Origin of the sequence: Massilia aerilata (assembly GCF_042656905.1) — a bacterium.
Taxonomy (GTDB): Bacteria; Pseudomonadota; Gammaproteobacteria; order Burkholderiales; family Burkholderiaceae_D; genus Telluria; species Telluria aerilata.
Map to the genome: position 1 here is coordinate 857,274 of NZ_JBHSMZ010000001.1, position 100,015 is coordinate 957,288.

95 protein-coding genes and 2 tRNA genes (1 of these 97 running past the window's edge) are annotated in these 100,015 nt (G+C 66.3%); 39 read left to right on the forward strand and 58 right to left on the reverse strand.

Annotation, left to right across the window (positions count from 1 at the left end; genetic code table 11):
• The 14 genes in view from ACFPO9_RS03860 to ACFPO9_RS03925 are tightly spaced (at most 33 nt apart) and all read left to right on the forward strand, a layout consistent with a single transcriptional unit that may run on beyond the window.
• Positions 1-394, forward strand: the final stretch of a protein-coding gene (locus tag ACFPO9_RS03860) for a nucleotide sugar dehydrogenase (protein ID WP_379767305.1). The gene continues 935 nt to the left of window position 1, outside the view; the window shows 394 of its 1,329 coding nt (coding positions 936-1,329); the start codon falls outside the window, past its left edge; it ends in the stop codon at positions 392-394.
• An 11-nt stretch (positions 395-405) separates the two neighbouring features.
• Positions 406-1,467, forward strand: a complete 1,062-nt coding sequence (locus ACFPO9_RS03865) for a Gfo/Idh/MocA family protein (RefSeq protein ID WP_379767308.1) — start codon at positions 406-408, stop codon at positions 1,465-1,467.
• Between the two features lie 2 nt (positions 1,468-1,469).
• Complete coding sequence (locus ACFPO9_RS03870) at positions 1,470-2,078, forward strand: acyltransferase (protein ID WP_379767311.1); 609 nt, start codon at positions 1,470-1,472, stop codon at positions 2,076-2,078.
• Positions 2,079-2,096: 18 nt separating this feature from the next.
• Entirely contained in the window at positions 2,097-3,227 is a 1,131-nt protein-coding gene (locus ACFPO9_RS03875) for a DegT/DnrJ/EryC1/StrS family aminotransferase (RefSeq protein WP_379767314.1), read from the forward strand.
• A complete protein-coding gene (locus ACFPO9_RS03880) occupies positions 3,224-4,468 on the forward strand; it encodes a lipopolysaccharide biosynthesis protein (RefSeq protein WP_379767316.1) in 1,245 nt (414 codons plus the stop codon). The genes ACFPO9_RS03875 and ACFPO9_RS03880 overlap by 4 nt, the downstream gene beginning before the upstream one ends.
• Before the next feature lie 16 nt (positions 4,469-4,484).
• Positions 4,485-5,759, forward strand: a complete 1,275-nt coding sequence (locus ACFPO9_RS03885; RefSeq protein ID WP_379767319.1) for a hypothetical protein — start codon at positions 4,485-4,487, stop codon at positions 5,757-5,759.
• Entirely contained in the window at positions 5,665-6,789 is a 1,125-nt protein-coding gene (locus tag ACFPO9_RS03890; protein ID WP_379767322.1) for a glycosyltransferase family 4 protein, read from the forward strand. Before ACFPO9_RS03885 ends, ACFPO9_RS03890 begins: the two co-directional genes overlap by 95 nt.
• A 2-nt stretch (positions 6,790-6,791) precedes the next feature.
• Positions 6,792-7,496 (forward strand): hypothetical protein, encoded by a 705-nt coding sequence (locus ACFPO9_RS03895; protein ID WP_379767325.1) that lies wholly within the window; start codon positions 6,792-6,794, stop codon positions 7,494-7,496.
• A complete protein-coding gene (locus ACFPO9_RS03900) occupies positions 7,493-8,275 on the forward strand; it encodes a polysaccharide deacetylase family protein (RefSeq protein ID WP_379767328.1) in 783 nt (260 codons plus the stop codon). Before ACFPO9_RS03895 ends, ACFPO9_RS03900 begins: the two co-directional genes overlap by 4 nt.
• Positions 8,272-9,519 (forward strand): glycosyltransferase family 4 protein, encoded by a 1,248-nt coding sequence (locus ACFPO9_RS03905; RefSeq protein ID WP_379767606.1) that lies wholly within the window; start codon positions 8,272-8,274, stop codon positions 9,517-9,519. Before ACFPO9_RS03900 ends, ACFPO9_RS03905 begins: the two co-directional genes overlap by 4 nt.
• Positions 9,512-10,735 carry a DegT/DnrJ/EryC1/StrS family aminotransferase gene (locus ACFPO9_RS03910; RefSeq protein ID WP_379767331.1) on the forward strand — a complete coding sequence of 408 codons (1,224 nt, stop codon included), beginning with the start codon at positions 9,512-9,514 and terminating at the stop codon, positions 10,733-10,735. Before ACFPO9_RS03905 ends, ACFPO9_RS03910 begins: the two co-directional genes overlap by 8 nt.
• A gap of 8 nt (positions 10,736-10,743) precedes the next feature.
• Entirely contained in the window at positions 10,744-11,334 is a 591-nt protein-coding gene (locus tag ACFPO9_RS03915) for a sugar transferase (protein WP_379767608.1), read from the forward strand.
• Positions 11,335-11,341: 7 nt separating this feature from the next.
• A complete protein-coding gene (locus ACFPO9_RS03920; protein WP_379767334.1) occupies positions 11,342-11,944 on the forward strand; it encodes a hypothetical protein in 603 nt (200 codons plus the stop codon).
• Between the two features lie 33 nt (positions 11,945-11,977).
• A complete protein-coding gene (locus tag ACFPO9_RS03925; RefSeq protein WP_379767337.1) occupies positions 11,978-13,174 on the forward strand; it encodes an acyltransferase family protein in 1,197 nt (398 codons plus the stop codon).
• A gap of 202 nt (positions 13,175-13,376) precedes the next feature.
• On the opposite strand, the gene ACFPO9_RS03930 is transcribed toward ACFPO9_RS03925, so the two are convergent.
• From ACFPO9_RS03930 to ACFPO9_RS03940, 3 genes are all read right to left on the reverse strand, one after another.
• On the reverse strand, positions 13,377-15,665 hold the full coding sequence (locus ACFPO9_RS03930; protein WP_379767340.1) for a polysaccharide biosynthesis tyrosine autokinase: 2,289 nt from the start codon (positions 15,663-15,665) through the stop codon (positions 13,377-13,379).
• 19 nt (positions 15,666-15,684) lie between these two features.
• Positions 15,685-16,809: a polysaccharide biosynthesis/export family protein gene (locus ACFPO9_RS03935; RefSeq protein ID WP_379767343.1), complete on the reverse strand. Its 1,125-nt coding sequence runs from the start codon at positions 16,807-16,809 to the stop codon at positions 15,685-15,687.
• Between the two features lie 136 nt (positions 16,810-16,945).
• Positions 16,946-18,916 (reverse strand): TonB C-terminal domain-containing protein, encoded by a 1,971-nt coding sequence (locus ACFPO9_RS03940; protein WP_379767346.1) that lies wholly within the window; start codon positions 18,914-18,916, stop codon positions 16,946-16,948.
• Between the two features lie 143 nt (positions 18,917-19,059).
• On the opposite strand from ACFPO9_RS03940, the gene ACFPO9_RS03945 reads away from it, so the two are divergent.
• Positions 19,060-20,424 (forward strand): family 1 glycosylhydrolase, encoded by a 1,365-nt coding sequence (locus tag ACFPO9_RS03945; protein WP_379767349.1) that lies wholly within the window; start codon positions 19,060-19,062, stop codon positions 20,422-20,424.
• On the opposite strand, the gene ACFPO9_RS03950 is transcribed toward ACFPO9_RS03945, so the two are convergent.
• The 7 genes from ACFPO9_RS03950 to ACFPO9_RS03980 form a co-directional block, all read right to left on the reverse strand.
• Positions 20,425-21,411: an MBL fold metallo-hydrolase gene (locus ACFPO9_RS03950; protein ID WP_379767352.1), complete on the reverse strand. Its 987-nt coding sequence runs from the start codon at positions 21,409-21,411 to the stop codon at positions 20,425-20,427. It abuts the gene before it with no gap.
• 99 nt (positions 21,412-21,510) lie between these two features.
• Positions 21,511-21,587, reverse strand: a tRNA-Arg gene (locus tag ACFPO9_RS03955).
• Between the two features lie 70 nt (positions 21,588-21,657).
• A tRNA-Pro gene (locus ACFPO9_RS03960) sits at positions 21,658-21,734 on the reverse strand.
• 65 nt (positions 21,735-21,799) lie between these two features.
• On the reverse strand, positions 21,800-23,140 hold the full coding sequence (gene glmM / locus ACFPO9_RS03965; protein WP_379767354.1) for a phosphoglucosamine mutase: 1,341 nt from the start codon (positions 23,138-23,140) through the stop codon (positions 21,800-21,802).
• Between the two features lie 26 nt (positions 23,141-23,166).
• Entirely contained in the window at positions 23,167-24,006 is an 840-nt protein-coding gene (gene folP, locus ACFPO9_RS03970) for a dihydropteroate synthase (RefSeq protein ID WP_379767357.1), read from the reverse strand.
• 73 nt (positions 24,007-24,079) lie between these two features.
• Complete coding sequence (gene ftsH / locus ACFPO9_RS03975; protein ID WP_379767359.1) at positions 24,080-25,963, reverse strand: ATP-dependent zinc metalloprotease FtsH; 1,884 nt, start codon at positions 25,961-25,963, stop codon at positions 24,080-24,082.
• 230 nt (positions 25,964-26,193) lie between these two features.
• Positions 26,194-26,838, reverse strand: coding sequence for an RlmE family RNA methyltransferase (locus ACFPO9_RS03980; RefSeq protein ID WP_379767362.1), 645 nt, complete (start codon positions 26,836-26,838; stop codon positions 26,194-26,196).
• A gap of 46 nt (positions 26,839-26,884) precedes the next feature.
• Here ACFPO9_RS03980 and yhbY point away from each other — a divergent pair, with 46 nt between their 5' ends.
• Positions 26,885-27,352 carry a ribosome assembly RNA-binding protein YhbY gene (gene yhbY / locus ACFPO9_RS03985; RefSeq protein WP_379767364.1) on the forward strand — a complete coding sequence of 156 codons (468 nt, stop codon included), beginning with the start codon at positions 26,885-26,887 and terminating at the stop codon, positions 27,350-27,352.
• 154 nt (positions 27,353-27,506) lie between these two features.
• Here yhbY and ACFPO9_RS03990 read toward each other — a convergent pair whose 3' ends face one another.
• The 8 genes from ACFPO9_RS03990 to ACFPO9_RS04025 form a co-directional block, all read right to left on the reverse strand.
• Positions 27,507-27,947: a DUF4149 domain-containing protein gene (locus tag ACFPO9_RS03990; protein WP_379767367.1), complete on the reverse strand. Its 441-nt coding sequence runs from the start codon at positions 27,945-27,947 to the stop codon at positions 27,507-27,509.
• Between the two features lie 8 nt (positions 27,948-27,955).
• Positions 27,956-28,429: a transcription elongation factor GreA gene (gene greA / locus ACFPO9_RS03995; RefSeq protein WP_379767370.1), complete on the reverse strand. Its 474-nt coding sequence runs from the start codon at positions 28,427-28,429 to the stop codon at positions 27,956-27,958.
• 105 nt (positions 28,430-28,534) lie between these two features.
• Positions 28,535-31,765, reverse strand: coding sequence for a carbamoyl-phosphate synthase large subunit (gene carB, locus ACFPO9_RS04000; protein ID WP_379767373.1), 3,231 nt, complete (start codon positions 31,763-31,765; stop codon positions 28,535-28,537).
• Positions 31,766-32,929 (reverse strand): glutamine-hydrolyzing carbamoyl-phosphate synthase small subunit, encoded by a 1,164-nt coding sequence (gene carA, locus ACFPO9_RS04005; protein ID WP_379767376.1) that lies wholly within the window; start codon positions 32,927-32,929, stop codon positions 31,766-31,768.
• A 221-nt stretch (positions 32,930-33,150) separates the two neighbouring features.
• A complete protein-coding gene (locus ACFPO9_RS04010; protein WP_379767378.1) occupies positions 33,151-33,558 on the reverse strand; it encodes a GlcG/HbpS family heme-binding protein in 408 nt (135 codons plus the stop codon).
• Between the two features lie 26 nt (positions 33,559-33,584).
• Positions 33,585-34,514: a patatin-like phospholipase family protein gene (locus ACFPO9_RS04015; protein WP_379767381.1), complete on the reverse strand. Its 930-nt coding sequence runs from the start codon at positions 34,512-34,514 to the stop codon at positions 33,585-33,587.
• A gap of 108 nt (positions 34,515-34,622) precedes the next feature.
• Positions 34,623-35,411 carry a hypothetical protein gene (locus ACFPO9_RS04020; RefSeq protein WP_379767384.1) on the reverse strand — a complete coding sequence of 263 codons (789 nt, stop codon included), beginning with the start codon at positions 35,409-35,411 and terminating at the stop codon, positions 34,623-34,625.
• 19 nt (positions 35,412-35,430) lie between these two features.
• Complete coding sequence (locus ACFPO9_RS04025) at positions 35,431-36,264, reverse strand: hypothetical protein (protein WP_379767387.1); 834 nt, start codon at positions 36,262-36,264, stop codon at positions 35,431-35,433.
• Between the two features lie 131 nt (positions 36,265-36,395).
• Between ACFPO9_RS04025 and ACFPO9_RS04030 the strand changes: the two genes are divergently transcribed.
• Both ACFPO9_RS04030 and ACFPO9_RS04035 read left to right on the forward strand, forming a co-directional pair.
• Positions 36,396-37,232: an alpha/beta fold hydrolase gene (locus ACFPO9_RS04030; protein ID WP_379767390.1), complete on the forward strand. Its 837-nt coding sequence runs from the start codon at positions 36,396-36,398 to the stop codon at positions 37,230-37,232.
• Between the two features lie 6 nt (positions 37,233-37,238).
• The gene (locus ACFPO9_RS04035; RefSeq protein ID WP_379767393.1) at positions 37,239-38,192 is read left to right on the forward strand and encodes a helix-turn-helix transcriptional regulator; all 954 of its coding nucleotides are present in this window, start codon (positions 37,239-37,241) and stop codon (positions 38,190-38,192) included.
• Here the strand turns inward: ACFPO9_RS04035 and phoR are convergent.
• From phoR to pstS, 7 genes are all read right to left on the reverse strand, one after another.
• Positions 38,189-39,481 (reverse strand): phosphate regulon sensor histidine kinase PhoR, encoded by a 1,293-nt coding sequence (gene phoR, locus ACFPO9_RS04040; protein WP_379767611.1) that lies wholly within the window; start codon positions 39,479-39,481, stop codon positions 38,189-38,191. The genes ACFPO9_RS04035 and phoR overlap by 4 nt on opposite strands.
• A 90-nt stretch (positions 39,482-39,571) precedes the next feature.
• Positions 39,572-40,264 (reverse strand): response regulator, encoded by a 693-nt coding sequence (locus tag ACFPO9_RS04045; protein ID WP_379767396.1) that lies wholly within the window; start codon positions 40,262-40,264, stop codon positions 39,572-39,574.
• A 4-nt stretch (positions 40,265-40,268) separates the two neighbouring features.
• The gene (gene phoU / locus ACFPO9_RS04050; protein ID WP_379767399.1) at positions 40,269-40,973 is read right to left on the reverse strand and encodes a phosphate signaling complex protein PhoU; all 705 of its coding nucleotides are present in this window, start codon (positions 40,971-40,973) and stop codon (positions 40,269-40,271) included.
• A 173-nt stretch (positions 40,974-41,146) separates the two neighbouring features.
• Positions 41,147-41,914: a phosphate ABC transporter ATP-binding protein PstB gene (pstB, locus tag ACFPO9_RS04055; protein ID WP_379767402.1), complete on the reverse strand. Its 768-nt coding sequence runs from the start codon at positions 41,912-41,914 to the stop codon at positions 41,147-41,149.
• Complete coding sequence (pstA, locus tag ACFPO9_RS04060; RefSeq protein ID WP_379767405.1) at positions 41,911-42,753, reverse strand: phosphate ABC transporter permease PstA; 843 nt, start codon at positions 42,751-42,753, stop codon at positions 41,911-41,913. The genes pstB and pstA overlap by 4 nt, the downstream gene beginning before the upstream one ends.
• Before the next feature lie 12 nt (positions 42,754-42,765).
• Positions 42,766-43,698 (reverse strand): phosphate ABC transporter permease subunit PstC, encoded by a 933-nt coding sequence (pstC, locus tag ACFPO9_RS04065; RefSeq protein WP_379767614.1) that lies wholly within the window; start codon positions 43,696-43,698, stop codon positions 42,766-42,768.
• A 218-nt stretch (positions 43,699-43,916) separates the two neighbouring features.
• Positions 43,917-44,957: a phosphate ABC transporter substrate-binding protein PstS gene (gene pstS, locus ACFPO9_RS04070; RefSeq protein WP_379767408.1), complete on the reverse strand. Its 1,041-nt coding sequence runs from the start codon at positions 44,955-44,957 to the stop codon at positions 43,917-43,919.
• A 235-nt stretch (positions 44,958-45,192) separates the two neighbouring features.
• Here pstS and ACFPO9_RS04075 point away from each other — a divergent pair, with 235 nt between their 5' ends.
• The gene (locus ACFPO9_RS04075; protein WP_379767411.1) at positions 45,193-45,375 is read left to right on the forward strand and encodes a hypothetical protein; all 183 of its coding nucleotides are present in this window, start codon (positions 45,193-45,195) and stop codon (positions 45,373-45,375) included.
• An 82-nt stretch (positions 45,376-45,457) separates the two neighbouring features.
• Here ACFPO9_RS04075 and ACFPO9_RS04080 read toward each other — a convergent pair whose 3' ends face one another.
• Genes ACFPO9_RS04080 through alr form a run of 3 tightly spaced genes read right to left on the reverse strand, consistent with a single transcriptional unit; the run spans position 45,458 to position 48,330 of the window.
• Positions 45,458-45,775, reverse strand: a complete 318-nt coding sequence (locus tag ACFPO9_RS04080) for a PilZ domain-containing protein (protein WP_379767414.1) — start codon at positions 45,773-45,775, stop codon at positions 45,458-45,460.
• Between the two features lie 52 nt (positions 45,776-45,827).
• A complete protein-coding gene (radA, locus tag ACFPO9_RS04085; RefSeq protein ID WP_379767416.1) occupies positions 45,828-47,207 on the reverse strand; it encodes a DNA repair protein RadA in 1,380 nt (459 codons plus the stop codon).
• 16 nt (positions 47,208-47,223) lie between these two features.
• Positions 47,224-48,330, reverse strand: coding sequence for an alanine racemase (gene alr / locus ACFPO9_RS04090; RefSeq protein ID WP_379767418.1), 1,107 nt, complete (start codon positions 48,328-48,330; stop codon positions 47,224-47,226).
• A gap of 160 nt (positions 48,331-48,490) precedes the next feature.
• On the opposite strand from alr, the gene lplT reads away from it, so the two are divergent.
• The gene (gene lplT, locus ACFPO9_RS04095; protein WP_379767421.1) at positions 48,491-49,753 is read left to right on the forward strand and encodes a lysophospholipid transporter LplT; all 1,263 of its coding nucleotides are present in this window, start codon (positions 48,491-48,493) and stop codon (positions 49,751-49,753) included.
• A 207-nt stretch (positions 49,754-49,960) separates the two neighbouring features.
• Here lplT and ACFPO9_RS04100 read toward each other — a convergent pair whose 3' ends face one another.
• Genes ACFPO9_RS04100 through tsaB form a run of 4 tightly spaced genes read right to left on the reverse strand, consistent with a single transcriptional unit; the run spans position 49,961 to position 53,164 of the window.
• A complete protein-coding gene (locus ACFPO9_RS04100) occupies positions 49,961-51,022 on the reverse strand; it encodes a DUF1853 family protein (protein WP_379767424.1) in 1,062 nt (353 codons plus the stop codon).
• A complete protein-coding gene (locus ACFPO9_RS04105; protein ID WP_379767427.1) occupies positions 51,006-51,971 on the reverse strand; it encodes a uracil-DNA glycosylase in 966 nt (321 codons plus the stop codon). The genes ACFPO9_RS04100 and ACFPO9_RS04105 overlap by 17 nt, the downstream gene beginning before the upstream one ends.
• Entirely contained in the window at positions 51,968-52,441 is a 474-nt protein-coding gene (gene rimI / locus ACFPO9_RS04110; RefSeq protein WP_379767430.1) for a ribosomal protein S18-alanine N-acetyltransferase, read from the reverse strand. Before rimI ends, ACFPO9_RS04105 begins: the two co-directional genes overlap by 4 nt.
• Complete coding sequence (gene tsaB, locus ACFPO9_RS04115) at positions 52,442-53,164, reverse strand: tRNA (adenosine(37)-N6)-threonylcarbamoyltransferase complex dimerization subunit type 1 TsaB (protein ID WP_379767433.1); 723 nt, start codon at positions 53,162-53,164, stop codon at positions 52,442-52,444.
• Positions 53,165-53,216: 52 nt separating this feature from the next.
• Here tsaB and ACFPO9_RS04120 point away from each other — a divergent pair, with 52 nt between their 5' ends.
• Positions 53,217-53,645, forward strand: a complete 429-nt coding sequence (locus tag ACFPO9_RS04120; protein WP_379767436.1) for a thioredoxin family protein — start codon at positions 53,217-53,219, stop codon at positions 53,643-53,645.
• On the opposite strand, the gene ACFPO9_RS04125 is transcribed toward ACFPO9_RS04120, so the two are convergent.
• On the reverse strand, positions 53,642-55,945 hold the full coding sequence (locus tag ACFPO9_RS04125) for a xanthine dehydrogenase family protein molybdopterin-binding subunit (RefSeq protein ID WP_379767439.1): 2,304 nt from the start codon (positions 55,943-55,945) through the stop codon (positions 53,642-53,644). The two genes, ACFPO9_RS04120 and ACFPO9_RS04125, sit on opposite strands and share 4 nt — an antisense overlap.
• Positions 55,908-59,087 carry an EAL domain-containing protein gene (locus tag ACFPO9_RS04130; protein ID WP_379767617.1) on the reverse strand — a complete coding sequence of 1,060 codons (3,180 nt, stop codon included), beginning with the start codon at positions 59,085-59,087 and terminating at the stop codon, positions 55,908-55,910. Before ACFPO9_RS04130 ends, ACFPO9_RS04125 begins: the two co-directional genes overlap by 38 nt.
• 203 nt (positions 59,088-59,290) lie before the next feature.
• Between ACFPO9_RS04130 and ACFPO9_RS04135 the strand changes: the two genes are divergently transcribed.
• Positions 59,291-59,800 (forward strand): DUF1993 domain-containing protein, encoded by a 510-nt coding sequence (locus tag ACFPO9_RS04135; protein WP_379767442.1) that lies wholly within the window; start codon positions 59,291-59,293, stop codon positions 59,798-59,800.
• Between the two features lie 90 nt (positions 59,801-59,890).
• Here ACFPO9_RS04135 and ACFPO9_RS04140 read toward each other — a convergent pair whose 3' ends face one another.
• A complete protein-coding gene (locus ACFPO9_RS04140; protein ID WP_379767445.1) occupies positions 59,891-60,082 on the reverse strand; it encodes a DUF1289 domain-containing protein in 192 nt (63 codons plus the stop codon).
• Between the two features lie 4 nt (positions 60,083-60,086).
• Positions 60,087-60,656, reverse strand: a complete 570-nt coding sequence (locus tag ACFPO9_RS04145; protein ID WP_379767448.1) for a DUF1415 domain-containing protein — start codon at positions 60,654-60,656, stop codon at positions 60,087-60,089.
• Between the two features lie 429 nt (positions 60,657-61,085).
• On the opposite strand from ACFPO9_RS04145, the gene ACFPO9_RS04150 reads away from it, so the two are divergent.
• A complete protein-coding gene (locus ACFPO9_RS04150) occupies positions 61,086-62,429 on the forward strand; it encodes a transglycosylase SLT domain-containing protein (protein ID WP_379767451.1) in 1,344 nt (447 codons plus the stop codon).
• Between the two features lie 399 nt (positions 62,430-62,828).
• Positions 62,829-64,337, forward strand: a complete 1,509-nt coding sequence (locus ACFPO9_RS04155) for a DEAD/DEAH box helicase (RefSeq protein WP_379767454.1) — start codon at positions 62,829-62,831, stop codon at positions 64,335-64,337.
• A 45-nt stretch (positions 64,338-64,382) separates the two neighbouring features.
• Here the strand turns inward: ACFPO9_RS04155 and senA are convergent, their stop codons facing one another.
• The gene (senA, locus tag ACFPO9_RS04160) at positions 64,383-65,588 is read right to left on the reverse strand and encodes a selenoneine synthase SenA (RefSeq protein WP_379767456.1); all 1,206 of its coding nucleotides are present in this window, start codon (positions 65,586-65,588) and stop codon (positions 64,383-64,385) included.
• Between the two features lie 33 nt (positions 65,589-65,621).
• Here senA and senB point away from each other — a divergent pair, with 33 nt between their 5' ends.
• Together senB and selD are read left to right on the forward strand one after the other, a co-directional pair.
• Positions 65,622-66,596 carry a selenoneine biosynthesis selenosugar synthase SenB gene (senB, locus tag ACFPO9_RS04165; protein WP_379767459.1) on the forward strand — a complete coding sequence of 325 codons (975 nt, stop codon included), beginning with the start codon at positions 65,622-65,624 and terminating at the stop codon, positions 66,594-66,596.
• A gap of 10 nt (positions 66,597-66,606) precedes the next feature.
• Entirely contained in the window at positions 66,607-67,659 is a 1,053-nt protein-coding gene (gene selD, locus ACFPO9_RS04170; protein ID WP_379767462.1) for a selenide, water dikinase SelD, read from the forward strand.
• A 6-nt stretch (positions 67,660-67,665) separates the two neighbouring features.
• On the opposite strand, the gene ACFPO9_RS04175 is transcribed toward selD, so the two are convergent.
• Positions 67,666-68,310, reverse strand: a complete 645-nt coding sequence (locus ACFPO9_RS04175) for a DUF1906 domain-containing protein (protein WP_379767465.1) — start codon at positions 68,308-68,310, stop codon at positions 67,666-67,668.
• Positions 68,307-68,450 (reverse strand): hypothetical protein, encoded by a 144-nt coding sequence (locus ACFPO9_RS04180; RefSeq protein ID WP_379767468.1) that lies wholly within the window; start codon positions 68,448-68,450, stop codon positions 68,307-68,309. Before ACFPO9_RS04180 ends, ACFPO9_RS04175 begins: the two co-directional genes overlap by 4 nt.
• A 506-nt stretch (positions 68,451-68,956) precedes the next feature.
• Here ACFPO9_RS04180 and leuA point away from each other — a divergent pair.
• Entirely contained in the window at positions 68,957-70,654 is a 1,698-nt protein-coding gene (gene leuA / locus ACFPO9_RS04185) for a 2-isopropylmalate synthase (RefSeq protein WP_379767471.1), read from the forward strand.
• Positions 70,654-71,520: a cupin-like domain-containing protein gene (locus tag ACFPO9_RS04190; RefSeq protein WP_379767474.1), complete on the forward strand. Its 867-nt coding sequence runs from the start codon at positions 70,654-70,656 to the stop codon at positions 71,518-71,520. The genes leuA and ACFPO9_RS04190 overlap by 1 nt, the downstream gene beginning before the upstream one ends.
• 4 nt (positions 71,521-71,524) lie before the next feature.
• Here ACFPO9_RS04190 and ACFPO9_RS04195 read toward each other — a convergent pair whose 3' ends face one another.
• Entirely contained in the window at positions 71,525-72,733 is a 1,209-nt protein-coding gene (locus tag ACFPO9_RS04195; protein ID WP_379767476.1) for a glycosyltransferase, read from the reverse strand.
• A gap of 9 nt (positions 72,734-72,742) precedes the next feature.
• A complete protein-coding gene (locus ACFPO9_RS04200) occupies positions 72,743-73,513 on the reverse strand; it encodes a YdcF family protein (RefSeq protein WP_379767479.1) in 771 nt (256 codons plus the stop codon).
• A gap of 88 nt (positions 73,514-73,601) precedes the next feature.
• Between ACFPO9_RS04200 and ACFPO9_RS04205 the strand changes: the two genes are divergently transcribed.
• Positions 73,602-74,507, forward strand: a complete 906-nt coding sequence (locus ACFPO9_RS04205) for a hypothetical protein (RefSeq protein WP_379767482.1) — start codon at positions 73,602-73,604, stop codon at positions 74,505-74,507.
• Positions 74,508-74,661: 154 nt separating this feature from the next.
• On the opposite strand, the gene ACFPO9_RS04210 is transcribed toward ACFPO9_RS04205, so the two are convergent.
• The 3 genes from ACFPO9_RS04210 to egtD are packed head-to-tail and all read right to left on the reverse strand — an operon-like array spanning position 74,662 to position 77,841.
• Positions 74,662-75,603, reverse strand: coding sequence for a YihY/virulence factor BrkB family protein (locus ACFPO9_RS04210; RefSeq protein WP_379767485.1), 942 nt, complete (start codon positions 75,601-75,603; stop codon positions 74,662-74,664).
• Entirely contained in the window at positions 75,600-76,823 is a 1,224-nt protein-coding gene (gene egtB / locus ACFPO9_RS04215; protein ID WP_379767488.1) for an ergothioneine biosynthesis protein EgtB, read from the reverse strand. The genes ACFPO9_RS04210 and egtB overlap by 4 nt, the downstream gene beginning before the upstream one ends.
• A gap of 19 nt (positions 76,824-76,842) precedes the next feature.
• A complete protein-coding gene (egtD, locus tag ACFPO9_RS04220) occupies positions 76,843-77,841 on the reverse strand; it encodes an L-histidine N(alpha)-methyltransferase (protein ID WP_379767491.1) in 999 nt (332 codons plus the stop codon).
• Between the two features lie 80 nt (positions 77,842-77,921).
• Here egtD and ACFPO9_RS04225 point away from each other — a divergent pair, with 80 nt between their 5' ends.
• Both ACFPO9_RS04225 and ACFPO9_RS04230 read left to right on the forward strand, forming a co-directional pair.
• Positions 77,922-78,569: an ABC transporter ATP-binding protein gene (locus tag ACFPO9_RS04225; RefSeq protein ID WP_379767494.1), complete on the forward strand. Its 648-nt coding sequence runs from the start codon at positions 77,922-77,924 to the stop codon at positions 78,567-78,569.
• 188 nt (positions 78,570-78,757) lie between these two features.
• Entirely contained in the window at positions 78,758-79,069 is a 312-nt protein-coding gene (locus ACFPO9_RS04230; RefSeq protein ID WP_379767497.1) for a hypothetical protein, read from the forward strand.
• A 49-nt stretch (positions 79,070-79,118) separates the two neighbouring features.
• Here the strand turns inward: ACFPO9_RS04230 and ACFPO9_RS04235 are convergent, their stop codons facing one another.
• Positions 79,119-79,400, reverse strand: a complete 282-nt coding sequence (locus ACFPO9_RS04235; RefSeq protein WP_379767499.1) for a hypothetical protein — start codon at positions 79,398-79,400, stop codon at positions 79,119-79,121.
• A gap of 28 nt (positions 79,401-79,428) precedes the next feature.
• Between ACFPO9_RS04235 and ACFPO9_RS04240 the strand changes: the two genes are divergently transcribed.
• Positions 79,429-79,749 carry a hypothetical protein gene (locus ACFPO9_RS04240; protein ID WP_379767502.1) on the forward strand — a complete coding sequence of 107 codons (321 nt, stop codon included), beginning with the start codon at positions 79,429-79,431 and terminating at the stop codon, positions 79,747-79,749.
• A gap of 45 nt (positions 79,750-79,794) precedes the next feature.
• On the opposite strand, the gene ACFPO9_RS04245 is transcribed toward ACFPO9_RS04240, so the two are convergent.
• The 6 genes from ACFPO9_RS04245 to ACFPO9_RS04270 all read right to left on the reverse strand — a co-directional run bounded on the left by ACFPO9_RS04245 (position 79,795) and on the right by ACFPO9_RS04270 (position 87,907).
• Complete coding sequence (locus ACFPO9_RS04245; RefSeq protein WP_379767620.1) at positions 79,795-80,916, reverse strand: response regulator; 1,122 nt, start codon at positions 80,914-80,916, stop codon at positions 79,795-79,797.
• Positions 80,917-80,921: 5 nt separating this feature from the next.
• Positions 80,922-84,476, reverse strand: a complete 3,555-nt coding sequence (locus tag ACFPO9_RS04250; RefSeq protein WP_379767505.1) for a hybrid sensor histidine kinase/response regulator — start codon at positions 84,474-84,476, stop codon at positions 80,922-80,924.
• Positions 84,457-85,275 carry a substrate-binding periplasmic protein gene (locus ACFPO9_RS04255; RefSeq protein WP_379767508.1) on the reverse strand — a complete coding sequence of 273 codons (819 nt, stop codon included), beginning with the start codon at positions 85,273-85,275 and terminating at the stop codon, positions 84,457-84,459. Before ACFPO9_RS04255 ends, ACFPO9_RS04250 begins: the two co-directional genes overlap by 20 nt.
• A gap of 119 nt (positions 85,276-85,394) precedes the next feature.
• Complete coding sequence (locus ACFPO9_RS04260; protein ID WP_379767511.1) at positions 85,395-86,348, reverse strand: Ppx/GppA phosphatase family protein; 954 nt, start codon at positions 86,346-86,348, stop codon at positions 85,395-85,397.
• A 79-nt stretch (positions 86,349-86,427) separates the two neighbouring features.
• Positions 86,428-87,624 (reverse strand): GGDEF domain-containing protein, encoded by a 1,197-nt coding sequence (locus ACFPO9_RS04265; RefSeq protein ID WP_379767514.1) that lies wholly within the window; start codon positions 87,622-87,624, stop codon positions 86,428-86,430.
• Positions 87,625-87,631: 7 nt separating this feature from the next.
• The gene (locus tag ACFPO9_RS04270; RefSeq protein WP_379767517.1) at positions 87,632-87,907 is read right to left on the reverse strand and encodes a hypothetical protein; all 276 of its coding nucleotides are present in this window, start codon (positions 87,905-87,907) and stop codon (positions 87,632-87,634) included.
• A 70-nt stretch (positions 87,908-87,977) separates the two neighbouring features.
• Here ACFPO9_RS04270 and ACFPO9_RS04275 point away from each other — a divergent pair, with 70 nt between their 5' ends.
• From ACFPO9_RS04275 to ACFPO9_RS04285, 3 genes are all read left to right on the forward strand, one after another.
• Positions 87,978-88,697 (forward strand): fused MFS/spermidine synthase, encoded by a 720-nt coding sequence (locus tag ACFPO9_RS04275; protein WP_379767519.1) that lies wholly within the window; start codon positions 87,978-87,980, stop codon positions 88,695-88,697.
• A gap of 123 nt (positions 88,698-88,820) precedes the next feature.
• Positions 88,821-91,664, forward strand: coding sequence for a bifunctional diguanylate cyclase/phosphodiesterase (locus ACFPO9_RS04280; RefSeq protein ID WP_379767522.1), 2,844 nt, complete (start codon positions 88,821-88,823; stop codon positions 91,662-91,664).
• Between the two features lie 138 nt (positions 91,665-91,802).
• Entirely contained in the window at positions 91,803-92,018 is a 216-nt protein-coding gene (locus tag ACFPO9_RS04285; RefSeq protein WP_230027194.1) for a hypothetical protein, read from the forward strand.
• On the opposite strand, the gene ACFPO9_RS04290 is transcribed toward ACFPO9_RS04285, so the two are convergent.
• Positions 92,019-92,390 (reverse strand): hypothetical protein, encoded by a 372-nt coding sequence (locus ACFPO9_RS04290; protein WP_379767525.1) that lies wholly within the window; start codon positions 92,388-92,390, stop codon positions 92,019-92,021. It lies immediately after the preceding gene.
• Positions 92,391-92,449: 59 nt separating this feature from the next.
• Entirely contained in the window at positions 92,450-92,596 is a 147-nt protein-coding gene (locus ACFPO9_RS04295) for a hypothetical protein (protein WP_379767528.1), read from the reverse strand.
• Positions 92,597-92,799: 203 nt separating this feature from the next.
• Between ACFPO9_RS04295 and ACFPO9_RS04300 the strand changes: the two genes are divergently transcribed.
• Positions 92,800-92,982 carry a hypothetical protein gene (locus ACFPO9_RS04300; protein WP_379767530.1) on the forward strand — a complete coding sequence of 61 codons (183 nt, stop codon included), beginning with the start codon at positions 92,800-92,802 and terminating at the stop codon, positions 92,980-92,982.
• A 15-nt stretch (positions 92,983-92,997) separates the two neighbouring features.
• Here the strand turns inward: ACFPO9_RS04300 and ACFPO9_RS04305 are convergent, their stop codons facing one another.
• A complete protein-coding gene (locus tag ACFPO9_RS04305; protein WP_379767533.1) occupies positions 92,998-93,171 on the reverse strand; it encodes a hypothetical protein in 174 nt (57 codons plus the stop codon).
• Positions 93,168-93,350: a hypothetical protein gene (locus ACFPO9_RS04310; protein WP_379767536.1), complete on the reverse strand. Its 183-nt coding sequence runs from the start codon at positions 93,348-93,350 to the stop codon at positions 93,168-93,170. Before ACFPO9_RS04310 ends, ACFPO9_RS04305 begins: the two co-directional genes overlap by 4 nt.
• 137 nt (positions 93,351-93,487) lie before the next feature.
• Here ACFPO9_RS04310 and ACFPO9_RS04315 point away from each other — a divergent pair, with 137 nt between their 5' ends.
• Positions 93,488-94,384 (forward strand): alpha/beta hydrolase, encoded by an 897-nt coding sequence (locus ACFPO9_RS04315; protein ID WP_379767540.1) that lies wholly within the window; start codon positions 93,488-93,490, stop codon positions 94,382-94,384.
• Here ACFPO9_RS04315 and ACFPO9_RS04320 read toward each other — a convergent pair.
• Complete coding sequence (locus ACFPO9_RS04320; RefSeq protein WP_379767543.1) at positions 94,374-94,667, reverse strand: 2Fe-2S iron-sulfur cluster-binding protein; 294 nt, start codon at positions 94,665-94,667, stop codon at positions 94,374-94,376. The two genes, ACFPO9_RS04315 and ACFPO9_RS04320, sit on opposite strands and share 11 nt — an antisense overlap.
• Positions 94,668-94,783: 116 nt before the next feature.
• Here ACFPO9_RS04320 and ACFPO9_RS04325 point away from each other — a divergent pair, with 116 nt between their 5' ends.
• Both ACFPO9_RS04325 and ACFPO9_RS04330 read left to right on the forward strand, forming a co-directional pair.
• Positions 94,784-95,866, forward strand: coding sequence for a L,D-transpeptidase family protein (locus ACFPO9_RS04325; protein WP_379767546.1), 1,083 nt, complete (start codon positions 94,784-94,786; stop codon positions 95,864-95,866).
• Positions 95,867-95,927: 61 nt separating this feature from the next.
• A complete protein-coding gene (locus ACFPO9_RS04330; RefSeq protein WP_379767549.1) occupies positions 95,928-96,626 on the forward strand; it encodes a M23 family metallopeptidase in 699 nt (232 codons plus the stop codon).
• A 14-nt stretch (positions 96,627-96,640) separates the two neighbouring features.
• On the opposite strand, the gene ACFPO9_RS04335 is transcribed toward ACFPO9_RS04330, so the two are convergent.
• The gene (locus tag ACFPO9_RS04335; protein ID WP_379767552.1) at positions 96,641-97,771 is read right to left on the reverse strand and encodes a hypothetical protein; all 1,131 of its coding nucleotides are present in this window, start codon (positions 97,769-97,771) and stop codon (positions 96,641-96,643) included.
• 171 nt (positions 97,772-97,942) lie between these two features.
• Positions 97,943-99,703 (reverse strand): M4 family metallopeptidase, encoded by a 1,761-nt coding sequence (locus ACFPO9_RS04340; RefSeq protein WP_379767555.1) that lies wholly within the window; start codon positions 99,701-99,703, stop codon positions 97,943-97,945.
• Positions 99,704-100,015 lie beyond the last annotated feature (312 nt).

Below are 100,015 nucleotides of genomic sequence, written 5' to 3' on the forward strand. Positions count from 1 at the left end.
GCATTGGGTGATCGGCAAGGTCACCGACGCCCTGAACCGGCGCGGCAAGTCGGTGATGGGCAGCCGCGTGCTGGTGCTGGGCATCGCCTACAAGAAGGACGTCGAGGACATGCGCGAATCGCCCTCGGTCGAGATGATGGAGATCCTGCGCGAGAAAGGCGCGGCGGTCGACTACGCCGATCCGCACGTGCCCAGCTTCCCGCGCATGCGCGAACACTGGTTCGACCTCAAGAGCGTGGAGCTGAACCCCTCGAGCATCGCGTCCTACGACGTGGTGCTGCTGGCGACCGCCCACAGCGGCTTCGACTACGAACTGATCCGGCAGTACGCCGCCCTGGTCGTCGATACCCGCGGGGTCTACCCGACTTCGCTCCCGAACGTCGTGAAAGCCTGAGGACCGCCACCATGCGCCACTATCCCGCCCCCATCCAGGACCGCAAGATCCGCTTCGCCTTGGTCGGCTGCGGCCGCATCGCCAACAACCACTTCGAGGCGCTGCGCAAGCACCAGGACCGCGCCGAACTGGTCGGCGTCTGCGACGTCGACCCACGCGCCCTCGACCGCGCCGTCGGCCTGACCGGCGCCGACGGCTACGGCAACCTGGAGCAGATGCTGCGCGAAGCCGATGCCGATATCGTCGTGGTCACCACGCCGTCCGGCCTGCATCCCGAGCAGGCGATCCAGATCGCCCACAGCGGGCGCCACGTGATGACGGAAAAGCCGATGGCGACCCGCTGGGAGGACGGCAAGCGCATGGTGGCCGCCGCCGACGCCGCCGGGGTGCGCCTGTTCGTGGTCAAGCAGAACCGCCGCAACGCCACCCTGCAGCTGCTCAAGAACGCGGTCGACAAGAAGCGCTTCGGCCGCATCTACATGGTCAACCTGAACGTGTTCTGGACCCGCCCGCAGGAGTACTACCGCAGCGCCAAGTGGCGCGGCACCTGGGAATTCGACGGCGGCGCCTTCATGAACCAGGCCAGCCACTACGTCGACCTGATCGACTGGATCGTCGGCCCGGTCGAGAGCCTGCAGGCCTATACCGCGACCCTGGCGCGCGACATCGAAGTCGAGGACACGGGGGTGCTGAGCCTGCGCTGGCGCAACGGCGCGCTGGGTTCCATGAACGTCACCATGCTCACCTACCCGCGCAACCTGGAAGGCTCGATCACCATCCTGGGCGAGCACGGCACCGTGCGCATCGGCGGCGTGGCCGTGAACGAGATCCAGCAATGGGAATTCGCCACCCCCGATCGGGACGACGACAAGGTGGGCGACGCCAGCTACGAGACCACCTCGGTCTACGGCTTCGGCCATCCGCTCTACTACGACAACGTGATCAAGGTGCTGCGCGGCGAAGCCGAGCCGGAAACCGACGGCCGCGAGGGACTGAAGTCGCTCGAGGTGCTGATCGCCGCCTACAAGTCGGCGCGCGACGGCCAGCGCGTGGCCCTGCCGCTGGAGTACTGATCGTGAACGCGCCTCTCGAAACCAATGCGGTCCATGCAAGCGCCATCGTCGACGAGGGCGCGGTGCTGGGGCCCGGCACCCGGGTGTGGCATTTCTCCCACGTCTGCGGCGGCGCCCGCATCGGCGCCGGCTGCTCGCTCGGCCAGAACGTCTTCGTCGGCAACGACGTCGTGATCGGCAACCGCGTCAAGATCCAGAACAATGTCTCCGTCTACGACGCCGTCACACTCGAAGACGAAGTGTTCTGCGGACCCAGCATGGTATTCACCAACGTCTACAACCCGCGCTCGGGCATCGTGCGCAAGGACCAGTACCGGCGCACCCTGGTGCGGCACGGCGCCAGCATCGGCGCCAACGCCACCATCGTCTGCGGCGTGACGGTCGGCGCCTACGCCTTCATCGGCGCCGGCGCGGTGGTCAAGCGCGACGTGCCGGACTTCGCCCTGATGGCCGGCGTGCCGGCACGCCAGGTCGGCTGGATCAGCCGCTTCGGCGAACGCCTGCCGCTGCGCCTGGGCGGCAATGGCGAGGCCACCTGCCCGCATACCGGCGAGGTCTACCAGCTGGTCAAGGGCGTCTGCAGCCTGCTTCCCCCGCACTCCCAACTCTGACCGGAGCGACAAGACATCATGGAATTCATCGACCTCAAGTCCCAATACCAGGCATCGCGCGAGCTGATCAACGGCCGTATCCAGGCGGTTCTCGACCACGGCCAGTACATCATGGGCCCCGAAGTCGGCGCGCTCGAAGCGCGCCTGGCGGAGTATACCGGCGCGCGCCACTGCATCACCGTGGCCTCGGGCACCGAAGCCCTGCTGGTCGCGCTGATGGCCCTCGGGGTGGGACGCGGGGATGAAGTGATCACGACCCCATTCACCTTCATCGCCACCGCCGAAGCCATCGTGCTGCTCGGGGCGACCGCGGTCTTCGTCGACATCGATCCCCTTACCTGCAACATCGATCCGGCCCTGATCGAGGAAAAAATCACGCCCAGGACGCGGGCCGTCATCCCGGTGTCGCTGTACGGCCAGCCGGCCGACATGGACGAGATCAACGCCGTCGCCGAACGCCACGGCCTGGCCGTCATCGAGGATGCGGCCCAGAGCTTCGGCGCCAGCTACCGCGGCCGCCAGAGCTGCAACCTGTCCGGCATCGCCTGCACCAGCTTCTTCCCCAGCAAGCCGCTGGGCTGCTACGGCGACGGCGGCGCCCTGTTTACCAGCGACGACGAGCTGGCCAGGGCCATGCGCGAAATCCGCGTCCACGGCCAGTCCAGGCGCTACGTGCACACCCGCATCGGCGTCGGCGGCCGCATGGACACCCTGCAGTGCGCCGTGGTGCTGGCCAAGCTCGAACTGTTCGACTGGGAACTGCAGCAGCGCCAGCGCGCCGCCGCCACCTACGACGCCTTGCTGCTCGGCAATCAGGCCGGCGTACGCCCCATCCTGCGGCGCGAGGACCGCACCAGCGTGTATGCGCAGTACACGGTGGTGCTGGAACAGCGCGCCCAACTGCAGGCGGCGCTGGCGGCCACGAAGATCCCGACCGCCGTGCACTATCCGGTGCCCATCCACCGCCAGCCGGCCTATGCCCACCTGGACCCAGCGGCCTCTTGCCCGGTGTCGGACGCATTGGCCGGCAAGGTGATGAGCCTGCCGATGGGGCCCTACCTGTCGGATGCCGAGATTCGCACAGTGTGCGCGACACTGCTGCACGCTGCACGGGAAGCCGCACCCGCCGCCGCGGCGCTGAGCGTATGAGCCTGCCGGGCTTCTGGAAACACGTCGGCACCGTGCTGGGCGGTGCGCTCGGGGCCCAGGCCATGCCCCTGCTGGCCGCGCCCCTGATCACGCGCATGTGCACGCCCAGCGAAATGGGCGCTTTCTCGGTCTGGCTCGGGGTCGTCGCCGTCTCCGCCATCGCCGCCACCCTGCGGCTGGAAACGGCGATGATCCTCGACCACGAGAAGGAGCAGCAGCGGGTCTGCTTCAGCGTGGTGCTCTACACGGCTTCGATCACCGCGGTGCTGGTGTCGCTGGCCGCGATGGGCGCCCACGCCTTCGGCCTGCCGGCGCTGCGCGAACAGTCCTGGCTGGCGCTGGCGGTGATCGGCCTGGGCACCTGGCTGACCGCCTATACCCAGACCATGCTGGCCTACGCCACCTCGCACAAGGCCTTCGGCAAGGCCGCCCGCGCCAAGGTCTGGGGCGCGGCGACGATCGCGCTCAGCCAGCTGGTCCTGCTCTGGTTCGGCGCCGGCGAATTCGGCCTGCTGGCCGGGCAGCTGATCGGCCTGACGGCCGGGCTGTTCGCCGCCAAGCTGCTGCTGCGCCCACCCTCGCCGCGCCTGACGCTGCGCCTGGACCACAGGGCCACGGCCTATCTGCTGCGGCACCAGAAGTTCTGGCGCTTCTCGCTGCCCTCGAACCTGCTCAACGCCCTGGTCAGCCAGATGCCGTTGTTCCTGATCGGCATGCGCCATGGCGCCCTGGCGGCCGGCCTGTACGCCCTGACCAACCGCGTGCTGGCCGCCCCGGTCTCGCTGCTGGCCGCCTCCGTGCTGGAAGTGTTCAAGCGCGAATCCGTCCAGGAATTCGAAACCGTCGGCAACTGCCGCCGCGCCTACCGCTACACATTCAAGGCCCTGTCGCTGCTGGGCCTCGGCCCGGCCGTGGTGCTGCTGCTGTTCTCGCCCCAGCTGTTCGCCTTTGCCTTCGGCGACAACTGGCGCCCGGCCGGCGAGCTGGCGCAGGTCCTGGCGCCGCTGTGCTTCCTGAACTTCATCGCCAGCCCGCTCAGCTATGTGTTCTTCGTGACCGGCCGGCAGAAAGTCGACCTGTTGTGGCAGGTCGCCCTGTTCCTGATGACCCTGTGCGCCTTCCTGGCCCCGGGCACGCTGCGCCAGAACGTGCTGTGGTACGCGATCGGCTATTCGATGCTCTACCTGGTGTACCTGCGCATGTCCTACCAATGCTCCCAGGCCCGCCTGGCGACGGCATGAGGTGAAGGGCACGCGCATGAAATCGACCACCCACCGCCCCGGCACCAGCACGCGCGAACAGCTTATGCTGAACTCGGCGTTCTTCCTGCTGTTTCCCGGCTTCTTCTATTACCACACGCTGCTGGGCACGGGCACCACCGGGGCCTTCCTGGGCGGTTACTTCTCGCCGATCTCGATCGTCTACATGCTGCCGCTGTTCTTCGTGTATTACCGGCGCATGCGGCTCGATCCACGCCGCCGCTCGGCGATCGACCTGCACTACGGCCTGTTCAACGCCTACTTCCTGGCGGTCATCATGGTCAATGCCGCGGCGGGGGCCAACCGCGCCATCGTCGTCAACCACCTGGTCTGCATCCTGTTCATGGTGAACACCTTCATCATGTTCACCTTCATCGACTTCGAGCACCGCCAGTTCCGCCTGATGGCGCTCGCCAGCCTGGCCGGGATGTCGGCGATCGCCTTCAGCTTTTCCGTCAACGGCGTGTTCTACCTGGGCGCGCTCGGCATCGCACGCGACGCCGAGAGCCTGGCCACCTACCAGGGCTTCGCGCGCTCCTACCTGATGACCTTCCTGCCGGTGGTCGCCTACACCCGCTCGATGCCGCTGCGCCTGGCCCTGTATGCGGTCGGCGCGGCCACCCTGTTCGTCAACACCGCGCGCAGCGAATTCGCGGCCCTGCTGTTCGCGATCCCCATCATCGAATTCTATTTCTCGCGCCACAAGCTGATCTTCCTCGGCCTGGCCGTGGTGATTGGCATGTCCATCTATGTGCACCTCGACGACATCATCGCCTCGCTGCCGGAAAGCCGCATCCTCGAGCTGGTGGACCTGTCGCACTCGACCTCGGCCAACAAGCGCCACCACCTGACCGTGTATGCGCGCCAGACCATCGCCGCCCATCCCATCCTCGGCGACTACGCCAGCTATGCGCCCGGCTACTACTCGCACAACGTGCTCTCGGCCTGGGTCGACCTGGGGCTGTTCGGCTTCGTCTACGTGCTGGCCATCACCATCGTTCCCGCCATCCCGATGTTCTTCAAGGAGTACCTGGCGGGCCGCCGGCGCCCGGAATTCGTCCTCGGCTTTTCCATGGCCTGCGTCACCGTCCTGCTGTTGATTTCGTCGCACTTCTTCACCGACATGCTGATCGGCGCATCGCTCGGCGCTTACTCGCAATACCGGTTCGAGAGAAAATATGGCAAATATCGTCCACCTCACCTCAGCCCATCCCCGCTACGACACGAGGATCTTCGTCAAGCAGTGCCGCAGCCTGGCAGCTCGCGGGCATGAGGTCACCCTGGTCGTGGCGGACGGCCTGGGCGAGGAGCGGGCCGACGGCGTGCGCATCCTCGACGTCGGCCGTCCTGGCGGGCGCCTGGAGCGCGTGCTGCGCACCACCGGCCGGATGCTGCGCGCCGCGCTCGGCCTCGACGCCGACGTCTACCAGCTGCACGATCCGGAGCTGATCCCGGCCGGCCTGCGCCTGAAGCGGCGCGGCCGCCAGGTCGTGTTCGACTCGCACGAAGACGTGCCCGCCCAGCTGCTGGCCAAGCCCTACCTGAACCGCTTTTCGCGGCGCGTGTTGTCGGCCGCCTTCGCCGCCTATGAACGCCGCGCCTGCCGGCGCTTCGACGGCCTGATCGCGGCCACGCCCTTCGTCCGCCAGCGCCTGGCCGGCATCAATCCGAACACCGTGGACGTCAACAACTACCCGGTGCTGCAGGAATTCGACGCCGCGCCGGACTGGGACCGCAAGGCGATGGAAGTCTGCTACGTCGGCAGCATCTCGGCGATCCGCGGCATCCGCGAGCTGGTGCGCGCCTGCGAACTGCTGCGCACGCCCGCGCGCCTGTCGCTGGTGGGCAGCTTTTCGGAGGCGGCGCTGGAGCACGAGCTCACGGGCTATCCTGGCTGGGAGCGGGTCGACGCCCACGGCCACCTCGGCCGCGCCGGGGTGCAGCGCGCGATGAGCCGCGCCATGGCCGGCCTGGTCACCCTGCATCCGGTGGTGAATTACCTGGATGCGCTGCCGGTCAAGATGTTCGAGTACATGGCGGCCGGGCTGCCGGTGATCGCCTCGCGCTTCCCGCTGTGGCAGGAGATCGTCGAAGGCAACGATTGCGGCGTCTGCGTCGATCCGCACGACCCGGCCGCGATCGCGGCCGCCATCGACGACTTCTGCCGCCATCCGCAAAAGGCCCGCCTGATGGGCGAAAACGGCCGCCGCGCCGTGCACGCCCGCTACAACTGGCGCGGCGAGGCCGACAAGTTGCTGGCCTTCCACGACGGCCTCGCCCTTTCACCCAACCGCACCGCCTGACCATGAACACCTTCCTGCGACGATACGACACCCTGAGCGCCACCCTGCGCGAGCTGCTGCGCATGCCCGTGGCGCGGCTGCAGTTCGATTCCCGCATCGAGCCCGAGGACATCGCGAAGACCTACCGCTACTACACGCGGCGGCATCCACGCTACAAGCTCATCGGCAACAAGACCATGGGCGCGGCCCTGATCGACCTTGGCCGCTTCACGGGGCCGCCGGCCTACCTGGAAGACATCCAGGGCAAGAACCGCGGCGCCTGGCACGCAAAACGGGCCCGCTCCCGCGGCTATGTCTGCACCGAGATCGAGCGCAACGACCACGTCGACGCCATCCACGCGATCAACACCTCGCTGGAGGAACGCCAGGGCCGGCCGATGGACGACAAGTACCGGCAAAAGGTCTCGTGCTTCGAGCGCCAGCCCCACTTCAGCTACTACGGCGTGCTGGACCTCGAGGGCAGGCTGGTGGCCTACGCCAACATCGGTCACTACGGCAACTTCAGCGCCTTTTCCCAACTGATCGGGATCCGCAACAACGACGGCATCATGCATTTGCTGATGGTCGACATCGTCAGCCGCCTGCTCGAGGAAAAGCGGGTGCGCTACGTCATGTACGACACCTTCTTCGGCGCCCAGCCCGGCCTGCAGCAGTTCAAACGCATCCTCGGTTACCAACCCTATCGTGTGAAGTACAGCCTGCAATGAAGAAGCTGCTCAACCGCTTGTACGCGGACTACCTGATGCCGTCGCGGATGGCGGAATACGAAGCGCTGCTGGTCAAGGCGGCGCAGGCGGGCTACCGGCAGCTGTCGGTGCGCTCCTTCTACCGCGAGGTCCACGCCGCCGAGGACCCCGGCAAGGTGCTGGTGCACCGCCACGACATCGACAGCGACCTGCGCACCGCGCGCAAGATGTTCGACCTCGAGGTCAAGCACGGGGTCCAGGCCAGTTACTACTTCCGCCTCAGCACCCTCGACTACGGCTTCATGCGCGAGATCGAGGCGGCCGGCGGCGAGGCCAGCTACCACTACGAGGAAGTCGCGACCTATGCCAAGCGCCACCGCCTGCGCTGCGGCGACTCGGTGCGCGAGCGCTTTCCGGAAATCCGCGAAATGTTCGTGCGTAATTTCACCCGCATCCGCGAGCAACTGGGCATGCAGATGGCGACCGTGGCCAGCCACGGCGACTTCGCCAATCGCCGGCTGAAGGTCATCAACCACGAGCTGCTTTGCGACGAACAATTGCGCCGCCGCTGCGGCATCGAATGCGAGTCCTACGACACCGAGCTGCTGCGCCACTTCGACCTGTACATCAGCGACCGCCCCTACCCGGTCTATTACTACCCGATCTCGCCCTTCGCGGCGCTGGGCCAGCACGAGCGCATCTGCTTCCTGACCCATCCCGTGCAATGGGAAACCAACTGGCTGGAGAGCACCCGCTGCAACCTGCAGCGGCTGGCCGAGGAAGTGGCGTGGCACAGATGAACATCCTCCTGATCAACCATTACGCCGGCTCCGTGCGTCACGGGATGGAGTACCGGCCCTACTACCTGGCGCGCGAGTGGGTGCGGCAGGGTCATAAAGTGACCATCGTCGCTTCTTCCGAGTCGCACGTGCGCACCCTGGCCCCTAGCCTGGGCGGCGCCGCGCAGCTGCAGGAAACCATCGCCGGGATCGACTACCTGTGGCTGGCGACGCCGCCCTACCGCGGCAACGGTTTGGCCCGGGTGCGCAACATGGCGGCCTTCGTCATGCGCCTGCGGCGGGAGGGCGCGGCGCTGGCGGCCAGGCTGAAGCCGGACGCCGTGATCGCCTCCAGCACCTATCCGCTCGACATCTGGCCGGCGCACCGCATCGCCCGCCTGGCCGGCGCGCGCCTGCTGTTTGAACTGCACGACCTGTGGCCGCTCTCGCCGATGGAGCTGGGCGGCTACTCGCGCTGGCACCCCTTCATCATGCTGCTGCAGGCGGCCGAGAATTTCGCCTGCCGGCGCGCGGACGCCATCGTGTCGATCCTGCCGCGCGTGCGCGAGCACCTGGAGGCCCACGGCATGGCGCCGTCGAAGCTGCACCTGGTGCCGAACGGCGTCGATCCGGCCGAGTGGGAAGGCGCCCCGGCGGCATTGCCGGCGGCCCTGGCCGACACCCTGGACGAGCTGCACCGACAAGGCAAGTTCGTGGTCGGCTATGCCGGCACCCACGGCATCTCGAACGCCCTCGAAACCCTGCTCGAAGCGGCGGCCAGGCTGCGCGGCCAGCCGGTGGCCTTCGTGCTGGTCGGCGGCGGCCCCGACAAGCCGGCCCTGCTGCGGCAGGCAATCGAACTGGGCCTGGAGAACGTGCATTTCTTCGAGCCGGTGCCGAAAGCCCAGGTCCCGGCCCTGCTGGCGCGCTTCGACCTGGCCTACATCGGCTGGCGGCGCCAGCCCCTGTACCGCTTCGGCATCTCGCCCAACAAGCTGATCGACTACATGATGGCGGCCCGTCCCATCCTGCATGCGGTCGAAGCCGGCAACGACCCGGTGGCCGAAGCCGGCTGCGGCCTGACGGTGCCGCCGGAGCACCCGCAGGCGGTGGCCGACGGCATCCTCAACCTGCTGGCGATGGGCGCCGAGTGCCGGGCCGTGCTCGGCCAGCGCGGCCGCCGCTTCGCCCTCGCCAACCACACTTATCCCGTCCTCGGACGCCGCTTCCTGAACGCATTTGCTGGAGAACCTAGCCATGGCTGAACATCACGAGTCCGATGCCGCAACTGTCGCCACCGCTGCCGCCGCGCATGTAGTCGATCCTGCGGCCTTCCTGCCCTTCGCCCTGCCGGACATCGACGAGGCCGAGATCGAAGCCGTGGTCGCCTGCCTGCGCTCGGGCTGGGTCACGACGGGGCCGGCCACGCGCCAGTTCGAACAGGACTTCAAGGCCTACCTGGGCGGCGAGGTCGAGACGATCTCGGTGAATTCCGCCACCGCCGGCCTGCACCTGGCGCTGGAAAGCCTGGGCATCGGCCCCGGCGACGAAGTGATCGTGCCCACCCTCACCTTCACCGCCACCGCCGAGGTGGTGCGCTACCTCGGGGCGAAGCCGGTCTTCGTCGACGTCGAGCCGGAACACATGAACCTGTCCATCGAAGCCGTCGAGGCCGCCGTCACGCCGCGCACCCGCGCCGTGCTGCCGGTCCACTACGCCGGCCTGGCCTGCGATATGGACGCCCTGCTGGCCCTGGCCCGGCGCCGCGGCCTGCGGGTGGTCGAGGACGCGGCCCACGCCTTCCCCACCCGCTACAAGGGCCGCCTGGTCGGCACGCTGGACAGCGACATCACCGTGTTCAGCTTCTACGCGAACAAGACCATGACCACCGGCGAAGGCGGCATGGTGGTCACGCGCGACGCCGAGCTGGCGCGGCGCATCCGCCTGATGCGCCTGCACGGCATCAGCCAGGATGCCTTCAACCGCTATGTCTCGCGCACCCCAGCCTGGTATTACGAGGTGGTGGCCGCCGGCTTCAAGTACAACCTGACCGACATCGCCTCCAGCATCGGCATCCAGCAGCTGCGCAAGATCGACCGTTTCTGGCAGCGCCGCGAGCACCTGGCGCGGCGCTACCACGAAGCCCTGGCCGGGCTGCCGCTGCAGCTGCCGCCGCTGGCCGATACGGAGAACGGCAGCACCCACGCCTGGCATTTGTACGTGGTGCGCATGGCGCCGGAAGCAGGCATGGGGCGAGACGAGCTGATCCTGAAGCTGTCGCAGCGCGGCATCGGCACCAGCGTGCACTTCATACCGCTCCATCGCCAGCCGGTCTGGCGCAATTCCTGCGAACTGTCGGCCTCGCAATTCCCAGTCGCCGAAGCCTGCTACGAACGGATCCTGAGCCTGCCCCTGTACACCAAGATGAGCGACGCCGACCAGGACCGCGTGATCGCCACCCTGCGCGAGCTGCTCGCATGATGGGCGGACTGAGCAAGCGATCGTTCGACCTGCTGGCCGCCGGCGCCGGGCTGTTGCTGCTGGCGCCGCTGCTGCTGGCGGTGGCGCTGTGGGTCAGGCTCGACTCGAGGGGCCCGGTGCTGTTCCGCCAGGTCCGGATCGGGCGCCATGGCGTGCCCTTCGAGATCTATAAATTCCGGACCATGACCGACCGCCCGTACGGCGCGCGGCAATTGACGGTCGGGCAGGATCCGCGCGTGACGCGCGCCGGCCGCTTCCTGCGCCACTACAAGCTCGACGAGCTGCCGCAGCTGCTGAACGTGCTCGAAGGGAGCATGAGCCTGGTCGGCCCGCGCCCGGAAGTGCCCCGCTACGTCGCGTGCTATCCGCCGGCGGTGCGCAATACGGTGCTCTCGGTCCGGCCGGGCGTCACCGACCTCGCGGCCATCCTGTACAGGGACGAAAGCGCGATCCTCGGCCGGGCGCAGGATCCCGAGCGCGCCTATGTCGACACCATCCTGCCGGTCAAGCTCGAGTACTACCAGCGCTACGTGCGCGAACGCTCGTTCTGGCTGGATCTGCGGATCATTTTCCGCACCCTGGCGGCGATCCTGCGATGAGGACACCATGGCCTGGTCCCAGCTCCTCCACCTGGGCGACCTGTCGCTGACCCTGCCGGCGGGCGCCGCCATCGCCGCCTGGCTGCTGGCCGCCAAGGCCTGGCGCGCGGCCTTCGGCTGGAGCCTGGTGTTCGCGCTCGCGCTGGCGCTGGTGGCGGCCACCAAGATCGCCTTCCTCGGCTGGGCGACCGGCCTGCCCGCCCTCGACTACAAGGCCATCAGCGGCCATGCCGCCAGCTTCACCACGGTGTTTCCCGTGCTGACCTTCCTGCTGCTGCGCGCCAAAGGCACGATGCTGCGCCTGACCGCCACCGCCGCCGCACTGGCGCTGGGGGCGATGGTGGCCGCGGCCCTGGTCCATGCGGGCGAACACACGGCGGCCGAGGCGATCGGCGGCTGGCTGATCGGCGCCGGCGCCTCGGTATGCGCGGTCCACCTGACCGGCGACGTGCCCGCGCCGCCGCCCCGCCGGGCCATGGTCTGCTGTCTCGCCGCCTGGCTCGCGGTCGCCTGGGTCCTCCGTTCGGCCTCGGTCGGCTACTGGATGATCAAGGTGGCGCTGGTCCTGTCCGGCAACCATTACCCGACGCCGTGGGATCACTGCGGCTAGCCTTTTCTTAACTCCTTCACAACGGGAGACATCATGAGCAGCACCATCCTTCCCAAGATCCAGTGGCAGCGACAGAGCCAGCTGGACAGCAACTCCGTCCACTCCCTGCTGATTTCGCTGATGCGCGGCCTGGCCGCGCTGCAGGTCGCAGCCGCGCACCTGCGCTCCGAGATGTTTCCCGGTTTAAAAGCGATGATCGACCCGCCCCTGTACTACCAGCTTCTGGCCTTCGCCACCGGCTTCGCGCACCAGGCGGTGGTGGTGTTCTTCCTGATCAGCGGCTGGCTGGTCGGCGGCAGCCTGCTCAACCGCATCGGCCAGCCCGGCGCCCTGCTCTCGTATGCGATCGACCGCGCCACCCGCCTGTGGACGGTGCTGGTGCCGGCGATGTGCTTCATGCTGGCGGTAGGCATCTTCATCGCCGACGCCGATCCGGGCAGCGCCGACTTCGCGGCCGCCAACGAATACTCGGCCACCGCCTTCGTCGGCAACTTGCTGGGCCTGCAGACGGTGCTGGTGAAGAACTTCGGCGGCAACTACGCGCTGTGGAGCCTGGCCAACGAAACCTGGTACTACATCCAGTTCCCGCTGCTGCTGTTCGTCTTCATGAGCCGCAGCCGCCTGCGCCAGCTGGCCGCCGCCACCGCCCTGGTGCTGATCGCCGGCGCCCTGCCGCAGGCCATCACCCTCTACTTCACCCTCTGGCTGCTGGGCGCCCTGTTCTCGCGCGTGCGCATCGAGTGCGGCAACGGCCTGCGCCTGGCCCTGGTGGCAATCGGCTTGGGCTGCTCGGTCTGGTTCCGCATCCATGGCAGCAACGACGACCTGACTTTCGATTCCTTCCTCCAGGACCTGGTCTACAGCCTGCCGCTGCTCTTCATCCTGGCTTCGCTGCAGCGCCCGCTGATCCTGCGTTCCGCGTTCAACCAGGGGCTGGCGAAAGTGGCGCACCTGCTGTCCGAGTTCTCCTTCACCCTGTACGTGATCCACATCCCGACCATCAAGCTGCTGCGCTACTTCGGCCTGCAGGAATTCGGCCGCAGCAAGCTGGCCGTCGACGCCCCGCTGGACTATGCGGTCTACTTCGGCATGCTGCTGGCCCTGCTCGGCACCGCCTACGTCTCATACCGGCTGTTCGAGTCCCATACCTTCCGCCTGCGCCGCGCGATCAAGAACGCCGTGCAGCCGCAGCGTGTTCGTCCGGCCATCGTATCCGCCTCGGCCGAATAAGCCGGTTTTGCTCTTTGGCGGCGCGTCCCATCATCTGGTCGGACGCGCCGCTGCGTTTCCGGTCCCTTCTCCGCCCGCCCTCGCCTTTCCCCCTGGCATCCTTGCCTGGCGCCGGTTTGTCCGTACACGCAAGGGACGCGACAGGACGAAAAAAAGCCGGCCTGACATCAGGCCGGCTCTCTCTACGCTGTCGCGCCGGAGCTCAGCTTGCCGAAAATCCGATCTGCCCCGCCGCGCCGAAGCGGTTGTAGGCGCCATAGGTGCCAAGCCGCGGCGCCAGGCCGTTGAACAGCACGCCCTGCGGCGAGATGCCGGCGTGGTTTAGGCGCTTGATCGATTCGTGGATTTCCGACTCGTTGGTCCGTCCCGAACGCGCGACGATGAAGACGGCCCCGGCATGCGCGCCGATGATCAGGGCATCCGCGACCGCCAGTAGCGGCGGCGGATCGATCAGCACCAGGTCGTAATGGGCGCTGACCTGCTCGAGCATGCTGCCGAAGTTCAGGTGCAGCAGGAATTCCGAGCGGTTGGCCGGCAGCTCGCCGGTCGGCACGAAGTCCAGGTTCTCCACCACGTCGTGGCGGATGACTTCGTCGACGCGCTTCTTGCCCAGGATGGCGTCCGACAGGCCGCGCTCGCGCTTCACGCTGAAGTAGCGGTGCAGCTGGCCGTTGCGCATGTCGGCGTCGATCAGCAGGACCCGTTTGCCGCTGGCCGCCATCACGGCCGCGAAGTTGGCCGAGACGAAGGACTTGCCGAGGCCGTGGGTGGGCCCGGCGAACATCACGATGTTATTGCGGAAGTGCGGCATCGCGAACTGCAGCGCGGCGCGGAAGCTGCGCAGGCTCTCGACCGCGGCGTCCTCGGGAATGATGCGGGCCAGCAGCGGCAGCGGACCGCCGTCGCCCCTGGCCTTGCGCATCAGCTTGTCCTGGTTGCTGCTGTGCGGAATGGTGGCGTAGACCACGCGGGCGTGCAGCAGGCGTTCGATCTTTTGCGGATCGTCGATCCCGCCCATCATGGCCTTGCGCGCAAAGGCGATCAGGGTGCCGAGAAAGAGGCCGGTGACGACGGCCAGCGCGACGATCAGCGGCCGGTTCGGCTTGAGCGGCTTCTCCGGCGGCACCGGGGCGTCGACCATGCGTACATTGCTGACGCGGCCCACGGAAATCAGGCGCAGTTGCTGGGCGGTGTTCGACAGCGCCGTGTAGAGGTCGGTGTTGACCTTGATGTCGCGGGTCAGGCGCGCCTCATCCTGTTCCAGCACCGGCAGGGACTTGATGCGGGCGTTGACCTCGTCGATCTCGGTCTCGACCTCCTTGCGCTGGCGGTTGATGGCCTGCACGATCGGGTGGTCTTCGGTAAAGCGCGCCATCAACTCCGTCTTCTTCTGGATCAGGTCGATGCGGCGGGCGCGGGCCGCCGCCGCCTGCGCCAGGCTCATACGCGCCTCTTCCTGCAGGTCGACGGTGCCGTGCTCGTTACGGAACTGGTTGTAGCGGTCCTCGGCCTGCTCGAGCTGGCGCTTCAGGATCGGCAGCTGCTGGTTCAGAAAGGCCAGCGACTTCTCCGCCTCCTCGGTCTTGCGGGCCAGGTTCTGGCGCATGTATTCGCGGCCGATCTCGCTCAGCAGCGTGTGGGTGCGGCGCGCGTTTTCGCCTTGCAGCTTGACCTCGATCACGCCCGACTGCTTGCCCTGCTCGGTGATGACGAGCGCCGTCTGGATCGCCTGGATCATCGCCACCCGCGAGATGCGGCGCAGGCGGAAGCGCGCGCCGGCGTTCGCCACCATGCGGTCGACCTTCAGCTCGATCACGCCGTCCGGCGTCGGCACGCGGTAGCGCAGGCCGACGTTGCCGTCGAAGACGATGCGCTGGCCGCCGCCGGAAAAGCGGTAGCGTCCGTTGCCGAGCGCGGTGAGCGCGAATTCGCGCCCCAGCCAGGCTTCGGGCACCTCGAACACCGAGACCTCGGCCTTCTCCGCGCCCCAGACGTAGCCGCCGTAGCCGAACAGGCCCGGTTCGGACAGCGCATTGCCGTTCTGGTTGGCGAACCAGAAGCCGGCGATCGGGAAGTACTTGGGCTGCACGTCGATGTAGAGCTGCAGGTTGTCGACCGCGCGCGAAACAACCATGCGCGAGCGCAGCAGCTCCATCTCCGCGATCGCCGCCTTCTTGGTTTCGAACAGCGAGGACGCCTCACTGAGGATGTTCTTCGACGCGTTCGGGCTCTCCTCCTCGACGTGGATCATCAGGTTGGCCTCGAACACCGGCATGGCGACCAGGGCGTAGAGCACCGCCACCAGGGTGATGAAGGCAGTGATGCCGCCGATCAGCCAGCGGTTGTCGTAGAAGGTGTGGAGATAGCCCTTGAGGTCGAAGACAGGTTCTTCGGCCGGCCCGCCGACCGCGCGTGGATCGAAAGGCACGCTGGCGATGGGCGGGGTACGGACGACAGGGGTCAGGGGATGCGGCTCACCGGGGGTACTCATGTTCGTGCTCCTGTTTACTTCACGGCCGGTTGGTTGCGGTCACCGCCGAGGTCAGCGCGCCGGGGATCAGCAGGCTCAGGTTGCGGTTCCAGTTGGCCAGCGGCGACGCCGCCACGTAGACGATGTCCTTCGGCTGCAGTTCGAAGGACTCGGCCATCGCCAGCGAACCCGCGACGCGGGCGTCGAGCTGGAACACGCGCGTGCGCTCGGGCGTCTTGCGCACCACGTAGACCTGGCGCGCATCGCCGCTCAGGGGGCTGATGCCGCCGCTCTCGCCCAGCGCCTCGTTCAGGGTCAGGCGGCCGTCGTGCATGGTCAGGGCCTTCGGGGTCAGGACTTCGCCGGAGACGAAGACCTTGCTCTCGTCGCGCGAATGCACGCGGACCACGTCGCCGGGGGCCAGCATCACCATGCCGGGGTTGATGCCCTTCTGCACCAGGTCGCGCAGGCTCAGCAGATAACGCTGCTGGCCGCGCTCGAGCACGATGCGGCTCTGGTCGGCGCTGGGCAGCAGGCCGCCGGAACGGTTGATCGCCTCGACCAGGGTCATGGGAATGTCGTTGATGGCCTGCAGTCCGGGCGACTTGACCTCGCCGTCGATGTACACGCGCTTGCTGCGATAGGACTGCACGCGCAGGGTGACGTTGGGATTGGCCAGGTATTTGGCCAGCTTCGCGGTCAGCAGCGCGCGCGCCTGTTCCTCGGTCTTGCCGTCGACGCCGACCATGCCGATCAATGGAAACTGGATGCGCCCCAGGTGGTCGACCACGAAGCCCGGCGGCGCGGTGTTGGCGCCGCTGGGGTCGGCCGCGAGCGAGCCCGTGTTCATGGCATTGCCGGCCAGCTCGGGGTGATCCCACACTACGATGGAGAGCACGTCGCCGCTGCCGATGGCGTAAGGCGGGGGATTCGGCACCAGCAGGTTTTCCAGCTCCACGTTCGCCTGTTCCCGGTGCTGCTGGCGCTCGGCGGCGATCAGCTTTTCGGTGATCATTTCCGTCGGCGGCGCGGGTTCGTCCGCACCAGCCCCGTCCTGCGAGCGGAAATGGATGGAGGATGCGCAGCCCGCAAGTGCAAATGCGAAGGCCGCCGCCAGCACGGCGCGGTAGGCGCGTGCCAGAAATTGCGTATTGGAAGCGTTCATGTGTTGCCCGTCGAAATGTGCTGCCAGCCTCTGGCGATCAGAGTCAGGGTAAGCCCCCTACCCGGAATGGCTTTGGCGCACGTCAAACGGCAGGTTCAGGTCAGCAGTGAGTCCCCGATAGCTTTCTAGCAGGCACTCAGCGCACTTCTTCCACCAGGCGCAGGACCTCGGCGAAGGTCCAGACCCGGCGCAATTCGATCACGTCGTAGTTGGCGGCCACGTTGGCCGGGAAGGCCGAGTAGCGCGCATTCAGGTTGACGATCCGGCGCACGACCTCGTCGATGTCCGGACGCCCGCTGGAGCGCAGGATGGTCACGTCCTCGATGCTGCCGTCGCTGCGGATGGCGATGCTGACCACGGGGTCGGTATGCACCGCCCCGCTGGACAGCTGGGCCTGGCTCACGATGGCGTTGCGCTCGATCTTCTGGCGCACGCTGTCGAGGTAGAGGCGCAGCGGCACGTCGCGGCGCGCGGCGTCGGCCAGCGCGCGCCTTACCGCCTGCCGGGCCTGCTCGGCGGCGCGCATGGCCGGCGGCACGGCCCTGGCGACGTCGATGCCGCGCAACAGCTCGCGCGCGCGCGAACCGAAATCCTTGCCGGACAAGCCGCGCGCACCGGCGCCCGCGCCCTGCCCGCCGCCCGGTTCGAGGCCGGCGCCAGCACCCGATCCCGCCGCGCGGTCGGCACGCGCAAGGCCGCCGCCGGCATCCGAAGACGGCAAGCCGGGCGCCGCATCCTGGCGGGCCAGGCGGCGCGCCGCCTCCGACTCCGCCGCCTGCTGGCGCGCCAGTTCCTCGGCGCGCTGGCGTGCGGCGGCCTGCTGGGCGCGCTCGTCGGCCTGGCGCTGCTCGGCGAGCTGTTGGGCCCGCTGTTGTTCAGCCAGCTGCCGGCGGGCCTGCTCTTCGGCGCGGCGCTGCTCGGCCAACTGCTGTGCACGCTGCTGTTCGGCCAGCTGCTGGCGCGCCTGGTCCTCGATGCGGCGCTGCTCAGCCAACTGCTGGGCACGCTGCTGCTCGGCCAGCTGCTGGCGCGCCTGGTCCTCGATGCGGCTGTGCTCGGCCAACTGCTGGGCACGCTGCTGTTCGGCCAGCTGCTGGCGCGCCTGTTCCTCGATGCGGCGCTGCTCGGCCAACTGCTGGGCACGCTGCTGTTCGGCCAGCTGCTGACGGGCAAGCTCCTCCGAATGGCTTTGTTCAGCCAGTTGCCGGCGCGCGAACTCTTCCGCACGGCGCTGCTCGGCCAATTGTCTATCCTGCTGCTCGGCAAGCTGCTGACGGGCTAGCTCTTCCGAACGGCGCTGCTCGGCCAATTGCTGGGCACGCTGCTGTTCGACCAGCTGCTGCCGCGCCAGTTCCTCGGTTCGCTGCTGTTCGGCCAAAGCCTGCGCCGCCATTTGTTGGCGCGCAAGCTCTTCGGTGCGCTGTAGCTCGGCAAGGCGCTTCGCTTCCTCGTCCGCACGCTGCTGCGCCAGCACGCGTGCAGCCTCCTCTTCTTCCGCCTGCCGGACCAGCTGCGGCGCCGGATCAGCCTTCTCTTCAGCCGCTTCCGGTATCTCCGCCAGGGCCGGCAGTTCGGGCGGCGGCAGCACGAAGCTGGGATCCGCGCTCATCTGCCGGGCGATTACCTCGGTGTGCAGGGTTTCCTTTGGCGGCTGGGGCCGCGGACGGGGTCGCCGCCGCAGGACGCGGCGCGCCGGCGGCGCAGGCTTGGGCGCCGCCGGCGCAGGCAAGACCGGTACCGGATCGCGCAGGGTAAAGCCGCGGCGCGGCGCCGGCGCAGGCGCAGCCGCGGCCGGTGCGGGCGGCGAAACCGCAACACCCGGCATAGGCGGTGCGACAGATGGCGGCGGCAACACCGGCGCCGGCACAGGCGGCACAGGTGGCACAGGTGGCAAGGCCGGCGCCGGCGGCACCTGTGCAGGCGTCAGCACCACCGTCAAAGGCCCACCCGCCCCCGCCCGCAGGCCCGGGACGCCAAACTGCAGCAACAAGAGCAGCGCATGCAGCAGCAACGAGACCAGCAGGCCCCAGGCAAGCCGGCGGTTGGCTGGCGCGAGCGTGGCGGGCGCGCGCGGACCGGCGGTCGGGATCGCGGTGAGCGTGGACATGCTGAGATTAGGTGGCGGTAGGAAATATTGTCTAAGTGTTACATAGCTTATCACTCGGCAGTAAGGACGCGCGCACGGTTCGGAACGGAAAATCTTAACCGGGCTACAATGAAAACGACGCGTTCAAGATGAAAGGAGGGTGAATGTCACCCGGATTTATCTTTGCCACCGGTATCGAAAACAGCAACCCGACCATCGAGCATGGACGCGTCCGCATGGACGAACTGGAAAAGTGCGGCCACTACAAGCACTGGAAGACCGATTTCGACCTGGTCGAGGAGCTCGGCCTGAAGGTGCTGCGCTACGGTCCGCCGCTGCACAAGACCTGGCTCGGCCCCAAGCGCTACGACTGGGAGTTTGCCGACCTGGTGTTCAACGATCTGCGCAAGCGCAACATCGCTTCCATCGTCGACCTCTGCCACTTCGGGGTACCGGACTGGATCGGCAATTTCCAGAATCCCGACTTCCCCGAGCTGTTCGCCGATTACGCCGGCGTGTTCGCGCGGCGCTATCCCTGGCTGCAGCTTTACACGCCGATCAACGAGATGTCGATCTGCGCACTGTTCTCGGCCCTCTACGGCTGGTGGAACGAGCAGATGACGAGCGACCGGGGCTTCGTCACGGCGATGAAGAACATCGTCAAGGCCAATATCCTGGCCATGCACGCGATCCTGCAGGTGCGCCCGGACGCCCTGTTCATCCAGAGCGAGTCGACCGAATACTTCCATGCCGAAAGCCCGGCGGCCATCGGCCCGGCCGAACTCTACAATGCACGGCGCTTCCTGTCGCTCGACCTCAATTACGGCCGGCGCGTCGATTCCGAGATGTACGAGTACATGCTGGACAATGGCATGACGCGCGAGGAGTACCACTTCTTCCTGAATAATAATCTGAAGCACCACTGCATCATGGGCAACGATTATTACCAGACCAACGAGCACTACGTCTCGGCCGACGGCCTGACGCGCTCGGCCGGCGAGATCTTCGGCTACGCGGTCATTACCCACCAGTACTACAACCGCTACCGCCTGCCCGTGATGCACACCGAGACCAACCTGGTCCAGGGCCCACGCGGCGACGAAGCCGTGCAATGGCTGCGCAAGGAATGGGCCAATGTGCTCCGCGTGCGCAACAACGGCGTGCCGCTGGTCGGCTTCACCTGGTATTCGCTCACCGACCAGGTCGACTGGGACACCGCGCTGCGCGAGAACAACGGCAACGTCAACGCCCTCGGCCTGTTCGACCTGGACCGCAAGATCCGTCCGGTCGGCATCGCCTACAAGGAACTGGTGCGCGACTGGATGGAGGTCCTGCCGACCCAGAGCGTGTGCCTGCAGGTGCCGATCGTGATGCCGCACGAATTCCAGCGCGAAGTGGCGCCTTATACCGGCTGGCCCTTCGACGAGGATGCCGCGCCGGCGGCGGCCCGCGTCCCGGCGAAAGCCCCGCCGCCGCCGCATGGCGAAAAGGACGCGACGCTCGCGCCGCGCACCGAAGAGCAGGAATGATCAGCGCGTCCTGGGCTTGAAGGAATAGGTCTCGCCGTGCGCGAGATAGCTCACCTGTTCCTCCAGCCCGGCCGCCTTCGCTTCGCGCGCGAAGTCCGCCAGCGGCGACTTGAACACGTCGTAGTCGTTGTAATGGATGGGAATCGCATGCTGCGGGCGGATGATCTGCAGCAGCTGCACGCCGTCCTTGCCGTCCATCGTGACCTTGAACACGCCGAGGATGCGGGTGCCGCCGAGGTGCAGCAGGGCCAGGTCGATGCCGGGGAAGCGCTGCGGGATGTTCTTCAGGTCGTCGTAGACCAGCGTATCGCCGCTGATGTACATGCGGTAGGTCGGGGCCGCCTTGTTCGGGCCGAAGTCCAGCATCGAGCCCATCACGCTGGGCAGCAGCGCCTGCATGCCGGCCTTGCCATGGCGCCCCGGCACGGCGGTGAGGCGCATGCGCGACTCGCCCTTCTCGACCTCGACCTGGTCCCATTTCCCCAGTCCGATGCCGCGCGTGAAACCGAGTTTCTCGAGCGAAGCCGCCGATTCCTTCGTCGTGACGATGGGCGTGTCCTTCGGCAGCTTTTCCTGCACCAGCTTGTCGAAGTGGTCTTCGTGCATGTGCGACAGCACCACGAAGTCGATAGCCGGCAGCTTGTCGAGTTCGATCGCCGGATTGGTCAGGCGCTCGGCGCTGATCCCATAGCCCAGGTGCACGTGGTCGCCCTTGTGCAGGAAGTTGGGGTCGGTAAGGATGGTGAAGCCTTGGTAGCGGATCAGGACGGTGGCGGTGCCGATGAACTGGACGGTACCGCTTGCCTCGTTTGCCGCCGGGGTGGCGGCGGCCGGCAGCTTGAGTGCGAACACTTCGCCATCCGGTGTCGACGTCGACGTGGCCGGTTGCTGGGCGCGCGCGGGAAGGGCGAGCGATATGGTCAGCACCGCCAGCATGGCAGCGGCGGCCCCCGCGGCGGCGGACCGTGTCAATCGGCAAAATGGCATGCGTATCCTCCTGGTGTCATCCGATGATGTTGTCGGAATTGACACTAGCATGGACGCTCCAGCAGGGGCGTTCGCTAGCAGGAAGGAAACGAATGCGGATGGCCTGCCCAGCTGGGTTCGAACCAGCGACCCTCAGCTTAGAAGGCTGATGCTCTATCCAACTGAGCTATGGGCAGAAAGACGACAGCGAGGCTGTCGAGATGAAAAGAAAACGGGCCGTCGAGGACAGCCCGCATTCAAAGATGATGGTCGGAGTACAAGGATTCGAACCTTGGACCCCCTGGTCCCAAACCAGGTGCGCTACCGGGCTGCGCTACACTCCGATAAAACCATCATACTCCGCCGGCCCGCAAGCGTCAATGAACGCCCGTCGTCCGGCGAAGCGGCATCAAAGCTCGAAACGCGCGGCGATGCGCTTGGCCATGCTCTCGGCCAGCTCCGCTTCCTTGGCCTCGACCATGACGCGCACCAGCGGCTCGGTGCCGGAGGCGCGGATCAGCACGCGGCCGCGCTCGCCAAGCTCGCGCTCGACGGCTTCCTTCTCGGCCACCACGGCTTCGTTTTTCGTCCAGTCGAAGCCCGGCTTCACGCGCAGGTTGATCAGGGTCTGCGGGAACAGCACCAGTTCCTTGCAGCACTCTGCCAGGCCCTGGTTGCTGCGGCGCAGCGCCGACAGCACCTGCAGGCTTGATACGATGCCGTCGCCGGTCGAGTGCTTGTCCAGGGCCAGCAGGTGGCCCGAGCCTTCGCCGCCGAACAGCCAGCCCTTCTCCTGCATCATTTCCAGCACGTAGCGGTCGCCGACCTTGGCGCGCGCGAAGCCCACGCCCATTTCCTTGAACGCGACTTCGAGGGCCATGTTGGTCATCAGGGTGCCGACTGCGCCATCCACCTTGCCGGTGGCCATGCGCGCGCGCACCATCACGTAGAGCAGCTCGTCGCCGTTGTACAGGCGGCCGTTGGCGTCGCACATGATCAGGCGGTCGGCGTCACCGTCCAGCGCGATGCCGAGGTCGGCCCCGTGCTCGACCACGGCCTGGGCCATGGCCTTGGGGGCGGTGGCGCCGACGCCGTCGTTGATGTTGAAGCCGTCCGGCTTGGTGCCCAGCTCGATCACTTCGGCGCCCAGTTCGTGGAACACGTGCGGGGCGATGGCGTAGGCGGCGCCGTGGGCGCAGTCGACCACGATCTTCATGCCGCGCAGGTCCAGCTCGTTCGGGAAGGTGCTCTTGCAGAATTCGATGTAGCGGCCCTGGGCGTCGCGCAGGCGGGTCGCGCGGCCCAGTTTCTCGGACGAGACGCAGCCCATCGGCTGGTCGATCGCTTCCTCGATGGCCAGTTCCACCGCGTCCGGCAGCTTGGTGCCGTGCTCGGAGAAGAACTTGATGCCGTTGTCCTGGAAGGGGTTGTGCGAGGCCGAGATCACCACGCCGGCCTGCAGGCGCAGCGCGCGGACCAGGTAGGCGATGGCCGGGGTCGGCATCGGGCCGGCCAGCATGACGTCGACGCCGGCGGCCGAGAAACCGGCCTCGAGCGATGCTTCCAGCAGGTAGCCGGAGATGCGGGTGTCTTTGCCGATCAGCACGGTGGGACGGCCGCTGGCGCCGGTGCTGCCCTTGGCCAGCACCTTGCCGGCCGCATAGCCGAGGCGCATCACGAAATCGGGGGTGATGGGGGCCACGCCCACCAGGCCACGTACGCCGTCCGTACCAAAATATTTGCGTGCCATATCGTTCTCTTATGTTCAGTTGTTCTTCAAGCGCCGGAGGTTGCGGCGTTCCACACCTTCAGTGCGTCCACCGTCTCCGCCACATCATGGACCCGCACGATGCGGGCGCCCTGTGCTACCGCAGCCAACGCGCCGCCGAGGCTGCCTGCCAGGCGCTGGTCGACCGGGCGCCCGGTCAAGGCGCCGATCATCGACTTGCGCGACAGGCCCGCCAACACCGGCAGGCCCAGTGCCTGCTGCATCTGATTGATACCACGAAGCAATGCGACATTATGCTCGACAGTCTTGCCAAAGCCAAATCCCGGATCGATCGTGATGCGCTCCTGTGCAACGCCGGCAGCCCGCAAGGCCTCCACGCGCGCGCGCAGGAAGGCGCTCACCTCCCCCACCACGTCACCGTAGACCGGCTGGGCCTGCATGTCCTGGGGCGTGCCCTGCATGTGCATGATGCACAGGCCGACGTCGCTGCCGGCCACCGCCTCGACCGCCCCGGGCGCGCAAAAACCGTTGATGTCGTTGATCATGTCGGCCCCGGCGATGATGGCTTCGCGCATCACTTCAGGCTTGCAGGTGTCGATCGACAGCGCATGGCCGAGTTCACGCAGGGCGTAGATGACGGGCATGACCCGGTCGAGTTCTTCCTGCACCGTCACGCTGGGCGAGCCGGGACGGGTCGATTCGCCGCCGATGTCGATGATGTCGACGCCATCCTTGATCATCTGCTCGGCGCGCTCCATGGCGAACTCGAGGGCCTGGTAGCGGCCGCCGTCGGAGAAGGAATCGGGGGTGACGTTGAGGATGCCCATCACCAGCGGACGCTGGGCGAGCTTGAAGCCGAAACGGCCGCATTGCAGATACTGGTGCATGATAAAAAAGCTTATTTGAAACAGAAAAAAAGACACCCCGCAGGGTGCCTTTTATAAGGGGCTCAGCCGTCGATCAGGCCGGGGCCGGGGCGTTGGTCGCCACGCCGCCCGAATCGCCGCCGCTCGACGGACGCTTGGTCAGCTGGACCGACTTCGGCGGAGTCGGCTCGCGGCCGGCCATGATCTCGTTGATCTGCTCGGCGTCGATGGTTTCCCACTCGAGCAGGGCCTTGGTCATCATCTCGACCTTGTCGCGGTTCTCTTCCAGCAGGCGGCGCGCCAGCGTGTACTGGCTGTCGAGGATGGCGCGGATCTCGGCGTCCACCTTCTGCTGGGTCGCCTCGGAAATGGTCTTGACGGAGCCGCCGAAGAAGCCTTCGTTCGGATCGTCTTCGTAGACCATCACGCCCATGCTCTCGGACATGCCGAAGCGGGTCACCATCGAACGGGCCAGCTTGGTGGCGCGGGCGAAGTCGTTCGAGGCGCCGGTCGACATCTGGCCGACGAAGATCTCTTCGGCGATGCGGCCGCCGAACAGGATCGAGATTTCTTCCAGCATCTTGTCCTTGTAGCCGGACAGGCTGTCATGTTCCGGCAGCTGCCAGGTCAGGCCCAGCGCATAGCCGCGCGGCATGATCGTGACCTTGTGCACCGGATCGGCCTTCGGCAGGAGCTTGGCGATGACGGCGTGGCCCGACTCGTGGTAAGCCGTGTTGCGGCGCTCTTCCTCGCGCATGACCATGGACTTGCGTTCCGGGCCCATGAAGATCTTGTCCTTGGCGTCCTCGAAGTCGGCCATCTCGACCAGGCGCTTGCTGCGGCGCGCGGCGAACAGGGCGGCTTCGTTGACCAGGTTGGCCAGGTCGGCGCCGGAGAAGCCCGGGGTGCCGCGGGCCAGGATGTCGGCCTTCACGTCGGTGCCGATCGGCACTTTGCGCATGTGCACGTTCAGGATCTGTTCGCGGCCGCGGATGTCCGGCAGGCCCACCATCACCTGGCGGTCGAAACGGCCCGGACGCAGCAGCGCTTTATCGAGCACGTCGGCGCGGTTGGTGGCGGCGATCACGATCACGCCCGAGGAGGCTTCGAAGCCGTCCATCTCGACCAGCAGCTGGTTCAGGGTCTGTTCGCGCTCGTCGTTGCCGCCGCCCATGCCGGCGCCACGGTGGCGGCCGACGGCGTCGATCTCGTCGATGAAGATGATGCATGGCGAATGCTTCTTGGCGTTCTCGAACATGTCGCGGACACGGGAGGCGCCCACGCCGACGAACATCTCGACGAAGTCGGAACCGGAGATCGAGAAGAACGGCACCTTGGCTTCGCCGGCGATGGCGCGCGCCAGCAGGGTTTTACCGGTGCCCGGAGGACCGACCATCAGCACGCCGCGCGGGATACGTCCGCCCAGCTTCTGGAACTTGGTCGGGTCCTTCAGGAAGTCAACGATCTCGGCGACTTCTTCCTTGGCTTCGTCGCAACCGGCGACGTCGGCGAAGGTGACGGTGTTATTGGTTTCGTCCATCATGCGCGCCTTCGACTTGCCGAACGAGAAAGCCCCGCCCTTGCCGCCGCCTTGCATCTGGCGCATGAAGAACACCCAGACCCCGATCAGCAGCAGCATCGGGAACCAGGAAATGAAGACTTGCTGCAGGAAGGAAGGCTCTTCCGGCGGCTTGACGTCGAAACGTACGTTGTTGTCGCGCAGGTCCTTGATCAGGCCGCGGTCGAGCATGGTCGCAGTGGCGCGGACCTTGCTGTCGTCCTGACGGGTCGCGGTGATGTTCGAACCCTCGATCACGACGTCCTTGATGCGTTTCGCCTGCACATCATCGAGCAGCTCGGAATAAGCAATCGTCTTGCTGCCGCCCGCAACGTTGTGGTTGTCGAACTGCTTGAACAGCATGAACAACAGCAGCGCGACGACCACCCAGATGGCGGATTTGGAAAACATATTATTCACGAAAACTCCTCTGATGCGGACGCATCTTTTCCCATTGTTTCAAACGCGGATTTTACCGCAATAAGCAGGCGGTGCCACGCACGCCCGCTCGTGAAGCTTTGTCCCGTCACTATAACGGTTTTTTATTTCCGGCGCGCACGAATAAACACCCATGCAAACCATACATTGGTCGATGTGCGGTTATACGGCCGAATATCAAGGGCGAGACCGTGAATAATCTGCATTTTTCGCTATGCAGGATGCTTGAGGCCGCGGCCCAGCAGGAAAATTTCGGACGACTTGTCGCGGCTTGCTTTGGGTTTGATCTGTTTGACCACCTTGAATTCCTTGCGGAAGAGCTCAACGGTTTGCGTAAACCCCATGTCCTTAAAGCATTTTACTAACAATGCGCCGGACGGCTTGAGGTGCGCTTGAGAGAACTCAATAGCGATTTCGATCAAATGCTCCATACGCGCTGCGTCCGCCGTCGGAATGCCGGACAGGTTCGGCGCCATGTCGGACAGCACCAGGTCGGCCTGGCGCTCGCCGAGGATCTCGGCCAGCTGGTCCAGCACCGCGTCCTCGCGGAAGTCGCCCTGGATGAAGTGCATGCCGGCGATCGGCTCCATCGGCAGGATGTCGAGACCGATCATGGTGCCCTTGATGCCGCCTTCCTCGCCGCCCGACAGCTTACGGCGGGTGTACTGGCCCCAGCTGCCCGGGGTGCAGCCGAGGTCGACGATCACCTGGCCCGGCTTGATCAGCTTCTCGGCCTCGTCGATCTCTTTCAGCTTGTAGGCTGCACGCGCACGGTAACCCTCTTTCTGTGCCAATTTGACATAAGGGTCGTTAATGTGGTCGTGTATCCAGTTTTTATTGAATTTGTTCTTGGCCATTCGCGTAAAATACTGCTTTTATTAGGTACATCAAAAAAGAACCATTATGATCAAACTTACACCGGCCGAGCGCGCGGCCCTCCGTGCGGAAGCTCACGGGCTCAGCCCTGTCGTCATGATCGGCGAAGCCGGCCTGACCGAGTCCGTCAAAAAAGAAATCTCGTCCAGCCTGGACGCACACGGCCTGATCAAGGTACGTGTGCTCGGCGACGACCGCGAAGCGCGCATCGCCATCTACGAGCAGGTCTGCGAGGAACTCGAAGCCGCGCCGGTACAGCATATCGGCAAACTGCTTGTCCTGTATCGCCCGAAGAAGGAAGCGGTCAAGGAACGTACGGCCAAGGCCGGCAAGGGCATGCGCGAAGTCACCATCGTCAAGCCGAGCCCGAGCGGCACCAAGAAGCCGAGCGTCACCAAGATCTTGCTGAAGGGAAATGAACGCGTGACCCAGGGCGGCAACATCAAGCGCGCCAAAACGCGCCAGGCCAGCAGCAAGAAGAATGCGCTGAAGTGAGACGCGCACACGAGCGCGTCGAACAAATTCTGCGCTGCTTCAAAAAATCAACCGGGGCCTGCCCCGGTTTTTTTTCGTCTTGCTGACACGTGGGCACGGGGTGCCCACCCTACGTCATGGGCTGTAGGGTGGGCTCCCCGAGCCCACGCAAACATCACCGTGATTTGGCGACGAGGATCGCTCCCAAAACGGATTCGAGCAAATACAGCACCTGCGACAGCCCATGCAGCGCCGCAAACGTTCCCCACTGCGGCGAGGCCCTCACCCCGGCCGGGCCGGCGGCTTCGCGGATCGCCGCCATCGCCGGCTGCAGGCCCAGGTAGACGGCCAGGCTGCAGGCCAGCATGCCGCATGCCAGGCACATCAGCCAGCGCCGCCTGCGCGCATCCAGATCGCCGGAGCGCCACACCAGCAGCAGCACCAGCGGCGCCAGCGCGATCGACAACCAGGCCAGGCGCGTCAGCATCACGCCGACCACGTTCCCCGCCTGGGCACTGTCGAGCACCGCGAAGGCGCTCGGCGCGGCCAGGTAGCTGACCGCCCAGACGCTGCCCGCCCACAGGGCCGCCAGCAGCAGTCGCAGCGTGGCGATCATCGCCCGCCTCAGATGTAGCGGACTTCGAGGATCTCGTATTCGCGCGGGCCGGACGGGGCCTGCACCTCGACCACGTCGCCGGCGTATTTGCCGATCAGGGCGCGCGCGATCGGCGAGGTGACGGACACCTTGTTCAGCTTCAGGTCCGCTTCGTCGATGCCGACGATCTGGTAGGTCACCTTCTGGCCGCTTTCCAGGTCTTCGAGGTCGACGGTGGAGGCGAACACCACGCGGCCTTCGGCGTCGAGGGTGGCCGGGTCGATGACCTGGGCCGTCGACAGCTTGGATTCCAGTTCCGCGATGCGGCCTTCGACGAAGGCCTGGCGTTCCTTGGCGGCGTCGTACTCCGCGTTTTCGGACAAGTCACCATGCGAACGCGCTTCGGCGATCGCATCGATCACGTTGCGGCGCTCCTTGGTCTTGAGCTGGTGCAGCTCGTCCTTGAGGAGTTCGGCGCCGTGTTTGGTCAGTGGTGTATTCATGGTCGTCGCTATAGTCGCTATCTAAAAGTAAAACCACACAGCCCTCGCGGCGCGCCGCGCGAGCTGTGTGGTCTGTAATGCTTGCTACTGTACTACTTCTGACGCTTAGTTTAGTGTTTTATGAAGGCCTTGTAAATCATAGACCCGCAACTCGTCCAGGTGGCGCATGCCCTGCACCGCCGCCTCGGCGCCGGCGATGGTCGTGTAGGTCACGACGCGCGACTGCAGGGCCGAAGTACGGATGGTGCGCGAGTCGTTGATCGCGCTGCGCTTTTCCTCCACCGTGTTCACCACCATCGCGATCTCGTGGTTCTTGATCATGTCGACGATGTGCGGACGGCCTTCCAGCACCTTGTTGACCGGGGCGACCGGGATGCCGGCGGCGGAGATCACCGCCGCGGTGCCCTTGGTCGCCACCAGCGAGAAGCCGAGCTTCACCAGGTCGCGCGCCACCTGCACGGTGCGCGGCTTGTCGGAACCCTTCACCGACAGGAACACGCGGCCCGAGGTCGGCAGGTTGACGCTGGCCGCCAGCTGCGATTTCACGAAGGCTTCGCCGAAGGTCATGCCGACGCCCATCACTTCGCCGGTCGACTTCATTTCCGGGCCGAGGATGGTGTCCACGCCCGGGAATTTCACGAACGGGAACACGGCTTCCTTGACACTGTAGAACGGCGGGACGATCTCCTTGGTGATGCCCTGCTGGGCCAGGGTCTGGCCGACCATGCAGCGCGCCGCGATCTTGGCCAGCTGCAGGCCGGTCGCCTTCGAGACGAAGGGCACGGTGCGCGAGGCGCGCGGGTTCACTTCCAGCACATACACGGTGTCCTGGACCTTGCCGTCCACTTCCGCGCGCTGGATCGCGAACTGCACGTTCATCAGGCCGACCACGTTCAGGGCCTTCGCCATCAGCGAGGTCTGGCGCTTCAGCTCATCGATGGTCTCCTGCGACAGCGAGTAAGGCGGCAGCGAGCAGGCCGAATCGCCCGAGTGCACGCCGGCCTGTTCGATGTGTTCCATCACGCCGCCGATGAAGGTGGTCTCGCCGTCCGAGATGCAATCCACATCCACCTCGATCGCGTCGTTCAGGAAGCGGTCCAGCAGCACCGGCGAATCGTTCGACACCTTGACCGCTTCGCGCATGTAGCGCTCGAGGTCGCGCTGCTCGTGGACGATCTCCATCGCGCGGCCGCCCAGCACGTAGGACGGGCGCACCACCAGCGGGTAGCCGATCTCGGTGGCCAGCGCCAGCGCCTGCTCTTCGGTGCGCGCGGTGCGGTTCGGCGGCTGGCGCAGGTCCAGCTTCTGCAGCAGCTGCTGGAAGCGCTCGCGGTCTTCGGCGGCGTCGATCATGTCCGGCGAGGTGCCGATGATCGGCACGCCGTTGGCTTCGAGGTCCAGCGCCAGCTTCAGCGGGGTCTGGCCGCCGTACTGCACGATGACGCCTTCCGGCTTCTCGAGGTCGACGATCTCCAGCACGTCTTCCAGGGTCAGCGATTCGAAGTACAGGCGGTCCGAGGTATCGTAGTCGGTCGACACGGTCTCCGGGTTGCAGTTGACCATGATGGTCTCGTAGCCGTCTTCGCGCATGGCGAGGGCCGCGTGGACGCAGCAGTAGTCGAACTCGATGCCCTGGCCGATCCGGTTCGGACCGCCGCCCAGCACCATGATCTTCTTCTTGTCGGTCGGCGCGGACTCGCACTCTTCATCGTAGGTCGAGTACATGTAGGCGGTGTTGGTCGCGAACTCGCCGGCGCAGGTGTCGACACGCTTGTAGACCGGACGGATCCCCATCTCGTGGCGGCGCTTGCGGATCTCTTCCGGCTTCACGTGCATCAGGAAGGCCAGGCGGCGGTCCGAGAAGCCCTTCTGCTTCAGCTTGTACAGGACGGTCTTGTCCAGGCTTTCCAGCTTCTGGTGATCCAGCCACAGCTCGATGTCGACGATTTCCTTGATCTGGATGAGGAACCACGGATCGATCTTGGTCAGCGCATGCACTTCTTCCAGGGTGAAGCCCTGGGCGAAGGCGTCGCCCACGTACCAGATGCGCTCGGGACCCGGCTCGCCCAGCTCTTCCTCGATCTTCTCGCGGTCGCGCGTCTTTTCGTTCAGGCCGTCCACGCCCACTTCCAGGCCGCGCAGGGCCTTCTGGAAGGATTCCTGGAAGGTGCGGCCGATCGCCATCACCTCGCCCACCGATTTCATCTGGGTGGTCAGGTGCTTGTCCGCGGCCGGGAATTTTTCGAAGGTGAAGCGCGGGATCTTGGTGACCACGTAGTCGATCGACGGCTCGAAGGACGCCGGGGTCGCGCCGCCGGTGATGTCGTTGCGCAGCTCGTCGAGCGTGAAGCCGACCGCCAGCTTCGCCGCGATTTTCGCGATCGGGAAGCCGGTGGCCTTCGAGGCCAGCGCCGACGAACGCGACACGCGCGGGTTCATCTCGATGACGATCATGCGGCCGTCGGCCGGGTTGATCGAGAACTGCACGTTCGAACCGCCGGTGTCGACGCCGATCTCGCGCAGCACGTTGATCGACGCGTTGCGCATGATCTGGTATTCCTTGTCGGTCAGCGTCTGCGCCGGCGCGACGGTGATCGAGTCGCCGGTGTGGACGCCCATCGGATCCAGGTTTTCGATCGAGCAGACGATGATGCAGTTGTCCGCCTTGTCGCGCACCACTTCCATCTCGTACTCTTTCCAGCCCAGCAGCGATTCCTCGATCAGCAGCTCCGAGGTCGGCGAGGCTTCCAGGCCGCGCTTGCAGATCGCTTCGAATTCTTCTTCGTTGTAGGCGATGCCGCCGCCCGAGCCGCCCATGGTGAAGGACGGACGGATGATGACCGGGAAGCCCAGTTCGCGCTGCGCCGCGCGCGACTCGTCCATCGAGTGCGCGATGTAGGAACGGGCGGAGCCCAGGCCGATCTTGGTCATCGCGTCCTTGAACTTGGCGCGGTCCTCGGCCTTGTCGATCGCTTCCGGCGAGGCGCCGATCAGCTCGACCTTGTACTTGTCCAGCACGCCGTGCTTGTGCAGGTCCAGCGCGCAGTTCAGCGCGGTCTGGCCGCCCATGGTCGGCAGGATCGCATCCGGACGCTCTTTCTCGATGATGCGCTCGACCGCCTTCCAGGTGATCGGCTCGATGTAGGTGACGTCGGCCGTTTCCGGGTCGGTCATGATGGTTGCCGGGTTCGAGTTGACCAGGATGACCTTGTAGCCTTCTTCGCGCAGGGCCTTGCAGGCCTGGGCGCCCGAGTAGTCGAATTCCACCGCCTGGCCGATCACGATCGGACCGGCGCCAATGATCAGGATACTTTTAATGTCGGAACGCTTTGGCATTTATTTTTTCTCCTGAGCTTGCATGAGGCTGATGAAACGGTCGAACAGATACGAAACGTCGGTCGGGCCGGGCGAGGCTTCCGGGTGGCCCTGGAAGCAGAACGCCGGCTTGTCGGTGCGCTCGAAGCCCTGCAGCGAGCCATCGAACAGCGAGACGTGGGTGACGCGGCAGTTGGCCGGCAGGGTTTCCTGGTCCACCGCGAAGCCATGGTTCTGCGAAGTGATCAGGACCTTGCGGGAATCCAGGTCCTGCACCGGGTGGTTGGCGCCGTGGTGGCCGAACTTCATCTTGACGGTCTTGGCGCCGGAAGCCAGGGCCATGATCTGGTGGCCGAGGCAGATGCCGAAGGTCGGGATGCCCGAATCGATCACCTGCTTCGTCGCTTCGATCGCGTAGTCGCAGGCGGCCGGGTCGCCGGGGCCGTTGGCCAGGAAGATGCCGTCCGGGTTCAGGGCAAGCGCCTCGGCGGCGGTGGCTTGCGCCGGCAGCACGGTGATCCTGCAGCCGCGCTCGGCCAGCATGCGCAGGATGTTGCGCTTGACGCCGTAGTCGAAGGCGACCACGTGGAACCGGGGATTGTCCTGCTTGCCGAAGCCCTGGCCCAGCTTCCATTCGGTCTCGCTGAATTCATACGGCTCTTTCACCGACACGACCCTGGCCAGGTCCATGCCGTTCAGGCCCGGGAAGGAACGCGCCAGTTCCAGCGCGCGCGCTTCGGACGGCTCGACACCCTGCTGGGCGGTGAGGATGGCGCCGTTCTGGGCGCCCTTCTCGCGCAGGATGCGGGTCAGCTTGCGGGTGTCGATGCCGGCGATGGCGACCACGTTTTCCTGCTTCAGGTAGTCGCCCAGCGATTGGGTCGAGCGGAAGTTCGACGCCAGCAGCGGCAGGTCGCGGATGATGAGGCCGGCGGCATGCACTTTCGATGCCTCCACGTCGGCCGGGTTCACGCCCTGGTTGCCGATGTGCGGGTAGGTCAGGGTGACGATCTGACGCGAATAGCTGGGGTCGGTAAGGATTTCCTGGTAGCCCGTGATCGCGGTGTTGAACACCACTTCACCGGTCGTGTGACCGATGGCTCCAATCGAATGACCTTTGAAAATGGTTCCGTCTGCGAGGGCCAGGATGGCTGGGACGGCTGGGCCAGAAAAAAATGGCGGCAAGGGCAACTCTCCAATAAAGTTGCCGTAGCCGCGCCACGTCAGACTGACCTTGGGTACGCCGCGACGATGGATCTACCGTGGGCGCGAGGTCTACAGAATGATGATGTAAGTGGGTATGCGCTACGGCAGGTGAGTAAGTAGATAAACTTCCGAATTATAGCGCGAATCCGCCTGTCCGGCAATCCATGGTCCTTACATTCCCCTGCCGTTCCGCCAGGAAATTACAGGCCGAGGGCCGCGATGCCGGCCTTGGCGATCTGCACGTCCTCCGCCGATTTCACGCCGGAAACACCTACCGCGCCGATGGTCTGGCCGTCGACCACGATGGGCACGCCGCCTTCCAGCATGCCCTGCAGTTCCGGCGCACTGAGGAAGGACACGCGGCCGTTGTTGATCATGTCTTCGTAGGCCTTCGACTCGCGGCGGCCCAGCGCGGCGGTCTTGGCCTTCTCCGGCGCGATGTAGGACGAGATCGGCGCGGCACCGTCCAGGCGCTGCAGCCACAGCAGGTGGCCGCCGTCGTCGACGACGGTAATCACCACGTTCCACTTGTTGGCCAGTGCCTCGGCTTCGGCGGCGGCGGCGATCTTCTTGACGTCTTCGAGGGTCAGTACGGGCTTGGTTTGCATTTTCTTCTTCCTTGTTGTGGTCGTTGTTATCGGGTAGGCGCCGGGCTCAGCTGTTTGGCCTTGAGCTGTGCCTTCAGCTGCGACATCACCGATGCGGCGGCCTGCTCGCCGGCCAGCACCGCCAGGTTGCGGCCGTTGAAATCGGCGCTGCCCATGGCGCCCAGGGCCGGCGTGATGACGACGTCGGCATCCTTCAGCTCGTGCTGGTTGAGGCGCTGTCCCATGATGGTAAAGGTCTGCATCAGGACGTCAAGCGAACTGGCCGTTGCCTGGGCCTCGGTGGCGCTGGAGATATTGACGGCGATGATGAACTCGGCGCCCATCTCTTTCGCGAAGCGCACCGGCACCGGCGCCACCAGGCCACCGTCCACATAGCTCTTGCCGGCGATGCTGACGGGCTGGAACACGCTCGGCACGGCCGAGGAGGCGCGCACCGCCTGGCCGGTATTGCCGCGCCGGAACAGGATCGGCTGGCCGGTCTTCAGGTCGGTGGCCACCGCGCCGAAGGGGATCTTGAGCTTTTCGATCGGCTGGTTGTGCACGGCCTTGTTGACATAGGCCTGCAGCGCCTCCCCTTTCAGCACGCCCGAGGACTTGCTGAAGAAAGGCAGGGCCCAGTCCGAGATCGAAGCCTCGTCCATCTCCATCGCCATCTTCTGCAGCGTGAAGCCGTTGTAGCCGTAGGCGTACATGGCGCCGACCACCGAACCGGCACTGGTGCCGACCACGAAGTCGGGCACGATGCCCTGGGCTTCCAGGGCTTTGATGACGCCGATGTGGGCGAAGCCGCGCGCGGCGCCGCCGCCGAGGGCGAGGCCGATCTTGACGTGGCGCGGCTGCGGCGCCACCGCGGGGCTGGCGGGAATCTGGGTGGGCGGCTGGGTAGGCGTGGAGCCGCAGGCGGCGAGCAGCAGGGCCGCGGCGGGGGCGAGCAGGAGGGAGCGTCGAGACGGCATGGATCCGGAGCTAGGGGGAAAGATGGGATTGTAACCCGAGTCGATCCCGGCCTGGCTTAAGCAAGGGTGAAGCCGCCCCCCGCGTTCAAACCCGGCGTGACCCGCACGCTATCGATTTCTCTCCCAGGCTTCGCGCAAACGTTCGCAAGTTTTTGCCATCAAGGCGGGGGCGATTTTGACGTTGGCGTCCATGCCTGTCAGGCGGCCCTTGAGACAGTCCTTGTATTGCATCTCGTACGAATCGCGGATCTCGCTTTTCAGTTCCTGATCCACACCGGCCTCGGAGCCGGCGCTTCTGCCCGCTCCCTCGCAGATATAGCACTCTGTATCTTCGTGAAGTATCGCGTAGGCCAGCGACGTCGCGGGCGTGCTGCCGTTTGTCCACTCGATGTCGGTCGGTCCGGTGACCACACGGTGCAATGGATGGCCAACCCGGTTCAGCTTCGCGCCGAGCTGCGCGCTCTCCTGAAGGAATACGGTGACTTCCGAACATTGCCCAGCCGGTGGGCTCACATGCACAACGACCTTGGACGAGCGTCCGTAAGCATGCATGCTGATCACTTTCGACTTGATCGATGCGCTGGCGCTGCATCTGCCCAGCTTGCGGTTGCATTTGCATTGCGCCGTGTTGTCGACGAAGCCGGCATCCTGGCCTGGTGCGGCGGCGGGCTGCGCCCGCATGTCCGGCGTCGCCATGGCATCGATCGTGGCGCGAATCGTCTTGCAGGTGTCGCGCATTTCCGGATTGGCGCTCAGGAAGTCGGGGGTGCAGGTCGAACGGTACTGGCTTTCCAGCTCCGCCCTGGTCTGGGCCGGCGCCAGCGGCATTGCGATTGCAACCAGGAGCGCTACTCCTCCTCTTAGCCAACGCAAGATGGCCGGGTTATCCGTTCTCATACACCCTCCGCATCGTAGCCTACTGCAGCTGCACCGATATGCCGGTGAATTCGAGGTCGTCAAAATCCGTGCCCCTGACCCCGGTCCTCATGACGAAACGGATGGCTCCGGCGGGCGCCGTCGCCGGAACATTGAAGCTCATCCGATATTCGGTGTACCCGCCGGCTGCATCGGAGTTCGATACCAGCTGGTACGGCGCGCCGACATAATTGCCTGCGCTGTCGACCAGGGCCGCGTAGCCTGGCTGCGTCTGATCTTGCCCTTGAAGGCCGCGAATCAGGACGCGCACGAGCGCCGTCCGTGCGCTGCCAGAGGCGTTGGCCGGCAAGTCGAACAGGGGCAGGATGATGTCATTGCCGCGGGTTGCCGTCTGCAACTGCGAATTGTTCGAGCCTGAAAAATTCTCATCGCCCAAATGGATGATGTCGCTGAATTGGCGGGAGGTAAATTCGTTAGGCCCCAGGGTTTTCATGGCGCCGTCGGCGGCGCCGACGACGTAGTTGGTGCGAGCAGCGAGGGGACCGGTGTAAAAAAACTTCATGGCGGCGTATCCATCCTTGTACACACCCAGCATGATCGGGTTGACGCTACCGAAGTCGGCGACATTCACCTTGAAGGCGTATTGCCCGGCGCTGTCGGTTGAGGCTTTGTAGGTTCCAGTCGGCGTCGGCAAATAGACCTCGGCGCCTTGCACGGGTGTGCCGCCGGCACTAATCATGCCGCTGAATTTGGCCTCGGTGGCCAGCAGTTCATTCGCTGCGGGCGCCGGCGCTGCGCTTTCGCCGCCACCCCCACCACCGCCACAAGCGCTCAACAGGCAAAACGTGGCCAGCAAGAAATGTCGAGTGTTCATGGCGCCCCCAATTCACTTGCAAACGGATGGAATGTGGCAAAACAGGCACCAACCGCCGGGTTCGGTCTGGTAATCTGGCCTGGACTGCTATTCGAGTCTATCGAGCGCCCAGTGTTTTGAACATGATGCAAATGCACTACGCCGGTGGATGGATGTCCGTTTTTGGAGGCAAGGAAGTGAAACGCCCGCTCAAGGCCCCATCGACACTCTTCCTCCACGGCGGACCGGGCGCGTCATCGCGCGTGGAACGCCTTTGGATAAAAGACCTTGCGCACATCGACTGGTGGGACCAGCCGCGTCCAGCGGCGGACGACGCGATGGCGGCGCTGCTTCGGGCGGTCGAGGACAAATTGCGCCGCTGCGCCGATGCATTTGGCGGCCCCGTGCATTTGCTGAGCAGTTCATTTGGCTGCGAACTGGCTGTACACCTGCTGCGCTGCATGCCCGCGCGCGTGAGCAGCCTGGTGATGCTCGCCCCCGTGTTCGACGTGCCGGCGGCATTCGCCGGATTGGCGCGCGCACAGCTGGCGCGCACGGGTGCCGAAACGCTGGCGCCGGTGCTAAGCACTTACCGGCAACTACCTTCGCGCACGAATTTCTGGGCGCTGTTGGAAGTATTGCTGGCGAGTCGGAATCTTTTCGATTGTTACTGGGGCGCTGCGAGCCGCGAAAAAATGGATGCCTTCGTCGCGCTACTGGGTGAACGCCAGACCTTCGATTTCGCGTCCTTCCGTTCGACCCTGGACGATTTCCTCATCCCTCGTGCGGATGGGCCTGTCGAGTTCCGCGGCCCGGTCACGGCTGTCCTGGGTTCCTGCGACCCACTCGTCGATCCTGCGACGGCGATCCCGGCGATACGCCTTCGCTTTCCGGAAGCGGGCATCTTGACGGTCAAGACGGGCCACTTTCCCCATCTCGAAGTTTCCTCCGACATGTGGGAACCGGAACAGCTTCATCGGCTGGCCTGAGGTCCCATGCATCCCGTCAGCCGCGCACTACTGAAGTTGTACGACGATTGCCTTACCCTGGCAATCGACCAGTTTCAAGTGGCGATATTCGACCATCTCCAGTCCATGGTCCGCTTCGACACGGCGCGCCTGATCGGCGTCGACATGGCGGGTGGCAGTGCGACAGTGCGCAGTTCGATCCTGTTTCGGGAACCCGAGTCGATGCCCCTGCACTGGGAAGAAATATCGAAGCTCGACACCGTGCTGTCGACCGTGGCCAGCACCCCCGGGCGCGCGTGCAATTACAATGCGCGCCAGCGCTACTCCGCGCCGAAGGTCGCCATCGTATTGGACTACACGACCCGGTTTCGCCACATGAACGGCCTGGTGGTCGCTACCACGAACGGGGTGCCCGGCTATCTCGAAGGACTGTCCTTGTACCGCGCCCGCGACGAGCAGCCTTTCAAGCCTGCCGACGAATCCATCATCGAATCCTTCGCGCCGCATATCCAGCAAGCGCTGCAGATCAACCGCGCGCTGGCGCAACGCTGCGAGGAACAGGCGGCGCCGTTCGCCATTGTCAGCGCGGCGGGCGCCTTCAATTTCTGCAGTCCGAGGCTGTTCGAGATGCTGTGCACGGAATTCCCGGGCTGGCGTGGGCCGCTGGTGCCGGCTCTGGTCCGGCATCGGCTAGCAACCGGGAGCGCCTACGCGATGAGCACGCTGCCGGTGGAACTGCGTCTGCGCCGGTTCGGCAGCGTGTGGCTCATGACAGCGCTGCCGCTCGCGTCCTCAGGACTGACTCTGCGCGAGGCCGCGGTGGCGAAGCTGTTTGCCCAGGGAAAATCGCACAAGGAGGTGGCGCGCAGCCTGAACCTGGCCCCTGCCACCGTCCGCAATTTCCTCCAGCGGATCTATCAAAAACTGGATGTGCACGACAAGGCTTCCCTGGCCGTCAGGTTGATGGCCAGGGAAGCCTAGCCCGGCAAGGAGGTATTCGGCAGCGATGCCGTAAACACGCTCCCCTTCCCCGCCTCCGAGCGGATCGCCAGCTTGCCGCCATGCCGAAGCAGAACGTGCTTGACGATCGCCAGCCCCAGGCCGGTACCCTGGGTCTCGCGCGAGCGGCTCTTGTCGACGCGGTAGAAGCGCTCGGTCAGGCGCGAGATGTGCTGCGCGTCGATGCCGATGCCGGTGTCCGCCACCGTGAAGCGCAGCTCGTTCGGGCCGCGCGTCCAGGACAGCAGGATGCGCCCGCCCTCCGGCGTGTAGCGCACCGCATTGGTCGCCAGGTTGCCGAAGGCGCTGCGCAGTTCGTCCCAGCTGCCCATCACGTCCGGCCCCTCGACCGAGAACTCGATGTCGTGGCGGCCGTTCGACAGGGCGCGCGCATCGCCCGCCACCTGCTCCACCAGCGCGTGCATGTCGACCCGCTCGCGCTTGAGCGGGTACTCGTCGGACTCCAGGCGCGACAGGGTCAGCATGTCCTCGATCAGGCGCTGCATGCGCTGGCCCTGCTCCGTCATCAGCTTCAGGTGGGCGACCCGGGTGCGCTCGTCCATGCCCGGATCGGCCAGCGCGATCTCGAGGAAGCCGACGATCACGGTCAGCGGCGTGCGCAGCTCGTGCGAAGCGTTGGCGATGAAGTCGCGGCGCATGGCTTCGATGCGCTCGGTCTCGGTGGCGTCGTGGGTCACCAGGATCTGCCGGCGGTTCTCGAACGGGATGATCTGCACCACCAGCTTGCGGTTGCGGATCGCCAGCGTCAGCGGCTGCTCGTAGCGCCCGAGGATGATGTAGTCGATGAATTCCGGATGGCGGATCAGGTTGGTGACGCGGCGGCCCTTGTCCTTGTCCAGGGTCAGGCCCAGGTGGCGCTCGGCGGTCGGGTTGCACCATTCGAGGAACAGCACGTCGTCCATGATCGCCACGCCTTCCGGCAGCAAGTGCATGGCCTGGCGGAAGCGTGCCAGCCATTCGGCCAGCTCTTGCTGGTTGCGCTCGTCGTCGCGGCGCAGCCTGTACAGACGGGCGAAGACGTCGGTCCAGGAACCCCAGCCGTCCGGCAGGCGGCTGCTGTGCGGATGGTGCAGCCACTCGCCCAGCTGGTGCAGGTAGGACAGCTGCACCACCAGCAGCGCCACGGTGATCGCCAGCGCCAGCGCCAGACCGGCCACCAGGCCGAACAGCCACCATGCGATGCCGGCGGCCACGAACACGAGGCTCAGGCGCAGCAGCGCCGGCACCCAGAACAGCAGGCGCGGATGCATGCCCGCATGCGCCGGCGCGCCGGGTGCGGGCGTCGCCCCGGTTGCGGAGTCCGGCGTGGCATCCGGCGTGGCGTCGGGAGCGGCTTGCACTTACAGCTCTTTCTCGGTCAGCATGTAGCCCACGCTGCGCACCGTCTTGATCAGTTTTTCGGCTTCCTTCAGGGCCTTGCGCAGGCGCAGCACGTGGACGTCGACGGTGCGCTCCTCGACCGCCGAGGCGTCGCCCCAGACCTTGTCGAGCAACTGGCTGCGCGAGAACACGCGCTCGCGGTGGGCCATCAGGAATTTCAGCAGGCGGTATTCGGCGTTGCCCATCTCGAGCTGGCGCCCGTCCAGGGTGACGGTGCAGCTGCCCGGGTCGAGCACCACCGGGCCCGCGTTCAGCGGCGCCTCGGCCAGGTGCGGGCTCTTGCGCCGCAACAGGGCCTTGGCGCGCGCCAGCAGCTCCTTCGGCGAGAAAGGCTTGGTGACGTAGTCGTCCGCGCCCGTGTTCAGGCCGGCGATCTTGTCCTCTTCCATGCTCTTCGCGGTCAGCATGATCACCGGGATGTCCTGGAAGTCGCGGTCGCCGCGCAGGCGCGACAGCAGCCGCAGGCCGCTCTGGTCGGGCAGCATCCAGTCCAGCAGCAGCAGGTCGGGACGCCCGTGCACGATCGAGTCCCAGGCCGAGGCCACGTTGGCGGCGGTGCGGATCTCCCAGCCGGTCTCGCGCAGCGAATAGCTCACCAGCTCGACGATGGCCGGTTCATCCTCGACGATCAGGACGCTCGTGTTGGACGCCATCGGTTCAGCCTTCCGCCTGGCCGGCCAGCGCGGCCGGCTTGGAATGGCGGATGTCGCGCCCTTCCGCCACGTAGATCACGTATTCCGCGATGTTCTTGGCATGGTCGCCGATGCGCTCGATGGCCTTGGCCACCCACAGCGTGTCCAGCGCCGACGAGATGGTGCGCGGGTCTTCCATCATGAAGGTGATCATGTTGCGCAGGATGGTGCGGAATTCGAAGTCGACTTCGTCGTCGCGGGCGATGATCTGCAGCGCGGTCTTGCCGTCCAGGCGCGCGAAGGCGTCGAGGGCGTCGTGCAGCATGTCGGCGGTGTTGCGCGAGATGGTGCGCACGATGTCGTAGTGATTGAAGCTGACCATGCCGCGCTCGTGCAGGCTCTTGGCGGTGCGCGCGATCTTCGCGGCCTCGTCGCCGATGCGTTCGAGGTCGGTGATCACCTTGATGGTCGCCATCACGGTGCGCAAATCGTTCGCGGCCGGCTGGCGGCGCACGATCAGGTGGCTGCAGGCGTCGTCCAGCTGGACTTCGAGCTGGTTGACGGCCTGGTCGTCCGCCATCACCTTGTCCGCCAGGTCGATGTTACCGACGCGGAAGCAGTTGAGCGCCTCGTCGAACTGCGTTTCCACCATGCCGCCCATGAGCAGCACCTTCGAGCGGATGGCTTCGAGTTCCTGGTCGTACTGTTTAGAAGAGTGATCGCCTACCATAATTATTCCTGTCGAATATCGTTATATTAACTTGTCAGCAGACCTTTAGCTTCACGAGGGGCTCGACAACCGTAGCGAGCGGCTGCTGGGGTGGCCGAGAAGCGCAGCCATACTTACGGTATGGCGAGCATCGCAGGCCGGGCCAGCAGCCGCGCAATAGGTTGCCGAGTCCCTCACCCAAAGCGGCCGGTGATGTAGTCTTGGGTTTCTTTTTTGGCCGGATTCATGAACAACTGGTCCGTCTCGCCAAATTCCACCAGCTCGCCCAGGTACATGTAGGCGGTGTAGTCCGAGCAGCGCGCGGCCTGCTGCATGTTGTGGGTCACGATGGCGATCGTGTAGTCCCGCTTCAGTTCGCTGATCAATTCTTCGATCTTGGCGGTCGAGATCGGGTCCAGCGCCGAGGTCGGCTCGTCGAGCAGCAGCACGTCCGGCTTGACGGCAACGCCGCGCGCGATGCACAGGCGCTGCTGCTGGCCGCCCGACAGCGACAGGCCGCTCTTGTTCAGCTTGTCCTTGACCTCGGTCCACAGGGCCGCTTTCTTGAGCGCCCATTCGACACGCTCGTCCATCTCGCCCTTCGACAGGTTCTCGTACAGGCGCACCCCGAAGGCGACGTTGTCATACACCGACATCGGGAACGGCGTCGGCTTCTGGAACACCATGCCGACCTTGGCGCGCAGCATGTTGACGTCCACGCCCTGCTCCAGGATGTTGCGGCCGCGGTATAGGATGGAACCCTCGGCGCGCTGCCCTGGATACAAATCGTACATGCGGTTCAGGGTGCGCAGCAGGGTCGACTTGCCGCAGCCCGAGGGGCCGATGAAGGCCGTGACCTGCTTGTCGTGGATGTCGAGGTTGACGTTCTTCAGGCTCTGGGTCTTCCCGTAATAAAAGTTCAGGCCCTGCACTTCGATGGTCTTGGTCTTGGTCGTGGTCATTGCGGATTCTTTTGGCGGAACAGGGTACGCGACAGGATGTTCAGGAGCAGCACGCTGAAGGTCACCAGCAGCGCGGCGCCCCAGGCCAGCGACTGCCAGTCTTCATAAGGGCTCATGGCGAAGCGGTAGATCACCACCGGCAGGTTGGCCATCGGCTGGTTCATGTCGGCGGTGAAGAACTGGTTGTTCAGGGCGGTGAACAGCAGCGGCGCGGTCTCGCCGGAGATGCGGGCCACGGCCAGCAGCACGCCGGTGACGACGCCGGCCTTCACGGCGCGCAGGCGCACCGTCATCGCCACTTTCCAGCGCGGCGCGCCGAGGGCGAAGGCCGCTTCCAACAAGCTGTTCGGCACCAGGTGCAGCATGTTGTCGGTGGTGCGCACCACCACCGGGATCGCGATCAGCGACAGCGCCAGCGTCCCGGCATAGCCCGAGAAGTGGCCCATGCGCGGCACCAGCAGTGCGTAGACGAACAGGCCGATCACGATCGAGGGCGCGGACAGCATGATGTCGGTGACGAAGCGGGTGACGGCGGCGAACTTGCTGTTCTGGCCGTACTCGGCCAGGTACATGCCGGCCAGGATGCCGACCGGGGTCGACACCGCGGTCGACAGGCCGACCATCAGCAGGCTGCCGACGATGGCGTTGCGGATACCGCCTTCGCTGCCCGGCGCCGGCGTATCCAGCGCGAACAGGGTGTGCGAGAGCGCGCCGAAGCCATGCACCAGCAGCGTGAACAGGATCCAGGCCAGGAAGCCGAGGCCGACCACCATGGCCAGCACCGACAGCGCGATGCCGATGCGGTGCCCCAGCAGGCGGCGGCGGTAGACGGGGTTCATGACGCCTTCCATTTATTTGGCTCCTTCTTTGCGGGACATCCCCAGCAACATCAGTTTGGCGGCCGACAGCACGATGAAGGTGATCGCGAACAGGATCAGGCCCAGTGCGAACAGCGAGGACACGTGCATCGTCGTGGTGGCTTCAGCGAATTCGTTCGCCAGGGTCGACGAAATCGAGTTACCCGCGGCAAACAGCGACCACGAAATCTCGTTGGCATTGCCGATCACGAAGGTGACGGCCATGGTCTCGCCGAGCGCGCGGCCCAGGCCCAGCATGATGCCGCCGACCACGCCGGCCCGCGTGTAAGGCAGCACGATCTTGCGCACCACTTCCCACTTGGTGCAGCCGAGACCGTACGCCGATTCCTTCAGCACCGCGGGGACGATCTCGAACACGTCGCGCATCACGGAAGCGATGAAGGGGATGATCATCACGGCCAGGATCAGGCCGGCGGTCAGGATGCCCAGGCCCATGGTCGGGCCCTGGAACATCGGGCCGATCAAGGGCAGCACGCCGAGCGTCTTTTTCAGCAGCGGCTGGATGTGGTCGCCGAACAGCGGCGCGAACACGAACAGGCCCCACATGCCGTAGATGATGGAGGGCACGCCGGCCAGCAGCTCGACCGCGGTGCCCATCGGGCGGCGCAGCCAGGCCGGGCAGATTTCGGTCAGGAACAGCGCGATGCCGAAGCTGATCGGCACCGCCACCAGCAGCGCGATCAGCGAGGTCGCCAGGGTGCCGGTGATGGCGATCAGGGCGCCGAACTGGTCGTTGACGGGATCCCACTCGTTGCGGGCGATGAAATGCGCGCCGAACTCCCTGAACGCGGGCGCGGCGCCGACGGCCAGCGAGACGATGATGCCGACCAGCACCACCAGCACCGAGGCGGCGAACAGCAGCGTGATCTTGTGGAAGAAGAAATCCTGGATGCGCTGCTTGCGCATGGTGTTGCGCAGCCGGGCGTGGCTGGCGTCGGCCAGCGCGGCCTGGCTGGCCTCTTGGTTGACTGCGGCGTCTTGTGCGCTCATTTGTTTATTCACGTTAGCATGTCGTTCCCGCGAAGGCGGAATAGTGCCCCCGGCACTATTCCGCCATGTTTGCAGGCGTTTCGACAGCTCTGGTAGAACTTGGATTCCCGCCTGCGCGGGAATGACGGGGGTGATTACCAGATCGCCTTGCCCGAAGCGTCCTTCATGTTCGCCTTCCACGCATCCTGCACCAGCTTGGTGACCGAATCGGGCATCGGCACGTAGTCCAGTTCGGTCGCGGCGGCGTCGCCGCTCTTGAAGGCGTAATCGAAGAACTTCAGGACTTCCTTGCCCTTGGCGGCGTCTTCCTGGACCTTGTGCACCAGGATGTAGGACACGCCGGTGATCGGCCAGGCTGCCTTGCCCGGCTGGTCGGTCAGGACCACCGAGAAGCCCGGGGTCTTGGCCCAGTCGGCGTTGGCGGCGGCGGCCTTGAAGGCGTCGTCGTCAGGCTGCAGGAAGGCGCCGTCGCGGTTCTTCAGCTGGGTGTGGCTCATCTTGTTCTTCTTGGCGTAGGCCCACTCGACGTAGCCGATCGAACCCTTGATGCGCTGGACGTTGGCGGCGACGCCGTCGTTGCCCTTGCCGCCCACGCCGGTGGCCCACTTGACCGCGGTGCCGGCGCCGATCTTGGCCTTGAATTCGGGGTTGGTCTTCGACAGGTAGTCGGTGAACAGGAAGGAGGTGCCCGAGCTGTCGGCGCGGTGCACGACGGTGATGTCTTCGGCCGGCAGCCTGACGCCCGGGTTCAGGGCGGCGATCGCCTGGTCGTTCCACTTGGTGATCTTGCCCAGGTAGATGTCGGCGACGACCGGACCGGTCAGCTTCAGCTGGCCCGGTGCGATGCCGTCCAGATTGACGACGGTGACCACGCCGCCCATGATGGCCGGGAACTGGAACAGGCCAGCCTGGTTCAGTTCCTCAGCCGGCAGCGGCATGTCGGACGCGCCGAATTCCACCGTCTTGGCCTTGATCTGCTTGATGCCGGCGCCCGAGCCGACCGATTGGTAGTTGAGGCCGTTGCCGGTGGCCTTCTTGTACATCTCGGCCCACTTGGCGTAGATCGGGTACGGGAAGGTAGCGCCTGCACCGGTGATGTCCGCGGCCATCGCGTTGCCTGCGAAAGCGGCCGAGGTGCCGATGATCAGGGTTGCCAGCAGTTGCTTCATGCGCATATCAAGTCCTTGTTGTACTTTGGTTAAGGGTGGTGACGCGGTGTTGATGCTGCGCAGTGTAGCGAGCAAATATGACGGCTTTATGACAGGTCTGGCGCCGTCGTAAGAATTGCTTTTATGCATGTCACATACAGACAGAACCGATGTTTCGGAACAGAATAAAAAGTCTCTTGTAAATAGCTGGCCGTCTGCTAGCTTGAAGATGTAGAGGTGGATTGGAGGATTTATTCAGCGTGTGCATGCCGCGCTTGCAGAGCGTGCGGAATCGATCGGGGGACTCGCCGAACGGCGTTTGAAGTCCATGCTGGGTTTGATTGTTACAGGTGTGATTGCAGGTATTGCCGGGCTCGTGCTCTTCGAAGCCATCTGCGAAGGCCACGGCTGCTCGGGAAAACTGCGCGACCGCTATCACGAATAGCGTATATGGCCAATTGGCCAAATTGAAAAAGCGGCGAGGCCCTCAGGGCGCTCGCCGCTTTCGTTTTGATGTTGAGTTGTTATTAACGCAGGAAGCGTGAAAGTTGCGTCATTGCCGTGAGATCCAGGTTGAGAAACTGGAATCCGACCTTGAATTCGCCGCCGCCGAAAATACAGTAGATCACCCGGGCGCGCGCCGCGATCGGGATCAGCTTGCCCTCGACCAGCAAATCGAAGCTGACCTGCCCGGTCTGCCCCATCTGCAGAGGATTCTGCACCGCAACGCTGACGCCGTTGACGCCCACATCCGAAGTCTTCCCGAGCAAGGGCGCCTGGCCCTCCATCGCGAGCACCGCCTTTACTTTCACAATCTTGCGAGCCGATTGCCTTTGATCTGTCATGACGCTTTAAGCATGTGGTGCCAATATGGAACAAACCACAAATTATAAAGCTTCAATCCAATTCGCGTAATTTATTGAAGGCTTCGTCGATGCGTTCGACCGCAACGATGGTCATGCCCTCGATCGGCTGTTTCGGCACGTTCGATTTCGGAATCACGGCCACCGAGAAGCCCAGCTTGGCGGCCTCGCGCAAGCGTTCCTGGCCGCGCGGCGCCGGGCGGATCTCGCCGGCCAGGCCGACTTCGCCGAATACCACCAGGCCGCGCGGCAGCGGCTTGCTGCGCATCGATGAATTAATCGCAAGCAGGACGGCAAGGTCGGCGGCCGGCTCGGTGATCTTGACGCCGCCCACCGCGTTGATGAACACGTCCTGGTCGAAGGCGGCGATGCCGGCATGGCGGTGCAGCACCGCCAGCAGCATCGCCAGGCGGTTCTGTTCCAGGCCGACGGACAGGCGGCGCGCGTTCGGCAGGTGGCTGGTATCGACCAGGGCCTGGATTTCGACCAGCAGCGGACGCGTGCCCTCCTGGGTCACCATCACGCAAGACCCCGGGACCTGGCTGTCGTGTTGCGACAAGAACAAGGCCGACGGGTTCGACACGCCCTTCAAACCCTTTTCCGTCATCGCGAACACGCCCAGCTCGTTGACGGCGCCGAAGCGGTTCTTGATCGCCCGTACCAGGCGGAAGCTGGATTGCGTATCGCCTTCGAAATACAGCACGGTATCGACGATGTGCTCGAGCACGCGCGGACCGGCGAGCGAACCCTCCTTGGTCACGTGGCCGACCAGAATGATGGTCACGCCGGTCTGCTTGGCGACCCGGGTCAGCTGGGCCGCGCATTCGCGCACCTGGGAGACCGACCCGGGCGCCGAGGTCAGCGCGTCCGAGTACAGGGTCTGGATCGAGTCGATCACGCACACGTCGGGCTTGACGTCGGCGATGGTGCCGAGGATCTTCTCCAGCTGGATCTCGGCCTGGAGCTTGAGCTCCCTGGCCTCGACCTGCAGGCGGCGCGCGCGCAGGGCGATCTGGGCGCCGGACTCCTCGCCCGACACATACAAGGTGTTGCGGGTGGTGGCGAGATTCGCCAGCGCCTGCAGCAGCAGGGTCGATTTGCCGATGCCGGGGTCGCCGCCGATCAGCACCACCCCGCCGGCGACCAGGCCGCCGCCCAGCACGCGGTCGAATTCCTCGATGCCGGTGCCGAAGCGCGGCACGTCGGTCGCGTCGATGTCGGCGAGCGACAGCACCGGCGCGGTCTGCGCCAGGCTCTTGTGCATGCCAGGGGTCTGCGACATCCGGTTCAGGCCGGCGGTCTCGACCTGCTCGGTCATGGTGTTCCATGCCTTGCAGTCGCCGCACTGGCCGGTCCAGCGGCTGGCCACGCTGCCGCAATCGTTACAGACGAAACTGGTTCGGGATTTTGCCATTGCTTATATATAGGGTTTAGTCGGTTCCGACGCGGCCTTCATGGACGCGCACGCGCGGCGCCAGGGCGCACATCAATTCATAGCCGATCGTGCCGGCGCCGTTCGCCACCTCGTCGATCGGCAGGCCGTCGCCCCACAGGGTGACCTTGCTGCCCACGCGGGCGTTGACGACCGGGCTCAGGTCGACGGTCATCATGTCCATTGAGACGCGGCCGACCAGGCGGGTCTTCACGCCGTCGACCAGCACCGGGGTGCCGTGCTCGGCGTGGCGCGGGTAGCCGTCGGCATAGCCGCAGGCCACCACCCCCACCGCCATCGGGCCCGGCGCCTCGAAGCGGCTGCCGTAGCCGACCGTGTCGCCCTTTTGCAGCTGCTGGATGCCGATGATCTCGGACTTCAGGGTCATGGTCGGCAGCAGGCCGTATTCGCGCGCCGTGACGCCGCCGCCCGGGGTGCCGCCGTACAGCATCACGCCGGGGCGCACCCAGTCGTTGTGCAGCTCCTTGGCGAGCGCCGCCTGGTGCAGCACGCCGCCGGAATTCGACAGGCTACGCTGCCCTTCCAGGCCCGCGGCGCCCTCGCGGAAGCGGCGCACCTGCTCGGCGATCGACAGGCGCGGGTTCTCCAGCTCGTCGGCGTTGGCGAAGTGCGTCATCAGGGTGATGTTGCGGATGCCGGGAATGGCGCGCAGGCGATTGTAGGCGGCGGCGTACTCGTCCGGGCGGAAGCCGAGACGGTTCATCCCGGTGTTCATCTTGAGGTGGACGTCGATCGGACGATAGAGCTGGGTGTATTCCAGCATCTTGACCTGCTCGATGCAGTGCACGGTGCTGTTGATATTGTGCTCGGCCAGCAGCGGCACGTCGGCCGTGTCGAAGATTCCCTCTAATAAAAGGATCGGCTTGACCCAGCCCAGTTCGCGCAGGCGCAGGGCGTTCTCGGTCTCGATCAGGGCCAGGCCGTCGGCCTGCACGAAGCCGCGCATGCCCCGTTCCAGGCCGTGGCCATAGGCGTTCGCCTTGACCACCGCCCAGGCCTTGGCCGTCGGCGCGCAGGCGCGCGCCCGGGCCAGGTTGTGCTGCATGGCGTCGAGATGGATGATGGCGTGGAGAGGACGTGGCATGGGCGTAAGATGGGGGCTCGTCAGTCGAACAGAAGTGCTATTTTAGCGCCAAGTTAGCACCAACTTGGCGCCTGCTATTGAAATGGGGTATTGTCGATTTCTTTGGGCTGGCGGCCTTTCATGGTATAAAGCAACCCACACTGTTTTTAGAAATTCTCGAATGAATCGTGGTTTTTATACCATCATGGCGGCGCAGTTCTTTTCGTCGCTGGCAGATAACGCACTGATTTTCGTGGCGATCGGTCTGCTGACGGCGATGAAAGCCCCGCCCTCCCTGACGCCCCTGCTGAAGCTGTCGTTCGTTCTGTTCTACGTGCTGCTGGCTGCGTTCGTCGGCGCGTTCGCCGACTCGATGCCCAAGGGCCGCGTCATGTTCATCGCCAACCTGATCAAGGTGGCCGGCTGCTGTCTCATCTTCTTTAGTGTTCATCCGCTGATCGCCTGCGCCGTGGTCGGCTTTGGCGCCGCCGTGTATTCGCCGGCCAAGTACGGCATCCTGACCGAACTCCTGCCCGCGGAAAAACTCGTCGCCGCGAATGGCTGGATCGAGGGGCTGACCGTGATGTCGATCATCTTCGGCACCGTGATGGGCGGCGCGCTGGTCAGCACCCACGGCGGCGCCTGGCTGATGACGCTCGACGTTCCCATGTTCGACACCGGCATCGACACCCCCGTCAAGGCTTCGCTGGCGGTACTGATCGCCGTCTACGCGCTGGCCGCCATCTTCAATTTGCGCATCCCCGACACCGGCGCCCGCTACGAGCACCAGGAACGCAATCCGCTCAAGCTGATCGCCGACTTCGCCGAATGCTCGGCCACGCTGTGGAAGGACAAGCTGGGCCAGATTTCGCTGGCTGTGACGACCCTGTTCTGGGGCGCCGGCGCGTCCCTGCAACTGATCTTGCTGGAATGGGCCAAGCGCTCGCTCCACATGCCGCTCGACAAAGCCACCACCCTGATCGGCGTGCTGGCGGTCGGCGTGGCGGTGGGCGCCGCGATGGCGGCCAAGATGATCCCGCTGAAGAAATCGCTGACCGTGATCCCGCTCGGCATCATCATGGGCATCGTCGTGATGAGCATGACCATGGTGTATTCGGTGACCATCGCCGCGCCGCTGCTCCTGCTCATCGGCCTGCTGTCGGGCTTCTTCGTGGTGCCGATGAACGCCCTGCTGCAGCACCGCGGCCACGTGCTGATGAGCGCCGGCCACTCGATCGCCGTGCAGAACTTCAACGAGAACCTGTCGATCCTGACCATGATGGCCGTGTACGCCATCATGCTCACCCTGCACCTGGACATGAACGTCATCATCATCCTGTTCGGCTTCGCCCTCGCCGGCCTGATGTACATGATCGGCCGCCGCCACGCCGCCAACCAGCGCGAGCACGACTCGCTGGCACTGATCGGCGAGCACAAGCACTGATTGCGCTTCCTCAAACCGGGGTCAGAGCCCGGTTTTTGGCAATGTCCCTTTGCTAAATCCGAGCTCAGTAAATTCGGGCTCAGTAAATTCGGGGTCAGAGCACTTTTTGCGGCAATTGCTCTTTAACTGATGCGGCCCGGCGTTTTGGAATATTCTTTCATTTTCGACATTATTTTGAAAGAATATTTCAGAACATATGGGGACACACTAGTCCTTCCTGCTACACAGCGCTTTCCCCAAAAAGTGGTCTGACCCCGAATTTGTGAAGCTATTTCCAAAAATCGGGCTCTGACCCCTATATGCGAAAATCGGGCTCTGACCCCTATATGCGCCGGCGCGTTCGCGCCAGTCGTCGGGGACGATGAAGCCGCGCTCGGTTTCGACGATGCCGCCAGTCGCTTCGCGCACGACCGCGATCAGGACTGGCGTGCTCGAGGCCGCGAAGTGGTCGTCCAGCTCGGCCAGCAGCTGGGCGCGGTCCAGCATCCAGGTGGCGGACGAGGCACGGAAGGGCGGCAGCCATTGCAGGCGCGGCAGGATCAGGAAGCGGTCTTCGTCCATCTGGGCGAGCTCGGACAGCGAGCACCAGAAGCCGCGGCAGTGGCCGGCCGTGATGCCGTCCATCGCAAAATAGGTCCCGGCCGGGTAGAACAGCCAGCCTTTCACCAGGGCGCGGGCGGCCGTGACGGGCCGCGGCAGCACCGCCTGGGCGGCCGGATGCGATCCGAGCTGCAGCTGGCGCTCGAACACCTTGCGCATCTTGCGGCCCAGGCTGTCGGCCAGGTTGGGGCCGACAAAATCGTCGAAGCTGGCGGCGATGTCGCCATGCACCTCGCCCTGCAGCAGATAGAACTTGGTCGCGAACTCGATGTGCTCGACCGCATCCGGGCCGGCATCGAGCAGGAAGTCGAATTCGCCGATGGTGTCGTCGCGCGCCGCCCGCACCTGCAGGCCATGGGCGACCAGCCTGCCCTGCTCCGAGAAATAAAAGGCCATCAGCTTTTCGGCGTACAGGCCGAGCCTCGTATGCATCTTGGCGCCCAGCGCGGCGTCGAGCGCCGACGGATCCTGGTCTAGCGCCGCCAGCCAGCTTTCCGTCTCGGGCCTCATCGGCCCCAGCGTGACGATGCGTCCTTCCCAATGCGGATCGTGGATGTCGAGCAGGTCGGGCGCGTCCAGCAGCCAGGCCAGGGCCCGTACCCGGGCGCGCCGCAGGTGTCCCCAGCGGCGCTCGAAGTACGCCTGATAGTTGTCAGCCGCGTCCCGCACCGTCTGTTCCAGCAGCGGATCCGCCCTCGGCGCGCGCCCGGCACAAGTCGGCCCATGCCAGCGCCTTGTCGCCGCCGCGCCGCAGCAGTTCGCCCGGATGCAGGGTCGCCACCAGCGTCGCCGGCGCGCTTTGCAGCGGATAGGCCTTGCCGCGCACGCCGGCCAGGGGTTCCGCCAGCGGACGTCCCAGCAGGGTGTTGGCGGCAATCTGGCCCAGGGTCAGGACGGTGCGGGCGCCGCTCAAGACCAGCTCGCGTTCGAGATAAGGACGGCAGGCCGCCGCTTCCGCGGCCGTGGGAGCGCGTTCGCCGCCGGCCGGCGTGGTCGGACGGCACTTGATCAGGTTGGTGATATAGACATCGCGCTCGCGCGACAACCCCACCGCGGCCAGCATGTTGTCCAGCAGCTTGCCGGCGTCGCCGGCCAGCGGGATGCGGGCTTTCTCGTCGGCGGCGGTGGAGGCGCCGGCCGCCACCAGCCAGCGCGCGGTCTTCGAGCCCGTGCCCGGCACCGGCGCGCGGCCGTCGCGGCAGGCGCTGCAGCGGCGGCAGGCGGCGATGGCCAGGCCCAGCCGGTCCCAGTCCATCTGCGCGATTTCTTCCGGTGTAGCGTCGGCTGGCAGCGCGGCGTCGTCCCAGGCCAGGTCTTCGGGCGGGACCGGCGCCAGGGCCGATACCGACTGGGCGACCGGCTGCAGCGGGCGCGGGCCCGGGGCACGCGCCGGCGCCGCGGGTGCTGCCGGCGCGGGTGCCGGCGCCGCCGGCACCGGCGGCTCGGCGAATGCATCCTCGGCCACGGCAAGCGCCGGCGCCGCCGCCGCATCGTCCGAAGCCGAAGCCGAAGCCGAAGCCGGCGCCGAAACCGCAAGCGGCGCATCCCGCAAAGCCCACAGCGGCGTAATCCCCATCTCCGCCAGGAAGACGGCGTCGCGTTCGGCGAATCCGTTCATAGTACATACCTCATCACGATCGCATCCTCGCGCTTGCCCTCATGGGCTGGATAATACCCCTTGCGGCGCCCGATCTGCGTATAACCATAGCGCGCGTAGACCTGCAGTGCGCGTTCGTTCGACGGCCGCACCTCGAGCAGGATCGACGCCATGCCCATCGCCCGCGAACGCGCCGCGATGCGGTCCAGCAGGAAGCGCCCCAGCCCGCTGCCCTGGCGCGCGCCGCTGACGGCGACATCCAGCAGGTGCGTCTCGTCGACCGCATGCATGAGCAGGAAGTAGCCGGCCAGCGCGCCCTCATCCGGCTCGCGCAGCACCCAGGCGTCGTAGCCGCTGGCCAGCGAATCGACGAAGTTCGCGCGGCTCCACGGGTGCGGGAAGACCTTCTGCTCGAGCGCGTGGACCTCGTCGATGTCGGCGACCACCATCCTTCGGAGCGCCAGCCCCGCCTGCTCCAGCGATGCCGCCATTCAGCCGCCCGCCTTGGCCGCGTTGATCGCCTGGCGCTCGGCGCTCGTGTAGGCAACCTTGTTGCGCAGGTAGAGGGGCTGGGCCTGGTCGGCCGGGACCGCAAGGCCGGCCGCCAGCGCGGCCACGCCCAGCACGGCCATGTCGCGCGCGTGCGGCAGCATGTCGCCAATGGCATGCATGGCGAAGTCCTTGCCGGCAAACGCGTCCGGATAGGCGGCGAAGCCGTTGCCGCAGGCGGCCAGGCCGGCAACAGGCTGCGGCGACACGTCCTGCGGCGCGCTCAGGGCCGGCGCGCGGACCGCGCTCCAGGCGTCGTCCGCATAACGGTATTGCGCCCAATAGACTTCGTTCATGCGCGCATCCAGCACGGCCAGTACCTCGGTGGCGCCGCTGCGTGCGCGGCAGGCTTCGGCCAGCGCTTCCAGGGTCACCATGGGCAGCACCGGCAGGCCGGCGCCGAAGGCCAGGCCCTGGGCCACGCCGCAGGCGGTGCGCACGCCGGTGAAGGAACCGGGACCGGCGCCAAAGGCGATGGCGTCGCAATCGGCCAGCTTGACGCCGGCCTCGCGCAGCAGTTCCTGCACCATCGGCAGCACGGATTGCGAATGGGTGCGCACGCCGGCGGTTTCGCGGGACATGACAGCGGCTGGTGTCGTGCCGCTATTGAACAGCGCGCAAGACGCCAGCTCGGACGAGGTTTCGATGGCAAGGATGATAGGCATGCCGTATTTTAACCCGTGGCGCCTGCCGGCCAAAAGCCGTAAAATCCGCTCCATGCCCAGCTTGTTACTCGAGTCCGACAACCGCGACCAGCTCGCCGCCGCCCTGGATGGCGAAGGATGGGTCGTCGCCTGTCTGTGCGCCGCCTGGTGCGGCACCTGTTCGTCCTACCGCGCCGCCTTCGACGACCTCGCCGCGCGCCATCCGGACAAGACCTTCGTCTGGATCGACATCGAAGACCAGGCCGACGTGGTCGGCGACCTCGACGTCGAGAACTTCCCCACCCTGCTGCTGCAGCGGCGCGGCACGGTCGCCTTCTTCGGCACCATGCTGCCGGATCCGAAATTGACGGACCGGCTGGTGCTGGCGAAGGCCGCGCTCGACGATGAGGAATTGACGCGCCTGGCCGCATCGTCCGACGAGCGGCGCAGGTGGCAGCGGGATGCCAATTTGCGCACCTTGCTGGCGAACGCCGACGCTTAAGCCAGCCGCAACGGCAAACGCCGCAAGCGCTGCCCGGTCAACTTGAACACCGCCGCCGCCACCGCCGGCGCCACCGGCGGCACGGCCGGCTCGCCCATTCCCTCGGGCGGCTCCATGCTCGGCATGAGGATGGTCTCGACCAGCGGCGCCTCGCTCATGCGCAGCACCGGATAATCGCCAAAGTTACTTTGCTGGACCTGCCCGTCCTTCAGCGTGATCTCGCCGCCCAGCGCCGCCGACAGCCCGAACACCACCGCCGACTCCACCTGCTGCGCCACGATGTTCGGATTCACGACGATCCCGCAATCGACCGCGCACACCACCCGGTGCACGCGGATCTGCTTGTCAAGCACCGACACCTCGGCCACCTGCGCCACGATGGTGCCGAAGGACTGGTGCACCGCCACCCCGTGCGCCCGGCCTTCCGGCGCGCTGCCGGCCCTCGCCAGCGCCGCCTCCAGCACCGCCAGGTGGCGCGGATGATCGCGCAGCAGTTCGCGGCGCAGCGCCACGCCATCCTTGCCGGCCGCATGCGCGACCTCGTCCAGGAAGCCCTCCTTGAAGAAGGCATTGTGCGAATGGCCGACCGCGCGCCAGTAGCCGATCGCCACCGGGCTGTCCGCGATCACGTGGGCGATGCGGCGGTTCGGGATCGCGTACTGCATGTCGTACTCGCCTTCGGCCGTGGTCTTGTCCGGGCCGATGCCGGGCAGGCCCAGGTTGCGCGGGAAGTACTGGTGGCCGATGGCGCCGCTCACCGATTTGTTGTCCCAGGCGAGCACATTGCCGTTCGCATCGAGCTTGGCCGAGAAGCGCGCCAGCGCCTGCGGGCGGTAGGCGTCGTGCTGGACGTCGTCCTCGCGGGTCCAGATCAGCTGCACCGGCTGGCCGCTCATCGATTTTGCGATCGCCACGGCCTGCGCCACCATGTCGGTCTCCAGGCGCCGCCCGAAGCCGCCGCCCAGCAGCAACAGGTCGAGCGACACATCGGCGCGGTCGACGCCGGCCACCCTGGCCGCCACCTCCACCGCCACGCTCGGGACCTGGGTCGAGGTCCAGAGTTTCAGCTTGCCGTCCTTGAGCTGGGCGGTGCAGTTGATCGGCTCCATCGTGGCGTGGGCCAGGAAGGGCGCCCTGTATTCGGCCTGGATCGTCTTCGACGCCCCCTGCACATCCTGGCTGCCGCTCTCGAAATACGTGAAGCCCGATTCGCTGTCCAGCAGCTTCGCGAAGTCGGCGAAGATCGCCTCGCTCGACAAGGCCGCGTGCGGGCTCGCGCTCCAGGTCACCGGCAGCGCGGCCGCGGCCTGCTTCGCCTGCCACCAGGACTTCGCCACCACCGCCACCCCGGCGCCGGCGCCGGAATACTGCGGCAGCGCGGCCACCTCGACCACTTTCAGCACGCCCGGCATCGCCATCACTTTGGACGCATCGAAAGACGCGACGCCCGCGCCCACCACGGGCGCCATGCGCACGGCCGCATACAGCATTCCGGGCACGCGCGCGTCGATGCCGAACAGCGCGCCGCCGTTCACCTTGGCCGGGCTGTCGCGGCGCGGCGCCGGCTGGCCGATCAGGCGGAATTCGGACGGCGATTTCAAACGCACGTCGCCGGGTTCGATGCCGGCCCCGGCCACCGCCGCACGCTCTGCCAGTTCGCCGTAGGCGAGACGCCGGCCGTCGGGATGCAGCACGTAGCCGTCGCGGGTGGACAGGCTTGCAGCGCCAGCCTTCCACTGTTCGGCGGCCGCGCGCACCAGCATCGCCCGCGCCACCGCGCCCGCTTCGCGCATCGGCGCCCAGGCGTCCTTCACGCTGGTCGAACCGCCGGTGAACATCAGACCGAGCTCGCGCCCGACCTTGGCCATCACCCATTGCACGCCCTGCTTGATGCTGCCGCGGTCGTCCGGATGGAAAGGCAGGTTCTCGCGCAGGACCGTCAGGTTGCCGAAGATCTTGTCGATCGGGGCCTGCGAAATGCGTACATTGGCCAGCGGGGCATCGAGCTCCTCGGCCAGCAGCATCGGCAGCGCGGTGTTCACCCCCTGCCCCATCTCGCTGCGCGGGACCACGACGGACACCGTGCCGTCGCGCGCGATCGCCACCCAGCCATTCAGGGCGACGGCGCCCGCTTCCACCGCCAGCGGGCTGGCGCCGCGCAGGCGCTGGCGCGGCGGCGCGAGGCCCCAGCCGACCACCAGCACCCCGCTCGCGGCCAGGCCGCCGAGCAGGAAGCGGCGCCGTCCACGCGCGGGTTGTTTGCTAGCCTTTTCCGGCTCCTGAATATTCGAGTCGCGCATTCTTGTTCTGTCCCCACTGTGCCAGCACCTGCGCCGGCGCCAAAGGCCGGGCATATAAGTATCCTTGCGCGCGACGGCAGCCGTGCCGCAGCAGGAAAGCCGCCTGCTCCACCGTCTCGACGCCTTCCGCGATCACCGCCAGGTTCATGCTCTTGCCGAGCTGGATGATGGCGATGGCGATCGCTTCGTCGTTCGCATCGGTCGAGATGTCCTTGATGAAGCTGCGGTCGATCTTCAGGGTCTGCACCGGCAGCTGCTTCAGATAGGCCAGCGAGGAATACCCGGTGCCGAAATCGTCGATCGCCAGTTCGACGCCGATCGCGTGCAAATCGTTAATATACTGCATCGCATCGCCGGTATTCATGATCACCGATTCGGTCACCTCGAGCTGCAGGCGGTGGGCCGGCAGGCTGGTCTCGCGCAGCACCCGCTCCACCGTCGCGGCCAGGCCGCCGCGGTCGAACTGGCGCGCCGACAGGTTGACCGCGATCTTCGGCACATACAGGCCGGCCAGGTCCCAGCACTTCATCTGGCGGCAGGCCTCCTCCAGCACCCAGCCGCCCAGCTGGTTGATGAAGCCGATGTCCTCGGCCAGCGGGATGAAGCGGTCCGGCCCGACCGCGCCCAGCTCCGGGCTGTTCCAGCGCACCAGGGCCTCGACGCCGATCAGCAGCCCGCTGTCGATTTCGACCTGCGGCTGGTAAGCCAGCCAGATCTCGTTCTTCTCGATCGCGCGGCGCAGCAGCGCTTCCAGGCGCAGGCGCTCGACGCCCTCGCCGTCCATCGAGGGCGCATAGAAGGCATAGCCGTTGCGGCCGCGCGCCTTGGCCTGGTACATGGCGACGTCGGCGTTGCGGACCAGGACATTCAGGTCGCCGGCATCCTGCGGGAACAGGCTGATGCCGACACTGCCGGTGACGAACAGCTCGTAGCCGGACACCAGCGCCGGCTGCTCGAACAGGCGCATCAGCTTCTCCGCCACCAGGCGCGCGCCACGCTCGCCGTCGACGTCTTCGAGCAGCACGATGAATTCGTCGCCGCCCAGGCGCGCCAGGGTGTCGCCGTCGCGCAGGCAGCTCGACAGCGCCTTCGCGACCTGCTTGAGCAGCTCGTCGCCGACGTGGTGGCCGAGGGTGTCGTTGACGTTCTTGAAGCGGTCCAGGTCGATGAAGATCACGGCCAGCTGCTCGCTCGCGCGCGCCGCGCGCACCATCGCGTGCTGCAGGCGGTCGTGGAACAGCAGGCGGTTCGGCAGGCCGGTAAGCGGATCGTGGTGCGCCATGTGGTCGAGCTTTTCCTGCGATTCCTTCAGCTTGGTGATGTCGCTGAACACGCAGACATAATGGGTGACCGTGTCGGTGTCGTCGCGCACCGCGGACACCGTCAGCCACTCGAGGTAGCCCTCGCCGTTCTTGCGGGTGCTCGAGATTTCGCCGCGCCAGAAGCCGGTTTCGGCGAGGTCGCGCCACATCGTGTCGAGGAAGTCATGATCCTGGCTGGCGCCGCGGGTCAGGTTCGATGGGGTGCCGATCGCCTCGATCTCGGTCCAGCCGGTGATCTGGGTATAGGCGGGATTGGTGGCGACGATGCGGCCGTGCACGTCGATCACCATCACGCCGTCGGCGATGTGCTCCAGCACCGTGGCGGACAGGCGCAGCTTTTCCTCGGCCTGGAGGCGCTGGGTGATGTCGGCGTAGACGATGATGCTGCCCTCGGTTTCCAGGCGCGCGGGGTCGAGCGCGCGGCCACTCACCTGGCACATGAACAGGGTGCCGTCGCGGCGCCGCTGCAGGTAGGCGTCGGTGAAACCGGCGCCGCTGGACATCAGCGGCTGCGTGTCGGCCAAGGTCTGTTCGAACATTTCCTGGTTCGGGAACAGCACCGCGATCGACTCGCCGACCAGCTCGCCCTCGGCATAGCCGAACAGCTCGTCGAAGCGGCGGTTGGTCGAGACGATGCGCATGCCGCGCTCGCGCACGATGCCGAACATGACGTTGTCGAGCACCGCCTCCTGCTCGGCCAGCAGGGCCTCGATGCGCATCTCATTGTGTTTGCGCTCGCTGATGTCGGAGATCAGGCCGTCGACCCAGAAGGCGGCGTCGCCGCCCTGCGCCACCGGCTGGCCGCTCTCCAGCACCCAGCGCTCGACGCCGGCGGCATCGACGATGCGGTATTCGATCTCGTAGGGGCGCGCGGCCTGCAGCGCTTCCTTCGCCAGCCGGCGGCGCATGCGGCGATCCTCGGGATCGATGATGTCGGCCCAGCGGTCGGTGGTGGTACTCATGAACATGCGCGCCGGGTAGCCGCAGATGCCCTCGATGGCCTCGCTGACGAAATCGATGCTGCCGCCGGGGCGGGCCCGGAACACCGCGCCCGGGACCTGGGTCACGATGGTGCGGAAGCGCTCCTCGCGCCGGCCGATGTCGTCGAACAGCTCGCGGATCGCGACCCGCATGCTGTCCATCTGCGCCCCCAGGCGTCCCAGTTCGTCCTTCGAGGACAGCACCAGCGGGGTATCGAAGTCGCCGCGCGAAAGGCGGTCGGAAAAGCCGGTCAGGCCTTTCATCGGCGCCAGCAGGCGGCGCTTGATCAGCAGCGCGATCAGCAGCAGCGACACGGCCAGCTGCACCGCCAGCACGCCGGCGTAGCGCCACTGCTTGGCGCGCAGCTCCTGCTGGCTGCGGCTGTCGTCCATCTCGACCAGCACGTGGCCGATCGGCTCGCCGTGCACGACCACGGTGCGCTCGGCGCGGAATACGCGGCCTTCGGGCGCGGCGGCGGCATGCCGGTCGATGAAGTCGCCGTCGGCCTGGGCGCGCACCTGCACCCGCAGCACGGCCGGGTCGCGCATCACCGATTCGACCAGCGAGCGGGCGGCGTCGGCGTTCATGTTCCACAGCGCTTCCTGCATGCCGAGGGCGAGGATGTCGGCGTCGCGCTGCAGGTTCTCGTCGAGCACCGCGCGGGCGGCCTGGCGCTCCTGCACGCCCATCAGGAAATAGCTGCCGACCAGGGCCGGCACCACCAGGCCGCCGAACACCACCAGCAGCAGCGCGCCGTACAGCGAACGTCCGTAGAGGCGCAGCAGGCGCATGGGGAGCACGCGCCTGGCAAGGCTGGACAGGAAGCTTGAAGCAAACATGGCTGGCATGGCGAAGCACCGGCAGGCGCTAGCTTTTTTGTGAATATTGGTTAGCGTGTGTTGCCAGATTATGCACACAAAGTTGCCACAAGTCAGCAATTAGTCGCCGCCGCCAGGCGCATGGACGCGAAGCGTGACCGTGCAGCCACGTTTCAGTGTTGTTATGATGGGTGTCTCTATTATATGGATGGGAGTAAGAAACGATGAGCTTGTCGATGTACACCGCTTCGGTGCCGGTATTCCGGCAAATCCTGGGCAGCCTTTCCGCGATCCTGGAAAAGGCCGAATCCCACGCCGACCTGAAGAAGATCGAACCGGACGCCCTGCTGAAGGCGCGCCTGTTCCCGGACATGTTCCCGCTGCTGCGACAGGTGCAGGTGGCGGCCGATTTCGCCAAGGGCACGGTGGCGCGCCTGGGCGGCGTCGAGGTGCCGCGCTACGAGGACACCGAGGCCGACTTCGCCGGCCTGCAGGCGCGCATCGCGAAGACCCTGGCCTTCATCGACAGCGTGCCGCGCGAAGCGATCGAGGATGGCGCGACACGCGAAATCACGGTCGGCAGCGGGGACAAGCAGCGCCAGTTCAACGGTGGCCAGACCTATCTGATGCACTACTCCCTGCCGCATTTCTACTTCCACGCGACCACGGCCTACGACATCCTGCGTCATAACGGGGTCGAGATCGGCAAAAAGGACTTCGTCGGCAGCTTTTGATTAAACGCAAACCGGGGTCAGACCCCGATTTTTGGAAAGATCCATTGAGACATTTCCAATTTTCGGGCTCTGACCCCGGTTTGATTTTTGTCAGGTGTTGCGGCGCGGGTAGCCCTGCGACAGGATGCGCTGCCAGACGGCTTCCTTCTGCTCCGCCGTCATCGATACCCAATGCGCCACCTCGACCACGGTGCGGCCGCAGCCGCGGCAGATGTCGTCGAAGGTGGTCGAGCAGACTGCCACGCAGGGCGTGTCCGGGCGTTCCGGGAAGGGGGCGCCCATGGGATCAGCGGGCCGGTCCGACATCGAGCTTGTCCCAGCCTTCGTGGCCGAGCCCTTCCATCGTCTCGATATTCTTCTCGAAGATGGCCTCGGCGTCCGGGAAGGCTTCCACGGCGCGGTCGATACTCTCTTCGCGCAGCAGCTGCAGGATCGGGTAAGGCGCGCGGTTGGTGTAGTTCGAGATGTCGTTCTGGTCGGTATCGGCGAACTGGTAATCCGGGTGGAAACTGGCCACTTGCAACTCGCCGTCCAGGCTCATGTCTTCGACGGCGGCGTCGGCCACGTCCAGGAATTCATTGAAGTCCAAAAAGTCATTTAACACGAACGGATGGATCAGCAGGGTCGTGTCGGTCTTTTCCGGATCGGTGTCGGCCAGGTCCTGCAGCTCGTTCATCAGGGTTTCCAGCAGCTCTTCCGGCGTGCGCGCCGGCGAGACCACATAGCGCACCTGCTCCTTCACATACACCGCCTTGGCGAACGGACAGAGGTTCAGGCCGATGACGGCGCGTTCCAGCCAGCGGCGGGTGGCGGCGACGATCTCGTCATCGTCGGCATTGAGGTTGGCAGTGCTCATGATCTTTCCAATATTGCAAAAAACGCGGTGCGCAGAGCTGGCATTGTACGCGCACTTTGCGTGCCCTCATAGATTGGCCGGCAAGCCGGCGTAACTTGGCAAGCATAGCCGCCGGCTCTGGTATTAATTTTTCGATATCGTTATTTGCTTGTCGAAATGTTCACTTATTGCCTTGCCTGTTCATTTTCTTTGCGTGCATACCCCCAGGGGTATCGGGTTTCAAGCATCCGAATCAGCTATAAAAATCCGCATCGCAGCCCAGGATACTCATCGTGAAGTTGTCAAAATACCAGCATGCATTATCAAAATGAGTAGCCAAGAAAATTTGTAACCTCGCCGACATAATTCTTGACTGACGCGATAAGCGGTCCGTACACTGCCCCCTTACTCGTCAGTCCTAACCGTTCCTGGACGCAACACTGGAAAGCTATGTACGAAACGACTCGCACCACCAAAGCCCTGGCCCTCGCGATCCTGTTGGCGCCCGCGATCAGCCTCGCCGCCGAAAGTTCTTCGAGCCCTATCTCGCAAAGCAACACTAGCGTCAGCGCCGCGGTGCTTGCCAAAACGGCATCCCTGGGCGCCGTCAAGGGCGACGATTACAAGGACCCCGACCTGTGGGGCCGCATCCGCAGCGGCTACGCCATTCCCGACGTCGACAACACCCTGGTCGCCAAGCACGTGCAGTGGTATGCCAGCCGTCCGGAATACCTGGCGCGCACCTCGGGCCGCGCCTCGCTCTACCTCTATCACGTGGTGCAGGAACTGGAAAAGCGCGGCATGCCGACCGAACTGGCGCTGCTGCCGGTGATCGAATCCGCTTTCAATCCGCAAGCCCTGTCGACCGCCGACGCATCCGGCCTGTGGCAATTCGTGCCGGGCACCGGCAAGGATTTCAACCTCAAGCAGAACATGTTCAAGGACGAGCGCCGCGGCGTGCTGGCCTCGACCGACGCCGCCCTGACCTATCTGCAGCGCCTGTACACCATGTTCGGCGACTGGCAGCTGGCCCTGGCCGCGTATAACTGGGGCGAAGGCAACGTCCAGAAGGCGATCCAGAAGAACCGCGCCGCCGGCAAGCCGACCGACTTCGAGAGCCTGGCCGAGCTGATGCCGGCCGAGACCCGCAACTACGTGCCGAAGCTGCAGGCCGTCAAGAACATCATCGCGAATCCGGGCCAGTACGGCGTGACCCTGCCGGCGATCGACAACCAGCCCTACTTCACTACCGTCGACAAGACCTCGGACATCGATCTGGCCGTGGCCGCCCAGCTGGCCGAGATGTCGATCGACGAATTCAAGGCGCTGAACCCGCAGTTCAAGAAGCCGGTCATCACCGGCGAATCGACCAAGATCCTGCTGCCGAAAGAGAACGCCGAGAAGTTTCACCTGAACCTGGCGCAATGGGGCCATGCGCTGTCCTCCTGGACCACGCACAAGATCACCGGGGCCAAGGAAACGATCGCTTCGCTGGCCTCGAAGTTCGGCACCACGCCGGACGTGATCCGCCAGGCCAACAACATCCCGCCGCAAATGCGCCTGAAGGCCGGCTCGACCATCCTGGTGCCGAAGACCAGCGCCTCGACGGCTTCGGACATCGCCGAGAGCATCGTCGACAACGCCTCGATCGCGCTGGAGGCCGACCGCGGCAACGGCAAGGGCCGCAAGCTGACCGGCGCCCAGCGCATCAAGGCCACCGTGGCCGAGATCAAGAACCGCGTCACGGGCGGCAGCAAGCCATCGGCGCGCGTCAACGGCCGCAAGCACCGCTAAGCCGCCGCAGCAGCCGCAACGCTGCTGCGTTGCCGCAATTGCACCTCGGCCAGCCGGCCTGCACTTTACGAGCAGGCCGTGCACGCTTTCCGAAACTACTGTATAGTGTCGTTTGTGCGCTGCAAAAAGCGTGAGCGATTCAGTCGCCGCAGCAGTTCATCAGAAGTAATCCAGCAGTACAACAAGCAAGCTTCGCAAGCCCTGGTATCGTAGCAAGATACCCTTTCATAAAGCCCTCCCGCCCTGCGTGCCGTCTTCATTGGCACCGTCCCGGCGCAAAGCTTTTGTGCCGAAATTTCTTTCGTTTCCAAGTCATTTCGTTTTGTTGGTTCGCGTTGCTATTTTGCGTTTCCGCAACTTTGCGTAAACGTTCACTGATTTATCGAAAGTACCCAAACAATGAGTTTTGAAGCACTAGGCTTACACACGTCCATCGTCAAAGCAGTGTCGGTTGCCGGCTATGAAAAGCCGACCCCGGTGCAGGAGCAGGCTATTCCGGCAGGTATCGCAGGCCGCGATATGCTGGTCTCGTCGCAGACCGGTTCGGGCAAGACCGCGGCATTCATGCTGCCGGCCCTGAACAAATTCGCCAATGAAGAAGCGGCGCCGGCCGGCCGTACCCCGGCGCAGGAAGCCCAGGCAGCAAAAGCCCGTGGCGAGCGCGTCCGTTTCAAGCCGGCCCAGCCGAAAATGCTGGTGCTGACCCCGACCCGCGAGCTGGCCCTGCAGGTCACCAGCGCCACCGAGCAGTACACCGCCTTCATGCGCCGCATCCGCGCCGTGTCGATCCTGGGCGGCATGCCTTACCCGAAGCAGATGCAACTGCTGGCCAAGAATCCCGAGATCCTGGTCGCGACCCCGGGCCGCCTGATCGACCACATGGAGTCGGGCAAGATCGACTTCTCCCAGCTCGAGATCCTGGTGCTGGACGAAGCCGACCGCATGCTGGACATGGGCTTCATCGAAGACATCGAGAAGATCGTCGCCGCGACCCCGGATTCGCGCCAGACCATGCTGTTCTCGGCCACCCTGGACGGCGTGGTCGGCAACATGGCGCGCCGCATCACCAAGAATCCGCAAGTGATCCAGATCGCCAGCGGCACCAACCGCCACGAAAACATCGTGCAGAAGGTTCACTTCGTCGACGACCTGTCGCACAAGAACCGCCTGCTCGACCACCTGCTGCGCGACGAAACGCTGGACCAGGCCGTGGTCTTCACCGCCACCAAGCGTGACGCCGACATGATCGCCGACCGCCTGAACATCGCTGGTTTCGCGGCCGCCGCCCTGCACGGCGACATGCACCAGGGCGCGCGCAACCGCACCCTGGACAGCATGCGCCGCGGCCAAGTGAAGGTGCTGGTTGCCACCGACGTCGCCGCGCGCGGCATCGACGTGCCGACCATCACCCACGTGGTGAACTACGATCTGCCGAAGTTCCCGGAAGATTACGTGCACCGCATCGGCCGTACCGGCCGCGCCGGCCGCAACGGCATCGCCGTCTCGCTGGTGAACCACGCGGAAGGCATGAACGTCAAGCGCATCGAGCGCTTCACCAAGCAGCTGATTCCGGTCGACGTGGTGGAAGGCTTCGAGCCGAAGCGCTCGGCGCCGGCACGCAGCGGCGCCCGTCCGGGCTGGAAGCCGGGCGATGGCCGCAATGCATCGGCCAAGCCGGGCCAGCGCAGCTTCCACAAGCCGGGCTCGGGCCCGCGTGAAGGCGGCTTCCGCAGCGAAGGCGCAGCGCGCGAAGGCGGCTACAACCGCGAAGGCGGCCGTCCTGCAGCAGCAGGTGGCTACAGCCGCGACGCCGCGCCACGCCGCGACAGCGCTCCGCGCGAAGGCGGCTACCGCGGTTCGCACCCGCGTTCGGCGGACAACGCCCGCCGCACCTTCGGCGACCGTTAATCCTCCGGTCGCATGAATGAGAAAGGCTGCTTCGGCAGCCTTTTTTCATGGCGCGCAGCTGCGAAAGCCCGTGAAGACATCGTCGCGCTCGGCCGTGAAGAAATTCCGGAACGCCGGGCTGCGGAAGCGCGCCGGGGTGGCGAACGAGGCCCCGCGCAGGACCTGGCGCGTACCGAACCAGGGCGCCGAATACTCGAGGTAGCGGTCGGGCGCGAAGCCTGCATAGGGCAGGAAAGGCGTCGCCGTCCATTCCCAAAGCCGGCCCCAGTCGAAGCCGGGATGTCCGGACGCGGCGGCAAATTCCCATTCGTTTTCAAGAGGCAGGCGCCGCCCGGCCCAGCGGCACCAGGCCTGGGCCTCGTGCATGCTCAGGTGGCGCACCGGCGCCTCCGGCACGAGCGGCTCGCGGCGGCCGAAGCGCAACTGCCGCCAGCCGTCCTTCACTTCATCGTCGCGCCGCCAGTAGCGCGGGGCGGTTTGTCCCGAGGCCGTCAGCCACGCTTGCCCGGCCTCGCTCCACCAGCGCGCATCCCGGTAGCCGCCATCCTCGACGAAATCCAGGTAGCGCGCGTTCGAGACCAGCGAGGCGTCGATCGCGAACGGCGCCACGCGGCAGGAAGCGGCCTGCTTCTCGTTGTCGAACACGAAGCCGCAGGACTGCTCGCCGCCGCGCAGGAAGGCGCCGCCGGCAAAGGCGATCTCGCCTGCGGGCGGCGGCGCCGGCTGCGTGCCCGCCATCGCCGGCCGCAGCGGCAGGCCCAGGGTCTGCATCGTGTACAGCAGCGCCTCGCCGTGCATGTCTTCGTGGGCCAGCGCCAGGCGATAGGGATAGAGCGCGCCATCCTCAGTCGGCTCGCGCGCCAGCTTTTCGAGGATGCGTTCGAGCACCTCCTCGCAGTAGGTCTGGATCGCGCCCGGCGCCGGCAGGTCGAGCGCCCAGCGCGCGCGGTGCGGCACCAGGCTCGAATCGAACCAGTCGTCGCCGCGCGCCAGCAGGCTGTGGCCGTTGGCATCGCCGGGCCGGCTGCTGGTCGCGGCGCGCAGCACGAACCATTCGGCAAACCAGGCCGTGTGCCCGAGCTCCCACAAGGGCGGGTTGATTGACGGCAGACGCGGCACGCGCGCGGCGTCCGCATAGCCGGCGCTTGCCAGGGTGTCGAACAGCGCCAGCGTATAATGCCGCGCATCCCGCAGCATGCCTGCAAGGCGGTCGGGTCCGGCGTTCCGGAACGATGGGTCTTGTTGGTTCATGCGGACATTCTACGATCGTTTGATAATCAGCCGATGGCGCGACCCCATATCCTCATCGTCAGCCCCGCCTCCGCGCGCGAGAACAACGGCAACTGGCAGACCGCCAGCCGCTGGATGCGGCACCTGTCCGCGCATGCGCAGGTCACGGTCGCGCAGGGATGGGATGCAAGCCAGCCGGCGCCGGACCTGCTGGTCGCCCTGCACGCGCGCCGCTCCGCCCCGGCGCTGGGCGCCTTCGCCGCAGCGCATCCCGAACGACCCAGCCTGCTGGTCCTGACCGGCACCGACCTCTATCGCGACATCCACGCAGACGAGACCGCACGCGCCTCGCTGGGCCAAGCCACGGCCCTGGTGCTGCTGCAATCGCAGGGCCTGGACGAACTGGCGCCGGAAGAACGCGCCAAGGCCCACGTGATCTACCAGTCGGCCCCACTGCTAAGGCCCGCGCGTCCGCGTGCGGGCAGCTGCGACATCGCCATGATCGGCCACCTGCGCGAAGAGAAGGACCCTCTGACCTTCATGCGCGCAGCCGCGCTGGTCACGCGTCCCGAAGTGCGCCTGCTGCACGTGGGCGGCGCCCTCGACCCGGCCCTCGGCGCGGCCGCGCGCAAGACGCAGGAAGGCGCCCCGCGCTACCGCTGGCTCGGCGCCCTGCCCCATATGCCGGCCCGGCGCCTGTTGCGGCGCTGCCGCGCGATGGCGATCTGCTCGCGCATGGAGGGCGGCGCCAACGTGATCATCGAGGCGGTGATGAGCGGCGTGCCGGTGCTGGCGTCCAGCATAGGCGGGAACCGCGGCATGCTGGGCGAGGACTACGCCGGCTTCTTCGCGCCCGGCGACGCGGCGGCGCTGGCGCGGCTGATCGACCGCATCGCCGTCGACGAACGCTTCCGCAACAAGCTGCTGCGCCAGTGCGCCGCCCGCCGCCGCCTGTTCGCACCAGGCCGGGAACGAGCAGCCCTGCTCGACCTGGTAGATAATCTCGTTTTACCTCATCCTGCAACCTGAAGAGACTTCCATGACCACTCCCGACAATGCCATCAAACTGACCTCCTTCTCGCACGGCGGCGGCTGCGGCTGCAAGATCGCCCCCGGCGTGCTGTCCGAGATCCTCAAGAAGTCGACCGGCTTCCCGGTGCCGAAAGAACTGATGGTCGGGATCGAGACCGCCGACGACGCCGCCGTCTACAAGCTGAACGACGAGCAGGCGCTGATCGCCACCACCGACTTCTTCATGCCCATCGTCGACGATCCCTTCGACTTCGGCCGCATCGCCGCCACCAACGCGATCTCCGACGTCTACGCGATGGGCGGCACGCCGATCATGGCGCTGGCCCTGGTCGGCATGCCGGTGAACAAGCTGCCGCTGGAGACGATCGGCAAGATCATCCAGGGCGGCGAATCGATCTGCGCCGAAGCCGGCATCCCGATCGCCGGCGGCCACACGATCGACTCGGTCGAGCCGATCTACGGCCTGGTGGTGCTGGGCCTGGTGCATCCCTCGAAGGTCAAGCGCAACGCGGATGCGCGCGCCGGTGACGTCCTGGTGCTCGGCAAGCCGCTGGGCGTGGGCGTGCTGTCGGCGGCGCTGAAAAAGGACCAGCTGGATGCCGAAGGCTATGCGGCGATGATCGCCAACACCACCAAGTTGAACAAGCCGGGCAAGGCCCTGGCCGAGCTGGCCGGCGTGCACGCGCTGACCGACGTCACCGGCTTCGGCCTGCTGGGCCACCTGCTGGAACTGGCGCGCGGCGCCGGCTTGAGCGCGCAGCTGGACATGGCGAAGATTCCGCTGCTGCCGGGCGTCGAGCAGCTGGCCCACGACGGTTACTTTACCGGCGCTTCAGGCCGCAACTGGGACGCCTACGGCATGGACGTGGATCTCGGCGCGAACGTGAGCGACACCCAGCGCGTGCTGCTGACCGACCCGCAGACCTCGGGCGGCCTGCTGGTGTCCTGCGACCCTGGCAGCGTAGCCGAAGTGCTGGCGCTGTTCGCGCGCGAAGGCTTCGGCCATGCCGCCGTGATCGGCCGCATGGCAGCCGGCGACGCGCGCGTCAAGGTGGAGTAAAAAACACTAAACGCTGAACAGCCCGGCGTCCTTTTCGGGATGCGTGGCGTCGGGATCGATGCTCAGCACGATCCCGTCCGCGCCCACGATCCGCGCCGGCAGCATCTGGATGATGTCGTACAGCTTCTGCTCGGCGTAGCGCCGCGAGCCGGCGAAGCCCGACGATTGCGACAGCCAGCTCAGCGCCGCCATCTCGCGCTCCAGCAAGGCGCCGCAGCACAATCCTGACCCGTAGACCCCGACCCGGTAGGACGGCGCGCCCTCGTTGGCCACGTAGAGCGCCGCATGCACGCCGGTGAAGTAATTGCTGATGCCGCCGTCGAGGTCGGCCTGGGTCGGGTCGTAGTCGACCGCAAAATAGATGGCCGAGCCGAAGGGCTGGCCTATGGCCTCAAACGCCATGCGGAAGGCCTGGGCGCCGTCCGCCAGGCCCTGGGCCCGCGTGAAATAGCCGGCGTGGGTGCCGGTGGTCTCCCACACCACGCCCATCTGCAGGCCGGCCTGCGACAGGGCTCTGGCCTCGCCCAGCGACAGGTTCTTGGCCGCGTTATTGCTGTAGTAGCGCATCGCGAAGTCATAACCCTGGGACCGCAAGGCCCCGGCGTGGCGCGTCAGCTCGATGGCCGTGTCCAGCCCTCTCAGCGCGGTCATGCCCTTTCCTCCTGGCTGGGCTCGCGCACCCGCATCGGCGCGCTCAGCGACAGCAGGATGCGCGCAAGTGCGAGCACGACCAGCACCGTCGCAGCCAGCGCCATGAGAATCGGCAGCTCGAAGATCGAATCCTGGCTCATCACATCTCCCGCTCGGGTTTTTGTCGCGCCCGTTTGCCCCGGCGCAAGCGTGTACTCTGCCATCGCCGAAGCGCACATACTTGATCAACCACAACAATCTTTTGAGAAAATCTGTCGCAGGCACCAAACGCGGGCGCAACAAACGCTTGACACACCAAACAAAATTCACTTAGAGTGAAGAAATGTTCTCTCAACTGCCTCTGTCGACCCTCCTACCGCTGACCGGCGCCCTGGCGCCGGCAAGCCTGCTACTACGCGCGTAATTTCACGCTACGTACCCGCCCGGCGCCCGCCGGAACCCGCAGCCCCAGGAAAGTTGAACAGATGTTTGCCACCGCCTTCACCAGCCTCAGTTTCATCATCATCGCCGGAATCCTCCTGTCGGCCGCCGGCGAGCGCGCGCTGCTGCTATCGCTACCGATCGGTTGCCGGGCCTAGCGTCTCGTGGCCCGTCCGGCAGCCCACGCCACACCGCGCTTACCGAATACATTCTCAGGAGTTCCGCCATGTTGACCAATCCCGCCGCCAAGTACCGTCCCTTCCCCGCCGTCCCGCTGACCGACCGCCAATGGCCGAGCCGCAGCATCACCCAGCCGCCGGTCTGGATGAGCACCGACCTGCGCGACGGTAACCAGGCCCTGATCGAGCCGATGAGCCCCGAGAAGAAGCTGCGCTTCTTCGAGAAGCTGGTGCAGATCGGCGTGAAGGAGATCGAGGTCGGCTTCCCGTCCGCCTCGCAGACCGACTTCGACTTCGTGCGGATGCTGGTGCAGGAGAATCGCATCCCGGACGACGTCAGCATCATCGTGCTGACCCAGGCGCGCGATGAGCTGATCCGCCGCACCGTCGAGTCCTGCATCGGCGCGAAGCAGGCCATCGTCCACATCTACAACTCGGTGGCGCCGGTGTTCCGCCGCGTGGTGTTCGGCATGGGCCAGGACGAGATCGTGCAGATCGCCGTAAACGGCACCCGCCTGGTCAAGGAACTGGTCGCGCAGCATCCCGAAACCCGCTGGGGCCTCGAGTATTCGCCGGAATCCTTCTCGACCACCGAACTGGATTTCAGCAAGCGCATCGTCGACGCCGTCAGCGAAGTCTGGCAGCCGACCCCGCAGAACAAGCTGATCGTCAACCTGCCCTCGACCGTCGAGGCCAGCACCCCGAACGTCTACGCCGACCAGATCGAATGGATGTCGCGCCACCTCGAGCGCCGCGACAGCCTGGTCATCAGCGTCCACCCGCACAATGACCGCGGCACCGCCGTCGCCGCCGCCGAGCTGGCCGTGATGGCCGGCGCCGACCGCGTCGAAGGCTGCCTGTTCGGCAACGGCGAACGCACCGGCAACGTCGACCTGGTGACGCTCGCGCTGAACCTCTACACCCAGGGCGTGCACCCGGGCCTGGACTTCTCGGACATCGACGCGGTGCGCCAGCTGGTCGAGGAATGCAACCAGATCCCGGTCCATCCGCGCCATCCGTATGTGGGCGACCTCGTGTTCACCGCCTTCTCCGGCTCGCACCAGGACGCGATCAAGAAGGGCTTCGCGGTGCAGAAGAGCGACGCGCTGTGGGAAGTGCCCTATCTGCCGATCGACCCGGCGGATCTCGGCCGCAGCTACGACGCCGTCATCCGCGTCAACAGCCAGTCCGGCAAGGGCGGCATGGCCTACCTGCTCGAGCAGGAATACGGCCTCGAACTGCCGCGGCGCCTGCAAATCGAGTTTTCGCGCGTGGTCCAGCGCCATGCCGACGCCAGCGGCCGCGAAGTCGCCGCCAGCGACATCCACGCCCTGTTCGCCCGCGAATACTTCGAGCAGGAGAACCCGTCCTACCGCTACGTCTCGCACCGCATGGCCGAGGACAGCGAAGGCGAACACCGCGTCGACATCGACGTCTCGGTCGAGCACGAGCGCGTGACCAGCAGCTTCCACGGCCAGGGCAACGGCCCGATCGACGCCTTCGTGGCGGCGCTCGGCCTCGACATCCGCCTGATGGACTACCACGAGCACGCGATCGGCTCGGGCGCCGACGCCAGGGCCGCCTGCTACGTCGAGCTGCGCCTCGGGAACGGCCCGACCCTGTTCGGCGCCGCCATCGACAGCAATATCCTGACCGCGTCCTTCAAGGCCGTGCTGTCGGCCGTGAACCGGCAGATCGCCATGGCCGCGCAGGTGGACCAGCAGCCGGTGGCCCGCGCGGCTTGATGGGTTCCGAAGCGACTGCCAAGCGCCTGCCGCCGCGCCTGGATCTGCAGCCGGCGGCGGTGCGCGAGCAGAAGGCCGCGCAGGTGCGCGGCGTGTCCTCGATCCAGGCGATGCGCGAGGCGATTCGTTCGGCTTCGCGCGCGCTGCCCGTCATCACCGCCGTACCCAAAACCGGCCGGCTCGATGCCGCGGCCTTCCGCGCCCGCGCCGCGCAGGGCCTGCCCTTCCTGATGTCCGGCGTGGTCAAGCGCTGGCCGCTGTGCGCGCTCACCCCGCAAACGCTGCGCGAACGCTTCGGCGATGTGCCCGTGCGTGCGCGGGTCGGCGACTACGTGGCGACCGCCTTCGCGCCGGACCGCGCGATGAAGGACATGTCGCTGCGCGATTATCTCGATATCAGTGCTGCACCCGCCAGCGACCTGCCGCCCTACGTCGGCAACCTCGAACTGCGCGAACTGAACGGCATGTGCCACTGGCCCGGCTACTTCGAGAAGATGGGACCGCCGCGCTTCTGGCTCGGTCCCGCGCGCACGGTGACGCCGCTGCATTGCGACTACGACGACAATATCTTCGCCCAGATCTGGGGCAGCAAGCGCATCTTCCTGGCGCCGCCGCACCACGACGAATTCCTGTACGCCCGCGAAGCCAACCCGGTGCTGTTCGGATCGCCCTTCGACCCGGAAGCGCCCGACTTCGACGCCTTTCCGCTGGCGCGCCAGGCGGCCGTGGCCGAGGTCGTGGTGCAGCCCGGCGACATGCTCTACGTGCCGGCCGGCTGGTATCACCAGGTGCGGGCGCTGCGCTTTTCGCTGTCCTCGAACCGCTGGGCGCGCGCCGTGCCGCTGGCCCTGCCGGGCGGCGTCTGAGTATTCAGGCGCTCTTCAAAGCCAGCACTTCAAGAGCATCCGCCAGCGTCTCGGCCTGGCGCCGCGCATCGAAGCCGGCATGGCGTTTGGCGAAAGCCTGCGCCGCTTGCCGATACGCGCCTCCATCCAGCAGGCTGCGCACGATGGCCGCCCAATCCAGCGGCCACGCCAGTTCGCCGATATTGATCCCCGCGCCCATCTCGCGCACGCGGCGCGCCGTCAGGAAGGATTCGGCCGCCTGCGGCATCAGCAGCAGCGGCCTGCCGGCCAGCAGCGCCTGCGACACCGTCGATTCGCCGGCATGGCAAACCACGAACTCGCATGCGGGCAGGGCCTGCGCCAGGTCCACCGGCGCGCGCGCCCACGCGATGTTCAACCCAACCACAGGCGGCCTGGCGCCGGCCGCCACTTCCGGCGCATAGCACAGCGTACGGCAGCCGGCCGCTCCCAGCGCCTGGAGCATCGCCGCATGCTCGGCGTGCGGCGCATTCAGGTAAGCGAACACCCTTGCACCCGCGCCCGCCGGCCATTGCGGATCGGCGGCGCCGGCGGAGGGCGGCACATTGGGTCCGTACCAGCGCACGCTATCGGGCGGACGGCGCCAGGGATCGAGTTCGGGGAAAGTGCATAGCAGCGGCGCATCGCCCAGCAGCAGGCCGGATGCCCGCGCCAGCGGCGGCGCGGCGTAGCGGGCCAGCACCGCGTTCGCGGAGTCCAGCACGCGCGCTTCACCGGCCGCCATGCGCTCGCCCTGCGCAGGCTCCCAGTCGCGCAGCGGCGGCAGGGCTGTCAAAGCTGGCGGCATGGTGAAGCCGGCGCCGACCGCGGCGCTGGGGATGCCGAGGCTGCGCGCGGCCAGTACCGCGGTCGGTGCATAGTCGCAGACGACCAGCTCGGCCTGCGTCACCTGCAGCAGCGCGCGCCAGCCATCCACCAGGCCGTTGACCGCGCCGGCATCGATCCAGCCGCAGGCCAGCAGGATGTCGGCCAGGCTGGCCTCTCCCTTTGGCAAGCCATTGACGCGGTGCTGCCAGAACGGCGCCTGGAATTTGGGGGCGTCGATGCCGGCCAGCTGCCGCTGGGTGTGGACCAGGTCGCGCAGCGCGAACGAGACGTCATGCCCGCGCGCGAGCAGCGGCAGCGCGAGGGATTTCAGGCGGCCGGCGTGGCCGAGGGCGCGGCCGAGTTCCCAGCCGAGGAGGATGTTTGCCATGGATCGAGTTTAGCCGAGGCGCAGGCGATACCACGCAAAACCCAGCAGCTCATACAGCGCATACCAGGACCGCCGCATGCCTTCGGCACTGGGCACCAGCGACGACGCCGAGCGCGCCTGGCAGCCGAAGAACATGGTCGGCGCACTCACCACCTCCAGCCCTTCATGTTCGAAGGCCATGCGCGCGCGCGGCATGTGCATCGCATCGGTCACCAGCAGGACGCGCTTGACGCCGTTTTTGCGCAGCACGGCGGCGCTGTAGGCCGCATTTTCCGCCGTGTCGCGCGAGCGCGCTTCGATCCACTTGACCGGCACGCCGAAGTCCTCGCGCAGCGCGGTGGCCATGGCGTCCGCCAGGGCATCGGTGTCCATATCGGTCGTCCGCGCGCCAACGCCGCCGCTGACCAGCACGGGCAGTGAGGTAAGCCGCTGCAAATGCGCCGCATAGCGCAGGCGCGCCAGCGCCAGGTAATCGGGGATGTCGCGGCCGCCGTATTCCGGCGCCTCCTGCAGGCGCCCGGCCGCCAGCACGACGATCGCCTGCGCACCGGCGCGCTCGGGCGATCGCAGCGGCGCCGTCATGCGCTCCAGCGGCCTGACGAACAGCGAGGCGCCGGCGGTGGTGGACAGGACGGCCAGCAACGCCAGCCCGGCGCCGGCGACGATGCGGCCGGCGCGCGGCCGGCGACGCCGGATCAGCAGGCCGATCAGGATCAGCAGGAACAGGTTTGCGGGCGGGAGGATCAGTTCGCGCGGAATGGCGTTGAGCAGATTGAGCATCGATATAGGGACGGCGGGTCGGGTTCGGAGGCACGGCAACTCCGCCAGTCTACCGCTTCGGCACCACGCTCTGCGTCAGTGGGTGAGAATGTGCGTATCTCGCGTCCAGCGCTTGCAGGTATGCTGTCCGCTCTTTCACGAAATCCGTACACGGCCAACCATGATCCAGAAAATACGCCTCGCCGCATGCTTTCTGCTGTCGCTGCCCGCGCGTGCCGAACCGACCATCGTCGGCAACTGGGAGCTGAGCCACGTGGCGCCGCAAGCCGTCGAAAACACGAACCCGCGCGGCGTGGCGAACACAAAATTCTCCTTGACCGCCGACGGCAAGCTGCTCACCCTGGCCCCGGACGAGACCTCGCTGCAGAAGGCCGGCCATGCGGAATACAGCTTCGACGGCAAGCAGCTTTTCATTATCGAGTCGAATCGACCCGGCCGCCCGGCAAAAGTGAGCTTCCCGGACGATCGAACCATGGTTCTCATGCCGCAGTATGAAAGCCCGCGCACGTTCAAGAGGATCCCGGAATTCACGGCAAAGCTGGAACCGAAAAGCCTGCAGCTCATCGTCACGAAAGCGGACCATGGCAGCGAGCTTCCCTACGACACCGCGGATTATTCCAGGCTACCCCTGGCGGAGCGGGTAAAAGGCAGCTGGGAAGTCGTCGCCTACGAAAACGTCCCGTCGGGGCAAATGCCGCCCTATGGATTCACCAACGATGTGTGGACGATCGATGGCGTCAACGTGACGATCGCCAGCAGGATGCTGGAGCGCGAAGAGGCGGTGCCTTTCTCCTTCAGCGGTGGTCAACTGCAAAGCAGCGGTCTCGCCCTCGGCCAGCCGGGTTCGAAGCTTGCCTGGAAAGTGAACTTCGACGAATGGGGACGTCTCGTCCTCGATAGCGAGTACTGCCGGGTGATCCTCAAGCTGATGAGCAGGCAAAAACTCGATCCATCGCGCGTGCCGGTCAAGATCGTGCTTCTGAAAACGCGCTAAGTACTTGGCCAGAAATAAATGTGAGTTTTGGCGAACAGAACCGGATGCGGTGCAAGGCGGCGAGTGCGCCGCAGTGCGAGCACTGCAAGCAGGAGCCAACGCAGCAACGCGCCGGTTATGGAAGCCAAAAACACATTTATTTATGGGTAAGTACTTAGGTCTTCTCCGGTGGCCGCGTCTCCAGCTTCTTCCCCGGCCCCGAGGTCCCGCCCTGCCCGACCCGCTCGTACTCGGCGATCACCTGCGCCCCGAACAGCAGCAGCGCCGCCCCGATCTCGAGCGAGAACATCACGACGATGGCGGTGCTCATCGAGCCGTACACCACGTTCACCTTCGACAGGGTCGAGAAATACCAGACCAGCACATGGCGCGCGACTTCCCACAGCAGCGCCGCGGTGACCCCGCCGACCAGCGCGTGCGACAGCGACAGCCGTCCCACCGGCATCACCATGTAGATGGAGGTCAGCACCAGGATCTCGCCGGCCAGGCCCAACAAATACAGCAAGGCGCCGGACACGCCGTGCAGCGACCAGCTGTAGCCGAACAGGTCGACGGTCTCGGTGCCGATCACCTGCAGGGTGCCGGCCACCAGGGTCACGATCATGATGCCGAAGCCCAGCGCCAGGATGTAGCAGTAAGGGAGCAGCGCCGAAACCAAAAAATGGCGACGCCGCACGGCCACGCGGTGCACGAAGATCACGCTCATCGCGTTTTCCAGCACCGTGAAGGCGAAGGAGCTGAAGAAGACCATGGTGGCGGCCAGCACCCAGGTGATCAGGTCGCGCTCGTCGAGGAAGTGCGCGACCTCGGCGACGATGGCGGCGGACTGGCCGGGCAGCAGCAGCTCGAGGTAGCGCCGCATCGTCAGCAGCAGTTCGGCCTCGTTCAGGAAATGCGAGAGCACCACCACCACCAGCATCAGGAAGGGCACGATGGACAGCAGCGCGTAATAGGCGACCGCGCCAGCCAGCAGCAGGCCCTGGTTGGCGCGGAAGCTTTTCAGGACGCCCAGCGTGAAGGCGAGCGGGTGGCCGACGATGTAGGCATTCGCGCGCCGGTTCAGGACCGCCAGGCGCAGGCCGCTCATCCCCTTCATCGGGCCAGCCTGATGCCGGTGAACTGCCAGCGGCTGCCTGCCGGGAAGAAGTTGCGGTAGCTGGCGCGCGCATGGCCGTGCGGGGTGGCGCAGGAGGAGCCGCGCAGCACGTACTGGTTGACCATGAACTTGCCGTTGTATTCGCCCAGCGCGCCGGCGGCCGGCGCATAGCCCGGGTAAGGCGCGTAGCTGCTGCCGGTCCACTGCCAGCATTCGCCGAACATCTGCGCCAGGCCATCGCTGCCGGCTGCGCGCGGATGCAGGTCGCCGCAGGAAATCGCGATGTCGCGCGCCGCGAATTCCCACTCCGCTTCCGTCGGCAGGCGCGCGCCGCGCCAGCGCGCGTAGGCGTCGGCTTCGTACAGCGAGACGTGGGTCACGGGACGCGCGAGGTCGAGCGCTTGCAAGCCGTGCAGCGTGAACTCCATCCAGCCGCCCGCCTCCTTGCGCCAGTACAGCGGCTGTTGGATCTCGCCGCTGCAGACCCGGTCCCAGCCCTCGGACAGCCACAGGGCCGGATCACGGTAGCCGCCGGCGTCGACGAACTCGAGGTAGTCGCCATTGGTGGCCAGGCGCGAGGCCAGCTGGAAGGGCGCGACATACTGGCGGTGGCGCGGCAGTTCGTTGTCGAAGCAGAATCCGTCGCCGCGGTGGCCGATCTCGGCCAGGCCGCCCTCGAAATCCAGCCAGGTCAGCGGCCCCACCGGGCAGGATTCCGGCAGCGTGGAATCGAGATACGCGGGAAACAGCGGATTCTGCGCCAGCAGGTGCTTCAGGTCCGTCAGCATCAGCTCCTGGTGCTGCTGCTCGTGCTGCAGGCCCAGCTCCACCAGCGCCGCGAGCCCGCGCTCGTCGGGCGCATCCTGCAGCAGGCGCACCATGCGCGCGTCGACGTTGCGGCGCCAGGCCAGCACCTCGTCGAAGGCGGGCCGCGTCAGCAGGCCGCGCCGCGCCCGCGGATGCCTGGCGCCGACGCCGTTGTAATAGGAGTTGAACAGCACCTTGAAAGCCGGATGGAAGGCCTGGTAGCCCCGCTCGCGCGGCTCGAGGATGAAGGTCTCGAAGAACCAGGTGGTGTGGGCCAGGTGCCATTTGATCGGGCTGGCGTCGGGCATCGACTGCGCGCAGCAGTCTTCGCTGGACAAAGGCTCGACCAGGTGCAGCGAGCGCTGGCGCACCTGTTCGAATTCGCGGGCCTGGCGGTGTTCGTTCGCTCCCATGGCGTCCTCGGCTCGGCTGTCAGTGCAAGGCGCCGGGCGGGATGGCGCGCGCGTGGATCACGGCGAACCATCCGCGTTCGTCGGTCCAGACGCCGGCGGCGGCAAAGCCGGCCTGCTCCAGCAGTCCGACCGCGGCGGCCGGGCGGTATTTGTAGCTGTTCTCGGTGTGGATGCGCTCCCCGGCTTCGAAACGCCGGCTGCCGCCGCGCCAGGTGACCTGCTGGCTGCGCCTGGCTTCGAGGTGCATCTCGACGCGGCCTTCGCGTTCGTTGTAGAAGCCGTGATGGCGCCAGGCGCGGATGTCGAAGTCGGCGCCCAGCAGCAGGTTGGCATGGCGCAGCACGTTCAGGTTGAAGGCGGCGGTCACGCCCAGCGCATCGTCGTAGGCGGCGTCCAGCACCGCGTGCTCCTTGGCCAGGTCGATCCCGATCAGGATGCCGCCATCCGGGCCGCACTGGGCGCGCACGCGGCGCAGGAAGGCCAGCGCGTCCTCCGGGCTGAAGTTGCCGATCGAGGAACCGGGATAGAAGAACAGGCGGTGCTCCTGGCGCACCACATCCGGCAAACGCCAGTCGCCGCCGGAGAAGTCCATGCCGAGCGGGTTCATCTCGATATGGCGGAAGCGCTGCTGCAGGCGCTCGACGGCGTCCTGCAGGAAGTCGGCCGAGATGTCGACCGGGACGTACTGCGCGGGATGCAACAGCGGGAACAGGCGCGCCGCCTTGGCGCAGTTGCCGGCGCCGAGGTCGATCAGGGTCGAGCCGGTGCCGACCGCGCGCGCGATCTCGGCGCCGTGGCGCTCGAAGATCGCCGCTTCGGTGCGGGTCGGGTAGTACTCCGGGACTTCGCAGATGGCCTCGAACAGCTTCGAGCCGAGCGCGTCGTACAGGAACTTGGGCGAGATGCAGGCGTGCGGGGCACGCAGGCCGGCTTCGAGTTCGGCGCGCAGGCGCAAGCCCTCGGCCGAGGTATCGAAGGGGACATCGAGAGAAGGTGCTTCGGTCGAACGGTTCAGCATCGGAAGGCCCCGGAATGTTGACGTTCTTGCCATCATACGCGAATCGGGATAATGCCGTCGCCATGCTAAAGTGGCGGACTATGCTTGAACTCGTCGACCTCTCCAAGTCCTACGGCGGCCGCACCGTGCTGGCCCGGCTTTCGCACCGTTTCGCACCCGGCGAATTCGTCGCCGTGATGGGCGAATCCGGGGTCGGCAAATCGACCCTGCTGAACCTGATCGCAGGCCTGGACACGCCCGACAGCGGCCAGGTGGTGGTCGACGGCGTACCGATGTCCAGCCTCGACGACGATGCGGCGACGCAGCTGCGCCGCAGCCGCATGGGCTTCATCTTCCAGGCCTTCCACGTGCTGCCGCACCTGACGCTGGAACAGAACGTGGCCCTGCCGCTGCTGCTGAACGGCGGCGCGGACACGTCGCGTGCGCGCGCCATGCTCGATGCGGTGGGCTTGAAAGGACGCGGCGCCGATTTCCCGCGCCAGCTGTCCGGCGGCGAGCTGCAGCGGGTGGCGATCGCGCGCGCCCTGGTGCACCGCCCAGCCCTGCTGCTGGCCGATGAACCGACCGGGAACCTGGACCCGGAGACGGCGGACGGGATCCTGCACCTGCTGCGCGCCGAGATCCGCCAGAGCGGCGCCGGCGCCATCATGGTCACCCACTCGATTGCCGCCGCCGCGATGGCCGACCGCACCCTCGTATTGACGCGTTCTGGACTGCAATTAACGTAAGTTCCAAGCAGAAAGACGCATGTTATGGGCTTTTATTCATGAACAGTGCGTCATACTTGTCAAAGTCGTAGTAGCATTCCAACAAACCCACCCAGCATACGCAGTATAGAAAGCAGCAAAAGATACGGTCGGGCAAACTCTCCAAAACAAGTCGGTCTGTCTTGAATGTTCCCAAACGGAGGAAGTTCATGAGCGTACGACAGAAAAAACAGGAGCTGCTCGAGGCGATGCACCGCGCCCGCGCGGCAGAGCCGTCGAGTTTCGTCCCCAATCCCTTGCTCGACACCCTGATCACCCGCATGCAGCTGAAGAACGACGCGGAACTATGCCGCGTCCTCGAAGTGCAGCCGCCCATCATCAGCAAGATACGGCACCGCAAGCTGAACGTCGGCGCCACCATCCTGCTGAGGATGCACGAGAAGTCGAATATCCCGATCCGCGAGCTGAAGGAACTCACGGCCGAGGCGCGGGAGCAGCCGGCGGGGCGGACCACGCACTGAGGAGGCTGCCCAGGCCTTTGCAGCATGACGCCGCAGGGCCCGTGGATGCTTATTCGGTCGGGGGCCGCCCGGTCTTGAGCTGGGGAAGATTGCCGAGCACTGCGCGCAGGCTGGCGACGTCGAGCTGGCCCAGCAGGGCCACGCCGATGCGCAGCAGTTCGCTTTTCTTGACCTCGAAGCCGGCCTTCAGGCAGGCCTGCTTGACCACGCCCAGCACCGCGTATTCCCGCTCCGGCATGGTGAAGCTGTCGCGCACCAGCGTGGGCCGCGCCTGGGCCGCGGTGTCCGGACGCGCCGGTTCGGCGCCGCGGCTTGCGCGCGGTTTTGCCACGGACTTGCCTGCCGGCCTGGAAGCCGCCTTGACCGCGGCTTTGGCAGCCTTCGCGGCCGGCGTGGCCGCGCGCTTCGCGGCGGCCGATCTGGTCGCGGCGGATTTTACCGCGGCCGCTTTCGCCGCGCCCGCTTTCACTGCGGCTGGCTTCGCTGTGGCCGGCTTCGCTGCGGCCTTCGCCGCGGCCGGCTTGCGCGCCGGCGCCGCCGCGGCCTTGCTCGTCTTCGCGGCGCTCTTTACAGCCGCCTTCACGGCGATCCTGGCTGGCGGCATGGAAGCCCCCGCTGCTTTGGCTGTTGCCCTCGCCATCCCTTACTCCATCGTCAAACAAACCAAACAATATATATGATTTGACGCCTGGCCGGAAGGACGGCACGCCTGGAACTGGCCTGGCTCAATCGCCTTCGTCGGCGAAGGCGATGGCGATGCGCGCGAATTCCGGCTCGATTTCGAAGAAGGCGTCCAGTACGTCCGGATCGAAATGGCTGCCGCGGCCCTTGCGCATCACGTCCAGCGCCTGCTCGTGGGTGAAGGCCGGCTTGTAGACGCGCTTGCTGATCAGGGCATCGTAGACGTCGGCCACCGCCATCAGGCGCGCCGACAGCGGGATCTGCTCGCCCTGCAGGTTCTGCGGGTAGCCGGAGCCGTCCCACTTCTCCTGGTGCGAATGGGCGATCTCGCGCGCGAACATCAGGAAGCTGTTGCTGCCGCCGATGTGGCGCTCGACCAGCATGATGGTGTCGCGCCCGTACACCGCGTGCATCTTCATGATCTCGAATTCCTCGCGGTCCAGGTTGCCCGGCTTGAGGAGGATGCGGTCGGGAATGCCGACCTTGCCGATGTCGTGCAGCGGCGCCGAGCGGTACAGGGCGTCGATGGCCTCGTCGGTCAGTTCGGCGCCGTATTTTGCACTCAGGCGCGGATGGTTTTGCAGGTGCCGCGCCAGCGCACGCACGTAGTTCTGGGTGCGGCGGATATGGTTGCCGGTCTCCTGATCGCGGGTCTCGGCCATCGAGGCCATCGCCACGATGATCGCCTCCTGCATCAGGTAGAGCTGGGCGGTGCGCTCCTGCACCAGCTTTTCCAGGTTCTGGTTGTGGTCCTGCAGCGCGCGGCGCGCGGCCCGCAGGTTCAGCTGGGTGGCCACGCGGGCGAACAGGATCGGCGGGCTGATCGGCTTGGCGATGTAGTCGACCGCGCCCAGCGACAGGCCCATGGCCTCGTCCTCGACCTGGTTCTTGGCGGTCAGGAAGATCACCGGGATCTCGGCCGTGACAGGGTTGGCCTTCAGCTGGCGGCAGGTCTCGTAGCCGTCCAGGCCGGGCATCATCACGTCCAGCAGGATCAGGTCCAGGCTGGGCGTGGCGGCGGCGATCTGCAGTGCCGTGCTGCCGTTGTTGGCGACCTTGGTGTTGTACCTGTCCTTGAGGAGGCGCGACAGCAGCATGATGTTGTCGGGCGTGTCGTCGACGATCAGGATGGTCGGCCGCAGCGCCTGATTGAGAGGATTGTTCATGAAGTTCATGGGGTTTCCGCTATATCGGGACGCGCATCCGCTGCCTGCGGCAACAGCTGGCGTGCCTCTTCGAATTCGTAACGCGACAGGTGCTGCTCCAGGCGCGCCAGCACCGGGGTCTCGAGCACGCCGGCGAGCTGGCCGCGCACCGTCTCGAAGTAATCGGTGGCGTCGCCGGAGAACTCGGCCAGCAGCTGTCCGAGCTGGGCGATGGCCTGCAGCGCGTCGGCCGGCGCGAGCGTGACGGCCTCCTGCACGGCCGGCGCCGGCTGGATGGCCGCCTGCGCGGCGCGGCCGGCAAAGTACTGGTCGAGCGAGTGCATGGTGGCGTCGACCGCCGCATCCAGCGCGCGCACGCCGGCCGCCAGCCGGCCGCGGTCCGGCTCGGCCAGCGCCAGGCCCTCTTCCACCGCCTGCGCCAGGGTCTGCAGCTCGCGGGCGCCGATATTCCCGGCCACCCCGCGCAGCGTATGCGCGCGCACGGCCGCCTGGGCCAGCCGGCGCGCCTGGTAGTCCTCGCGGATCTGGCCGCCGGCGTCGCGCTGGGTGGCTCGGAAGCGGTCCAGCAGCTGCACGTACAGGGCGACATTGCCGGCCACGTGGCGCAGGCCGAAGGCCGAGTCGATGCCGGACAGGCTCGAAAGACCCGGCAGCGAAGGCCCATCAGACACTTCCGGCGCGAGCGTGCGCGGCAGCGGTGGCGGCAGCTGGGAGCCGATCCAGCGCGCCAGGGTCGCGTACAGCTTCTCCGGCTCGACCGGCTTGCTGACATAGTCCTGCATGCCTTCGCGCAGGCAGCGCTCGCGGATCTCGGCCAGCGCGTGCGCGGTCATGGCGATGATCGGCAGCTTGTCGAAGCGCGCATCCTTGCGCAGTTCGACGGTGGCGGCGTGGCCGTCCAGCTGCGGCATCTCGAGGTCCATCAGCACCAGGTCCCAGGCGTCCGGGCCGCGGTCATGCAGCAGGTCGAGCGCCTCGCGGCCGTTGGCGGCGACGTCCACCGCGATGTTCCGGGCCTGCAGCAGTTCCAGTGCGATCTGCTGGTTGACCTGGTTGTCTTCGACCAGCAGCACGCGCGCCGCCACCTTCCCCATCTCTTCGCTGCGGCCGCGCGCGTTGCTGCTGCCGGGCGGCGCAAACAGGGTGACCAGGGTGTCGACCAGCGCCGACTGCCCGAGCGGCTTGCACAGGAAGCCGCGGATGCCGGCGGCTTCCGCCTCCTGCTGCACCTCCTCGCGGCCGAAGGCGGTCACCAGCACCACCGAGGGCGGATGGCGCAGCGCCGGGTTGCCGCCGATGCGGCGGGCCAGCGCGATGCCGTCCATGCCCGGCATCTGCCAGTCGGTCAGCACCACGCGATAGGGGTCGCCGCCGGCGTCGGCCGCCAGCAGCGCGGCCTCGGCTTCGAGCCCGCTGGCGGCGGTGTCGACCCGCAGCGGCAGCGCCTGCAGGGCCTCGCACATGATCTCGCGCGCGACTTCGCTGTCGTCCACCAGCAGCAGGCGCGCGCCGTCCAGCTCGGGCGGCGCCACCGCCACCCGTTCGGGCTCGCCCGACAGCGGGAATTCGAGGTCGAAGTGGAAGGCCGAACCTTTGCCGGGGCTGCTCTTGACCACGATCTGGCCGCCCATCAGGCCGACCAGCTGCTGGGAGATCGACAGCCCGAGGCCGGTGCCGCCGTATTCGCGGGTGGTCGAGCCGTTGGCCTGGTGGAAGGCGCGGAACAGCTTGCCCTGCTGCTGCTCGTTCATGCCGATGCCGGTGTCGCGCACCGCAAAGCGCAGCGTGACGCGATCCGGCCGGGCCGCGTGCGGCAGCATGGCGCTGGCTTCGATGCGCATGCAGGACAGTTCGAGCTCGCCGGCCGGGGTGAACTTGACCGCGTTGTTGACCAGGTTGATCAGCACCTGGCCCAGGCGCAGCGGGTCGCCGACCAGCATGCGCGGAATCGAGTGCGGCACGTGGAACAGGTATTCGAGCTGCTTGTCGGCGGCCTTCTGGCTGGTCACGCTGGCGACGTTGGCCAGCACGTCGTCGAGGCAGAACGGGATCTGCTCGACGTCCAGCTTGCCGGCCTCGATCTTGGAAAAGTCGAGGATGTCGTTGATGATCCCCAGCAGCGACAGCGCGGCGCGGTGGATCTTGCCGACGTAATCGTGCTGCTTGGGCGAGAGTTCGGTGCGCAGCGCCAGGTAGGCCATGCCGATGATGGCGCTCATCGGGGTGCGGATCTCGTGGCTCATGTTGGCCAGGAATTCGGACTTGGCGACGTTGGCCGCCTCGGCGCGCACGTTGGCCGCCACCAGCGACTGCTCGCGCTCGCGGCGTTCCGAGATGTCGCGCAGGAAGGAGCAGAATTCATAGTCCTCGCTGTCGGCCAGCTGGACCCGCGTGATCGCCAGCTCGATCGGGAATTCGGTGCCGTCGCGGCGCAGCGCATAGGTTTCGATGCGGGTGTCCAGCACCGCGCCGACGCCGCTGCGTTCGAAGCGGGCCAGGCCGTTGCGGTGGGCGGCGCGGTGGCGTTCCGGCACGATGCACTGGTCGAGGTCCAGGCCCAGCACCTCGTCGCGCGACCAGCCGAAGATCCGTTCGGCCTGGGTGTTCCAGCCGACGATGCGGCCCTGGCGGTCCATCCGCACCACGGCGTCGAGGGCGGTGTCGACGATCGCCTGCAGTTTTTCCTGGCTGTCGCGCGCGACCCGGATCGAGTCCAGCAGCTCGCGCGTGCGCGCCGCGATCTTCTGTTCGAGGTCTTCGTTCAGTTCGCGCAGCTGCTGCTCGATGCCGCTCTTCTCGCGCAGCAGGCCATTCGTCACTTGCTCGGCCTTGCGCAGCCGGTTCAGGGTGTCGCGGAAGCTGCGCACCGCCGAGGACAGGCGCCCGATCTGGTCGCGCCGGCCGATGCCGGACAGGTAGATGTCGGTCTCGCCGCGCGCCAGCTTTTCGAGCGCTTCCTGGATGTCGGCGAAGGGCTGGGTCATGCGGCGGCCGACCAGCAGCACGCAACCGACGATGGCCAGGGTCAGGATCAGGTTCGCCATCACCGTCTGCACCATCTGGCGGCGCAGGTCTTCGTCGATCTGGCGGCGCGAGAAGGCCAGCTCGATGGTGCCGACGTGGAAGTTGCGGCTCCCGTCGTGGAAGCTGATCTTGCGCTGGACCCGGATCGCGTTCGGCTCGTCGCTGTCGGCGCCGAGCGCGGCCAGCACCGCGCCGTTCGGCGCCAGCACGTGCAGCATCAGCACTTCCGGCGTGGCGCCGAGCGAATCGACCACCGAGGACACGGCGGCGCTGTTGATGTCGAACAGCGGCCGTGCCAGCGCGTGCGAGAGCACCGAGGCCTGGCGCTCGACGCGTTCCTGCAGGCGCGCGCTGGCCTCCTCGCGCAGGGTCTGCATCACATAGGTGGTATAGACGCCGGTCGACAGCGCGACCGCCAGCACGATGCCGGCGCCGAGGCGGAACACGACGTTCTGGCGCCAGCTTTCGAGTCCGCGGCGCGCCAGCGCGGCCAGTCCCCGGCCCTTTTTCAGGCGTTCAATGCTGGGTTCCGGCATGCGCGCTTCCACTTCCAGGTTGCGGGAACACGCTCAGCTCGCGCTCGCGCTTGCGATAGGCCGGGCTGTTGCGCACTTCCAGGACGGTGTTCCAGATGCGTTCGGCGAGCTGCGGCTGGCGCTTGACGAGATCGTTGGACAGCAACAGGTAATAGGGCTTTTCGAGCAGGGGCGCCGGCAGCACCTCGAGCTGCTCGGCCATCCTGCCGCGCACCAGGCGCGTGGCGTCGCCGCCGCCCAGGGCCGCCGCTTCCACGCGTCCGGACAGCAGCTTCTGCAGCAGTTCGTCGGAGCGCTGGCTGCCCTCGTCCACCAGCACGCCCTGGCGGCGCAGGAAGTCGCCCACCGAGTAGCCGAGCTGGAAGCCGACGCGCCCGTCGAGGTTCTGGAAGGCCTTGCCGTTCCAGTCGACGCGGCTGCCCTTGCGCCGCACCAGCAGGTAGCGGTCGACATGCAGGCGGCGCTCCGGGTCCGGCTTCAGGCCGCCCGGATACGCGCCCAGCTCCAGCCGCTCGGTCGAGAAGCTGGCCGCGAAGGCGCCGTCGACCTGGTTGGCCTTGAGCTGGGCCAGGCAGCGCTTCCAGGGCATGCTCTGGTAGCCGAACTGGATGCCAGCGCGGCGCGCCACTTCGTTCAGCAATTCGAAATTCAGGCCGCCGCCGTCCAGGGTGCGCCAGGGCAGCACTTCTTCGCGTTCGAAACAAAGCTGGACGATGGGCTTGCCGGCGGCCATGACCGGGCTGGCGGCGAGGCCGAGCAGGCAGAAAGCGAAGGCGCCGTTGGTAAGGATGCGCTGCATGTCGGTGGGGCCGGCATTGATGTTGGTTAGAAACAGAACACCAAGTATGCCAGACCCTGTTGAAATTTAGGAAATTTGTGACTGGCAGGCACAAATCGGCGTCGCCGCGCCGCCACGTCTCAGGCCGCGACCGTTTGCCGCTGCCGGTGCAAATCATGCAGCAGCCCATGGCGCAGCCCGGCATCGGTTTCCAGCAGCGTCTCGATCTCGAGCTCCTCCATCAGCGCGATCAGGATCGCCAGCGCGGCGGCGACGTTGCGCGGCAGCAGGCGTCCGAGTCCGGCCAGCGGACGGCCGCCGCCGGTGTGCTCCAGCACCCGGGCGCCCAGGACTTCGAGGTCGGCGCGGCGGATGGCCATCGGGTCCCTGGCGCCGTCGCCGCCGTTTTCACGGGCCAGGCGCGCCAGGGTGCGCACCGTGCCGGAAGCGCCGTACACGCAGTCGCGCGCGTCGGGGCCGTAGTCGGCCGCATGGTCGGCCAGGCGCACGCGCGCCGAGGACACCGCGGCGGCGAAGGACACCGCGTCGATGCGGCCGTTGCCGAAAAAGGTCAGGGCCTGGCGCACGGTGCCCAGCGCCACCGAGCCGGCGCGCGTGACGCGCATGCCCTGCCCCAGCGCGAACTGGGTCGAGCCGCCGCCGATGCCGATCACCAGCGGGCGGCTGCCTTGCGGGGCGGCGCCGGACACGCCCAGCCAGGTCAGCAGGGCTTCTTCCTCGCCCGACAGCACCCTGACCTCGTGGCCGAGGGTCTGCTGGGCGGCAGGCAGGAACAGGTGGGCGTTGCGCGCCATGCGCAGCGTGGACGTGGCGACCGTGCGCACCGCCGCCAGGGGATGCGCGCGCAGGCGTTCGCGCAGGCGCGCCACGCACGCGAGGGCGTCGCGCATCGCGTCCTGGCTCAGGCAGCCGCTGGCATCGAGGCTGGCGGCCAGGCGCAGCGGCACGTGCTCGCCGTCCAGCGCCTGTGGCACGCCGCCGCGGTAACTGGCCACCAGCAGGCGGAAGCTGTCCGAGCCTAGCACCAGGGCGGCGTAGACGGGGTCGGACGTGGCGTGATCGTGATCGCTCATTGCAATGGAAGCTCCATGGAGAACGGCGCCACGATAGCGGCCCGGTATGACGCTTCGATGACAGCGCCGGACAGCATCCTCATGCCTCGGCGGGAATGGCTTGCGCCGGCGGCGCCAGCGCGACGCGGTCGCGCCCGCCCTCCTTGGCGGCGCGCAAGGCTTCGTCGGCGCGCGCCAGCAGGGTCACGCTGCTGTCGTCGGCGCGGATCGCGGTCACGCCGAAGCTGGCGGTCAGGGAGATCATCGCGCGCTCGGTCTTGACCTTGGTGGCCGCGATCGCGGCGCGCATGCGCTCGGCGACCATCGCGGCGTCTTCCTGGCTGGTGCGGGGCAGCAGGATCGCGAACTCGACGCCGACCAGGCGGCCCAGCTGGTCGCTGTCGCGCAGCTGGCGCTTGCAGACCTCGACCAGGGTGCGCAGCACGACGTCGCCGGCCGGGTGGCCGTAGCTGTCGTTGACGCGCTTGAACTGGTCGAGGTCGAACAGCACCAGCGCGGTGGACGGGCCCGGACGGCGCGCCAGCGCCATCCACGGCGCCAGCACCTGGAAGAAGCCGCGCCGGTTGAAGCAGTCGGCCAGCGGGTCCACCACTTCCAGGCGCGCCAGCTGATCCTGCACATCTTCCTTCCCCAGCAGCAGCCAGCCGAAGCCGCCCAGCAGCATCAGGAGGTACAGTGCGGCGGAATACAGCTGGCGCAGCAGCTCGTTGCTCATCCAGCCCCAGCCCGCGGGCGCCAGCAGCACCAGCGCGCCGCGCGCCCCCACCACCAGGGCCAGCAGCGCCGTCGCCAGCGCCAGGAAGCGGCGCAGCATCGAGGCCTGGGCCCAGCCGCGCGCCAGGGCGGCGGCGGCCGACAGATAAAACGCGGCCAGGATCAGCGACGACGCCAGCGCGCGCAGGCCGATCTCGTCGATCCAGTAGCACAGCAGGAAGGCGCCCACGGCCAGCACCAGCGCCGGGGTGGCGATGCTGCGCCAGCGCCGTCCGCCGGCGCGCTCCCACAAGGCCCCGGCTTCCCAGGCCACGCCGGCGATCACCAGCCCGTAGGCCACCGGCAGCGCCAGCCGCTCGGGCACGATGTTCGCGCCGCCGATCGCCAGCAGCAGCCAGCCGGCCGCCTGCATCTGGCGCGACCAGCCCCAGATGGTCAGGGCCGCCGGGCGGCGGCCGCCGCTCACGTTGCCCTCCTGGTGCGGCTGCTCGAAGAAGATCAGCGCGGCGCAGATCGCCAGGTTGCCGAGCGCCAGCGCGAGGACGATGGTGGTGGAATCCATGGCCGCCTCAGTACTCGTGGACCACGGAGGTGGTGCCGTCGCCGACCTTGCTGGCCCAGGCGCGCGCCATGTAATGCATTTGCGCCTCGCTGGGCGGCTCGTGCCAGAACACGATCAGGGTGCCCTTGTGGTCGTGGAGCTGGGTCAGCTTCTCGACGAAGGCCTGGTCGCCCGCCACGTCGGCCAGTCCCATCGCATAGCCATAGACGCGGTCGAGCCGCTCGATGCGGTCGGGCTCCGTCTGGCTGTTGGTGGCGGTGATGGTGGGATGGTCCAGGAACATGGGGTCTCCGTGAGGCTGCGGCGGCCAGCTTATCAGAAACTTATCCTTTGCAACAAGCTAGACTACAGCCATGAACGATCTTCCCAAGCCGCTGGTGCGCACCGAAGGCGACCGCCGCACGCTGGAATTTGCGCCCGGCGACATCCAGAGCGCGATGCGGCTATCGCGCCCGCACAGGCTGGTACTGGCTTACACGCGCGCCATGATGTGCTTCGGCCTGCTGGTGCCCCGTCCCGCGCACATCCTGCTGGTGGGCCTGGGTGGCGGCTCGATGGCCAAGTTCTGCCACCGCCATTTTCCGGACGCGCGCATCACCGTGCTCGAATTGCGCGCCGACGTGATCGCCCTGCGCGACGCCTTCCTGGTGCCGCCCGACGATGCCCGCTTCCGGGTCGTCCACGCCGAGGCCGCCGCGTGGATGCTGGGCGCGGCGCCAAACAGCTTCGACGTGATCGTGGTCGACGGCTTCGACGAGTCCGGCCTGCCGCCCGCCCTGTCCAGCCGCTTCTTCTACGGCGTGTGCCGGCGCCTGCTCCTGCCCGGCGGGGTATTGGTGGCGAACGTGTTCAGCTATGACAAGCGGCGCGGCGAGGTCATCGCGGCGCTGGACGACGCCTTCGACGCCCAGACCTGCCAGCTCGACAAGGTCGCCGGCAACAACCACATCCTGTTCGCCGGCGCCGCCACCCGGTGCCGGGCCGCGCGCCTGCTGCCCCGCCTCCCCTTCGGCTTGTTCAACCGTCTATGCGTGCGCCTGATCCTTTACTGGATTGCACGGCCTACTGTTTGACGCCCGCCACACCTGCGTCGATCCGGCTCTGCGGTGTGACAATTTGTTTGCGGAGATATCGGTTTGTGTGACAAACTGGCGCGCACTTCATGCCTTTAGGCAAGTATTTTTATGGGAAACTGGATGCCGCGTCGCCGATTGCAGCTGTCGCTCACGCTAGCCGCGGCCCTCACGCTCGGGGGCGGCCTGGCCACGACCGCGGTGCTGACGGTGGCGGTCAACCGGCTCGAAATCGACAACCAGTCGCTGGCCTTCGAGCAGGGCGCGAACGTGCGCGTGGCCGCGCTGCGCCAGGGCATGGACGATGCGGTCGAGGTCCTGATCGTCACCAACCAGCTGTTCGCCACCGTGCAGCCGGTGACGCGCTCGCAGTTCCACGATTTCACCACCCCGCTGCTGCTGCGTAACCCCTACATCAAGGCCTTCAATTTCCATCGCGCGGTCCAGGACAGCGAGCGCGCCGAATTCGAAGCCGGGCTGCAGCGCTTCCGTCCCGGCACCATCCTGCGCGAAAACGTCGACGGCAAACTGGTGCCGGCGCCGCGCCGCCCGCACTATAACGTGGTGGACTACCTCGAGCCGATGCAGGGCAACGAGCCGGCCTTCGGCCTCAACGTCGGCGAGAACGGCGAGGTGGCGCGGGCCCTGGCGCGCGCCCATGCGAGTGGACGCGCCTCCGCCAGCGGCCTGCTGCGCCTGGCCCAGGACCCTTCCGGCAAGCCCAGCTTCGAGGTGGTGATGCCGGTCTACGGCCCGGCCGGCCGCCTGCTCGGCGACACCGCGATCATCATCGACGTCCAGACCCTGGCCCGCGCCACGCTGGCGCGCGCCGGCCTGCTGGAAGACGGCAGCGTCCTGCTCACCATGTATATCGGCGCCCAGACCGGGGCCGCCGCCATGGTCTACGCCAACCACGACGCCGCGGAGACTGCCGCGCCGGCGGCGTCGCCGCTGCGCTGGCTGGCGCGTCCCGGGGCGCATGAGGTGGACCGCTTCGTGGCGGCCGGCCAGACCTGGACCGTGGAAGCGCATGCCGCGCCCAAGCCCTACCTGGCCGACCACCTGGCCTCGAGCCTGCTGCTGGCCGGGGGCCTGCTTTCGACCCTGCTGCTGACCGCCTTCGTGCAGGCCGCCGGCCAGCGCACGCGCAAGGTCCAGGAACTGGTGCGCGAGCGCACCGCCGACCTGAAACTCACCAACCAGCGCCTGATCGACGACGTGCTGGCCAGGAAGCGCACCGAAAAGGCGCTACAGGAAAGCGAGCAGCGCTTCCGCCAGCTGGTGGCCATGTCTTCGGACTGGTACTGGGAACAGGACGAGCGCCTGCGCTTCGTCGCCCTGACCGGCCACTTCACGGAAAAATCCGGCATCGCCGTCGGACGCATCCTCGGCAGGACCCGGGCGGAAATCGTGGGCGGCCTGGCCGACAGCGATGCCGGCCGCGAGCACATCGCCGCCATCGAGGCGCGCGAACCCTTCAAGAACCTCGAATACCGCCTGCTCGACGATAACGGCGAGGAGCGCTGGTACTGCGTCAGCGGCCAGCCGATGTTCGACGACAGCGGCCGCTTTACCGGCTACCGCGGCACCGGCAGCGACATCACCGCGCGCAAGCTCACCGAGCAGCGCGTGCACCACGTGGCCCAGCACGACGTGCTGACCGGCCTGCCCAACCGCTCGCTGCTGCAGGACAGGCTGGAGCAAGCGGTGGCCTACGCCAACCGCAGCGGCCATCCGGTGTGGGTGATGCTGATCGACCTGGACCGCTTCAAGTTCGTCAACGACAGCATGGGCCACAAGGCCGGCGACGTGCTCCTGATGACGGTGGCGGCGCGCCTGCGCGGTTCGCTGCGCGACACCGACACCGTGGCCCGCCTGTCCGGCGATGAATTCGTGGTGATCCTGTCGCAGCACGAGGACCAGCCGCTGACGGGCGACATCGTGCAGCGCGTGATGGACTCGGTGGCCCAGCCGGTGATGCTGGGGCCGAAGGAATTCTTCGTCACCTGCTCCATCGGCGTGGCCGCCTACCCGAGCGACGGCACCCCGGCCGAGAGCCTGATCGAACACGCGGACATCGCCATGTACCGCGCCAAGAAGCTGGGCCGCAACAACTTCCAGTTCTATACGCCGGCCATGAACGAGGAGTCGCTGGAACGCGTGCGCATCGAGAGCGCGCTGCGCAACGCCCTCGAACGCAACGAATTCGTGCTGCACTACCAGCCGCAGGTCGATTTGAAAACCGGCCAGATCGTCGGCATGGAAGCGCTGATCCGCTGGAAGCATCCGGAGCTGGGCATGGTGCCGCCGACCCGTTTCATCGGCGTGGCCGAGGACACCGGGCTGATCGTGCCGATCGGCGCCTGGGTGATGCGCACCGCCTGCGCCCAGAACAAGGCCTGGCAGGATGCGGGCCTGGGCAATTTGCGGGTGGCGGTGAACCTGTCGGCGCGCCAGTTCAGCGCCGCCGAACTGCTGCCGGGGATCGAGCAGGTGCTGGCGGAAACCGGCCTCGAGCCGTCCTGCCTGGAGCTGGAGCTGACCGAGAGCCTGTTCATGAGCGACGTCACGCCGGCGGTGGACTTATTGCACCGCATGAAGTCGCTGGGGGTGAAGCTTTCCATCGACGACTTCGGCACCGGCTACTCGAGCTTTTCCTACCTGTCGCGCTTCCCGATCGACGTGCTGAAGATCGACCGCTCCTTCGTCAACGACATCACGCACGACGCCAACGACGCCGCGATCGTCGCCTCGATCATCACGCTGGCGCACAACCTGCGCCTGTCGGTGATCGCCGAGGGCGTGGAGACGGCCGAGCAGCTCGACTACCTGCGCCAGCAGGGCTGCGACGAAATGCAGGGGTATTACTTCTCGCGCCCGCTGCCGGCGCAGGATTTTGAACAGCTGCTGCGCCAGCGCCGGGGCCTGGCGGCCCTGGAAGATGAGCCGCAGGTAGCGGTTGCCTAGCATTTTGTTGAACAAACGGCGCTAAGGCCTTGTATTCTTTGTTTTATCTGCAATTATTTGTAGCAGAAAAAAAAACCTTACCCTACAATAGACTGAAAATATGGCAACAATGCTTTTCAGATAATAATGAGGGATACTATGAACTTCGAGACGGCCAGCCTGAGCGCTGCCCACAGTGCAGCAGACCGCAAGCAGCGCACTGACATGCGTACCCGCGACCTGGTCAACCAGGCGGTTGCGTCGATCCCCACCCTGGGCCTGCAGCGCGCGGCCGAATTCCTGGCGGCGATGAACGTGCCGGCCGAGATCGCGGTGCGCACACTGGTGTATCCGCACCGCCGCCGTTCGAACTGATCAGCGTCTCGGTTCCTGCGCGCTGATGTCGGCCAGCGATTCGCGGCCGCGTTCGGTGAGTCCGTAGCCGCCGCCTTCCAGCGCGGCGATGTGCGACTTGCGCGACAGGAACTGCATGACATCCTCATCCAGCGCGCTCGCGGGCTCCCGCTCGAGCGCACGCAGCGCTTCGATACAGCGCTTCAGGAACAGCACTTCCTGCCCCTTGTCGGTCAGCGACAGCGCGCCATTCTTCGCATACTGCACCAGCTTCAGCCCGGACAGGCGCTTGGCGTTCCGGCCCACGCAGGCGTTGACCTTGTCGGTGCGGGCGCCGCGCCGGATGAATTCGAGGGCGTCGTATTCGTCCCCCGTCAGTTTTTCATTCTTCATTCAAGCTTTCGTTGAGAGCAAAGGTCGCCATGGTAAGGCGGCCCGGGCTTGCCCGCAACTTACTTCAGTGCGCGCATCGCCGCCCACACGATGCCGGCGCCGGCCAGCGCACCCAGCGCCCCCACCGCCAGCGCCACTTGCAGGCGCCGCGAGGCCAGCATCGAGTGCCGTCCGAGATAGATCTTGTTGTGCAGTGTGCTGCCCATGCTGTCCTCCCTGAGAGTGCTTGGCCGATGGACCATTATAAAAACTTTCTCGGAAGGCTATGTGCGCTGTCATACATAAAGCAAGGATTGTAGCCATAAAGCAACATGCTCCCCGCATCCTAACGCGCGCCGGGGGCCAAAGCTGGCTGTTAGGATCAGGTCAACACCTGAATCCCACCACTGCAAACTGTAAGGAGCGCAACATGAATACTTCGACGCCCAAGCCGGATCCCGGCGCCAAAGCCCCGCCGATGATGCACGAAGGCGATATCGGCAGCGGCGAGATCACGCCGGCCCAGCATGAAACGAATGAAATGATCAAGGAGATTCCGCCGCTGCCGCGCAGTGGCGGCAGTCAGCAGGGCAAGCCTTCGGACAAGCCCTGAGTTGATTGAAACGCCCTAGCCGGCCTTGATGGGCGGCTGGGGCGCCCGCGGTTCCTCGATCGGCGCGCGTGCCGGCGCCGGCACGTCGTCCGGATCCGGACTCGGCTGCGGAGGCGGCTGGTTCGGATCGGTCGGATCGGGCGTGGTGTGGGCGCGCAGTTCTACATCGCCCGGCATCGCTCCAGTCATCGGCCCTCCTTCTGCTTCGCCCCGCCGCCGGCGCCCTTCCCTTTGCCGGCCTTGATGGTGGTCTTTTCGTTATGGCTGCTCTTGTCCGGATTCACGCCGGCCCGGCGCTTGGCCAGATCCTCTTCCGACTCGTTGGCCGACTGCTTGTTCTGGTTGCCGCTGGATTTCGATTGGGTCATAGCAAATCTCCTCTGGTGAAAGGCTGACAAACGGATGACGTTTTGGCGCAGACTAGCATGGAAGACCGGGGCCGGCTTTCAATCGTGCGCGAGCTTGGTATGATGGCGCTCTTGCCGTTTCCATACTGGATGTCCCCATGCTGCGCCGCCTGATTTCCTTCGCCGCTCTTGCCGCCGCCTGCGCCGGCGCCCATGCCGCCGCACCCGCGCCCATGAAGCTGGCCGACTACCTGGCGCTGAAGGGTCCGGTGCCCAACGCCAGCTTCGCCTACGGCAGCGCGCCCTCGCAGTTCGCGGAACTCTTCGTCCCCGGCGGCCCCGGTCCCTTCCCGGTGGCGGTGCTGGTGCATGGCGGCTGCTGGACCAAGGAATTCGGCGGCATCACCCAGCTGCGCAACCTGGCCGGCGCGCTGGCCGAGCGCGGCATCGCTTCCTGGAACGTCGAGTACCGGCGCGTCGACGAGGCGGGCGGCGGCTATCCCGGCACCTACCAGGACATCAACGCGGCGCTCAGCATGCTGGCCCAGCAGGCGGGCCGTTATCCGCTCGACCTGAACCGCCTGGTGGCGGTCGGGCACTCGGCCGGCGGCCAGCTGGTGCAGTGGATGGCCGGACGGGCGCGCATCCCGGCCAGCAGTCCGCTGTATCAGCCCGACCCGCTGCCCGTTAAAAACGTGGTGAGCCTGGGCGGCCTGGCCGACCTGCGCCGCGAGCAGGCCCTGATCAAGTCCAGCTGCGACCGCGAGATCGGCCAGCTGACCGGGGCTCCCGGCGACAAGCGGCCGGACGTCTTCGCCGACACCAATGCCGGCGACCTGCTGCCGAACGGCAGCCGCACCATCCTCGTCACGGGGGAACTGGACAAGATCTCGCCGCCGCGCGTGGCGCGCGACTACGCGGCGCGCGCCCGCGCCGCCGGCGATGCGGCCGAGGTCGTGATCCTGCCCGGCGCCAGCCATTACGACGAGGTGGCGGCCAGTTCGCATTCGTGGCCGCTGGTGCTGCAGGCGATCGAGTCGGCGCTTAAAAAGTGATGCGTCTGGCCAGGCGCTGGTCGACCACCACATCGCCCACCGGCACCGCCACGCAGGGCAGCACATAGCCCTCTCGCTTCTCGTCGAAGGATAGCCCCGGCCACTCGACCAGGTAGCGCACGCTGCCGCTCGCCAGGCGGCAGATGCAGGTGCGGCAGGTACCGTTGCGGCAGGAGTTGGGCAGGTCGATGCCGGCCTGCTCGGCGGCGTGCAGGATGGTGCTGTCCGCGGGGGCGCGAACGGTCCATCCGGACGGTTGAAAGGTGATCGTGGCTTCGCTCATGATGGCGATTGTACGGGGCGTTGACGTGTGCCGGAAGATGGGTTCGTTCGCGCACAGACCCCCATCCGGCGCAGCACTACGCTGAGGTTTCCATATGTAAGTAATGCAGGAAGCCAATGAAATACATCGCCGTCCCCACCCTGGCCCTGGTCCTCGGCAGCGTCTGCGCCGTGGCCGGCGCCCAGCCGACCGTGCAGGCACGCATCGCCGCGGCCTCGAACGCCAATGCCCAGACCGCCGCCGCGGCGCGCGCGCAAAGCAGCGCCGTGCAAGCCGCGCCGGCCGTAGCCGCGGCGCCGACGCCGGTCCCGCAAACCACCGCCACCGCGCCCGTCAACGCACCGGTCGAAGCGAGCGAATTCGACCGCCTGCTGCGCGCCCAGGTCCTGCTCGACCGCGCCCACTTCTCGCCGGGTGAGATCGACGGCGCCTTCGGCTCCAACATGAAGCAGGCGCTGTCCGGCTTCCAGAAGGCGCGCAACCTGCAGGTCACCGGCAAGCTCGACGAGGCCACCTGGAACGCCCTGAACCTGGATGCCGCGCCCACCGTGGTCGCCTATACCCTGGCGGACAGCGACGTCGCCGGCCCCTTCCGTCCCATCCCCGAAGACATGATGGAAAAGGCCAAGCTGCCGAACCTGGGCTATGCCAGCGTGCAGGAAGGCCTGGGCGAAAAATTCCACGCCAGCCCGGGCCTGATCGACAAGCTCAACAAAGGCAAGGACCTGAGCCGCGCCGGCGAGCAGATCATGGTCCCGAACGTGGTGGGTACGGCGCCGCTGCCGCCCGCCGCGCGCGTCGTGGTCTCGCGCGAAGGCCGCATCCTGACGCTCGAGGACGCCGCCGGCAGGCCGCTGGCCCAGTATCCGGCCTCGACCGGCAGCGAGCACGATCCGCTCCCGATCGGCAACTGGAAGATCGACGGCGTGGCGCGCAACCCGACCTACAACTACAACCCCAAGCTGTTCTGGGACGCCAAGCCGGGCGATGCGAAAACCAGGGTGCCCGCCGGCCCCAACAATCCGGTGGGCGTGGCCTGGATCGACCTGTCGATTCCGCACTACGGCATCCACGGCAGCCCGGTTCCTTCGCTGATCGGCAAGACCGAATCGCACGGCTGCATCCGCCTGACCAACTGGAGCGCGGCCGAGGTCGCCGGACTGGTGCAAAAAGGGACGGAAGTTGTATTACAGGAGTAAATAGTAGGCTGAAGAAGTATCACGGCAGGTAATACTCGATACCAACAACAAGGAGAACGTGATGAGATGGCTGTTGACCTTCCTGCTCGGCGTCGCGGTCGGCGCCGGCGGCCTGTTTGCCTGGCTGCGTCAGATGCCCCATCAACCCGCGGCGGCGCCCGCCGTGGCCGCGAACACCGGCTCGCTGCCCGCGCCGGCCGGGCCCGACATCGAAAGCACGCTTCCGCCCGCGCCCAAGGTCACGCCGGACCTGACCGAACTTGACCTGCCGCTGCGCCCGTCCACCACGGCCCTGCCCGTGGACAGCGGCGCCGCCGCGCCTGCCCTCCCTGCCGGCAAGCTGATGGTGCCGGTCGACGGCATGGCGCTGGCGAATATCAAGGACAACTTCGACCAGCCGCGCGGCGCCGAGCGCCACCACGAGGCGCTGGACATCATGGCGCCGAAAGGCACCAAGGTGCTGGCCGTGGCCGACGGCAAGGTCGCCAAGCTCTTCACCAGCAAGCCCGGCGGCCTGACCATCTACCAGTTCGATCCGACCGAGAAGTACGCCTATTACTATGCCCACCTCGACCACTATGCGGACGGCATCAAGGAAGGCATGGACATCAAGCGCGGCGACCTGATCGGCTACGTCGGCGCGACCGGCAACGCCGACCCGAACGCGCCCCACCTGCATTTCGCCGTATTCGAGCTGACGCCCGAGAAGCAGTGGTGGAAAGGGACGCCTGTGAATCCCTATCCGCTGCTGGCGCAGTGATCAGCGCTCGATGATCAGCGCTTGGCGCGACGGCGGCGCAGCAGCCCCATCAGCGCCAGGCCGGCAACGCCGGCCGTGAAGGCTTCCGGTTCCGGCACCGCGTTCGGGTCCGGGTCGGGCGTGCCGTTGTCGATCAGGCTCAGCAACAGGTCCGAGCACTGGCCATTGGTCTGGCAGCCGCGGGCTGCGATCTGGCCCTTGTCGTTGATGTCGTTGGCCAGCTTGATGGTCCAACCCAGGCTCGGGTCGATCAGGCTGTTCAGGTCCTGGAACAGGCCGCCGCTGTACAGGAAGGCGTGGAACAGGTTATCGCTACCCATGCCCGAGCCAACCACGCTGCCGGCGGCATTGATGCCGGTCGCGTAAGTGTCGCCGCCGAAGCCGCCGATGTCTTTCACCAGGCCGTTCGTGTACAGGAAGGCGTGGGCAACGGCGTCGCCTGCCAGATATGAATAGCCTGCCACCATGCCCGCGTTGTTGATCGCGTAGCCCTGCGCATAGTTGCCGCCCAGCGTATCCAATATCCGCATATTGCCGTTCGAGTAGATGTAGGCACGGTAATCGCCGCTGCCGTTGATGTCCACGTAGCCGGTGACGGCGCCGGCATCGTTGATGGCATTCGCATCGCTGCCCCAGCCGCCGTTCAGCGGGCCGATTTCGATCAGGCTGCCATTGGCGCCGGTGACGAAGCCACGCTGGAAGCCGCTGGCGGTATCGGACAGGCCGACGACCTGGCCGCTGGCGTTGATGCCATTGCCATAGCTGTTGGTGCCGCCCAGCGTCCCCAGTACCTGCACGTTGCCGTTCGTGAACACAGCGGCCCGGGTGGGTCCATTCGCCGAGCTGATTTCTCCTACCACAGTGCCGCTCTCGTTGATGCCGGCCGCCTTGCTGTTGCTGCTGTTCGCATTCCCCGGATGCAGGCTGGTGGTCGTGCCGCTGGCTGCGACGTAAGCATTGGTATGGTTGCCCGGCGTGTAGGCGTAGCCGACCGCCGTGCCGGCATTGTTGAGGCCGTTCACCTGGCTGGCCGTACCGCCGAGGCCGGCGATAGAGGCAACCGAATAGACAGGTGCGGCGTGGGCTGCCAGCGGCGCGGCGGAAATGGCAAGCAGGACGGACAGGAGGCGCAACTGGCGGGGCATGGCGATCTTCCTTTGTTAAAAAAATTGAAAGTAAGAAATCCCACCCCTGTTCATGTATTTATTGCAACAAGTAAATGTACCCAGGTATCACTTTTGATGGCATACCGCGAATGCACCCTGGTAATAAGAAAGGCTGGCACGCGGCCAGCCTTTTGTGCGCGGCGATCCGCCCTACTCGTCGACGTCCGCCCCCACGTTGATCGCCGCATAAGCCCGCTGCACGGCAATCGCTTCCCTGCCGCCCTTGCCATATAGCTCTTCCGCCGCCTCGATCATCTTGGCGCGCGCATCGGCATAGTTGGTGCTCGAGGTGAACTTGGTCGTGTTGGCCTTGAACCAGATCCGGTAGGCCTTGTCGAGACCGATGCCGCTCATGTTGGCCGGCGCCTTGACCAGGTACTTGCTATAGTAGTCGCTGGCCTTGTCCGCGTTCGAGCCCTGCGAGAGGAAGTAGAACATGCGGTTGTTCGGGCCGCTGCTGTAGTGCACGTCGATGCGCTTGATCGACGTGCTCCAGGCGTCCGGGCTGCTGCCGTCCTTGCTCGGCTTGGTCATCCAGCGCAGCGGCGTGCCGCTCTTGCTGATCTCCTTGCCCAGCACCCAGTCGTTGCCATCAAGCGGAATGGTCTCGCCCTTGCCGCCGGCGCGTGCATAGGCTTCGACGACTTCGCCGTTGATGTCGGAAGCCGATTCGTTCAGTCCGCCCGATTCGCCCGAATAGGTCAGGTTCGAGGTGGCGGCGGTGACGCCGTGGCCCATCTCGTGGCCGATCACGTCGATCGAGCCCAGGCTGGTGAAGCTGGAGCCGTCGCCGATGAACATGCACTGGCAGGTGTCGCTGTAATAGGCGTTGTCGTAGGCGGTGTTGACGTGGGCCGCGATATAGGTGGCGGTGTTGTGGCCGTCCAGCGACTGCCAGCCGAAGATGTTCTTCAGCGCGTCGTAGGTGTTCATCAGGCCCCACATGGCGTTCACCGCCGCGGTCTGGCCATTGGCGTCGGTGGTCGAACCTTTCGGGACGTAGTTCTTGCCGTCGCCCCAGGTATTGGTGTCGTTGACGTAGACGTTGCCGGCGCTGGTGCCGTGGTTGGCGTTGGTGATCGCCATCGCGCCGAACTTGCCGCCGGTGCCGCGGGTATCGTCGATCATCTTGTACTTGCCGTCGACCAGGGTGGTGTTGATCGGCACCTCGCCGTTGTACTGGCTTTTTCCCACGCCGACCACGGTCTGCAGCATGTTCCACTGGTCGAGGATGCTGCCGTCGCGCGCGCTCACCACGGTGTCGTGGTAAACCGGCTTGTCGCCCACCTGCATGCGGGTGTGGACCAGCCAGGCCAGCTCGTAATGGTCGACCACGTCCTCGACGTCGAGCGCGTTGAGTTCGAATTCCTGCTTGTCGCGCGCGGCCGCGGTGCGCTCGGTGCGCATCACCGGATAGACGATCGGCTCGGCGGTGGGCGGGGCGACGTGGCTCGCGTCCGCGCCGAGCGAAGCCAGCGCCCTGGCGATCGCCTGCTTGGCCGTGAGGGCCGGGACCACGCTGAAATCGCCGGCCGGACCGTTGACGGCAGCGGCCGTTCCCGCGTTCTTGCCGAGGCCGATGCGCCGTTCCGAACAGGATTCGGACTGGATGCGGCCGTTCGCATCCAGCACCACCACCGATTCGGAACCGAAGATGGGCACGCCCTTCCAGGTATGGGCCACGCGCGCCACCTGGGTGCCCTGCATGCCGGGATGCGTGACCAGGACCGTGAAGCCGTGGCGCGCATCCAGGCCGCGCTGGGCCCGGCGCGCTTCGAGCTGGGCGACGATCCCGGCCCTGGCCTGCGGCGAGATGGCCACCGGCGCGCTCATCATCGTGTTCGGCAGCGGCGCCGCGGCGAGCGCCGGGCTGAGGAAAATTGCAAGAATTGTGAGGGAACGCTGGTTCATCTCTCGTCTCCAATCGGTTGGGCAGCCGTAAGCAAGCTCTGCTTTGGGCACCATCAGAGTGTGGACGAGGTTCCGTTAAAAGATTTGCTCAAACGCAAAAAGCCCCACAGCGGCGGCGGCCGGTGTGGGGCGTATCGTGAGACGGTACGTTTAGTCCCGTCGCCCCCGCGCAGGCGGGGGCCCAAGTTTATCGGCGTTTCGACTACGCTCGCGGAACTTGGGGGGATGGTGCCGGGGGCACCATCCCGCCTTCGCAATGGGATGGACGCCCCCACCCGAAACGGCATCAGATGTGCCAAAGTGGAAGTGTAA

Bases quoted from the DNA above. Each gene is read 5' to 3' on its own strand.
- ACFPO9_RS04125 (WP_379767439.1), bottom strand. From the start codon at position 55,945: ATGCGCGACTCGAATATTCAGGAGCCGGAAAAGGCTAGCAAACAACCC.
- ACFPO9_RS04015 (WP_379767381.1), bottom strand. From the start codon at position 34,514: ATGCCGTCTCGACGCTCCCTCCTGCTCGCCCCCGCCGCGGCCCTGCTG.
- ACFPO9_RS03875 (WP_379767314.1), top strand. From the start codon at position 2,097: ATGGAATTCATCGACCTCAAGTCCCAATACCAGGCATCGCGCGAGCTG.
- ACFPO9_RS04045 (WP_379767396.1), bottom strand. From the start codon at position 40,264: ATGGCGTCCAACACGAGCGTCCTGATCGTCGAGGATGAACCGGCCATC.
- ACFPO9_RS04020 (WP_379767384.1), bottom strand. From the start codon at position 35,411: ATGAGAACGGATAACCCGGCCATCTTGCGTTGGCTAAGAGGAGGAGTA.
- ACFPO9_RS04225 (WP_379767494.1), top strand. From the start codon at position 77,922: ATGCTTGAACTCGTCGACCTCTCCAAGTCCTACGGCGGCCGCACCGTG.
- ACFPO9_RS04210 (WP_379767485.1), bottom strand. From the start codon at position 75,603: ATGAAGGGGATGAGCGGCCTGCGCCTGGCGGTCCTGAACCGGCGCGCG.
- ACFPO9_RS03865 (WP_379767308.1), top strand. From the start codon at position 406: ATGCGCCACTATCCCGCCCCCATCCAGGACCGCAAGATCCGCTTCGCC.
- ACFPO9_RS04205 (WP_379767482.1), top strand. From the start codon at position 73,602: ATGTGCGTATCTCGCGTCCAGCGCTTGCAGGTATGCTGTCCGCTCTTT.
- ACFPO9_RS04280 (WP_379767522.1), top strand. From the start codon at position 88,821: ATGCCGCGTCGCCGATTGCAGCTGTCGCTCACGCTAGCCGCGGCCCTC.
- ACFPO9_RS04180 (WP_379767468.1), bottom strand. From the start codon at position 68,450: ATGAGCCAGGATTCGATCTTCGAGCTGCCGATTCTCATGGCGCTGGCT.
- ACFPO9_RS04120 (WP_379767436.1), top strand. From the start codon at position 53,217: ATGCCCAGCTTGTTACTCGAGTCCGACAACCGCGACCAGCTCGCCGCC.
- pstB (WP_379767402.1), bottom strand. From the start codon at position 41,914: ATGACCACGACCAAGACCAAGACCATCGAAGTGCAGGGCCTGAACTTT.
- ACFPO9_RS03905 (WP_379767606.1), top strand. From the start codon at position 8,272: ATGAACATCCTCCTGATCAACCATTACGCCGGCTCCGTGCGTCACGGG.
- ACFPO9_RS04305 (WP_379767533.1), bottom strand. From the start codon at position 93,171: ATGACTGGAGCGATGCCGGGCGATGTAGAACTGCGCGCCCACACCACG.
- ACFPO9_RS04310 (WP_379767536.1), bottom strand. From the start codon at position 93,350: ATGACCCAATCGAAATCCAGCGGCAACCAGAACAAGCAGTCGGCCAAC.
- egtB (WP_379767488.1), bottom strand. From the start codon at position 76,823: ATGGGAGCGAACGAACACCGCCAGGCCCGCGAATTCGAACAGGTGCGC.
- ACFPO9_RS03910 (WP_379767331.1), top strand. From the start codon at position 9,512: ATGGCTGAACATCACGAGTCCGATGCCGCAACTGTCGCCACCGCTGCC.
- ACFPO9_RS03920 (WP_379767334.1), top strand. From the start codon at position 11,342: ATGGCCTGGTCCCAGCTCCTCCACCTGGGCGACCTGTCGCTGACCCTG.
- ACFPO9_RS04245 (WP_379767620.1), bottom strand. From the start codon at position 80,916: ATGAACAATCCTCTCAATCAGGCGCTGCGGCCGACCATCCTGATCGTC.
- ACFPO9_RS03945 (WP_379767349.1), top strand. From the start codon at position 19,060: ATGTCACCCGGATTTATCTTTGCCACCGGTATCGAAAACAGCAACCCG.
- ACFPO9_RS04275 (WP_379767519.1), top strand. From the start codon at position 87,978: ATGAACGATCTTCCCAAGCCGCTGGTGCGCACCGAAGGCGACCGCCGC.
- ACFPO9_RS04250 (WP_379767505.1), bottom strand. From the start codon at position 84,476: ATGCCGGAACCCAGCATTGAACGCCTGAAAAAGGGCCGGGGACTGGCC.
- ACFPO9_RS03900 (WP_379767328.1), top strand. From the start codon at position 7,493: ATGAAGAAGCTGCTCAACCGCTTGTACGCGGACTACCTGATGCCGTCG.
- pstC (WP_379767614.1), bottom strand. From the start codon at position 43,698: ATGCGCAAGCAGCGCATCCAGGATTTCTTCTTCCACAAGATCACGCTG.
- folP (WP_379767357.1), bottom strand. From the start codon at position 24,006: ATGCACCAGTATCTGCAATGCGGCCGTTTCGGCTTCAAGCTCGCCCAG.
- ACFPO9_RS03885 (WP_379767319.1), top strand. From the start codon at position 4,485: ATGAAATCGACCACCCACCGCCCCGGCACCAGCACGCGCGAACAGCTT.
- ACFPO9_RS04135 (WP_379767442.1), top strand. From the start codon at position 59,291: ATGAGCTTGTCGATGTACACCGCTTCGGTGCCGGTATTCCGGCAAATC.
- ACFPO9_RS04130 (WP_379767617.1), bottom strand. From the start codon at position 59,087: ATGTTTGCTTCAAGCTTCCTGTCCAGCCTTGCCAGGCGCGTGCTCCCC.
- pstS (WP_379767408.1), bottom strand. From the start codon at position 44,957: ATGCGCATGAAGCAACTGCTGGCAACCCTGATCATCGGCACCTCGGCC.
- ACFPO9_RS04335 (WP_379767552.1), bottom strand. From the start codon at position 97,771: ATGCCCCGCCAGTTGCGCCTCCTGTCCGTCCTGCTTGCCATTTCCGCC.
- ACFPO9_RS03940 (WP_379767346.1), bottom strand. From the start codon at position 18,916: ATGTCCACGCTCACCGCGATCCCGACCGCCGGTCCGCGCGCGCCCGCC.
- ACFPO9_RS04030 (WP_379767390.1), top strand. From the start codon at position 36,396: ATGCACTACGCCGGTGGATGGATGTCCGTTTTTGGAGGCAAGGAAGTG.
- ACFPO9_RS04025 (WP_379767387.1), bottom strand. From the start codon at position 36,264: ATGAACACTCGACATTTCTTGCTGGCCACGTTTTGCCTGTTGAGCGCT.
- yhbY (WP_379767364.1), top strand. From the start codon at position 26,885: ATGATCAAACTTACACCGGCCGAGCGCGCGGCCCTCCGTGCGGAAGCT.
- greA (WP_379767370.1), bottom strand. From the start codon at position 28,429: ATGAATACACCACTGACCAAACACGGCGCCGAACTCCTCAAGGACGAG.
- ACFPO9_RS04150 (WP_379767451.1), top strand. From the start codon at position 61,086: ATGTACGAAACGACTCGCACCACCAAAGCCCTGGCCCTCGCGATCCTG.
- egtD (WP_379767491.1), bottom strand. From the start codon at position 77,841: ATGCTGAACCGTTCGACCGAAGCACCTTCTCTCGATGTCCCCTTCGAT.
- ACFPO9_RS03980 (WP_379767362.1), bottom strand. From the start codon at position 26,838: ATGGCCAAGAACAAATTCAATAAAAACTGGATACACGACCACATTAAC.
- ACFPO9_RS03930 (WP_379767340.1), bottom strand. From the start codon at position 15,665: ATGAGTACCCCCGGTGAGCCGCATCCCCTGACCCCTGTCGTCCGTACC.
- ACFPO9_RS04285 (WP_230027194.1), top strand. From the start codon at position 91,803: ATGAACTTCGAGACGGCCAGCCTGAGCGCTGCCCACAGTGCAGCAGAC.
- selD (WP_379767462.1), top strand. From the start codon at position 66,607: ATGACCACTCCCGACAATGCCATCAAACTGACCTCCTTCTCGCACGGC.
- alr (WP_379767418.1), bottom strand. From the start codon at position 48,330: ATGCCACGTCCTCTCCACGCCATCATCCATCTCGACGCCATGCAGCAC.
- ACFPO9_RS04340 (WP_379767555.1), bottom strand. From the start codon at position 99,703: ATGAACCAGCGTTCCCTCACAATTCTTGCAATTTTCCTCAGCCCGGCG.
- ACFPO9_RS03990 (WP_379767367.1), bottom strand. From the start codon at position 27,947: ATGATCGCCACGCTGCGACTGCTGCTGGCGGCCCTGTGGGCGGGCAGC.
- lplT (WP_379767421.1), top strand. From the start codon at position 48,491: ATGAATCGTGGTTTTTATACCATCATGGCGGCGCAGTTCTTTTCGTCG.
- ACFPO9_RS03925 (WP_379767337.1), top strand. From the start codon at position 11,978: ATGAGCAGCACCATCCTTCCCAAGATCCAGTGGCAGCGACAGAGCCAG.
- ACFPO9_RS04315 (WP_379767540.1), top strand. From the start codon at position 93,488: ATGCTGCGCCGCCTGATTTCCTTCGCCGCTCTTGCCGCCGCCTGCGCC.
- rimI (WP_379767430.1), bottom strand. From the start codon at position 52,441: ATGGCGGCATCGCTGGAGCAGGCGGGGCTGGCGCTCCGAAGGATGGTG.
- pstA (WP_379767405.1), bottom strand. From the start codon at position 42,753: ATGAACCCCGTCTACCGCCGCCGCCTGCTGGGGCACCGCATCGGCATC.
- tsaB (WP_379767433.1), bottom strand. From the start codon at position 53,164: ATGCCTATCATCCTTGCCATCGAAACCTCGTCCGAGCTGGCGTCTTGC.
- ACFPO9_RS04265 (WP_379767514.1), bottom strand. From the start codon at position 87,624: ATGGATTCCACCACCATCGTCCTCGCGCTGGCGCTCGGCAACCTGGCG.
- ACFPO9_RS04320 (WP_379767543.1), bottom strand. From the start codon at position 94,667: ATGAGCGAAGCCACGATCACCTTTCAACCGTCCGGATGGACCGTTCGC.
- ACFPO9_RS04190 (WP_379767474.1), top strand. From the start codon at position 70,654: ATGGGTTCCGAAGCGACTGCCAAGCGCCTGCCGCCGCGCCTGGATCTG.
- phoR (WP_379767611.1), bottom strand. From the start codon at position 39,481: ATGCATCCGCGCCTGCTGTTCTGGGTGCCGGCGCTGCTGCGCCTGAGC.
- ACFPO9_RS03935 (WP_379767343.1), bottom strand. From the start codon at position 16,809: ATGAACGCTTCCAATACGCAATTTCTGGCACGCGCCTACCGCGCCGTG.
- ACFPO9_RS04155 (WP_379767454.1), top strand. From the start codon at position 62,829: ATGAGTTTTGAAGCACTAGGCTTACACACGTCCATCGTCAAAGCAGTG.
- ACFPO9_RS04260 (WP_379767511.1), bottom strand. From the start codon at position 86,348: ATGAGCGATCACGATCACGCCACGTCCGACCCCGTCTACGCCGCCCTG.
- ACFPO9_RS04295 (WP_379767528.1), bottom strand. From the start codon at position 92,596: ATGGGCAGCACACTGCACAACAAGATCTATCTCGGACGGCACTCGATG.
- glmM (WP_379767354.1), bottom strand. From the start codon at position 23,140: ATGGCACGCAAATATTTTGGTACGGACGGCGTACGTGGCCTGGTGGGC.
- ACFPO9_RS04270 (WP_379767517.1), bottom strand. From the start codon at position 87,907: ATGTTCCTGGACCATCCCACCATCACCGCCACCAACAGCCAGACGGAG.
- ACFPO9_RS04330 (WP_379767549.1), top strand. From the start codon at position 95,928: ATGAGATGGCTGTTGACCTTCCTGCTCGGCGTCGCGGTCGGCGCCGGC.
- ACFPO9_RS03895 (WP_379767325.1), top strand. From the start codon at position 6,792: ATGAACACCTTCCTGCGACGATACGACACCCTGAGCGCCACCCTGCGC.
- ACFPO9_RS04200 (WP_379767479.1), bottom strand. From the start codon at position 73,513: ATGCTCAATCTGCTCAACGCCATTCCGCGCGAACTGATCCTCCCGCCC.
- ACFPO9_RS04145 (WP_379767448.1), bottom strand. From the start codon at position 60,656: ATGAGCACTGCCAACCTCAATGCCGACGATGACGAGATCGTCGCCGCC.
- phoU (WP_379767399.1), bottom strand. From the start codon at position 40,973: ATGGTAGGCGATCACTCTTCTAAACAGTACGACCAGGAACTCGAAGCC.
- ACFPO9_RS04325 (WP_379767546.1), top strand. From the start codon at position 94,784: ATGAAATACATCGCCGTCCCCACCCTGGCCCTGGTCCTCGGCAGCGTC.
- ACFPO9_RS03950 (WP_379767352.1), bottom strand. From the start codon at position 21,411: ATGCCATTTTGCCGATTGACACGGTCCGCCGCCGCGGGGGCCGCCGCT.
- ACFPO9_RS04230 (WP_379767497.1), top strand. From the start codon at position 78,758: ATGAGCGTACGACAGAAAAAACAGGAGCTGCTCGAGGCGATGCACCGC.
- ACFPO9_RS04105 (WP_379767427.1), bottom strand. From the start codon at position 51,971: ATGAACGGATTCGCCGAACGCGACGCCGTCTTCCTGGCGGAGATGGGG.
- ACFPO9_RS04080 (WP_379767414.1), bottom strand. From the start codon at position 45,775: ATGACAGATCAAAGGCAATCGGCTCGCAAGATTGTGAAAGTAAAGGCG.
- ACFPO9_RS04195 (WP_379767476.1), bottom strand. From the start codon at position 72,733: ATGGCAAACATCCTCCTCGGCTGGGAACTCGGCCGCGCCCTCGGCCAC.
- ACFPO9_RS03880 (WP_379767316.1), top strand. From the start codon at position 3,224: ATGAGCCTGCCGGGCTTCTGGAAACACGTCGGCACCGTGCTGGGCGGT.
- ACFPO9_RS04290 (WP_379767525.1), bottom strand. From the start codon at position 92,390: ATGAAGAATGAAAAACTGACGGGGGACGAATACGACGCCCTCGAATTC.
- ACFPO9_RS03890 (WP_379767322.1), top strand. From the start codon at position 5,665: ATGGCAAATATCGTCCACCTCACCTCAGCCCATCCCCGCTACGACACG.
- ACFPO9_RS04140 (WP_379767445.1), bottom strand. From the start codon at position 60,082: ATGGGCGCCCCCTTCCCGGAACGCCCGGACACGCCCTGCGTGGCAGTC.
- ACFPO9_RS04010 (WP_379767378.1), bottom strand. From the start codon at position 33,558: ATGCAAACCAAGCCCGTACTGACCCTCGAAGACGTCAAGAAGATCGCC.
- leuA (WP_379767471.1), top strand. From the start codon at position 68,957: ATGTTGACCAATCCCGCCGCCAAGTACCGTCCCTTCCCCGCCGTCCCG.
- radA (WP_379767416.1), bottom strand. From the start codon at position 47,207: ATGGCAAAATCCCGAACCAGTTTCGTCTGTAACGATTGCGGCAGCGTG.
- ACFPO9_RS04175 (WP_379767465.1), bottom strand. From the start codon at position 68,310: ATGACCGCGCTGAGAGGGCTGGACACGGCCATCGAGCTGACGCGCCAC.
- ACFPO9_RS04300 (WP_379767530.1), top strand. From the start codon at position 92,800: ATGAATACTTCGACGCCCAAGCCGGATCCCGGCGCCAAAGCCCCGCCG.
- senA (WP_379767456.1), bottom strand. From the start codon at position 65,588: ATGAACCAACAAGACCCATCGTTCCGGAACGCCGGACCCGACCGCCTT.
- ACFPO9_RS04035 (WP_379767393.1), top strand. From the start codon at position 37,239: ATGCATCCCGTCAGCCGCGCACTACTGAAGTTGTACGACGATTGCCTT.
- senB (WP_379767459.1), top strand. From the start codon at position 65,622: ATGGCGCGACCCCATATCCTCATCGTCAGCCCCGCCTCCGCGCGCGAG.
- ACFPO9_RS04255 (WP_379767508.1), bottom strand. From the start codon at position 85,275: ATGCAGCGCATCCTTACCAACGGCGCCTTCGCTTTCTGCCTGCTCGGC.
- carB (WP_379767373.1), bottom strand. From the start codon at position 31,765: ATGCCAAAGCGTTCCGACATTAAAAGTATCCTGATCATTGGCGCCGGT.